This is a genomic window from Pseudomonas sp. B21-056 (assembly GCF_026016325.1).
GTDB lineage: Bacteria > Pseudomonadota > Gammaproteobacteria > Pseudomonadales > Pseudomonadaceae > Aquipseudomonas.
This window is the reverse complement of record NZ_CP087203.1, coordinates 1,946,153-2,061,495: the sequence shown is the minus strand read 5'-3', so window position 1 is coordinate 2,061,495 and position 115,343 is coordinate 1,946,153. Positions and strand designations below refer to the sequence as shown.

Here is a 115,343-nt window from a genome sequence, read left to right as displayed (position 1 = left end):
TGCGTGGTGTGATCGGGGGTGTGCTTCATGGCTACTCCTGGCGTATTCGGGCTCGCAGATCAGGCATCGGGGTCGGCGACTTCTTCGGCGACGTTGGCATCGGGGGAGCGTTGGTGGAGCTGTTCGGCCCGGGCCTTGAGCGCTTGCCACTGCCCCAGGTCGATAGCCCCTTGGCCGAACAGGTCGTTGGCCACCTGCATCAACTCGGTGAAATGAGCATCGGGCGACTGCTGCCAGTAGGCCTTGTCGTCAAACAATCGCTGCCAATCTGCCAGCGACGGGGGTTTGAGGTCATCGCTCATGACGGGCTCCTGTTGTTCCTGCCTGGGCATTCATAAGGTATGAGGGCTGGCGCTAGCGGGGAGTTCCGACGAGTCTTAGTAGCCGGTCATTTCCAGGTAACCGCTACCGCCCTGGCTGCCGCTCACTTGCACCGGCCCTTCCCAATAGGGAATGCGCAGGTCCATCCAGGCGTTGGGGTTCAGGGCGCGGGTACTGATCTCGACGTGCTTGCCAGGAATCCTGATGGACCAGCGCACCGGCATCGAACGTCCGGCGACCTTGGCAGTGTCCAGCGGTACAAGCTCGATATCGCCGGCGTGGAGGGGTTGCGCCTGGCCCCGGGCGTCGATCCAGGTGCCGGTGAGGTACGGCGCCCCTTCCTTGTGGCGCATGCGGTAGAGCATCACGTGCTCGCCACTGTCCAGGTGCAGGGAGAACCAGTCCCATCCGGTCTGGTTGGCGGTCAGCGGCTGGCTGCTCCATTCGCGATCAAGCCAGGCCGGACCACTGACCGTATAGCGCTGGCCGTCGATTTCCAGTTGACCACTGGCCTGGAAGAACGGCTGGCTGTAGTAGTACGACGCCTGCCCTTGTTCGGATTTCTGGCTGAAGCCCTGGTCGCCCTGCAACACCAGCGGACGGGTCGAAGTGAGCCGCAGCTCATAGCGAAAGTGTGGGTCGCGGGCCTTCAGTTGCATGTCGGCCAAAGGGTCGGCTCCGTTTGCTTGCGTGGCGAATTGCCAATCGTCGATCCAGGCACTGAACGGCGTGGCCTGCACCCCGGCCTGCCCCACCCCGCCCCGTGCGTAGCGCTCGGCGGCATGATGGACCGTGGCGGAAGTGACTGCGGCGTGACCGAGCCAGATCGTCTGGTTGCGCCAGCCATCCACCTGGGGACCAGCGCTCAAGGCGCTGCGGAACAATGTCCATTGCACGCCGAAATCGCGACCCTCGGCGTCCTTGAGATTGGCGGTGACATACCACCATTCGATGCGGAATCCCTCATGCACGCCGTGATCCGCCGGAAAACCGAACACCCGCCCCGGCACTACCGGTGTGAAGGCGACGGCCTCGCCACCCAGGCCGGCAAAGCCTTTCTGGGGTTCCGGCGGGTTGTCACAACCGCCGAGCAGCGCCAGCAGCATCAGGCCGATTCTGAGCTTCATGAGCGATCTTCCTGGGAAAAGCGCCTCAGCAGATCCGCCGGCTGCGTGCGGTACAAGGCGTACAACGGCCAGGCGGAGGCCAGCAGCGTGGCGAACATCGCCAACGCCAGCAATTGCGCCAGTTGCAATGGGAACACCCGCAACGGCAGGCGCCAGCCGAAGGCCTGCACATTGATCACCGCATCCAGACACCAGGCCAGGGCAATGCCCAGCGGCACGGCGAGCACCAGGGTCAGCAGCGACAGCAGCCAGGTCTGGCCGAGATTGAGCAGCATCAGTTGCCGACGCGTCACGCCCAGCGCCCACAGCGGCGCCAACTGACCGAGGCGACTCTGGCTCTGGGTCAACAGGCTGATGAACAGCGCCACCCCGGCCACGGCCAGCGTCAGGCCGTTAAGCGCGGCCGTGGCGGCAAAGGTGCGTTCGAACACCTGGGTCGACCAGCCCTTGAGCCGGGCCTGATCGACGATCCGGCTGTCGTCCAGGTTGAATCGACTTTGCAACGCCGACAGTAGCGTCGGGATCGCGGACGGTTCGATCCGCAGGTTGAAGCGGTACGGCGTCAGCTCCGGCCAATGGGCAAGCAGGTGGTCGGCATTGACCAGCACATGGCCCTTGGGATTGCCGTAATCGGCGTAGATCCCGACGATGCGCGGCATCCATGGCCCCTGGGGGGTCGGCAGGGTCAGCGGGTCGCCAACCCGGACCTTGAGGCGCCGGGCCAGTTGTTCGCTGAGCATCAGCGTGTCGGCGGCGGCCAGTTGTTCCCAGGGTTTGTCGGCGGATTCCAGCAGCGGCCAATGCTGGCGATAGGTGGGGTGATCTATGATGCCGAAGACGTCCGCCGGCCAGCCTTGCAAGGGGACCGATACCTGCCAGTTGGGCAGTATGGCGGTCACGACCGATTGCTGTTTGAGCCAGGCGTGCAACTCGCCGGCCTGGGCCGGGGTCTGCGGGCTGACGTACAGTTCTGCGCTCAGGCGTTGCTCAAGCCAATGAGTGAAGGTCTGGCGGAAACCTGCGGTCATGCTGCCGGCGCCGATGTTCGCCGCCAACGCCAGCAGCAAAGCCATCAACGCCAGGCTCAAGCTTGGCAGTTGCTGCCGGCAATCGGCGAGAAACCATTGCCCGAGCACTGAACGGCTGCGACGCAGCAACAGGTTCAGCGCACGATTGAGCAACACCGGCAACGCCAGCGCCGCCCCCAGCAGTAACGCCGTCATCAGGACAAAGCCGCTGGCCAGGCTGTCGCCCCGGATCAACGCAAACAAGGCGATCAGCGCGGCCAATGTCGCCACCCAGCCCTGGCGGCGCAGCCAGCGCGCATGGGCCTGATGCCAGGCCTGGGGATTGGCCAGCGCCAGCAACGGCAAGCGCGCCGCCCGCAGCAAACTGTCGGCACCGGCCAGCAGCGCACCGAGCAGGCTCAGGCCCACCCCGCCCAGCCACCACCACGGGCTGAGATTCAAATGCCCGGCCACTTCGGCGCCGTACAACCCGCGCAGGCTCGCCGCGACATCCGGCAACAGCAGGCTCGCCAGCCAGTAACCGCTGAGTACCCCGGCAACGCCGCCCAACAAGGCCAATGCCCCCAGCTCGACAGCCAGGCTGGTGACCAGCATCCGCGCACTGACGCCGCACGCTCGCAGGGTTCGCAGCAGATTGCGACGTTGCTCCAGGGCCAGGCCGATAGCGGCGTGAACAATGAACAACCCCACCACAAAGGATAGAAAGCCCAGGGCGTCGAGGTTCAGGTGAAAGCTTTCGGTCAGGCGCGACAGGTTGTTTTCTTCATCGGCACGCTTGAATTGCAACCGACCATTGAACGCTTCCGGCAACGCTGCGCTAAACGTCGCGGGTAGCAACAATCGCGACAACCGATCCGGCAGCCCGAGCACTTGCTGGGCGAACCCGATGTCCATCAACAACAGGCCCGGCGCCATGTCCGCCTGGGTGTGCAGCGGCGGCAAGGCGTGTCCATCGGCGGTAAGGGGCCGGTCGCCCTCGCCCAGTCCCAAGGCTTGCAGGGTCTGCGGGGCGATCCAGGTGCGGCCGGGCTCAGTGAAAAATTCCACCACCTCGCTCATCTCCCGCGCCTGCCCCGCCAGCGCCGCACCGGGGGGCAGAGATACCGGGTCGATGCCCAGCAGTTGCAGGCGCTGGTCTTCATGCCCCTTGAGCATGACCCTGGCCTGCAATACCGGTGACACCGGCCACCCCTGGCGACGCAGCTCGACAAACCATTGCTGGGGGAAGGTACCGCCACCGGGCGCACTGAGACTGGCCTGGGGTTCACCACCAATGAGCTGACTGGCCCGGGCGTAACTTTCCCGGGCCTGACTGTTCAAGGCTTGCACGCCGGTCAGCAGGCTGGTGGCGAGCCAGAGCCCGGTCAACACGCTGAAAAACTGTACCGGGTGCTGGCGCCAATGACTGAGCAAGGCCTTGAGGGTCTGACGAAAGATCATCACCCCTGGCCCACCTGCGCCAGCCGCCCACCGTGCAACACCACGCGTTCAGCCAGGCGGGCCGCCACCCGTGGACTGTGGGTGACCATCAGCAGACTGGTGGCGCTGCCATCCAACAGCTCCAGCAGCAGGTGCAGTACCTCATCGCTGGTGGCTTCGTCGAGGCTGCCGGTGGGTTCGTCGGCCAACAGCAACGGCGGCCGCGAGGCCAGCGCCCGGCCCAGTGCAACCCGTTGCTGCTGGCCGCCGGAAAGCTGCTCGGGGTAACGGCGCAGCAAGTCTTGCAGGCCCAGCCGCTGTACCAGATGGGCCTGCCAGGCCGGGTCGTAGCGACCGCACAGACGCGCCTGGAACGCCAGGTTGTCTTCGACCGACAGGCTGCTGATGAGGTTGAACTGCTGGAACACCAGGCCGATTGCCGTGCGCCGCCAGTTCGCCAGTTCGCTCTCGTTCATACCGTCGAGCCGATATCCGTCACTGCGGATACTGCCGCGATCGACCTTGTCCAACCCGGCAACCAGGTGCAGCAAGGTGCTTTTGCCACTGCCAGACTCCCCCATCAGCGCCAGGCTGCTGCCCGGCGTCAACGTCAGGTCGACGCCTTGCAGCACCGATAACGGTCCCTGAGGGGTGACATAGCTTTTAAAAACGTCGCGGACTTCAAGCATGGGACGGCTCGATGGAAAAACGTGAGGCTCAGGATAGCGGAGTTAAGCGACCACCCTACCTCAGGAACTGCACGACGGCTTTTCTATCCTTGGCCATGACACAGTCAACATCGATGCAAACAGACCCACCGCTATCGCGAGCAAGCTCGCTCCCACAAGGGATTGGCGCTCGGGCGCAGCTTTCGTGAACACCGCGAAAACTGTGTGCGAGCCTGCTCGCGATAGCGGTTCAGCATTCAACGAAGACGCTGACTGATCTGACGCCATCGCGAGCAGGCTCGCTCCCACATTGTCCCGGGGTTAACCCAGAATCGAGGTTCACCACCGACCTCTGTGGGAGCGAGCCTGCTCGCGATAGCGGCTTAGCATTCAACGACGATGTTGACTGATCTGACGCCATCGCGAGCAAGCTCGCTCACACAGGGGATTGGCGCTCGGGCGCAGCTTTCGTGAACACCGCGAAAACTGTGGGAGCGAGCCTGCTCGCGATGGCGGCTGCACAGTCAAGATCGATGCAAGCTGACCCACCGCTATCGCGAGCAGCCTCGCTCCCACAGGGGAATGACGGTGGGCACTACCTTGGTGAACACCGCAAAAAACTGTGGGAGCCGGGCTTGCCCGCGAAGAGGTCAGTCTGGACACCAGGAATATCCTGATAAAAAAACGCCCCGACAAGTCGGGGCGTTTTTCATCTGCGGCTAAGGCTTAGCGCGGGAACGCTGGCGGGTTTACACCGGCCATGTCTTCCATCACGCGGACCACCTGGCAGCTGTAACCGAATTCGTTGTCGTACCAGACGTACAGAACAACGCGGTTATCTTGGCTGATGGTTGCTTCAGCATCCACAACACCGGCGTGGCGCGAGCCGACGAAGTCGGTGGACACCACTTCCTGCGAGTTGACGAAGTCGATCTGCTTATGCAGATCGGAGTGCAGCGCCATGTAGCGCAGGTACTCGTTCATCTCCTCACGGGTGGCGGCTTTCTCAAGGTTCAGGTTGAGAATGGCCATCGACACGTTTGGCGTTGGAACGCGGATCGCGTTGCCGGTCAGCTTGCCGGCCAGTTCAGGCAGGGCCTTGGCGGCGGCGGTGGCGGCACCGGTCTCGGTGATGACCATGTTCAGCGCGGCGCTGCGGCCACGACGGTCGCCCTTGTGGAAGTTATCGATCAGGTTCTGGTCGTTGGTGTACGAGTGAACCGTTTCAACGTGACCGTTGACGATGCCGAACTTGTCGTTCACAGCCTTGAGCACCGGCACGATGGCGTTGGTGGTGCAGGAGGCGGCGGAGACGATCTTGTCGTCCGCGGTGATGTCGCCGTGGTTGATGCCGTGAACGATGTTCTTCAGCTTGCCCTTGCCAGGTGCGGTCAGGACCACGCGGTCGACACCCGGGCAGGCCAGGTGCTGGCCCAGGCCGTCGGCGTCACGCCATACACCGGTGTTGTCCACCAGCAGGGCGTCCTTGATGCCGTACTGGGTGTAGTCCACCTCGGTCGGATTCTTCGCGTAGATCACCTGGATCAGGTTGCCGTTGGCGGTGATGGTGTTGTTTTCTTCGTCGATGGTGATGGTGCCGTTGAACGAACCATGGACCGAGTCGCGACGCAGCAGGCTGGCACGCTTGGTCAGGTCGTTCTCGGCGCCCTTGCGCACCACGATGGCCCGCAGGCGCAGGCCGTCGCCGCCACCGGTCTTCTCGATCAGGATGCGCGCCAGCAGACGGCCGATACGACCGAAGCCGTACAGGACCACGTCAGTGCCCTTGCGAGCCGAAACGTTTTGCTGGCCAACCACATCAGCCATCTCTTCACGCACGAACTGCTCGGCGCTACGGCCATTGCCTTCGTTGCGGAATTTGAACGCCAACTTGCCCAGATCCACCGAAGCCGCGCCGAGCTTGAGCTCGCTCATGGCTTTGAGCAGGGGGAATGTTTCGTGGACGGAGAGTTCGCTGTCGTCGGAAGAACGGTGGCGAGCAAAGCGGTGCGCCTTGAGAATCGCGATGACAGACTGGTTGATCAGGCTGCGGCCATAGATCGAGCTCACCACGTTGTTATTGCGGTAGAGCTGACCGATGAGAGGGATCATCGCTTCAGCGAGTGCTTCACGATCAATCCATTCACCAAGACACTGGTCGGGCTTCTGAGTCACGGGAACCTTCCACATGTAGGGGCTGAAAAAAGGGGCTACATTATGCCGCCGAGTCCACGCGGGGGCAATGCGCGCCTGTCGCGCCGTGGTTTTCCCCTCTGCCCGGGTAGTCTGCGACTGACAGCCGCCCCTTTACCCCGCTACAATTGTCGACTTTGTCGCAACGCTGGAGCTCAATCTTCCGTGCCCGTTCTGCGTCTTCCGCTTCTCCCTGCCACGGCAGGTAAACAGCACTGGGGCAATCTGCCCGGTGCCGCCCTGAGCCTGGCCATCGCCGAGGCCGCCAGCGCTGCAAAGCGCTTCACCCTGCTGCTGACCGCCGACAGCCAGAGCGCCGAACGGCTGGAGCAGGAGCTGGGCTTCTTTGCTCCGGATTTGCCGGTGCTGCATTTCCCGGACTGGGAAACCCTGCCCTACGATCTGTTCTCGCCACACCAGGACATCATTTCCCAGCGAATCGCCAGCCTTTATCGGTTGCCGGAGCTCAGTCATGGCGTTTTGGTAGTGCCGATCACCACCGCCCTACATCGACTGGCCCCGACCCGGTTCCTCCTCGGCAGCAGCCTGGTGCTGGATATCGGCCAGAAGCTGGATGTGGAGCAGATGCGCACCCGACTGGAGGCCAGCGGCTACCGTTGCGTCGACACCGTGTACGAGCACGGCGAGTTTGCGGTACGTGGCGCATTGATCGACCTGTTCCCGATGGGCAGCAAGCTGCCTTATCGCATCGACCTGTTCGATGACGAAATCGAGACCCTGCGCACCTTCGATCCGGAAAACCAGCGCTCCATCGACAAGGTCCAGTCGGTCCGTCTGCTGCCTGCCAAGGAATTCCCGCTGCAAAAAGACGCCGTGACCCGTTTCAAGGCGCGCTTTCGCGAGCGCTTCGACGTGGATTTCCGTCGCTGCCCGATCTTCCAGGACCTGAGCAGCGGGATCACCCCCGCCGGCATCGAGTACTACCTGCCGCTGTTCTTCGAAGAAACCTCCACCCTGTTCGATTACCTGCCCCAGGACACCCAGGTGTTCTCCCTGCCTGGCATCGAGCAAGCCGCGGAAAACTTCTGGAACGACGTGCGCAATCGCTACGAAGAGCGACGCATCGACCCGTCCCGTCCTTTGTTGCCGCCCGCCGAGTTGTTCCTGCCGGTGGAAGACTGCTTCGCCCGCCTCAAGAACTGGCCGCGCGTGGTGGCGAGCCAGCAGGACGTGGAAACCGGTGGCGGCCGTGAACGCTTCCCGGCCAAGCCATTGCCGGACCTGGCGATCGAAGCCAAGGCCGCCCAACCCTTGGCGGCCCTGGCCGGTTTTCTCGACGGGTTCCCCGGCCGCGTGCTGTTCACCGCAGAAACCGCCGGGCGCCGCGAAGTGCTTCTGGAGCTGTTGGAGCGCCTGAAGCTGCGGCCCAAAACAGTCGACAACTGGCCGGACTTCGTCGCCAGCAAGGATCGCCTGGCGATTACCATTGCGCCGCTGAATGACGGCCTCGTGCTGGATGATCCAGCCCTGGCGCTGGTGGCCGAAAGCCCGCTGTTCGGCCAGCGCGTCATGCAGCGTCGTCGCCGCGAGAAACGCGCCGATGCCGCCAACGACGCGGTCATCAAGAACCTCACCGAGCTGCGCGAAGGCGCGCCGGTGGTGCACATCGACCACGGCGTGGGCCGCTACCTGGGCCTGGCGACCCTGGAAATCGACAACCAGGCGGCCGAATTCCTCACCCTGGAATACGCCGAAGGCGCCAAGCTCTACGTGCCGGTGGCGAACCTGCACCTGATCGCCCGCTACACCGGCAGCGACGATGCCCTGGCCCCATTGCATCGCCTGGGCTCGGAAACCTGGCAGAAAGCCAAGCGCAAGGCCGCCGAGCAGGTGCGCGACGTGGCCGCCGAACTGCTGGACATCTACGCCCGCCGCGCCGCCCGCGAGGGGTATGCCTTCGCCGACCCGAAAGCCGACTACGAGACCTTCAGCGCCGGTTTCCCGTTCGAGGAAACCGTCGACCAGCAGACCACCATCGAAGCCGTGCGCGCCGACATGCTCGCGCCCAAGCCGATGGACCGGCTGGTGTGTGGCGACGTCGGCTTCGGCAAGACCGAGGTGGCGATGCGCGCCGCGTTCATCGCCGTGCACAGCGGCAAGCAGGTCGCGATCCTGGTGCCGACCACCCTGCTCGCCCAACAGCACTACAACAGCTTTCGCGATCGCTTCGCCGATTGGCCGGTGACCGTGGAGGTGATGAGCCGCTTCAAGTCCGCCAAGGAAGTGAACGCCGCCGTGGCCGACCTGGCCGAGGGCAAGATCGACATCGTCATCGGCACGCACAAGCTGCTGCAGGACGATGTGAAGATCAAGAACCTTGGGCTTGTGATCATCGACGAAGAACACCGCTTTGGTGTGCGCCAGAAAGAACAGCTCAAGGCCCTGCGCAGCGAAGTCGACATCCTGACCCTGACCGCCACGCCGATTCCGCGCACGCTGAACATGGCGGTGTCGGGCATGCGCGACCTGTCGATCATCGCCACCCCGCCGGCCCGTCGCTTGTCGGTGCGCACCTTCGTCATGGAGCAGAACAAGAGCACGGTCAAGGAAGCCCTGTTGCGTGAGCTGCTGCGCGGCGGCCAGGTCTATTACCTGCACAACGACGTGAAGACCATCGAGAAGTGCGCCGCCGACCTGGCCGAGCTGGTGCCGGAAGCGCGGATCGGCATCGGCCACGGGCAGATGCGCGAACGCGAACTCGAACAGGTGATGAGCGATTTCTACCACAAGCGCTTCAACGTGCTGATCGCCTCGACCATCATCGAGACCGGCATCGACGTGCCGAGCGCCAACACCATCATCATCGAGCGCGCCGACAAGTTCGGCCTGGCCCAACTGCACCAGTTGCGCGGCCGGGTCGGGCGCAGTCACCACCAGGCCTACGCCTACCTGCTGACACCGCCGCGTCAACAGATCACTCCCGATGCGGAAAAACGCCTGGAGGCCATCGCCAATACCCAGGACCTGGGGGCCGGTTTCGTGCTCGCCACCAACGACCTGGAAATCCGCGGTGCCGGCGAACTGCTGGGCGACGGCCAGAGCGGCCAGATCCAGGCCGTCGGCTTCACCTTGTACATGGAAATGCTCGAACGGGCGGTCAAGTCGATCCGCAAGGGCGAACAACCGAACCTCGACCAGCCCCTGGGCGGCGGGCCGGAAATCAACCTGCGGGTGCCGGCGCTGATTCCGGAAGATTACCTGCCGGATGTCCATGCACGACTGATCCTCTACAAGCGCATTGCCTCGGCCGCCAACGAAGAGGACCTCAAGGACCTGCAAGTGGAGATGATCGACCGCTTCGGCCTGTTGCCGGAACCGACCAAGAACCTGGTGCGAACGACGCTGCTCAAGCTCCAGGCCGAGCAACTGGGCATCAAGAAAGTCGACGGCGGCCCCAATGGCGGCCGGATCGAGTTCGAGGCCCAGACCCCGGTCGATCCACTGGTGCTGATCAAGCTGATCCAGGGCCAACCCAAGCGCTACAAATTCGAAGGTGCCACGATGTTCAAGTTCATGGTGCCCATGGAGCGCCCGGAAGAGCGTTTCAATACCGTAGAAGCGCTGTTCGAGCGCCTCTCCCCGACCACTGTTTGAAGGACGCCCCATGCGCCTGTTTCGCTCACTGACCTTGTTGCTGACCCTGGTCGCTCCCCTGGCGTTTGCCGACGACCTGTATCAGGTTGAAATGATTCTGGTGCGCCAGAACGCCGAACCGGCGATCATCAGCCGCGCCGCCCCGGAAGACTGGGACGCCGGCGCGCAGCGCCTGCCCGCCGACAGCCAGCGCACCCCAGCGCTGGGCAACATCGTGGAGAAACTCAACAGCAGTGGCCAATACAGCGTATTGATGCACAAGGCCTGGCAGCAGAACCTCGGGGAACAGGGCAGCAAGGTCGCCATCAGCGACGGCGCCGAGCAGTACGGCCAGTTTCCCATCGAAGGCACCCTGGAGCTGAAGCTGGGACGTTTCACCGACGTGGATGCCGACTTCTGGATCAACCGCATCGACGCCAATGGCCTGGTTACCGCCAGCGAACGCCTTAGACAACAGAGCCACACCAAGAACGGTCAGCTGAATTTCCTCGACAACGGTCACCTCGGCCTGTTGATCAAGATCACCTCACTGACCGCGCCCGCGCCACGGCAGTCCCCTGACGTCATTCCGGACTGATCGGCGCGCCTATGCCCTCGCCCCTGAGCAAACCCCTGGCACCTTCCTGGGTCAATCGATTCAAGGAACAGAGCCTGGAGCGTGGGCGGCGTTACGCACTGGAAAACCGCGTCAGGATCGTCGAGACCGGAGAAAGCACCATCACCGCCAGTTGCGAAGGCTCTGGTGGCAGTGTTTATCGTCAGACCATTCGCCTTAAAGAGTCAGCCAAGGGCACGCTGATCCTGCTCGACGCCGCGTGCACCTGCCCGGTGCGCATCAACTGCAAGCATTGCGCGGCGGTGTTGCTACAGGTCCAGGAAACCCTGGCCTATCCGGCTGCCGAAAAAGACGCCCAACTGCTGGAGAAACTCCAGGCAGTGCTGGACAATCGCAGCCCCAAGGCCCCGCCGCAGGTGCTGGTGGACAATGTTCAACCGCTGCCGCGCCTGTGGCTGGCGAGCATCGAGTTCAGCGCCTTCGAGCCGCGTAACGGCAAGATGCAGCGCTACATCCAGCACCGCGCCGCCCTGTCGTTCAGTTACCTGGACGAGTACGTCAGCGGCCAGCGCAATACTGACGTACTGATTCGCCAGGAAACCCAAACACTGCGGATAAAACGCCACACCGATGTGGAGCAGTCTTACCGCGAGCAGCTAAGAATCCTCGGTTTCAAGATCGCGACCCGGCAAAGCAAGGCCTTGCCGGAAAGTGCCGGCGAACTGTACGAGATGGTCAACGACAGCGCCTGGCTGACGTTCACGCTCAATGATCTGCCGAAACTGCGCAGCCAGGGCTGGGAGTTGCAGATCGACGAAGATTTCGGCTTCGACCTGACCGCCGTGGACGACTGGTACGCCACCGTCGAGGAAGCGCCGGAGCGGGACTGGTTCGATCTGGAACTGGGGATCATCGTCAACGGCGAGCGATTGAGCCTGTTGCCGATCCTGTTGAACCTGATGCGCTCTCACATCGAACTGTTCAACCCGGAACGCCTGGCCAGGCGCCGCGATGACGAACTCATCCTGGTCAACTTGCCGAACCGCCCGAATTCGGAGTTCGGCCCGCAACAAGTGGCCCTGCCCTACGGCCGACTGAAACCGGTACTGGCCACCCTGGGCGAGTTCTACCTGAACGAACCCGGCACTACCAAGCTGCGCCTGAACAGCGCGGACGCCTTGCGCCTCAATCCGCTGCAAGACATGCCCCTGCGCTGGGAAGGCGGCGAACACATTCGTGGCCTGGCCCAACGCCTGCGTGACATCAGGGACTACACCACCACCGCGCCGGAAGGCCTGAACGCGACGCTGCGGCCTTATCAACTCGAAGGCTTGAGCTGGATGCAGTCGCTGCGGCAACTGGAAGTCGGCGGCATTCTCGCGGACGACATGGGCTTGGGCAAGACCCTACAGACCCTGGCGCACATTCTCAGCGAAAAAAACGCCGGCCGCCTTGACCGTCCCTGCATGGTGGTGATGCCCACCAGCCTGATTCCCAACTGGCTCGACGAGGCGGCTCACTTCACGCCGCAACTGAAGGTGCTGGCCCTGTATGGCGCCGGACGCAAGAAGCACTTCGAACGGCTGGCCGATTACGACCTGGTGCTAACCACCTATGCATTGCTGCCCAAGGATGTCGAACGCCTGAAAGCGCAGCCACTGCACGTGCTGATCCTCGATGAAGCCCAGTACATCAAGAACCCCACCAGCAAAGCCGCCCAGGCCGCCCGCGAGCTCGATGCCCGGCAGCGCCTGTGCCTGACCGGTACGCCGCTGGAAAATCACCTGGGTGAACTCTGGTCGTTGTTTCATTTCCTGTTGCCCGGTTGGCTGGGAGACAGCAAAACCTTCAATCGGGACTATCGGACTCCAATCGAGAAGCATGGTAGCGGCGAGCGGATGCGGCACCTGACGGCTCGAATCAAGCCGTTTCTGCTGCGGCGCAAAAAGGAACAGGTCGCGACTGAACTGCCGCCCAAGACCGAAATTGTCCACTGGGTCGATCTCAATGACGGGCAGCGGGATGTCTATGAAACCGTACGTGTGGCCATGGACAAGAAAGTGCGCGACGAAATTGCCCGAAGCGGTGTGGCCCGCAGCCAGATCATCATCCTCGATGCACTGCTGAAGTTGCGTCAGGTCTGCTGCGACCTGAGGCTGCTCAACACCACGCCGACCGCCAAGGCACTGCGTTCCGGCAGTGGCAAGTTGACCGGCCTGATGGAAATGCTCGAGGAGTTGCTCAGCGAAGGGCGCAAGATCCTGTTGTTTTCCCAGTTCACCTCGATGCTGGCCTTGATCGAAGAGGAACTGCACAAGCGCGCCGTGGAGTATTCGTTGCTGACGGGTAGCACCACCGATCGCCGTACACCGGTGAGGGACTTCCAGAGTGGCAAGGTGTCATTGTTCCTCATCAGTCTCAAAGCGGGCGGTACCGGGCTCAACCTGACGGCTGCCGATACGGTGATCCATTTCGATCCCTGGTGGAATCCGGCCGTGGAAAACCAGGCGACCGACCGTGCTTATCGCATCGGTCAGAACAAGCCGGTGTTCGTCTACAAGCTGATTGCCCGGGGCACCGTGGAAGAAAAGATCCAGCTGCTGCAAAAGGAAAAATCCGACCTCGCCGCCGGCGTGCTCGACGGTCGCGTAGCCGGCGACTGGAAGCTGCAGAGCGACGATATCGAAGCACTGTTCGCGCCGTTGCCGGATAAGCTGGAAAAGCGCTGAGGTCCGCTGGCGACGGCAGGGCGTACCCTGATGCCGAGCAGCCAAGGAAATCCTGTGGGAGCGAGCCTGCTCGCGATAGCGGTGTCCCAGGCACCTGCAATACTGGATGTTCCGACGCCTTCGCGAGCAGGCTAGCTCCCACAGGGGATCTGCGATGCAAGAAAATCCTGGGTCATCCACGATCCTACATCGATCAATACAGACTCAAGCCTTGGGCAATGGCGCAAACAGCGCTTCGATATCGCTCTGCTCCAGCTTCCAGCCACCCGTCGTTCCGCCATCCAGCACACTGCCCGCCAACGCGGCCTTCTCCTGCTGGAGGGCCTGCATCTTCTCTTCCAGCGTGCCCCGGGCAATCAGCTTGTAGACGAACACCGGCTTGTTCTGACCGATGCGATAAGCACGGTCGGTCGCCTGGTTTTCCACGGCCGGATTCCACCAGGGATCGAAATGGATCACCGTATCGGCAGCCGTCAGGTTGAGCCCGGTACCGCCCGCTTTGAGACTGATGAGGAACAATGACACCTTGCCACTCTGGAAGTCCCTCACCGGTGTACGGCGATCGGTGGTGCTACCCGTCAGCAACGAATACTCCACGGCGCGCTTGTGCAGTTCCTCTTCGATCAAGGCCAGCATCGAGGTGAACTGGGAAAACAACAGGATCTTGCGCCCTTCGCTGAGCAACTCCTCGAGCATTTCCATCAGGCCGGTCAACTTGCCACTGCCGGAACGCAGTGCCTTGGCGGTCGGCGTGGTGTTGAGCAGCCTCAGGTCGCAGCAGACCTGACGCAACTTCAGCAGTGCATCGAGGATGATGATCTGGCTGCGGGCCACACCGCTTCGGGCAATTTCGTCGCGCACTTTCTTGTCCATGGCCACACGTACGGTTTCATAGACATCCCGCTGCCCGTCATTGAGATCGACCCAGTGGACAATTTCGGTCTTGGGCGGCAGTTCAGTCGCGACCTGTTCCTTTTTGCGCCGCAGCAGAAACGGCTTGATTCGAGCCGTCAGGTGCCGCATCCGCTCGCCGCTACCATGCTTCTCGATTGGAGTCCGATAGTCCCGATTGAAGGTTTTGCTGTCTCCCAGCCAACCGGGCAACAGGAAATGAAACAACGACCAGAGTTCACCCAGGTGATTTTCCAGCGGCGTACCGGTCAGGCACAGGCGCTGCCGGGCGTTGAGTTCACGGGCAGCCACAGCGGCCTTGCTGGTGGGGTTCTTGATGTACTGGGCTTCATCGAGGATCAGCACGTGCAGTGGCTGCGCTTTCAGGCGTTCGACATCCTTGGGCAGCAATGCATAGGTGGTTAGCACCAGGTCGTAATCGGCCAGCCGTTCGAAGTGCTTCTTGCGTCCGGCGCCATACAGGGCCAGCACCTTCAGTTGCGGCGTGAAGTGAGCCGCCTCGTCGAGCCAGTTGGGAATCAGGCTGGTGGGCATGACCGCAAGCGCTGGAGTCTCAAGGCGCCCGGCCTGCTTCTCGCACAACAGGTGAGTCAGCGTCTGCAAGGTTTTACCCAGGCCCATGTCATCGCCCAGGATACCGCCGACTTCCAGCTCACGCAGGGTCTGCATCCAGTTGAGCCCTTCGAGCTGGTAAGGCCGCAGAAGCGCATTGAGCCCCTTGGGTGCCGGAACATGCACATGGGTCGACTCACGCAACCGTTTTGCAAAGGCGCGCAGTCGCTCCCCGCCCTTCCATTCCAGCGGCACACCGTCGAGCACATCCAGCCTGGCCGCATCGAAGGCATTCAGGCGTATCGAGTCGCCCCGATGCTCCTTCATGTACAGTTCGCCGAGGGTCGCCATCAACGGCTTGACCCGCCCATACGGCAACGCAACCTTCACGCCGGGACCGGCCAAGAGCTTTCCGCCGTTGAGGTCGAGCAACATCAACTGCTCGTCGTCCCGCTGGTCGAGGCTGGCCGGATCCATCATCTGTGGCCTGGAGCGCAGCAAATGAAGCAGGATCGGCAGCAGACTGTGGCGCGTGCCATTCACCACGATGCCCAGTTGCAGATCGAACCATTCCCGACCGGGAGACTCTTCGATATCTGCGTACAAATGCTCCACGGGCTGCAGATTGAAATGGAAGTCGTCTTCGATCTCGACCTGCCAATGGGCGGCACGCAACTGCGCCAGACCGTTACCCATGAATGCCAGCCAGGCTTCATCATCGGGCAGTTGGAATTTCTCACCCGGACTGTCTGCCAGCGCAACGCTTCTGCGGGGGGCTTTTTTGAACCCTACTTTGCGCAGGGCCTTGCGCAAGGCCAGTTCAACGTCCAGCTTGCGCTGTATATGCAAGGTTTCAGTCCCGGACAGAACCGACACTTGCGTGGGTTCCTTTTCGTTTGCCACATGGCCGTCATAGGTGAAGGTCAATGCCGCGCGATGTTCCGAATGGGAGTTCCAATGCAGGTAAGAGCCGAGAGCCAGCACCGGCTGCGGCTCGACATCCTCGACGACCCGCTCCGTCAGTTGTTGCGGAGGTGGAATCTGCCGACCGAGCCCATTGATCCGATGACTGAACAGCCCCGCATGGCGAGCTGACACCTCTGGCGCAAGGCTTAGATGGCATGCCAGCTTGTCGTCCACCCCATAGGACAGCGGCCCAAGCTCCCCACGCACCCTGTCCAGATAATAAAGCGGCTCGAGTGGCAGGACCGTATCCAGTATTTGCGCATTGCTTTGCCACTGAGGCAGATAATTGCCATTGGGTTGCTCAGCCCAGGAAAACTGGGCAGGCCGCTCCGGGCCTGCGGTCAAAGGCTGTGGCGGGTCCAGCTTATAGAGCAGGCGAGAGGACTGCGCGGCAAGCGCGAGCACTTCGGCGCCGTTGCGTCCTTGCAAAGGATACGTGTTGATATGGCTACGAAAATCGTGGCCGCTGATCAGCAACCGACCGATTTTCCTGTCGAGATCCGTTGCGAAATCCGGCAACCGAATCAGCATGTCTGCCAGTGAATAGAACGCTTGCAGATCCTGCGGATGGCCGTCATCGGACTGGCGCCCCAGGAACAGCCCCAGCGTCCAGTCCCCGGATTTGTTTCTCTTGAGCCGATAAAAAAGCCGAACATCGGTTTTTCTTTCGACGGGCGCCGACTCTGAAGCCGGAGCAGGAATGTGTTTGATCCAGCGCTCAAGCTCGGAACTCAGCTGGTCATCGGCAAAACCAGCTTCCAGCGCTTGCTCATCGCCCAGCAGATGGAACATGACGGCAGCGCAATGCTTGCAATTGATAGCGACCGGACAGGAACACTGGTAATCGACCTCGTAGTCATTGCGATGACGAATGAGTTCGATGACCTGCTGGTAGACATTGTTGCCGGAGCCCCGGCATTCGGCCTGGATCGCGCGCTCGTCTATCTTCAGGATCCGTATCTGGTCCTGCTCGGCGTAATCGAAACCACGCTCGAGCGTTCGCGGGGAAAACGTTTCGCCCCAGTCAGTCTCCAGGACTTCTGCTATTGATTTGATCATCGGCTTACATCAACACCCGCGCCAACGTCGACTTCACCTTCCCCATCCCGTCATGCAGTGCCTGCTCGATCTCGGCCATGGTGATCACCGCCGTGGACTTGCCCGCCGCCGGGTTCACCACCAGGGCCAGGCAGGCGTACTCCAGTTCCAGCTCGCGGGCCAGCGCCGCTTCCGGCATGCCGGTCATACCGACGATGTCGCAACCATCGCGTTCCAGACGGGCGATTTCGGCCACGGTTTCCAGGCGCGGCCCCTGGGTGCAGGCGTATACGCCGTGGCTGCTGTAGCCGCAGCCTTCGGCGGCCAGGGCAGCGATCAGTTGCTGGCGCAGCGACTCGCTGTAGGGGTAGCTGAAATCAATGTGGGTGACGGCTTCCAGGTCATCGGCGAAATAGGTGTGCTGGCGACCGCTGGTGTAGTCGATCAATTGATGAGGTACGCAGAAATGCCCGGTGCCCATCGCCGCATGAATCCCGCCCACGGCATTGACCGCCAGGATCGCTTCGGCACCAGCCTGCTTCAGCGCCCAGAGATTGGCGCGATAGTTCACCTGATGGGGCGGCAACCGATGGGGATGACCATGGCGGGCCAGGAACAGGACCTCGCGTCCAGCGTACTCGCCGATCTGCACCTCGGCCGATGGGGCACCGTACGGCGTTTCTACCGCCAGGGACCGGCGAATGGTCAAGCCTTCGAGCTGGGTCAGGCCAGTGCCGCCGATAATTGCGTAAACGGTCATGACAAAACGTCCTTAATCAATCAATTGGGCGGCTTTCAATGCGCCGATTGCCGTCAGCCAGCGTGGATCCTGGCGGTATTCGGTGGTAGCGAAGGCCTGGCCGCGCATGCGGGCGATCCGCGCCGACGGCTTGACCTTCAGCCGCTGGGCGGCGCTCAAGGCCAGCTCCGCGGCGGCGCGGTCGTTGCACACCAGGCCCATGTCGCAACCGGCCGACAACGCAGCCTCGATACGACTGGCGGCGTCGCCGACCACATGGGCACCGGCCATCGACAGATCATCGCTGAAGATCACGCCGTCGAATTGCAGTTCGCCGCGCAGGATGTCCTGCAGCCAGCGCCGGGAAAAACCTGCCGGGTTGGCATCGACCTGTGGATAAATCACATGGGCCGGCATCACCGCGGCCAGTTGCTTGCTCAATCGGGCAAACGGCACCAGGTCATTGGCGCGGATCTGCTCGAGGCTACGCTCGTCCTTGGGGATCGCCACGTGGGAGTCGGCCTCGGCCCAGCCATGGCCAGGGAAATGCTTGCCGGTCGCCGCCATGCCGGCCGCTCGCATGCCGCGAATGAATGCACCCGCCAACAACGCGGCACGCTCCGGATCGCCGTCAAAGGCTCGACTGCCGACCACCGCACTGCGCTGATAATCGAGGTCCAGCACCGGCGCGAAGCTCAGGTCGAGACCCACCGCCAGCACTTCGGTCGCCATGATCCAGCCGCATTGCTCGGCCAGGTATTCGGCATTCGGGTTGTCGGCAATCGCTCGCATCGCCGGCACCCGTACGAACCCCTGGCGCAGACGCTGGACGCGCCCGCCTTCCTGATCGACCGCCAACAACAGGTCAGGACGAACGGCGCGGATCGACGCGCTCAGCTCTCGTACCTGACGTGGATGCTCGATATTGCGCGCAAAGATGATCAGCCCACCCACTTCCGGCTGACGCAACAGGTGGCGATCTTCGGCCGTCAGCCAGGTACCGGCGACGTCCACCATCAACGAGCCTTGCAGGCCAGCAGTCATAGCATTTCCTTAGTAACGATGAATCCGCACCGCCATGCAGACGCGACCGCGCCACCGAACACCTGGTCCGGCAGATCGCGGTCGTGCAATGACACTGGAAACGGATTCGAAACGAGAGTCGGCATGGGCGGCTAGCTTAGCGGATGTGGGCAGCCGCGCCCACCCGTTCACGCCTTGGCGAGGGCCGGTGTGGATTTGTTGCGCGGACGTAACTGAGCGGCCGCCATGGCGTCATCGGTGACCCCGCTTTCAGCGCGCATGCCGGCCGCCAGGAAGGGCACCATCAGGCGCATTACCTGCTCGATCGACGTATTCACGCCGAAATCGGTTTCGGCGATCGCCCTCAGGGCCTTGATGCCGGACATGCTGAACGCGGCGGCGCCGAGCATGAAGTGCACGCGCCAGAACAGCTCGATCGGCGGGATACGCGGCGCAGCCTCGTTGACCAGGAGCATATAGCGGCGGAACACCTTGCCGTACATGTCTTCCAGGTAACGCCGCAGGTGCCCCTGGCTCTGGCTGAATGCCAGGCCCAACAGGCGCATGAAAATGGACAGGTCGTTACCGCTGCGCGGCTGCACGGCGAGCGCTTGCTCGACCAGCATCTCCAGCAGTTCCTCCAGGGAGGGCTTGACGTCGGGCTTGGCCTGGCGACGCTCCAGTTCACGGTCGAGGCTGAGGCAGAATGGTCCGAGGAATCGCGAGAACACCGCCTGGATCAGCGCTTTTTTCGAACCGAAGTGATAATTCACTGCCGCCAGGTTGACCCCGGCCTTGCTGGTGATCAGGCGCAACGAGGTTTCGGCGAAACCTTTTTCCGCGAACAACTGCTCCGCAGCATCGAGAATGCGTTCAACGGTTTCCGACTGGGCCATGGTTACTCCGCCTGACAAACACTTGTTTGAAACATACGTTTCGACCCTGGGGTCTGTCAAGCCTGACGGGACGTTTTGCGAACGCCCGGTCAGCTATTTAACCACACCTTTGCCAGGCTGTAGCCCAAGTGGCCTCAACCGCCCGATCGACCGTCCAGCGGCCCGTAAAAAAAGGAGGATTGCCAAGCGGCGCTCACTGTATATAATCCCAGTCACTGTATAAAAAGACAGAGCGATCAATATGCTAAAGCTGACGCCACGCCAAGCAGAGATTCTGGCCTTCATCAAGCGCTGCCTCGAGGACAACGGCTATCCGCCGACCCGCGCGGAAATCGCTCAGGAACTGGGTTTCAAGTCGCCCAACGCGGCTGAAGAACACCTCAAGGCACTGGCCCGCAAGGGCGCGATTGAAATGACCCCGGGCGCATCCCGTGGCATTCGCATTCCCGGCTTCGAAGCCAAGGCCGACGAAACCACCCTGCCGATCATCGGTCGCGTGGCGGCCGGTGCCCCGATCCTCGCCCAGCAGCATGTGGAAGAGTCCTGCAACATCAACCCTGCTTTCTTCCATCCGCGGGCTGATTATCTGCTTCGCGTACACGGCATGAGCATGAAGGACATCGGCATCTTCGACGGCGACCTGCTGGCGGTACACACCACCCGCGAAGCCCGCAACGGCCAGATCGTGGTGGCGCGTATCGGTGACGAAGTGACCGTCAAGCGCTTCAAGCGCGATGGCAGCAAGGTCTGGCTGATCGCCGAGAACCCTGAGTTCGCGCCCATCGAAGTGGACCTGCAAGAACAGGACATGGTCATCGAAGGCTTGAGTGTCGGCGTCATACGCCGCTAAAGGAGGCTTTATGCAGTTCCCTCACACACCACAGCACACGCAACTTCCGTTGTTCGAGGCTTTCATGGCCCAACCACTGGCTCCAGTCCTGAAAGAGGTGATTGAAGCACCTTGGGGCATTGAGCCCGAGGCCTTCAGTGAACTGTCACTGCGTGGTGCAGCCGGGAACTGCCTGAACCTGCTGGCACCGATTCTGCGGGAACTGAGCCAGGACCAGGAAGCCCGCTGGCTGACGCTGATCGCCCCACCCGCCAGTGTTACCCAAGCCTGGTTGCGGGACGCAGGTCTTAATCGCGAGCGAATCCTGCTGCTGCAACCACGGGGTACCCAGAGCGCTCAACAGCTGACTTGCGAAGCCTTGCGCCTGGGCCGCAGCCATACGGTAGTCAGCTGGCTCAACCCGCTGAGCTCAACGGCACGGCAACAGTTGATCAGCGCCGCCCGCACCGGGGACGCACAAAGCCTGAACATTCGATTGGGCTGAGACAAACACAGGGCTTCTCCAGGACAGAGAAGCCGGACGGCAATATGACTTCCAGGAAACCGACAGACGGGATCAGTGAAGAACCCGCGGCCCCTCTTCCTTGTTGTTGAATTCGCCTTCAACCAGGCGCCCTGCCATCTGGACCCCCACGCTCAACATCGCCTTGGCGACTTCGACGTGTTGGCCTTGCAGGAAGGCCTTGGCATCTTCGGAAAAGCTCAGAGTCACCAGGGAACCCTCGTCCTCGGCCCTGCGCAGCTCGATACGGCCATCAGGAAGTTCGACAATTTCTAGAAAGGACGTTGGCATAAAAGTCTGTTCTCCACGAAAGGCGAGGATTATATAGTCATCGGCCAGGCTTCGCTCGGGATCTTGACCAAGCGTTATCAATGAAGGACGTGGGCTGAAAGGAAATTCAGCACTCGTTCAACCCTTCACGGAAGCGCAGAGCCAGGCTCTTGAGGTTCTGACGCCAGCTCTCCAGCTCTTCCCGGCTGAGCTCCTGCTCCGGCTCTTCTTCATCCAGGTTGACCGCCACGATCAATGGCTGGGTCACGTCGCCCTTGGGCTTGCGAGGTGGCCGTGGTGGCTGGAACAGAGCCCCATAGGCCGCCAGCAGCCTGGCCAGCCAGGTTTCCGGGTTTTGAGCCAGCTCGATCATTTCAGCCAGTTCCGGGATCGCAATGTCCCGCAACACTTCCTGGGTCAGCAGCAGCTCGGCCCGCGGAACGTTCGCCTGGGGCAGTCGATAGAAACCGGCAATTTCATGGCACAACCCCAACAACGCACCGTACAGGTGAAACAGCGCCGATTCGCGCCCGGCCTGCAGCAATGCCGGGGAATTCATCGCGCGCCCATCCTCGGTCCTGGCGAGCGCTTCGAGCGACAGGCCGGCGAAGTAGATTTTCTGGTTGGTGCGGGTATAGAGCTCGTGGGCCATGACGGCATTCTCCCAACGATGTGAAAGCTTCACGCAAGGGCGACAGTGTCGTGGATCAACCAAGACCACTGCAAGCCAAATACAGTCAAAGAATCAAGCGGTACCCTGTGGGAGCGAGCCTGCTCGCGATAGCGGCGCAACAATCAGCATCAATGCTGCCTGATTCACCGCTTCGCGAGCAGGCTCGCTCCCACAGTTGTTTGCTTGACTGATCGGCACAGGGGAAACCCCCTGCCTCCAATCAGCGCTTGTCTTCCACCGTCCATTTACCGCCGTCGTAGTACGCTTTCCAGCCCGTAGGCTTGCCGTCGACCTCGGTCTGTACGTACTGCTCCTTGGTCTTGCGGCTGTAGCGAATCACCGCCGGGCGGCCGTCCGGATCCTTCTGCGGTGCTTCGCAGAGGAAATGGTACTTCGGATCGATCTCGTCCTTGTGCGGCACGATCTCCATCACCAACGGTGCGCGGGTCTCGCGGTTTTTCGGGAACTGACTGGCCGCCAGGAACAGGCCGGATGCACCATCACGCAGGATGTAGGTGTCGTTGACCTTCTCGCACTTTAGCTCCGGCATTTTCACCGGGTCCATCTTCGGCGGTGCGGCGTCACCGCTCCTGAGCAGCTTGCGAGTGTTCTTGCAGGTCGGGTTGGTGCAACCGAAGAACTTGCCGAAACGGCCGGTCTTGAGCTGCATCTCGCTGCCACACTTGTCGCATTCCAGGCTCGGCCCTTCATAGCCCTTGATGCGATAGGTGCCCTCTTCGATCTCGTAGCCCGCGCAATCCGGGTTGTTACCACAGATGTGCAGCTTGCGCTTTTCGTCCAGCAGGTAGGCATCCATCGCCGTGCTGCAGATCGGGCAGCGATGCTTGCCACGCAGCACCAGGGATTCGGACTCACCCTCGTCGTCCGCGGCGATTTCATCGCCCGGCACCAGGTTGACTGTTGCCTTGCAGCGCTCCTTGGGCGGCAGGCTGTAGCCCGAGCACCCCAGGAAGACGCCGGTGGACGCCGTGCGGATCTGCATCGGACGACCGCAGGTCAGGCAAGGAATATCGGTCATCACCGGCTGGTTGGCGCGCATGCCGCTGTCAGGGCTTTCAGCCACTTCGAGTTTCTTCTTGAAGTCGCCGTAGAACTCGTCGAGGACGTTCTTCCAGTCCCGCTCACCTTGGGCCACATCATCGAGATGCTCTTCCATGCCGGCGGTGAAACCGTAGTCCATCAGGTTCGAGAAGCTTTCGGACAATCGCTCGGTCACGATGTCGCCCATCTTTTCCGAATAGAACCGACGGTTGTGCAGCGCCACGTAGCCGCGATCCTGGATGGTGGAAATGATCGCCGCGTAGGTCGAAGGACGACCGATGCCGCGCTTTTCCATTTCCTTGACCAGGCTGGCTTCCGAATAACGGGCCGGTGGCTTGGTGAAATGCTGGGTCGGATCGAGCTTGATCAGCTTCATCACGTCGCCCTGGGCCATGTCCGGCAAGACGTCGTCGTCCCCAGGCTTGGTGATCTGCGGCATGACGCGGGTATAACCGTCGAACTTGAGGATGCGGCCCTTGGCGCGCAGCTCGAAGTCTCCGGCACCGACGCTGACGGTGGTGGACAGGTATTGCGCCGGCAGCATCTGGCAGGCCAGGAACTGGCGCCAGATCAGCTCGTAGAGACGCTCGGCATCGCGCTCCATGCCCGACAACTTGCTTGGCTCGGTGTTGGCGTCGGAAGGACGAATCGCTTCGTGAGCCTCTTGTGCGCCTTCTTTGCTGCTGTAGACGTTCGGCGTGTCCGGCAGGTACTTCTTGCCGAACTCGCTTTCTATATAAGTACGCGCCATCGCCACGGCATCGGCCGAGAGGTTGGTCGAGTCGGTACGCATATAGGTGATGTAGCCGGCTTCGTACAGACGCTGGGCCATCATCATGGTTTTCTTCACACCGAAGCCCAGGCGGTTGCTCGCGGCCTGCTGCAGCGTGGAAGTGATGAACGGCGCCGACGGCTTGCTGCTGGTCGGTTTGTCTTCACGCTTGACGATGCTGTAGGTAGAAGCCTTGAGCTTCTCCAGGGCAGCCATAGCCTGTGCTTCGTTGAGCGGCTTGAAGGCTTCGCCCTTTTCGCGGGCCACTTCAAAGCGCACGTTCGCGCCTTTGGTGGTGCCCAGGTCCGCGTGGACTTCCCAGTACTCTTCAGGGATGAACGCGCGGATCTCCCGCTCGCGCTCCACCACCAGCTTCACCGCCACCGACTGCACGCGCCCGGCCGACAGGCCACGGGCGATCTTGGCCCACAGCAATGGCGAAACCATGTAGCCCACCACGCGGTCGAGGAAGCGACGCGCCTGCTGAGCGTTGACCCGGTCGATGTCCAGCTCACCCGGCTCGGAGAACGCTTCCTGGATGGCCTTCTTGGTGATTTCGTTGAACACCACACGCTTGTAGCGGCTGTCATCGCCACCGATGGCTTCGCGCAGGTGCCAGGCAATGGCTTCCCCTTCGCGGTCCAAGTCCGTCGCGAGATAGATGGTGTCGGCATCTTTAGCGAGCCGACGCAGTTCTTCGATGACCTTTTCCTTGCCCGGGAGGATCTCGTACTTGGCTTTCCAGCCATGTTCCGGATCGACCCCCATGCGTGAGACCAGCTGCTTGCGCGCCTTTTCCTTTGGCGACAGCGCCGGCGCTTCACCAGCGGCCGCCTTGCCACGCTTGGCGGCTGGCTCCTTGCTGGCGCTAGCCGAACCGCTGGTGGGCAGGTCTCGGATATGGCCGATACTCGACTTCACCACGTATTGGTTGCCCAGATACTTGTTGATGGTCTTGGCCTTAGCCGGGGATTCCACAATGACCAGCGATTTGCCCATGGATCAGAAAATTCCTGAATTCTAAAAAGTGAAAGGCGGTTGGCGCCTGACGCGGCACCGCTATATATAGTGGCTGCAAGGTGAGGTCAAGCGCAGGGTTGCCCGCAGGTTGGCCTCAAGGCTTGGGGAAAATGCCCCCTTCGGCCTGCACCAAAGCAAAGCGTGGCACCTGTTCGCCGTCAACCTCGACGGACTCCTGGAACATGCTCAAGGGACGCACCCAAAAGCCGTAATCGCCATACAGGGCTTGGTAGAAGACCACTTCTTCCTCGGTCTCGGAATGCCGCGCGATGCTGAATACGCGGTACTGCGGACCTTTGTAATGCTGGTAGAGCCCAGGTTGTATCGGCATGCTTCGGCCCTCACTGAAATCTTTTCAAAATAAAAACAAAATCTTTTCTTATTAAACCCGTAAAAACAAAAACCGGGGCACTTGGCCCCGGCTTCCATCGACGCAACGCTTAGACGCGTTCGAAGACAGTGGCGATGCCCTGGCCGAGGCCAATGCACATGGTGGACACGCCAAAGGTGCCGCCGTTCTGTTTCATGACGTTCAGCAACGTGCCGGAGATACGTGCTCCGGAGCAACCGAACGGATGACCCAGGGCGATCGCGCCGCCGTGCAGGTTAACCTTCTCGTTCATCTTGTCGAGCACTTTCAGATCTTTCAGCACCGGCAGGGCCTGTGCGGCGAACGCTTCGTTGAGTTCGAAGAAGTCGATATCGGCGATGCTCAGGCCGGCACGCTTCAAGGCTTTCTGCGTGGCCGGTACTGGACCATAGCCCATGATCGCCGGGTCCACACCCGCCACGGCCATGGAACGGATCACCGCCATCGGCTGGATCCCCAGGTCCTGAGCACGCTGGGCCGACATCACGATCATGCACGAAGCGCCGTCGGTGATCTGCGACGAAGTACCGGCTGTCACGGTGCCGCCCTTGGGGTTGAAGGCCGGCTTGAGGGTCGCCAGGCTTTCGAGGGTGGTTTCCGGACGAATGGTTTCGTCGTAGTCGAACAGTTTCAGGAAACCGTTCTCGTCGTAACCCTGCATCGGGATGATCTCATCCTTGAACTTGCCTTCCACGGTCGCCTTGTGGGCGAGCTGGTGGGAGCGCACGCCGAAGGCGTCCTGTTGCTCGCGAGTGATGCCGTGCATCTTGCCGAGCATTTCCGCGGTCAGGCCCATCATGCCCGAGGCTTTCGCCGCGTACAGCGACATGTGCGGGTTCGGGTCGACACCGTGCATCATGCTCACGTGGCCCATGTGCTCGACACCGCCGACGACGAACACATCGCCGTTACCGGTCATGATCGCCTGGGCGGCGGTGTGCAGCGCGCTCATCGACGAACCGCACAGGCGGCTGACGGTCTGGCCGGCCGCCGTGTGAGGGATCTGGGTCATCAGCGAGGCCATGCGGGCGATGTTCCAGCCCTGCTCCAGGGTCTGGTTCACACAGCCCCAGATCACGTCCTCGACTTCGTTCGGGTCGACCTTGACGTTGCGTTCCAGCAGTTTGCTGATCAAGTGCGCCGACATGTCCTCGGCGCGGGTGTTGCGGTGCATGCCGCCCTTGGAGCGGCCCATCGGTGTACGACCGAAGTCGACAATCACGACGTCTCTAGGATTCAAGCTCATAAATGTTCTCTCGCTCTAGTCGTTGGGCGCTTAACCGAAGAAACTCTGGCCGTTCTTGGCCATTTCACGCAGCTTCGCGGTGGGGTGGTACAGCGCGCCCAGATCAGCGTACTGGTCAGCCAGGGCAACGAACTCGGCCACACCGATCGAATCGATGTAGCGCAGCGCACCGCCACGGAACGGAGGGAAACCGATGCCGTAGACCAGACCCATGTCGGCTTCGGCGGCGGTTTCGACAATGCCGTCTTCCAGGCAACGCACGGTTTCGAGGCACAGCGGGATCATCATCCAGTTGATGATGTCTTCGTCGGTGACTTCGCGTTGCTCGTAGACGATCGGCTTGAGCACTTCCAGCACCGACGGATCGGCCACTTTCTTCTGCTTGCCACGCTTGTCGGTCTCGTAGGCGTAGAAGCCCTTGCCGTTCTTCTGGCCCAGGCGCTTGGCTTCGTAGAGCACGTCGACAGCCGAACGACAGTCGTCCTTCATGCGGTCCGGGAAGCCTTCAGCCATGACGTCGCGACCGTGGTGGCCGGTGTCGATACCGACCACGTCCATCAGGTAGGCCGGGCCCATCGGCCAGCCGAATTTTTCCATGATCTTGTCGATGCGCACGAAGTCCACGCCAGCGCTGACCAATTTGGCGAAACCACCGAAATACGGGAACAGCACGCGGTTGACCAGGAAGCCCGGGCAGTCGTTGACGACGATCGGGTTCTTGCCCATTTTCTTGGCGTAGGCAACGGTGGTGGCAACGGCCAGTTCGCTGGACTTCTCGCCCCGGATCACTTCCACCAGCGGCATCATGTGCACCGGGTTGAAGAAGTGCATGCCGACAAAGTTTTCCGGACGCTTGAGGGCCTTGGCCAGCAGCGAAATGGAAATGGTCGAGGTGTTCGAGGCGAGGATCGTATCCTCTTTGACCTTGTCTTCGACTTCAGCCAATACCGCCTGCTTGACCTTCGGGTTTTCGACAACCGCTTCGACCACCAGGTCGACATGGCCAAAATCGCCGTAGGACAGGGTCGGACGAATGCCGTTGAGCACTTCGGCCATCTTCGCCGCGGTCATGCGGCCTTTGTCGACGCGACCTACCAGCAGCTTGGCGGCTTCGGCCAGGCCCTGTTCGATCCCGTGTTCATTGATGTCCTTCATCAGGATCGGTGTGCCTTTGGACGCCGACTGATAGGCGATACCGCCACCCATGATGCCGGCGCCCAACACGGCGGCCTGCTTCACGTCACGGGCGATTTCGTCGTAGGCCTTGGCCTTTTTCTTCAGTTCCTGGTCATTGAGGAACAGACCGATCAGGCTTTGTGCGGCCGAGGTCTTGGCCAGTTTGACGAAGCCGGCAGCTTCGACTTCCAGGGCCTTGTCGCGACCGAAGTTCGCGGCTTTCTGAATGGTCTTGATCGCTTCGACCGGCGCCGGGTAGTTCGGACCCGCCTGGCCGGCCACGAAGCCCTTGGCGGTTTCGAAGGCCATCATCTGCTCGATGGCGTTGAGCTTGAGCTTTTCCAGCTTCGGCTGGCGCTTGGCCTTGTGGTCGAACTCGCCACTGATGGCGCGCTTGATCAATTCAAGGGCCGCGGCCTGGAGCTTGCCAGGTTCGACCACGGCATCCACGGCGCCGACTTTCAGCGCGTCTTCGGCACGGTTTTCCTTGCCGGCGGCAATCCATTCGATGGCGTTGTCGGCACCGATCAGGCGCGGCAAGCGCACGGTACCGCCGAAGCCCGGGTAGATGCCCAGCTTGACTTCCGGCAGGCCGATCTTGGCGGCGGAAGACATGACGCGATAGTCCGCTGCCAGGCACATTTCCAGGCCGCCACCCAGGGCGATGCCGTTGATGGCTGCGACGGTCGGTACGTTGAGATCTTCGAAGTCGCTGAAAATACGGTTGGCTTCGAGGTTGCCAGCGATCAGTTCGGCATCGGGCAGCTTGAAGTTGTCGACGAATTCGGTGATGTCGGCGCCGACGATGAAGACGTCCTTGCCACTGCTGACGATCACACCCTTGATCGAAGCATCTGCCTTGATAGTGTCCACGGCCTGACGCAATTCATTCAGGGTTAGACGGTTGAACTTGTTGACGGACTCACCCTTGAGATCGAACTTCAGTTCGACGATGCCACTTTCAAGAGCCTTAACCGTGATGGCTTTACCTTCGTAAATCATCAACTGATCTCCACGATATGGAAGCTGAACAGTACACGTTGGACGCTGACCGCTGGTTCGGCATTGACGTTACCGTCGATGCTACGCCAATCCGCCAGGCACACCCGTCAACGCGATAGTCGGGGTTCTGTAGGAACGTTCGGAAAATACAAACGCTCAATTCATACGCCCGTTTGATTTGGGTACGTCACCTTCACGGAATTTCCGACAATTGTCAATCGCCCTAAACAAGGCCTCGAGCGCGACTTGACGGTCATTTCCATTACCCTGCAGATCCGCAACACGGCGCTGCATGCAGGGACATTCATAGGATCAATCATTAGAAAAGTCGCCCTAATTCCGGGCACGACGAATACAACCAGCTATGCTGGCGGATACGTTCTTGAAGCGCTTGGCGTGAGGACGTTGCGAACGAACGCCCCGGATTCGAATTGATTTGACGGCCTGCCTGGCCAACCCGCCCGATGAGACTGTCGGGCTTTTTTTATGCGGCGCAGGAGCTGCCGCAGGCTGCGATCTTTTGATTTTGATCGCGCGCTTGAGACTTAACCGGGCCTGGAAAGATCGCAGCCTCGCTTCGCTCGACAGCTCCTACGAGCTTCAGGCTAACGCCTTGAGCACCGCTGCAATATCCTGCAAAACAGTGGCTTCGCCCTTCTCGCCCCAGTACAAGGTGATCATCTGCCGGTCGGCTTCGACCTTGTAGACGTTGGCCGGCAGCGCCCTGAAATGCTCGAGCAACAACTCATCCTGGCAAACTTCCCGCCACTGGTTGACCCAGAGGCCCGGTGCGCTTTGCCAGTAGCTCCAACAGGCCGGCTGCTTGCCGCGCCGGGGCTGATGGTACTGCGCGCAAGGGTTTGGAGGCTGGGGGTCGAGCCAGTGCGGCCACTCCTGGGGGGCCAATTGCATGGCCAGGCCAAGGCGCCGCGCCTCCATGCGCAGGGCGATGCGACCGCTCTGTACACGGGACGGCCGCAACCATGCCAGGGGGCTCAATACCACCAGCAGGATTGACACCACTATCCAGACCGTCATATCAGTACTCCCGAATTCTGATGAGCCATTGACCCACGTCGCCGTCAATGCGCTTGAAACCAGCCATACTTAACCGTATCGCCATTCTCTGGAGTGCTTTTCATGTATTACGAACACATCCTGGTCGCCGTCGACCTCACTGAAGAATGCGATCCCGTCATCAAGCGCGCTCGCGCCCTGTGCGACGGCAGAGAGACCAAGCTGTCACTGGTGCATATCGTCGAGCCGATGGCCATGGCCTTTGGCGGCGATGTCCCCATGGACCTTTCTCAACTGCAGCAACAACAGTTCGATCAGGCCAAGGAACGCCTGGACCGCCTGATCGTGAAATACCCGGACCTGAAACGGGAAAACAGCCACCTGACCTACGGCCAGCCGCGCCAGGAGATTCATCACCTGGCCAAGGAACAGGGTTGCGACCTGATCGTCGTCGGCAGCCATGGCCGTCACGGCCTGGCGCTGCTGCTGGGCTCCACCGCCAACGATGTGCTGCATGGCGCGCCTTGCGATGTGCTGGCAGTGCACCTGGTCAAGCGCGCATAACGGCTATGAAACCCTGTGGGGAGCGAGCCTGCTCGCGATGGCGTCAGCACAGTCGACATCTCTGTCGCTGATACACCGCTATCGCGAGCAGGCTCGCTCCCACAGGGGGATGTATTTCAAATCACGCGTCCAGCTCGGCCCAACGCTCGACCAGCGCATCCAGCTCAGCCTGCAACTGCTCCAGGTACGCAATCACCTTGGCGGTTTCCGCAGCCGGCCGCTGGTAGAAACCGGCATCGGCCATCTCGGCCTGCACCGCGGCGATCTGCGCTTCCTTGGCATCGATATCGCCCGGTAACGCTTCCAGCTCGCGCTGCAGCTTGTAGCTGAGCTTCTTCTTGGCTGGCGCCGGGGCCGCGGCGGCGGCCACCGGAGCCGGCTCGGCCGTGACCACCGCCGAATTCAGGTCGGCCTTGCCGGACTTACTCTCGGTCACGCCCAGAAGGCGCGGCGAGCCGCCCTGGCGCAGCCAGTCCTGATAGCCGCCGACGTATTCGCGAACCCGACCTTCGCCTTCGAACACCAGGGTGCTGGTGACCACGTTGTCGAGGAATGCCCGGTCGTGGCTGACCATCAGCACGGTGCCATTGAAGGTCAGCAGCACCTCTTCGAGCAATTCGAGGGTTTCCACGTCCAGGTCGTTGGTCGGTTCGTCGAGCACCAGCAGGTTCGCCGGCTTGCTGAACAGCTTCGCCAGCAGCAGGCGGGCACGCTCGCCGCCGGACAATGCCTTGACCGGCGTGCGGGCACGCTGGGGGCTGAACAGGAAATCGCCGAGGTAGCTCAGTACGTGGCGGCTCTGGCCATCGATGTCGATGAAGTCGCGGCCTTCGGCCACGTTGTCGATCACGGTCTTTTCCAGGTCCAGTTGATGACGCAACTGGTCGAAATAGGCGACGTCGATCTTCGTCCCCTCTTCCACCTTGCCGCTGGACGGCACCAGACCACCGAGCATCAGCTTGAGCAAGGTGGTCTTGCCGGTGCCGTTGGCACCCAACAGGCCAATGCGGTCGCCGCGCTGCAGGACCATCGAGAAGTCCTTGACCAGGAACGGTCCGCCTGGATGGGCGAAGCTGACGTTTTCCAGCACCATCACCTGCTTGCCGGATTTTTCAGCCGTTTCCAGCTGGATATTGGCCTTGCCGGTGCGCTCGCGACGCTCGCTGCGCTCGACACGCAGGGCCTTGAGGGCGCGTACGCGGCCTTCGTTACGGGTACGACGGGCCTTGATGCCCTGGCGGATCCAGACTTCTTCCTGGGCCAGGCGCTTGTCGAACAACGCGTTGGCGGTTTCTTCCGCCGCCAGTACCGCTTCCTTGTGTACCAGGAAGCTGGCGTAGTCGCCGTTCCAGTCGATCAGGCCGCCACGGTCCAGCTCGAGGATACGGGTCGCCAGGTTCTGCAGGAAAGAACGGTCGTGGGTGATGAACAGCACCGCCCCCTGGAAGTCCTTCAAGGCTTCTTCAAGCCAGGCGATGGCGCCGATGTCCAGGTGGTTGGTCGGTTCGTCGAGCAGCAGCAGGTCCGGTTCGGACACCAGGGCCTGGGCCAGCAAGACGCGGCGACGCCAGCCGCCGGACAGCTCGGCGAGGGTCTTGTCGGCCGGCAGTTGCAGGCGGCTCAGGGTGCTGTCGACCAGTTGCTGCAGACGCCAGCCATCGCGGGCTTCGAGGTCGTGCTGCACATGCATCAGTTTTTCCAGGTCGGCATCGGTGACGATGTTCTGGCTCAGGTGATGATATTCGGCCAGCAACGCACCAACACCGTCCAGGCCTTCGGCAACCACGTCGAACACCGTCCGCTCGTCGGCCAGCGGCAGTTCCTGGGGCAACTCACCGATCTTCAGGCCGGGGGCACGCCAGACCGAGCCGTCGTCGGGCTTCTGATCGCCCTTGACCAGCTTCATCATGCTGGACTTGCCAGTGCCGTTGCGGCCGATGATGCACACCCGCTCACCACGGGCGATCTGCCAGGACACCTTGTCCAACAACGGCATCGCGCCGAAAGCAAGGGACACATCGCTGAATTTGAGCAGGGTCATGAGCTTCTCCAAAAACCGGGCGCGCATTCTACCTGAGATGAGACTTCAGGAGTCCGCCATTTTTGTCGTTGAAGCACTCTGCATAACAAATGTTGCGAACTTGCGCCGACGGCCCCGCAAAGCTTTCGCCGGTTGCTGGCAAAAGGCTAAGCTACAGGCAGTTACCCTGGGTTACCCCTTGGGCTTTTCATGTTTTTTTCTGCCCGGATGTCTCATGCGCAGTCGCCTTATTACTGTTCTGTCTTGTTTTTTCGTGTGTGCCACTGCCATTCAAACCGCTCAAGCGGTGGATATTTCCACCCAGCGCCAGTATTACGATGAAGCCAAGCGGGCCTTGGCCAAGGGTGATTCCGGCCCCTATTTCCGCTATAGCCAGGCCCTGAGCGATTATCCGCTGGAACCGTACCTGGCCTACGACGAACTGACCGCTCGTCTCAAGAGCGCGAGCAACGCCGAAATCGAGAAGTTCCTCGCCGAACACGGCGACCTGCCCCAGGCCAACTGGATGAAACTGCGCTGGTTGCGCTGGCTGGCCGAGCGCGGCGACTGGGCGACCTTCGTCAAATACTACGACCCCAAGCTCAATTTCACCGAGCTGGACTGCCTCAATGCCCAATACCAGCTCAGCCATGGCCTCAAGGCCGAGGGCTACGCCAACACTGAAAAGCTCTGGCTCACCGGTAAATCCCAACCGCAGGCCTGCGACGCGCTGTTCGGCCTGTGGGCGTCCCAGGGCCAGTTGACCGAGCAGAAGCGCTGGGAGCGCGCCAAACTGGCGGCCCAGGCTCGTAACTATCCGCTGGCCAACAGCCTGGTCAGCGGCCTGGTCACCCTCGCCCCTCGCGGCAAATTGCTGGTGGATGTGGCGCAGAAACCCGAACTGCTCAACCAGCCCTCGCGCTTCATCCCGGCCGATGAACCGATGTCCGATATCGTCAGCCTCGGCCTGCGCCGTCTCGCCCGCCAGGATCCGGACAAAGCCATGGCATTGCTGGACGGCTACGCCAGCACCATGCATTTTTCCCGCGACGAAAAAGTTGCCATCGCCCGGGAAATCGGCCTGACCCTGGCCAAGCGCTTCGACAGCCGCGCCCTCGACGTGATGACTCAATATGATCCGGAGTTGCGCGACGACACCGTTTCGGAATGGCGCCTGCGCCTGCTGCTGCGCCTGGGCCGCTGGGACGACGCTTATCAACTGACTCGTCGCCTGCCCGAGTCGCTGGCCAGCACCAACCGCTGGCGCTACTGGCAGGCCCGCAGCCTGGAACTGGCTCAACCGCAGAACCCCGAAGCCTTGACGCTCTACAAGCATCTGGCCCGTGAACGGGATTTCTACGGCTTCCTGGCCGCCGACCGCTCCCAATCGCCCTACTCGCTCGCCAACAAGCCGCTGGTGTTGAGCCAGGCGTTGATCAACAAGGTACGTAACACGCCGGGGGTTCGCCGGGCCCTGGAATTCCATGCCCGCGGGCAGATCGTCGACGGACGCCGCGAGTGGTATCACGTCAGCCGGCATTTCAACCGAGACGAAATGGTCGCCCAGGCGAAGCTGGCCTACGACCTGAAATGGTACTTCCCGGCCATCCGCACCATCAGTCAGGCCAAGTACTGGGACGACCTGGACATCCGCTTCCCGATGGCACACCGCGATACCCTGGTGCGCGAAGCCAAGGTTCGTGGCCTGCATTCGAGCTGGGTGTTCGCGATCACCCGCCAGGAAAGCGCCTTCATGGATGACGCCCGCTCCGGCGTTGGCGCCGCCGGCCTGATGCAACTGATGCCCGGCACCGCCAAGGAAACCGCGCGCAAGTTCAGCATCCCCCTGGCCTCGCCCCAGCAGGTGCTGGATCCGGACAAGAACATCGAACTCGGCGCGGCGTACCTGAGCCAGGTCCACAGCCAGTTCAACGGCAACCGCGTCCTCGCCTCGGCCGCCTACAACGCCGGCCCCGGTCGCGTACGCCAGTGGCTGCGCGGCGCCGACCACCTGAGCTTCGACGTCTGGGTGGAAAGCATCCCCTTCGACGAAACCCGCCAATACGTGCAGAACGTCTTGTCGTACTCAGTGATCTACGGCCAGAAACTCAACTCGCCGCAACCGCTGGTGGACTGGCATGAACGCTACTTTGATGATCAGTGAGCTAAATCGCCCCCTATTCGGATAATGCCATCCTGGGAGCGAGCTTGCTCGCGATAGCGGTGAATCAGTCGCATTGATATGACAGTTGCACCGCTATCGCGAGCAGGCTCGCTCCCACATTGGAGGGGTATGTGCCAGCAAGTCTCAGCCAAGCTGTGCCAAGGCCTGCTTGCCTGGCAGAGTAAGACGATACCGTTGCGTCGGACTGCTGGGCGACTCTGGGTCGGTCATTTCGATCAAGCCCGCCGTCAATGCCGGCTTGAGGTAGTTACCCCGAAAGGTAGCCTTATGCAGCGTAGTAAGCGTCCTGTTGATCGCGAATGACTGCCTCAACCGGCAAATAAGCCAGAAAACGAAGCATGAATCGTGCGGATCCGGTTTCCTCGGCGCAATTGCGGGGTCTGCTGATGATCATTGACAGCCGAAAACTGACCGATCTGCTCGCTGATGTCAGCAATCAACCCCAGCATCCGGGTCGTCAATGTCAACGGTGGCGCGTAACGACTCATACCCTCATCCAAGCCAAATAAACAGTACGACATAGGGCCCCAACCCACGGGCGCCAACAGCACTCATTGAATGACCTCCGCGTGTTGGCTGAACTGCAACGCCGCCAACCGCGCATACAGCGCATTACTGGCAACCAGCTCCTGATGCGTGCCTACCGCCACCACCCTGCCCTGATCCATCACCGCGATCCGGTCGGCGTTCTTGACCGTGGCCAGGCGGTGGGCGATGACCAGGGTGGTGCGGTTTTTCATCAGGTTGGGCAGGGCTTGCTGGATCAGGTGTTCGCTTTGCGCGTCGAGGGCGCTGGTGGCTTCGTCCAGCAGCAGGATCGGCGCGTCCACCAACAGTGCCCGGGCGATGGCCAGGCGTTGGCGCTGGCCGCCGGATAACCCCAGGCCACCGTCGCCCAGGTGGGTCTGGTAGCCCTCGGGCATTTTTTCGATGAAGTCGTGGGCATGGGCGATTCGAGCCGCCTCGCGTACTTGCTCGGCAGTGGCGTCGGGATTGCCGTAGCGGATGTTTTCTTCCACGGTGCCGAAAAACAGCGCCGGATTCTGCGAAACCAGGGCGAAATGACGGCGCAGGTCCAGGGGATCGAGTCGGGTCAACGGCACGTCATCGATGAAAATCCGGCCTTGGGCCGGGTCGTAGAAGCGCAATAGCAGGTCATACACCGTCGATTTACCCGCACCGGACGGTCCGACCAAGGCGAGGGTCTCGCCGGCATTGACCGTCAGGTCCAGGCCGTCGACCGCATAGCTTTCCGGTCGGGACGGATAGGAGAACCGCACGCCCTCGAGGCGCAGATCGCCCCGGACCCGCGCCGGCAATGTCACAAGGTCCGAAGTCGGAGGCTGGATGATGTTCTGCGAACGCAACAATTCGGCGATACGCTCGGCCGCGCCGGCGGCCCGTTGCAGTTCGCCGATCACCTCGCTCAGGGTGCCGAAGGCGCTGCCGACGATCAGGCTGTAGAACACGAACGCCGCCAGCTCGCCGCCGGAAATCCGCCCGGCGATCACGTCCATCTCGCCCACCCAGAGCATCACGCCCACCGCCCCCAGCACCAGCACGATCACCAGGGTGATCAGCCAGGCCCGCTGGGCGATGCGTTTGCGGGCGGTGTCGAACGCCTGCTCCACCGTAACGGCAAAACGTCGCTCATCCTGGACCTGGTGATTGTAGGCCTGCACGGTCTTGATCTGGCCCAGGGTTTCAGAAACGTAACTGCCGACATCGGCGATGCGGTCCTGGCTCTGGCGGGACAGGCTGCGCACCCGACGCCCGAACACCAGGATCGGCGCCAACACCAGCGGCAGGGCAATCACCACGATGCTGGTGAGCTTGGGGTTGGTAATGAACAACAGGACGATACCGCCGATCACCATCAGGGCATTACGCAGGAACAGCGACAAGGACGAACCGATCACCGATTGCAGCAAGGTCGTATCGGCGGTCAGCCGTGACTGGATCTCCGAGCTGCGGTTGTTTTCATAGAACCCCGGATGCAAGTACACCAGATGGTTGAAAACCTGCCGCCGGATGTCGGCCACCACTCGCTCGCCAATCCACGACACCAGGTAAAACCGGGAGAAGGTCCCGATCGCCAGGCCTATCACCAGCACCATGAACAAGCCGATGGACTGGTTCAGCAACTGAGGAGAACGGGTCATGAACCCCTGGTCCACCAGCAGCCGGATGCCCTGGCCCATGGACAAGGTGATGCCCGCCGTGACGATGAGGGCCAGCAACGCGCCGGCGACCTGCTTGCGGTAGGGAGCGATAAAACCGCTGGCCAGGCCAATGGCGCGGCGATGTCGGGAAGAAAGCATCAGTAGCGTCCGATAGTGCAGTAGGAAAAGGGCCGGCCAATGGCACCGAAGCGCAGCGCCAACTTCATTGAATCAGAATGAGTCAGGTTAAATATGACCGCGATGACTATCCGCTAGAGGGTATCGGTCTAAAGTCTGACTGGAAACATAACGGTGTTTCTGTTTGAGTAGAGCTGTCGTCATGACCCACAAGGAATGTCATTTCTCAGTCACCTGACGACAATACACTAGGCACACAACCTGATGAGGAGACAGGCCATGTCCTTGCAACACAGCAGCGACGACAAGATTCAAGTGATCCGCACGCAACCGGACCAGTCCCTGGGCTGCTCGTTCATCGACGCCCAAGGGCGCGAAGTACCGATCACCGAAGACATGATCCAGAAAGCCTGCAGCGAACTGGAAAAACGACTGGTCAAACCTGCCGAACAAAAGTGACACAGCCCGTCTTCGACTGAACCCGACCTTGATGTCGGGTTTTTTGTGCCCTCTCTAGCGCAGCTTTATCCCATAGTTCCAGACTGACACAAACCTGTGGCGAGGGGATTTATCCCCGTTGGGGCGCGAAGCGACCCTCAAATCAAACAGTTGGGTGTGTCAGCATGAATCATGGGGCTGCTGCGCAGCCCAGCGGGGCGGTGCGACGTTTCGCTAAATCCCCTCGCCACAGGGGGGCGCGCCTATAGGACAGCGGCACCCAGCGCATTCACGATCTGCTGCAACGCCGCCGATTGCCCGTCAATGTGCACCTTCAAGCCATCGATCTCCCGGCGTGGCGGGTAGTGTTTGCGCAGGGCATCGAAGGCACTGCGCTGCTTGCCGACCGTTCCCACCAGGCTGCGGCGAAAGTCCGCATCGTCACGACGCGGGTCGTAGACGCCACGGCACAGCGCGGCCAGCGCCCAGGCCGGGTCGGTGGCGGCGTCCAGGGTGATGCCGCCCAGCCAGGGGCGAGGCAACAGATCGCTGAGGCTGATTGCAACCGGTGCCTCCAGGAACGCGCACAAGGCTTCATAGATCTGCGCCGTGCCACGCTGGCGACCATCGAGGCTGTAGCCGGCAATGTGCGGCGTGGCGATCACGCACAGGTCGGCCAAGTCCACGTCCACCGTAGGCTCCTGCTCCCAGACATCCAGCACCGCTTGCAGGTCTTCGCGTTCCAGCAGCACATTGCGCAGCGCAGTGTTATCAATCACCGGCCCACGGGCCGCGTTGATCAGCCAGGTGCCGGGCTTGAGGCGATTCAGGCGCTGCTCGTCGAACAGGTGCCAGGTCGGTTGCTCGCCGTTGCGCGTCAGGGGCGTGTGCAGGCTGATCACGTCGCACTGCTCGATGATCTGCTCGAGGCTTACATAGTCGCCGCCCTCGGCCGCCTGACGGGGTGGATCGCAGACCTTCACGTCCCAACCCAGGCCCTTGAGCACATCGATCAAGCGCCCGCCCACCTGGCCCGCGCCAACCACGCCGAAGCTGCGCTGCCGCAGATCCGCGCCTTCGATTTCAGCCAGGGTCATCAGGCTGCCCAGCACGTAGTCCACCACGCCACGGGCGTTGCAGCCCGGCGCGCTGGCCCAGCGGATACCGGCCTCGGCAAAGTAATCCAGGTCCAGGTGATCGGTGCCGATGGTGCAGGTGCCGACGAAACGCACGTTGCTGCCTTCCAGCAAGGCACGATTGACCTGGCTGACGGAGCGCACCAGCAACACATCGGCCTGCGCGACCATGTCCCGGTCGATGCCGCGCCCCGGTACCCGGCGGATCTCACCGAAGCCCTTGAAAAAGGCATCGAGCAGGGGGATGTTTTCGTCGGCGACGATCAGCATGGCAAAGCTCCTTTGGCGGGGCAGGCAGTGTAGGCGTTCCGGTAGAACCGTGCATTCCTTCAGTGAATGATGTTGTGGCGAGGGAGTGGCTCCCGCTGGCCTTTGTAGGAGCTGTCGAGCGAAGCGAGGCTGCGATCTTTCCCCTGACACTTGAGTCTCAAGCGAAAGATCAAAAGATCGCAGCCTCGCTTCGCTCGACAGCTCCTACAGGGCGCACCCGAGCGGGAGCAAGCTCCTTCGCCACAAGGGTATCCACAAACTTCTGCCATTGTTTACAAATCCCCAACACAGCTTTTTTCCTGACCGCCGCGTCAACGCGTAGAATCCGCCGCCTCGCGCTTAATCTTTCGGACGCTTCGCCTGTGAATCCCGTGATCGACAACCCCACCCTTCTCTCCCGCCCGGCCCGGGTTCGTCTGGAGGTCAAGACGCTGCTGGCCCTGGCGCTGCCGATCATGGTGGCGCAACTGGCGACCACCGCCATGGGTTTCGTCGATGCGGTGATGGCCGGCCGCGTCGGCCCACGGGACCTGGCGGCGGTGGCGCTGGGCAACTCGATCTGGGTGCCGGTGTTTCTGTTGATGACCGGCACGCTGCTGGCCACTACGCCGAAGGTGGCCCAGCGCTTCGGCGCCGGAACCTTCGACGAAATCGGCCCACTGGTGCGCCAGGCCCTGTGGCTGGCGCTGGTGGTCGGGTTGCTCGCGACGCTGGCGCTGTTCAGTGCCGAGCCGATCCTGCACCTCATGAAAGTGGACCCCGAACTGATCGGCCCCTGCATGGAATACCTGCGAGGGATCGGTACCGGCCTGCCGGCAGTGGCGCTGTACCATGTACTGCGCTGTTTCAGTGACGGCCTGGGCCGCACGCGGCCGGCGATGGTGTTGGGGTTGTGCGGGCTGGCGCTGAACATTCCGCTCAATTACATCTTCATCTATGGGCACCTGGGCGTGCCGGCCATGGGCGGCGTCGGTTGCGGCTGGGCCACCGCTATCGTGATGTGGGTCATGGCCCTGGGCATGGCCGGTTGGACGCGCTGGGCGCCGGCCTATCAATCGAGTCATTTGTTCAGCCGCTTCGACTGGCCCCGGTGGGCAGTCATCCAGCGCCTGTTGGGGATCGGCCTGCCGATTGGCATCGCGGTGTTTGCCGAGTCGAGCATTTTTGCGGTGATTGCCCTGCTGATCGGCAGCCTCGGCGCCACGGTCGTGGCCGGGCATCAGATCGCGCTGAACTTCAGTTCCCTGGTGTTCATGATTCCCTACTCCCTGGCCATGGCTGTTACGGTGCGGGTGGGTCAGGCGCTAGGTCGCGGCCAGCCTCGTGAAGCGCGTTTCGCCGCGGGCGTCGGCATGGGCACCGCGCTGGCCTATGCGTGCTTGTCGGCGAGCCTGATGCTTGCCCTGCGCGGCCCCATCGCCGCGATCTATACCGCCGACCCGGTGGTTATCCAGGTGGCGTCGATGCTGATCGTCTATTCAGCGCTGTTTCAGTTTTCCGACGCGATCCAGGTCACCGCAGCCGGCGCGTTGCGTGGTTACCAGGACACCCGGGTGACGATGATCCTGACCCTGTTCGCCTACTGGGGCATCGGCCTGCCGGTGGGTTACGCCTTGGGGCTGACCGATTGGTTCGGCGCGGCCAGCGGCCCGAGCGGGTTGTGGCAGGGTCTGATCGTGGGCTTGAGCTGCGCGGCGCTGATGCTGTCGATCCGCCTGGCCCGCAGCGCGCGCAGGCAGATCCGCATCAGCCGCTCGACGGGTTAAGCGAGCTTCTTGCGGATCCAGTAGCGGTAGGTACCGTCTACTTCGTCCTGGGCCACCAGCTCGTGGTCGAGAAACACACAGAACTTGGGGATGTCGCGGCGGGTCGAGGGGTCGGTGGCGATCACCTTCAACAGCCCGCCCGGCGCCAGGTCACGGATGTGCTGGTGCAGCATCATCACCGGCTCCGGGCAATTGAGCCCGGTGGCATCCAGCGTGCCGTCGACCGGCGTGTCGTTCATTTCACTCATGTTCTACTCCTGAAACCGGCCGGCATTGTCGCGCAATGCAGGGGCTCTTAACAAACTTCCCGCCCGGGTGCGCCCTGTAGGAGCTGTCGAGCGAAGCGAGGCTGCGATCTTTTGATCTTTCGCTCGGGACTCAAGTGTCAGGGGAAAGATCGCAGCCTCGCTTCGCTCGACAGCTCCTACAAAGGCCAGCGGGAGCAAGCAAGCTCCCTCGCCACAAAACCCTTCAAGTCATCAGCGAGACTTGGGCTTCTTGCTGTCCAGCCGGCGCAAATGGCATGTCACCTCTTCACGGTCGTGGTACAGCTGCTTGCAGCCGATCTCCACCTTGATACCCCGGGCCTTGAAGCCCTCGGCAATGCGTTCGAGCAAGCGCTTCACTTCGGCATAACGCTGCTTCATCGGCAGCTTGAGGTTGACCACCGCCTCGCGACAATGGCCCTCGCCGATCCACTCCTCCAGCATCGCCGCATTGCGCGCCGGCTTCTCGACGATGTCGCAGACCATCCAGTCCACCGGCTGCTTGGGCTTGAAGGTAAAGCCATCCGCCATCAGGTGTTGCACCAGACCGGTGTCCATCAGGCTTTCGGCCATCGGGCCGTTGTCGATGGCGGTCACCAGCATGCCGCGATTGACCAGTTGCCAGGTCCAACCGCCCGGCGCCGCCCCCAGGTCCACGCCGGTCATGTCACTGTGCAGGCGCTCGTCCCACTCCTCCCGTGGAATGAAGTGGTGCCAGGCCTCTTCGAGCTTGAGGGTGGAGCGGCTCGGCGCTTCCCGGGGAAACTTCAGCCGTGGGATTCCCATCGGCCACATCGCCGAGTTGTCCGCCTCCGCCAGGCCCAGGAACACTTCGCGGCCACTCTTGAACGTCAGCAGCAGGCGCGGTTTGTGCGGATCGTCCACCAGCTTGCCGGCGCCGGTCAGCGCCTTGCGCAGCGGGCCTTCGAATTTCTTGCAGAAGTTCGACAGTTCCTTGCCATCGTTGGTGTCGACCACTTCCAGCCACAAGCTGCCGCAGACTGGAAACTGCGCCATCTGGGACAGGATGACGCTGATACGGTCGGTTTCCGGCAGATCAATGAACGTGCCACGGGCCCATTGGCGCGGGAAAATCAGCCCGGCGAAACGCTGGCCGCGCATCAGTCGCTCGGCGCCGTCCGCTTCGGTGCAGACGAATTCGGCGCAGGCGCTGGCCGGCTTGGCCTTGGCATAACCGGCCACGTTGAGCCGGGCCGCGTGTTCGGCGATCTCGGAACAGACCTCGCCTTCGAAGCCGGGCCGGCAGTGCATGAAAAGCGTGTTCATTGAAACTCCGTAGCAAAGCCTGTCACGAAAACCGGCGCATGATAACGGACTTCGGAACCCCGAACCTGCCCATAGAGTCCAGTGATTAGTCATCCGCTCAAAACAGGGCTAGGTTAAAGGCTCTGTTCGTCCCGTCAGTCCGTAGCCGTGCGGACTCAAAGGAGTGATTTCAATGCCGTCCCTCGATAGCCTGAAAACCCTTAAAACGCTGCAAGTCGACGCCAGGACCTACCACTATTTCAGTCTGCCGGACGCCGCCCGCAGCCTCGGCGACCTGGACAAGCTGCCTATGTCGCTGAAAGTGCTGCTGGAAAACCTGCTGCGCTGGGAAGATGAAAAAACTGTCACGGGCGCCGATCTCAAGGCGCTGGCCGGGTGGTTGAAGGAGCGTCGCTCCGACCGCGAGATTCAATACCGCCCGGCACGGGTGTTGATGCAAGACTTCACCGGTGTTCCGGCCGTGGTCGACCTGGCCGCCATGCGCGCCGCCGTGGAAAAGGCCGGTGGCGATCCCCAGCGGATCAACCCGCTGTCACCGGTGGACCTGGTGATCGACCACTCGGTGATGGTCGACAAATTCGCCAGCCGCCAGGCGTTCGAGCAGAACGTCGACATCGAGATGCAGCGCAACGGCGAACGCTACGCCTTTCTGCGCTGGGGCCAGAGCGCCTTTGCCAACTTCAGCGTGGTGCCGCCGGGCACCGGTATCTGCCACCAGGTCAACCTCGAATACCTGGGTCGCACCGTATGGACCAAGGAGGAAGACGACCGCACTTACGCCTTCCCGGATACGCTGGTAGGCACCGACTCCCACACCACCATGATCAATGGCCTGGGTGTGCTGGGTTGGGGCGTTGGTGGGATCGAGGCCGAGGCCGCCATGCTCGGCCAACCGGTGTCGATGCTGATTCCCGAGGTCATCGGTTTCAAACTCACCGGCAAGCTGCGCGAAGGCATCACCGCCACCGACCTGGTCCTCACCGTTACCCAGATGCTGCGCAAGAAAGGCGTGGTGGGCAAGTTCGTCGAGTTCTATGGCGATGGCCTCGCTGACCTACCCCTGGCCGACCGCGCCACCATCGCCAACATGGCCCCGGAGTACGGCGCCACGTGCGGCTTCTTCCCGGTGGACGACGTCACCCTGGATTACCTGCGCCTGTCCGGGCGCCCGGCGGAAACGGTGAAACTGGTAGAGGCCTATTGCAAGGCCCAGGACTTGTGGCGCTTGCCCGGCCGGGAACCGGTGTTCACCGACACCCTGGCACTGGACATGGGCAGCGTCGAAGCCAGCCTGGCCGGGCCGAAACGCCCTCAGGACCGGGTTTCGCTGCCTAACGTCGGCCAGGCTTTCAGCGATTTCCTGGGGCTGCAGGTCAAACCCACCAGCAAGGAGGAAGGTCGCCTGGAAAGCGAAGGCGGCGGTGGTGTTGCGGTGGGCAATGCCGATCAGGTGGGCGAGGCCGAGTACGAGTTCGAAGGTCACACCTATCGCCTGAAGAACGGGGCGGTGGTGATCGCGGCCATTACCTCCTGCACCAATACCTCCAACCCCAGTGTGATGATGGCCGCCGGACTGCTGGCGAAAAAAGCCGTGGAAAAAGGCCTGACCCGCAAGCCCTGGGTCAAGAGTTCCCTGGCACCGGGCTCCAAGGTGGTCACCGATTACTACCAGGCCGCCGGCCTGACCGAGTACCTGGATCAACTCGGTTTTGCCTTGGTGGGCTACGGCTGCACCACCTGTATCGGCAACTCCGGCCCCCTGCCGGACCCGATCGAAAAAGCCATCCAGACAGCCGACCTGACCGTGGCCTCGGTACTGTCGGGCAACCGCAACTTCGAAGGCCGCGTGCATCCGCTGGTCAAGACCAACTGGCTGGCCTCGCCGCCCCTGGTGGTGGCTTACGCCCTGGCCGGCACGGTGCGTATCGATATCAGCAGCGAACCACTGGGCAACGACCGCGACGGCCATCCGGTGTACCTGCGGGACATCTGGCCCAGCAGCAAGGAAGTCGCCGACGCCGTGGCCCAGGTGGACACCGGCATGTTCCACAAAGAGTACGCCGCCGTGTTTGCCGGTGACGAGCAGTGGCAGGCCATCAAGGTGCCGCAAGCGGCAACTTACGTTTGGCAGGCGGACTCGACCTACATCCAGCACCCGCCTTTCTTCGACGCCATCGACGGGCCACCACCGGCCATCCGCAACATCGAAGGCGCACGGGTGCTGGCCCTGCTTGGCGATTCGGTCACCACCGACCACATCTCCCCCGCCGGCAATATCAAGGCCGACAGTCCGGCCGGGCGGTACCTGCGCGAACAGGGCGTGGAGCCTCGGGATTTCAACTCCTACGGTTCAAGGCGCGGCAACCATCAGGTGATGATGCGCGGCACGTTCGCCAACATCCGGATCCGCAACGAAATGCTCGGCGGCGAGGAAGGCGGCAACACGATCTACATCCCCAGCGGCGAAAGAATGCCGATCTACGACGCCGCCATGTTGTACCAGGCCAACGGCACGCCGCTGGTGGTGATCGCGGGCCAGGAATACGGCACCGGCTCCAGTCGGGACTGGGCGGCCAAGGGTACGAACCTGTTGGGGGTCAAGGCGGTGATCGCCGAAAGCTTCGAGCGCATCCACCGTTCCAACCTGGTGGGCATGGGCGTCCTGCCGTTGCAGTTCAAGCTCGATCAGAATCGCAAGAGCCTGAACCTGACCGGCAAGGAGACCCTGGACATCCTCGGCCTGAACGACATCGAACTGACGCCACGGATGAACCTGCCACTGGTGATCACCCGCGAGGACGGTAGCCAGGAGCGGATCGAGGTGCTGTGTCGGATCGACACCTTGAATGAGGTGGAATATTTCAAGGCGGGGGGATCCTGCACTATGTGCTGCGGCAACTGATTGCCGGTTGAAAATCATCGTGGCGAGGGAGCTTGCTCCCGCTGGGCTCTGTAGGAGCTGGCGAAGGCTCGGGCCGCGTTCGGACGATCTTTTGATCTTTCGCTTGGGACTCAAGTGTCTGGGGAAAGATCGCAGTCTCGCTTCGCTCGGCAGCTCCTACAGGACGCAGCCCAACGGGAGCAAGCTCTCTCGCCACGGATTCATCCTCTCGAACACATGAATTTTTTGTATCGGCCCGCTTATAATCCCCCGCTGGCGCTCAAGGACCTGAGCCCGCCAACGACTTCCACCCTCCTACGCATGAATCTGCATGGATACAAATTGTGCTCTTTGCGCGACATGGCAGCGTCGTGGACGCGGCGGCCATTTTCGCCAAAGCTTCACAGTCTAAAAGGATGTTATATGCCCGCTCTACCCTGGCCCTACCTGGCCTTCCTGTCCGTCGGCTACTGCCTGGCCCTGGTCTATGGAAAACTGGCCTGGACCGCCGCCATCTCAATCGCGCTGCTGCTGCTCGCAGGTTATGCGGTTCGCCAGCAGACAATACCGGTCGGCCGATTTCTCGGTCACGCCCTTTTCCTCGTGCTGGCCCTGGCGCTGGCCTTGCACTGGATGCCGGGCTTTTTCAACGGACGGGCCATTGCGCCCCATCGCCTGACCGATGACGCCGTACCGTTTGCCATGTACTTCAACCAGGACAAGCCGCTGATCGGCTTCTGGCTGTTGCTGGCGTGTCCATGGATCGTCGGCCGGCGCACGCTTGGCCTGTCGATCCTGGCCACGGCCCTGGGCCTGGCGCTGAGCGCGATATTGGCCCTGGGCGGGGCGATCGTGCTGGGCATGATCCACTGGGCACCGAAGTGGCCGGACCAGGCATGGATCTGGGTCGCCAACAACCTTTTACTGGTGACGGTGGTGGAGGAAGCGCTGTTTCGTGGTTACATCCAAGGCGGCCTGAGCCGGCGCTTCAGTCATCTGGCCCACGGCGACAACCTCGCATTGTTCCTGGCCTCGCTGCTGTTCGGCCTGGTCCATGCCGGCGCGGGTTGGCAATGGGTGCTGCTGTCGGGCCTGGCGGGGATCGGCTACGGTCTCGCCTATCGTTCTGGCGGCCTGGGCGCGGCAATTGCCACCCACTTCGGCCTCAATCTGCTTCACTTCGCCCTGTTTACCTACCCGATGCTGGCGTGATACCGACGGGGAGAAATAACTTCAATAAAAACCTGACGTTGCCGACAACCTTTCAAAGCCTTGCGGATTTTTCCCCACCATGCGTAACAACCAACCCGTCACACAACGCGAAAGGTCCTTCCCGGCCCAGCAACGATTGATTTCCACCACCGATGCCAAGGGTGTGATCACCTATTGCAACGATGCATTCGTTGAAATCAGCGGTTTTTCCAAAGAAGAACTGATCCGCGCGCCGCACAATCTGGTGCGTCATCCCGATGTCCCGTCGGCCGTGTTCGCCCATATGTGGAACACCCTGAAACAAGGCTTGCCATGGATGGGCATCGTCAAGAATCGCTGCAAGAGCGGCGACCATTACTGGGTCAACGCCTATGTCACGCCGGTGTTCGAGGGCAATCAGGTAGTGGGCTACGAGTCGGTGCGGGTCAAGCCGTCCGCCGAGCAGATCGCCCGGGCCGAAGCCCTGTATAAGCGCATCAACCAGGGCAAGCCCGCAGTCCCGGGCAGCGACAAGTGGGTGCCGATGCTGCAGGACTGGCTGCCGTTCATCCTGGTCAGCCAATTGAGCTTCGTCGTGGGTGCATTCCTTGATTCTTCCTGGGGCTTTGCCTTGGCCGCCTTGCTGTCGGTGCCCCTGGGGTTGATGGGCCTGCAATGGCAACAACGCGGGGTCAAGCGCCTGCTGCGCCTGGCCGAGCAGACCACCTCCGACCCACTGATTGCCCGGATGTACACCGACAGCCGTGGCGCCCAGGCGCGGCTGGAGATGTCGATCCTCAGCCAGGAAGCTCGCCTGAAAACCTGCCTGACCCGGTTGCAGGACACCGCCGAGCACCTCAACGAGCAGGCGCGGCAGTCCAATACCCTGGCCCACAACAGCTCCAGCGGCCTGGAGCGCCAGCGCGTGGAAACCGAACAGGTGGCCACGGCGGTCAACCAGATGGCTGCCACCACCCAGGAAGTTGCCAGCCACGTGCAACGCACCGCCGACGCCACCCAGGAAGCCAACCGCCTGACCGGTAGCGGACGCGACATTGCCGGGGAAACCCGCGAAGCCATCGAGCGCCTGTCGGTGGTGGTAGGCGAAACCGGCCAGACCGTGACCCAATTGGCCAAGGACAGCGACGAAATCGGTGGCGTGGTGGATGTGATCAAAGGCATCGCCGACCAGACCAACCTGCTGGCCCTCAACGCCGCCATCGAAGCGGCCCGTGCCGGCGAGATGGGTCGCGGTTTTGCCGTGGTGGCCGATGAAGTCCGGCAACTGGCGCAACGCACCAGCGAATCCACCGGGCAGATCCATGCCCTGATCGCCAAGCTCCAGCAGACCGCCACCAATGCCGTGCAGACCATGGACGCCGGTCATCGCCAGGCCGAAGAAGGCGTGGCGCGGGTGATGGAAGCGGACCAGGCACTGGTGGGCATCAGCGAAGCGGTGGCCAACATCACCGACATGACCACCCAGATCGCCGCCGCCACGGAGGAACAAAGCTCGGTGGCCGAGGAGATCAGCCGCAACATCAGCAATATCTCCGAGCTGGCCGACCAGACCTCGGGCCAGGCCCACAGCTCGGCGCTGCTCAGCGAAGAACTGACCCGCACGGCCAATACCCAGTACTCGTTGGTGGAGCGGTTCAACCGCTGATACTGACTGGCAATAAAAAACCCGGACAGCGCAAGCTTCCGGGTTTTTTATTGCCTGAATGGCGGGCTATCGCGGGCCGGTTCGCCCATAAGGGTTCAGGGTGTCCTTGTAGATCCGATAAATCTATAGCCAGCTTCCTAAAATAAAACGACAAAACCTTATATAAAACTCCATTTTCATTACACGACGAAATCAATTAACACTTACCCTACAAACCATCTCACACCACCTGTCAACTCTGACAGTAGACATGTCTCGCCGTAGGTTCACCATGGAAAAGCCGTAGAAAAAATCTCTATCTACAATCTTAACTATACAAGGATTTTCATATGAACACTCAAACCCTGTTCATTCCAAAAGACAAAACACCAACACTTAAGGAAAACGTATTTACCTGGAACCTCAGCGGGAACCCCATCGTCGCCAACAAGGCGTTTTTCTACTTGCATGTATTTCCACCAACCGGAGAGAAAAGTTGGGCTTTTAGCGGAAGTACTGGTGCTTTAGAAGAAGAAAATTTATTCATCTTTGGCTTTTCAGTTCCTTACATTAGCGAAGATGTATTCGACAACAGTTACACGCTAGACGGCGGCCTCCATTTCTATCACGGCCATTCTATTCCTGCACCAGAAGGTTTCTGGGGTTATCAAGTAGTCACCGCAGACTCAGCAGAATTGAGCGTCCGCCTCGATCCTGTTAAAAGAACAGCCAGCGGTGATTTCGCGGCTGTCTTCAGAACGGATGGATATCGGTTGGATCCGAGAGGCACATTCAATTTAAGAATGGATGATCAGAATTAATGGAAATCGCCATCTCTTATCATCTGAAACGATAATGGCCTGGCCGACCATTATCGCGAGCAGGCTCGCTCCCACAGAGGTTCTGGACCGTTCATTCAAATGCATCCCAATTGAGGGAGCGAGCCCGCCCGCGTTAAGTCACTTGCAATCAACAAATGGCTGATTGAAGAAACGCTGCTACCTTGCCCGCCGCAGCCTCCAGGTGTTGCTCATGACTAAACCCCGAAGCCTTCAGAGGTTTCAAATCATGATCCCCCGCTACCAACCACATCACCTCAATAGCGGGTGACAAGGCATATCCCTGCACCGCCTCACGATTACCCAAGGCATCGCGTTCACCCTGGACGATCAACGCCGGGGTCTTCAACCCGGCCAAATGCTCGACCCGCGGCTTTTCCGGCTTGCCCGCCGCATAGAACGGATAACCCAGGCACACCAACCCATCACACCCCAGCTCGTCGGCCAGCAGGCTGGCCATCCGCCCGCCCATGGACTTGCCACCGATAGCCAGCCGTCCAGCGACATAAGGCCGCACCAACGCGTATACCTCACGCCAGCATTCGAGCAGTTTCGGCGCCGGATTGGGCGGACGTTTGCCCCCGTCCAGGCGCCGCTGGGCCATGTAGGGAAACTCAAAGCGCAACACGTTGACCCCATGCGCAGCAAGGCGCGCCGCCATTTCGTTCATGAATCCGCTATCCATCGGCGCGCCGGCCCCGTGGGCGAGGATCAGGGTGGGCGCCCCGTCGCCGACGCCGGATTGCGCGGGCGTCCACAGCCAACCGTGTTGCGCCACGCACCGTGCCCATTGATCCCCGTCAATACTGGCCTTGTGCTGTTTGTCCATGCTTGCCTCGCTTTCAGTCTGCCTATAACTCCAGGCGAAGATGCCGCGCTGCCTTGCGCAGGCGCGCTCTTCGGCTGAACCGTGGATGGGGAACCATGAACACTTCTATCAGTACCGCCTACAACTACAAGGTGGTCCGCCAATTCGCCATTATGACGGTGGTGTGGGGCATCGTCGGCATGGGGCTCGGGGTTTTTCTCGCGGCTCAATTGGTCTGGCCGCAGCTCAACTTCGATTTGCCCTGGACCAGCTTCGGCCGCCTGCGCCCGCTGCACACCAACGCGGTGATTTTCGCCTTCGGTGGCTGCGCCCTGTTCGCCAGCTCGTTCTATTCGGTGCAGCGCACCTGCCAGACCCAGCTGTTTGCACCGAAAATCGCTGCGTTCTGCTTCTGGGGCTGGCAACTGGTGATCCTGCTGGCGGCCATCAGCCTGCCGCTGGGCTACACCAGTTCCAAGGAGTACGCCGAGCTGGAATGGCCGATCGACATCCTGATCACCATCGTCTGGGTCGCCTACGCCATCGTGTTCTTCGGTACCGTGGCCAAGCGCAACACCAAGCACATCTACGTGGGTAACTGGTTCTTCGGCGGCTTCATCCTGACCGTGGCGATCCTGCACATCGTCAACAACCTGGAATTGCCGGTGAGTTTCACCAAGTCCTACTCGGTGTACGCCGGGGCCACGGACGCGATGGTGCAGTGGTGGTACGGCCACAATGCCGTGGGCTTTTTCCTTACCGCCGGTTTCCTGGGGATGATGTATTACTTCGTGCCGAAACAGGCCGAGCGCCCGGTGTATTCCTATCGCTTGTCCATCGTGCACTTCTGGGCGCTGATCACCCTGTACATCTGGGCCGGCCCCCACCACCTGCACTACACCGCGCTGCCCGACTGGGCGCAATCGCTGGGCATGGTGATGTCGCTGATCCTGCTGGCACCCAGTTGGGGCGGCATGATCAACGGCATGATGACCCTCTCGGGCGCCTGGCATAAATTGCGCAGCGATCCGATCCTGCGCTTTCTGGTGGTGTCCCTGGCGTTCTACGGCATGTCGACCTTCGAAGGTCCGATGATGGCGATCAAGACCGTCAACGCCCTCTCCCACTACACCGACTGGACCATCGGCCACGTCCACGCCGGCGCCCTCGGCTGGGTGGCGATGATTTCCATCGGCGCGTTGTATCACATGATCCCGAAAGTCTTCGACCGGCCGCAGATGCACAGCATCGGCCTGATCAACGCGCACTTCTGGCTCGCGACCATCGGCACCGTGCTCTACATCGCCTCGATGTGGGTCAACGGCATCGCCCAGGGCCTGATGTGGCGTGCGGTGAACGAGGACGGCACGCTCACTTACTCCTTCGTCGAAACCCTGGTGGCCAGCCATCCCGGCTTCATCGTGCGGTTGGTGGGCGGGGCGGTCTTTCTCAGCGGCATGCTGCTGATGGCCTACAACACCTGGCGCACCGTGCGGGCCTATCAGCCTGCCGAAGCCGCCGTTGCCGCGCAGATGGCTTGAGGAGTCCGCCATGAAACACGAAGCAATCGAAAAAAACGTCGGCCTGCTGATGCTGCTGATGGTCCTGGCCGTGAGCATCGGCGGTCTGACCCAGATCGTGCCGTTGTTCTTCCAGGACGTGACCAACAAGCCGGTGGACGGCATGAAGCCCTACACCGCCCTGCAACTGGAAGGCCGCGACATCTACATCCGCGAAGGTTGCGTCGGCTGCCATTCGCAGATGATCCGCCCGTTCCGCGCCGAGACCGAGCGCTATGGCCACTACTCGGTGGCCGGCGAAAGCGTCTGGGACCACCCGTTCCTGTGGGGCTCCAAGCGCACCGGGCCGGACCTGGCCCGGGTCGGCGCACGCTACTCCGATGACTGGCACCGTGCGCACCTGTACAACCCGCGCAACGTGGTGCCCGAGTCGAAGATGCCGGCCTATCCATGGCTGGTGACCCAGGCGGTGGACAGCCGCCACACCGAGGCCAAGCTACGCGCCATGCGCACCCTCGGCGTGCCGTACAGCGACGACGACATTGCCGGCAGCGTGGCCTCGCTCAAGGGCAAGACCGAAATGGACGCCCTGGTGGCCTACCTGCAAGTGCTCGGCACTGCCATCAAGAGCAAGAGGTGAGCCCCATGTTTTTTGAGATGAGCACTGGAATGATCCGCGGCCTGGGCACGGTCGTGGTGTTCGTAGCCTTCATCGGCCTGATCCTCTGGGTGTTCAGCAGCAAGCGCGGCCCGGAATTCGCCCAGGCGCGCCTGCTGCCGTTCGCCGACGAACCACCCGCCGACATCGTCCATCCCCAAGACCCTGCAACAAGGAGTACCCGGCCATGACCACCTTCTGGAGTACGTGGATCTGCGTACTGACCCTCGGCAGCCTGATCGGCCTGACCTGGCTGTTGATCGGCACCCGCAAGGGCGAGACCAAGGGCAGCGTCGACCAGACCATGGGCCACAGCTTCGACGGCATCGAGGAATACGACAACCCGCTGCCGCAATGGTGGTTCCTGCTGTTCGCCGGCACCCTGGTATTTTCCGTCGGCTACCTGGTGCTGTACCCGGGCCTGGGTAATTGGAAAGGCATCCTGCCCGGCTACGACAATGGCTGGACCGGCGTCCATGAATGGGAAAAGGAGATGGCCAGGGCCGACGCCAGGTTCGGACCGATCTTCGCCAAATTCGCGGCGATGCCCGTAGAAGAAGTCGCCAAGGACCCGCAGGCCTTGAAAATGGGTGGCCGCCTGTTCGCCTCCAACTGCTCGGTCTGCCACGGCTCGGACGCCAAGGGCGCCTTCGGCTTCCCGAACCTGGTCGACACCAACTGGCGCTGGGGCGGCGCGGCCGACACCATCAAGACCACCATCATGGGCGGTCGCATGGCGGCGATGCCGGCCTGGGGTGAAATGCTGGGAGATGCCGGGGTGAAGAACGTGGCGGCGTATGTACGCCATGAACTGGCCGGCCTGCCCCTGCCGGCCGACCACGGTGCCGACCTGCAAGCCGGCCAGCAGGCGTTCAGCACCACCTGCGCCGCTTGCCACGGCGCCAACGGCCAAGGCACCGAAGCCATGGGCGCGCCGAACCTGACGCAACCGGCCGGCTTCATCTACGGCACCAGCCTGGCGCAGTTGCAACAGACCATCCGCCATGGCCGCCAGGGCCAGATGCCGGCGCAGAGCGAACTGCTCGGCAACGATAAGGTGCAACTGCTCGCGGCTTACGTCTACAGCCTCTCGAAGGGGAAAGAGCAGTTTGACGGCGAGCCGCAAGCTTCAAGCGTCAAGTAAAGGCAAAAGCAAGCGCTGCAAGCGACGAGTACCTACTTGCAGCTTGCAGCTCGAAACTCGTAGCTGCTTCTATTTGTCGCACCCTCCCCAGGTCTTTCTTTCGGTTCCCCGGAATCGGGTCTAAGCTTGCCTCTGCGTGTACTGGCGACTGCCGGTTTCAGGTCGACCCGACCCGATGTGTTCGACAATCGTTCGACAAAAACGCCGTAAAGACAGGCAGATACCGGCTGTGGCGACAACGGCCCGGTATCACCCGAACGCCGTGTTTGAACACACCCCGTTACAACCGACCCGACCCCCTCGCCTTTTTCCTTCGGCGCAACAATTTGTCGAGGGCCCATTTTGTCCTTACGCGGCGCATGGAAAGGCCGCAGAATCAGCTTTTGAAAGCATTGACCCAGGTCATGGCGCGTTGCAATGACCCCCCGCTTTCTCCATACTTGCGGCCGATTTTTATCCTAATAAAACACCCAAACCGTGGAACCTTAGAATGAGCACAGCAATCAGTCCGACTGCTTATAACTATAAGGTAGTCCGCCAGTTCGCCATCATGACGGTGGTCTGGGGGATCCTTGGCATGGGGCTCGGTGTCTTCATCGCCTCGCAACTGGTCTGGCCGGAGTTGAACTTCGATCTGCCATGGACGACGTTTGGACGCCTGCGCCCGCTGCACACCAACCTGGTGATCTTCGCCTTCGGTGGTTGTGCATTGTTTGCCACTTCCTACTACGTCGTGCAGCGAACCTGCCAGACGCGACTGATCTCCGACAGCCTTGCGGCCTTCACCTTCTGGGGTTGGCAAGCGGTCATCGTCGGCGCGATCGTGACCTTGCCCATGGGTTTGACCACCACCAAGGAATACGCGGAACTGGAATGGCCCCTGGCTATTCTGCTGGCCATCGTCTGGGTGACCTACGGCCTGGTGTTCTTCGGCACCATCGTCAAGCGCAAGACCAAGCACATCTATGTCGGTAACTGGTTCTACGGTGCCTTCATCGTCGTGACGGCCATGCTGCACATCGTCAACCACATGTCGTTGCCGGTCAGCCTGTTCAAGTCGTACTCGGCCTACTCGGGCGCGACCGACGCGATGATCCAGTGGTGGTACGGCCACAACGCCGTGGGCTTCTTCCTGACCACCGGCTTCCTGGGGATGATGTACTACTTCGTGCCGAAACAGGCCGAGCGTCCGATCTACTCCTATCGCCTGTCCATCGTCCACTTCTGGGCGCTGATCACCCTGTACATCTGGGCCGGTCCCCACCACCTGCACTACACCGCACTGCCGGACTGGGCGCAGTCCCTGGGCATGGCGATGTCGATCATCCTGCTGGCGCCAAGCTGGGGCGGCATGATCAACGGCATGATGACCCTGTCGGGCGCCTGGCATAAGCTGCGCACCGACCCGATCCTGCGCTTTTTGGTGGTGTCCCTGGCGTTCTACGGCATGTCGACCTTCGAAGGCCCGATGATGGCCATCAAGACCGTCAACTCCCTGAGCCACTACACCGACTGGACCATCGGCCACGTCCACGCCGGCGCGCTCGGCTGGGTCGCGATGATTTCCATCGGCGCCATCTACCACATGATCCCGAAACTGTTCGGTCGTGCGCAGATGCACAGCACGCCGCTGATCAACGCGCACTTCTGGCTCGCGACCATCGGTACCGTGCTCTACATCGCCTCGATGTGGGTCAACGGCATCACCCAGGGCCTGATGTGGCGTGCGATCAACGACGACGGCACCCTGACCTACTCGTTCGTCGAAGCGCTGCAAGCCAGCCACCCTGGCTACATCGTCCGTGCCCTGGGCGGCGCGTTCTTCGCCAGCGGCATGCTGTTCATGGCCTACAACGTGTATCGCACCGTTCGTGCTTCTGACCCGGCTGAAGCTGAAGCCGCCGCCAAGATCGCCGTAGTTGGAGCTCACTGATGAAGCACGAAGCAGTAGAGAAGAATATCGGCCTGCTGGCCTTCTTCATGGTCATCGCTGTGAGCATCGGCGGCCTGACCCAGATCGTTCCGCTGTTCTTCCAGGACGTGACCAACAAGCCGGTCGAAGGCATGAAGCCACGTACCGCCCTTGAACTGGAAGGCCGCGACATCTACATCGCCAACGGCTGTGTCGGCTGCCACTCGCAGATGATCCGTCCGTTCCGCGCCGAGACCGAACGCTACGGCCACTACTCGGTCGCCGGTGAAAGCGTCTGGGACCACCCGTTCCTGTGGGGTTCCAAGCGTACCGGTCCGGACCTGGCCCGCGTTGGCGGTCGTTACTCCGATGACTGGCACCGTGCGCACTTGTACAACCCGCGCAACGTGGTGCCCGAGTCGAAAATGCCGGCCTACCCGTTCCTCGTGGAAAACAAGCTCGACGGCAAAGACACCGCGAAAAAAATGGAAGTCCTGCGCACCCTGGGCGTGCCTTACACCGACGAAGACATCGCCGGTGCCAGGGATGCCGTGAAGGGCAAGACCGAAATGGACGCGCTGGTGGCCTATCTGCAAGGCCTGGGCACCATCATCAAAAGCAAACGGTGATTCTTAATGGATATCGGGATGATTCGCGGCCTGGGCACCGTCGTCGTGATGGTGGCTTTTATCGGCCTGGCCCTGTGGGTGTTCAGCCCCAAGCGCAAGTCGGAGTTTGACGACGCGACCTTGCTGCCGTTCGCGGATGATCCCGAAGCCATCAAGCACGTCGAGCAAGCTTCTAGGAGTAACAAAGAATGACAACGTTCTGGAGTCTGTACGTCACAGTCCTCAGCCTGGGAACGATCTTCTCCCTGACCTGGCTGCTGCTGTCGACCCGCAAGGGCCAGCGCAGCGAGTCCACCGAAGAGACGGTTGGCCATTCCTTCGACGGGATCGAGGAATACGACAACCCGCTGCCGAAATGGTGGTTCATGCTGTTCGTGGGCACCATCGTGTTCGCCCTCGGCTACCTGGCGCTCTACCCTGGCCTGGGCAACTGGAAAGGCCTGCTGCCAGGCTATAACTACCTGGACACCGAAAAGCAGACCGCCTTCGCCAACGGCCAGACCGGCTGGACCGGCGTGCATGAGTGGGAAAAGGAAATGGCCCGTTCGGATGCCAAGTTCGGCCCGATCTTCGCCAAGTTCGCCTCCATGCCGATCGAAGAAGTGGCCAAGGATCCACAAGCCTTGAAGATGGGTGGCCGCCTGTTCGCCTCCAACTGCTCGGTCTGCCACGGTTCCGACGCCAAGGGTGCCTATGGCTTCCCCAACCTGACCGACGTCGACTGGCGCTGGGGCGGTGAGCCGGAAACCATCAAGACCACCATCATGGGCGGTCGTCATGCGGTGATGCCGGGCTGGGCTGCGGTGGTCGGCGAGCAAGGTGTCGCCGACGTGGCGTCTTACCTGGTGACCAGCCTGCACGGTCGCAAACTGCCGGAAGGCGCCAAGGCCGACCCGGCCAATGGCCAGAAACTCTTCGCTGCCAACTGCGTGGCCTGCCACGGTCCGGCAGGCAAGGGGACTCCAGCCATGGGCGCACCCGACCTGACGCACCCGGCCGCGTTCATCTACGGCTCGAGCTTCGCGCAACTGCAGCAGACCATCCGCTACGGCCGCCAGGGCCAGATGCCGGCCCAGGCCGACCTGCAAGGCAACGACAAGGTCCACCTGCTGGCCGCCTATGTCTACAGCCTGTCCCACGGCGAAAAGGCTCCGGCCGCTGACGCCCAGTAAGGCTTACGCCTGACACACTAAAGGCCCCGTCAATGCAGATTGACGGGGCCTTTTTTGTTTGCCCTGTGGGACAGCACGATGCGGCTTCAGCTTGCGAGGGTTCCGCTCAAGTAGTAACGTGCCTACATCACCGCTCAATGAGGGCACGATCATGTCCATCACTACCCTTTCCAGTCGCGAATTCAATCACGACACAAGTGGTGCCAAAAAAGCCACCCGTGAAGGGCCGGTCATCATCACTGACCGTGGCAAGCCGGCCCATGTGCTGCTAAGCATTGAGGAGTACCAGAAACTGACTGGCGTCAGCGCCAGCATCGTCGAGTTGCTGGTCATGCCCGATGCGCCGGATATCGATTTCGACACCGAGCGTGCCGTCATCACTCCCCGTCCGGTGGACCTGTCCTGATGTTTCTACTCGATACCAATGTCATCTCGGAACTGCGCAAACCCCAGGCCGATAAAAACGTCCAGGCCTGGGCCCGGAGCGTGCCCGCCCCCAGCCTCTATGTCTCGGCAATTACCGTACTGGAACTGGAAACCGGTGTGTTGCGTTTCGAACGCAAGGACCCGGCGCAGGGCAGTCGCCTGCGTACCTGGCTGGATAAGCATGTCCTGCCCGCATTCGCCGGCAGGATCCTGGCAGTCGACCGCGCCGTGGCGCTGCGCTGCGCCCACCTGCATGTTCCTGATCGCAGCAATGAATGCGATGCACTGATCGCCGCCACCGCATTGGTTCACGGTTTGACCGTGGTCACGCGCAATGTGGCCGATTTCCAAGGCAGCGGCGTGGCATTGCTCAACCCCTGGATGAATTGATAATCCCTAGCCACAGATCCACCCTGCTTGCGACCTGAACAGGGGATGCTGGAGAAATGTCTATAGTCAATTGATCTGGGTCATGACTTGTTACATCCGCTACACCATTCGGCCCCTGCCCCCAACGCGACCAAAGGTCGCACCCTTGAGCTAGAGCGACAGGCGTATCATTGCGCCATTGCAACACCCTTTCTGACCGTGGTCGGCACGCACTGGCCCCGGCACTTTTCCACTGCCGTGGGATGCATTTTGATGAGCAACCAGATTCCGGTACATGACGTTACCCCGCCTGCCAAGGACGCCAACAAGAGCGTCGACCTGTACGCCTCTCGGGAAAAAATCTACACCCGTGCCTTCACCGGTCTGTTCCGCAATCTGCGGATGGTCGGCGGAGCCTTTTTGTTCCTGCTGTATTTCGGCACCGTCTGGCTGAACTGGGGCGGCCACCAGGCCGTCTGGTGGAACCTGCCGGAACGCAAATTCTTTATTTTCGGTGCAACCTTCTGGCCCCAGGACTTCATCCTGTTGTCCGGGCTGCTGATCATTGCCGCCTTCGGCCTGTTCTTCATCACGGTCTATGCCGGACGGGTATGGTGCGGCTATACCTGCCCGCAAAGCGTGTGGACCTGGATCTTCATGTGGTGCGAAAAAGTCACCGAAGGCGACCGCAACCAGCGCATCAAGCTGGACAAGGCGCCCATGGGGGTCAACAAGTTCCTGCGCAAACTCACCAAGCACAGCCTCTGGCTGCTGATCGGTTTTGTCACCGGCATGACCTTCGTCGGTTACTTCACGCCGATCCGCGATCTGGTGTTCGAGTTCTTCACCGGCGAGGCCGATGGCTGGTCGTATTTCTGGGTCGGTTTCTTCACCCTCGCCACTTATGGCAACGCCGGCTGGCTGCGCGAGCAGGTGTGCATCTACATGTGCCCTTATGCCCGCTTCCAGAGCGTGATGTTCGACAAGGACACACTGATCGTGTCCTACGACCCGCGTCGCGGCGAAGGCCGTGGCCCACGCAAGAAAGGCATCGACTACAAGGCCCTGGGCCTCGGCGATTGCATCGATTGCACCATGTGCGTCCAGGTCTGCCCCACCGGCATCGACATCCGCGATGGCCTGCAGATCGAGTGCATCGGCTGCGCCGCCTGCATCGACGCCTGCGACAACATCATGGACAAGATGGATTACCCGCGCGGGCTGATCAGCTACACCACCGAACACAACCTGTCTGGGCAGAAAACCCATAAACTGCGCCCGCGCCTGATCGGCTATGCCCTGGTACTGCTGGCGATGATCAGCCTGCTGGTGACGGCGTTCTTCATGCGTTCGCTGGTGGGTTTCGATGTCAGCAAGGACCGCGTGCTGTTCCGCGAAAACGCCGAAGGCCGGATCGAGAACGTCTACAGCCTGAAGATCATGAACAAGGACCAGCGCGATCATACGTACGTGCTGGAGGCCACCGGCCTGCCTGACCTGAAGCTGCAAGGCCGACGGGAAATCAAGGTCGCGGCCGGCGATATCTTCAGCCAGCCGGTGGAATTGTCCAGCGCACCGGATCAACTGCCGTCGAGCACCAACGAGGTGACCTTCATCCTCAAGGATGCCGATGACGACAGCGTCCATGTCGAAGCCAAGAGCCGGTTCATCGGCCCACAAATTCGTTGAGAGAACTGAACATGCCTGCAGCAACCGCCACCAGCCCTTGGTACAAGCACCTCTGGCCCTGGATCATCATCGGGATCCTGACCTGCTCGGTGACGTTGAGCCTGACGATGGTGACCATTGCGGTGAAGAACCCGGACAACCTGGTCAACGACAACTACTACGAAGCCGGCAAGGGCATCAACCGTTCGCTGGAGCGCGAACTGCTGGCCCAGACCCTGCAGTTGCATGCCAACGTGCAGATGGATGATGTCACTGGCGAGGTGAACCTGCGCCTGAGCGGCAACAGCCGCCCGCAGACTCTGGAACTGAGCCTGATCTCGCCGACCCAGCCGGAGAAGGACCGCAAGGTGGTCCTGACCCGCAATGACAGCGAACCGGGGCGCTATGTCGGCCAGTTGACGGACAAGATCGAAGGCCGGCGCTTTGTCGAATTGCTGGGGGTGGAAAACGACAAGACCTGGCGCCTGTTCGAAGAAGAGCAGGTCAACCACGACCAGGCCATCCTGCTCGGCGATGAGCCGCTGCAAGGTGCTGAAGACCTGAAGAAGTAGGCCGTCTTTCTGTGGTTCTGATTGTTCCCACGCTCCGCGTGGGAACACAGCCCGGGACGCTCCGCGTCCCCTCGCAAGCGTGACGCGGAGCGTCACAGGATGCGTTCCCACGCAGAGCATGGGAACGATCATTGGACAACGTTCTGTGAAAACGCAATGAATACGCCCCTGCCCTGCTACCACTGCGCCCTGCCCGTCCCCCCCGGCAGTCGCTTCACCGCCGTTGTCCTCGGTGAAACCCGCGAGCTGTGCTGCCCGGGTTGCCAGGCGGTGGCCGAGGCCATTGTTGCCGGCGGGCTGGAGAGTTATTACCAGCATCGCAGCGAAGCATCGGCCAACCCTGAAACCCTGCCCGTCCAATTGACCGATGAACTGGCGTTGTACGATCGTCCCGACGTGCAGCAATCGTTCGTGCGCCACGAAGGTGAACTGGCCGAAACCACCCTGCTGATGGAAGGCATCAGTTGCGCCGCCTGCGGCTGGTTGATCGAAAAACAGTTGCGCAGTCTGCCGGCCGTGGCCGAAGCACGGTTGAACCTGTCCAATCATCGCTTGCAGGTGCGTTGGGCCGACGCGGAACTGCCGCTGAGTACCCTGCTCGCCGAATTGCGCCAGATCGGCTACGTCGCCCACCCGTACCAGGCCGACCAGGCCAGCGAGCAACTGGCCGCGCAAAACCGCCTGGCCCTGCGCCAGCTCGGCGTGGCCGGGCTGCTGTGGTTCCAGGCCATGATGGCGACCATGGCGACCTGGCCGGAATTCAACATCGACCTGAGCCCGGAGATGCACACCATCCTGCGCTGGGTTGCGCTGTTTCTCACCACGCCCATCGTGTTCTACAGCTGCGCACCCTTCTTCAAAGGCGCGATGCGCGACCTGCGCACCCGCAACCTGACCATGGATGTCTCGGTGTCCCTGGCGATCGGCAGCGCCTATGTCGCCGGGATCTGGACCTCCATCTCCGGCGTGGGCGAGCTGTATTTCGACGCCGTGGGCATGTTCGCGCTGTTCCTGCTGGCCGGCCGCTACCTGGAGCGTCGGGCCAGGGAGCGCACCGCCGCCGCCACCGCGCAACTGGTCAATCTGTTGCCGGCCTCGTGCCTGCGCCTCGAAGCCAACGGCCAGAGCGAACGCATCCTGCTCAGCGAATTGCGTACAGGCGACCGGGTGCTGGTGCATCCAGGATCGGTCCTGCCGGCCGATGGCAGGATCCTCGACGGCCAGTCCAGCATCGACGAATCCCTGCTGACCGGCGAGTACCTGCCGCAGCCGCGCCAGGCGGGCGATGCGGTTACCGCGGGCACGTTGAACGTCGAAGGCGCCTTGACCGTCGAGGTGCAAGCGTTGGGACAGGACACCCGTCTGTCCGCCATCGTGCGACTGCTGGAGCGTGCCCAGGCCGAGAAGCCGCGACTGGCGGAAATCGCCGACCGTGCGGCCCAATGGTTCCTGCTGTTTTCCCTGGTCGCCGCTGCCGCCATCGGATTGCTGTGGTGGCAGCTGGATGCGTCCCGCGCCTTCTGGATTGTTCTGTCGATGCTGGTCGCCACCTGTCCTTGCGCGTTGTCCCTCGCCACGCCGACCGCCCTCACTGCCGCCACCGGCACCCTGCACAAACTCGGTCTGCTGCTGACCCGGGGGCATGTCCTGGAAGGCCTGAACCAGATCGATACGGTGATTTTCGACAAGACCGGCACCCTCACCGAAGGCCGCCTGGCCTTGCGCGCCATTCGCCCTCTGGCCAGCCTCGACAGCGACCAGTGCCTGGCGCTGGCCGCTGCCCTGGAAAACCGCTCCGAGCACCCCATCGCACGGGCCTTTGGCCGCGCACCGCTGGCCGCCGAACAGGTACAGAGCACTCCCGGACTGGGGCTGGAAGGCCAGGTGGGCGAACAGCGCCTGCGCATCGGCCAACCCGGTTTTGTCTGCGAACTGAGCCGCACGGCAGCGCTGCAAATGCCGGACGAAGCCGGCCAATGGCTGCTGCTGGGCGATGCCAGCGGGCCCTTGGCCTGGTTCGTCCTCGACGACCGTCTGCGCGCCGACGCCCCGGCCTTGCTGGCGGCCTGCAAGGCGCGCGGCTGGCGGACACTGCTGCTCTCGGGCGACAGTTCGCCGATGGTTGCCAGCGTCGCCGCCGAACTGGACATCGACGAGGCCCGGGGCGGTCTGCGTCCGGACGACAAACTGGCGGTACTGCAGCAGTTGCACCAGCAAGGCCGCAAGGTGCTGATGCTCGGCGACGGGGTCAACGATGTGCCGGTGCTGGCGGCAGCGGACATCAGCGTTGCCATGGGCTCGGCCACCGACCTGGCCAAGACCAGCGCCGACGCGGTGCTGCTGTCCAATCGTCTCGATGCCCTGGTCCACGCCTTCAACCTGGCCCGGCGCACCCGTCGGGTGATCATCGAGAACCTGGTGTGGGCGGCGCTGTACAATGGCCTCATGTTGCCGTTCGCCGCCCTCGGCTGGATTACCCCGGCGTGGGCCGCGGTCGGCATGTCCATCAGTTCGTTGACCGTGGTGTTGAATGCGCTGAGGCTGACCCGTCAGCCCAAGGTGCAGGTTTTCGACACCGCGCCCGATACCCGCCTGCTGCCGGCCTGAGCCGCGCGGGCCTGGAGTTACGAAATGCCAGCTCTTTACGTGATGATCCCGGCCGCGCTGCTGATCGTGGCCGTCGCCGTGTACATTTTCTTCTGGGCGGTGGACAGCGGCCAGTACGACGACCTCGACGGTCCGGCCCACAGCATCCTGTTCGACGACCAGGACCCGAACCACAAAGCCGCGGTGGACGAAGCCGACGGCCAAGCCCACCAGCCGGACGACAAGGCCCCGCCCCATGCTTGATCTGGCGCCATTGCTGGTTTCGGCGGTGATCCTTGGCCTGCTGGGCGGCGGCCACTGCCTGGGCATGTGCGGCGGCCTGATGGGCGCCCTCACCCTGGCGATCCCCAAGGAACAACGCAGCCGGCGCTTCCGGCTGTTGCTGGCGTACAACCTGGGGCGAATCCTGAGCTATGCCACCGCCGGGCTGTTGATCGGGCTGGCCGGCTGGGCCATCGCCAATAGCCCGGCGGCGATGGTCATGCGCGTGCTGGCCGGGTTGCTGCTGATCGCCATGGGCCTGTACCTGGCGGGCTGGTGGAGCGGCCTGACCCGCATCGAAGGCGTCGGCCGGGGCCTGTGGCGACATATCCAACCGGTCGCCAACCGCTTGCTGCCGGTGTCGAGCCTGCCCCGTGCCTTGCTGCTTGGCGCACTGTGGGGCTGGCTGCCGTGCGGTCTGGTCTACAGCACCCTGTTGTGGTCCGCCAGCCAGGGCAACGCCCTGGACAGCGCATTACTGATGCTGGCCTTCGGCCTCGGCACCTGGCCGGTGCTGCTCGCCACCGGCCTCGCCGCCGAACGCGTCACTGCCCTGCTGCGCAAACGCAGCGTGCGCATGGCCGGCGGGTTGCTGGTGATTGTCTTCGGCATCTGGACATTGCCGGGGCCGCACCAGCATTGGCTCATGGGACATTGACCGCAATTCCTGTGGGTCGAACATCCAACATTGATGCAAGCTGACCCACCGCTATCGCGAGCAGGCTCGCTCCCACAGGAGATTTGTGATGGCCCCCAGATCTTGCTACCACAGGAAACCCAATGTGGGAGCGAGCCTGCTCGCGATGACCATCTGCCAGCTATGCATATGCCAACTGATACACCACTTTCGCGAGCAAGCCCACAGGGAAGTTGCAGCCGCCAGGCACCACAGCCCCCGTTGATGCAAATCAACACACCCCAGCGTTCATCCCCCTAGACTCGCCCCCATGCCAGCCTATCCGGGGAACGCCCGCATGCTCGACGCCATTCGTTGGGACTCTGACCTGATCCGCCGCTACGACGTGGCCGGACCTCGCTACACCTCGTACCCGACTGCGGCGCAGTTCGCCGGCCAGGTGGGCAGCTTCGACCTGCTCCACGCCCTGCGCGACAGCCGCAAGGCCAGGCGGCCGTTGTCGCTGTACGTGCACGTGCCGTTCTGCGCGAACATCTGCTATTACTGCGCCTGCAACAAGGTCATCACCAAGGACCGTGGTCGCGCCCACATCTACCTGCAACGCCTGGAACAGGAAATCCAGCTGATCGGTTGCCACCTGGACCCAGCCCAGCGCGTGGAACAGCTGCACCTGGGGGGCGGCACCCCGACCTTCCTCAGCCACGACGAACTGCGCCAGTTGATGACCAAGCTGCGCAAGCATCTGAACCTGCTGGATGACGACTCCGGCGACTACGGCATCGAAATCGATCCCCGGGAAGCCGACTGGTCGACCATGGGCCTGTTGCGGGAACTGGGTTTCAACCGGGTCAGCATCGGCGTGCAAGACTTTGATCCGGCCGTGCAGCGCGCCGTCAATCGCTTGCAAAGCCTGGAGGAAACCCGTGCAGTGATCGAAGCCGCCCGGACCTTGCAGTTTCGCTCGATCAACATTGACCTGATCTACGGCCTGCCCAAGCAGACTCCAGACAACTTCGCCCGCACCGTCGCAGAAGTCATCGACCTGCAACCGGACCGCCTGTCGGTGTTCAACTACGCCCACCTGCCGGAGCGCTTCATGCCCCAGCGGCGCATCAACAGCCAGGACCTGCCGAACCCGGAGCAGAAACTGGCGATGCTGCAAGGCACCATCGAACAACTGACCGCCGCCGGATACCGCTACATCGGCATGGACCACTTCGCCCTGCCCGACGACGACCTGGCGATCGCCCAGGAAGAGGCCACCCTGCAACGCAACTTCCAGGGCTACACCACCCACGGCCACTGCGACCTGATCGGCCTCGGCGTGTCGGCCATCAGCCAGATCGGCGACCTGTACTGCCAGAACAGCAGCGACCTGAACCACTACCAGAGCCTCCTCGCCGACGGACAACTGGCGACCCATCGCGGGCTGGTGTGCAACGCCGACGACCGGCTGCGGCGAGCGGTGATCCAGCAATTGATCTGCCATTTCAACCTGGCCTTCGCCGAGATCGAGCAAACCTTCCCTATCGATTTCCAGCACTATTTCGCCGCTCTGTGGCCGCAGCTTCAGGCGATGGCCGAGGACGGGCTGATCGAACTGGATAACACCCACATAAAAATATTGCCCGCCGGGCGTCTGTTGGTGCGCTCGGTGTGCATGGTGTTCGATGCCTATCTGGAGCAGCAAAACCGGCAGCGCTTCTCCCGCGTCATCTGAGCGCGACAATTTGACGAGGGAACCGCGCTGGCCCGGGGCCCGGAGCTGGGTTACCCTTACGGCTTATGTGTGTTTTCCCACAAGGATTGAAGAAATGTCCGAGCCAGTCAAACTGCGCGCCCACAGCCAAGCCCATTGCAAGGATTGCAGCCTGGCCCCTCTCTGCCTGCCACTTTCGCTGAATCTGGAGGATATGGACGCGCTGGACGAAATCGTCAAACGGGGCCGCCCGTTGAAAAAGGGTGAATTCCTGTTTCGCCAGGGTGACACCTTCGACTCCGTCTATGCCGTACGCTCGGGTGCTTTGAAAACCTTCAATTTGAGCGACGCTGGCGAAGAACAACTCACCGGTTTCCACCTGCCCAGCGAACTGGTGGGACTGTCCGGCATGGACACCGAAACCCATCCGATTTCGGCCCAGGCGCTGGAAACCACCTCGGTGTGCGAGATTCCCTTCGAACGTCTCGACGAACTGGCCGTGCAACTTCCGCAGTTGCGCCGCCAGTTGATGCGCGTGATGAGCCGGGAGATCCGCGACGATCAGCAGATGATGCTGCTGCTTTCGAAAAAAACCGCCGACGAGCGCATTGCGACCTTCCTGGTCAACCTCTCCGCCCGCTTCCGCGCCCGTGGCTTCTCGGCCAACCAGTTCCGCCTGAGCATGTCGCGCAATGAAATCGGCAACTACCTGGGCCTGGCCGTGGAAACCGTGTCCCGGGTGTTCACCCGTTTCCAGCAGAACAATTTGATCGCCGCCGAAGGCAAGGAGATTCACATTCTCGACCCGATCCAGCTCTGCGCCCTGGCCGGCGGCTCGATCGACGGCTGATAAACCTGCGCGACTGAGGGCTGCTGCTGAGGGATTGTCTCGGCCGCGCTATACTGCCGCGTTTGCAGCCCTGCCAGGACACTTCGACGATGGTCTTCGACTCCTTCGACATCAAATCCCTGATCCGCCCCGTGATCGACTTCCCCAAACCCGGCGTGATCTTTCGCGACATCACCCCGCTGTTCCAGTCCCCCACCGCCCTGCGGCTGGTGATGGACAGCTTCGCCCATCGCTATGTCGAGGCCGAGTTCACTCACATTGGCGCGATGGATGCCCGGGGTTTCCTGATTGGTTCGATTCTCGCCTATCAGTTGAACAAGCCGTTGGTGCTGTTCCGCAAACAAGGCAAGCTGCCGGCGGACGTGCTGGCCGAGGGTTACCAGACCGAATACGGCGAAGCCTTCCTGGAAGTGCATGCCGACAGCCTGTGCGAAGGGGATTCGGTGGTGATGTTCGATGACCTGATCGCCACCGGCGGCACCCTGATCGCCGCCGCCAACCTGATCCGCCGCATGGGTGCCAAGGTCCACGAAGCCGCGGCGATCATTGATTTGCCGGAATTGCTGGGATCCCAGCGACTGGAAGACATGGGGATTCCAACGTTCTGCCTGACGCAGTTCTCCCTGAGCGAACGATAACCGACCGCCGATGCTCCCACACTGGTTGGCGGTAGCCTTGGTATTCTGCGGTCGAACACAAACCCTGTGGGAGCGAGCCTGCTCGCGATAGCGGAGTGTCAGTCACATGATTATTGGCTGATATACCGCCATCGCGAGCAGGCTCGCTCCCACAGGGGAGATTTGTGTGGTGCTTACAACGTGATCGGCTTGCGCCCGGCAAAGGAATGCGCCAGCGTCCCGCCATCGACCAGCTCCAGTTCGCCCCCCAACGGCACGCCGTGGGCGATGCGGGAGGCGACCAGGCCTTTGTTGCTCAGCAGTTGGGCAATGTAATGGGCGGTGGCTTCGCCTTCCACCGTCGGGTTGGTGGCGAGGATGACTTCGGTGAAAGTCCCCGCCGCTTCGATCCGCGCCATCAACTCGGGAATGCCGATCGCCTCCGGCCCCAGGCCATCGAGGGGCGAGAGATGGCCCTTGAGCACGAAATACCGGCCACGGAAACCGGTCTGCTCCACGGCATACACGTCCATCGGCCCCTCCACCACGCACAACAGGCTGTCGTCCCGACGGGGGTCGGAGCATTGCGGGCAGAGGTCTTCTTCCGTGAGCGTGCGGCACAAACGGCAATGCCCCACTCCTTCCATGGCCTGGCTCAACGCCAGGGCCAGGCGCGAACCGCCGCTGCGATCACGCTCGAGCAATTGCAACGCCATGCGCTGGGCAGTTTTCTGACCCACACCCGGCAAGGTTCGCAGGGCATCGATCAGTTGGCGAATCAAAGGGCTGAAGCTCATCGAGGAAATGTCCGACATAACAACGAGACGCGGTTTATACCCGCGCCTCCGATTAGCGTCAAATACTCAATCCCTCGCGACCCGCACCACCAACTTGCCGAAATTGCGTCCTTCCAGCAGACCGATAAAGGCCTGTGGCGCATTCTCGAGGCCGTCGACCACGTCTTCGCGGAACTTGACCTTGCCGTCACGCACCCAGGGCGCCATGGCGCTGATGAATTCCGGCTGACGGTCACCGTAGTCGTCAAACACGATAAACCCCTGCATACGCACCCGCTTGGTCAGCAAGGTGCGTTGTAGTTGCGGCAAGCGATCCGGCCCGCTCGGGGTGTGTTGATCGTTGTAGGACGCAATCAGGCCACAGAGCGGGATGCGGGCCTTGGCGTTGAGCAGCGGCACCACCGCGTCGAAGACTTTGCCGCCGACGTTTTCGTAATAGATGTCGATGCCTTTGTCGCAAGCCCGGGCCAGCTCTTCGGCAAAGTGCTCGCTCTTGTGGTCGACGCAGGCGTCGAATCCCAACTCGTCGACCACGTACTGGCATTTCTCACGGCCGCCAGCCACCCCGACCACCCGCAGGCCCTTGATCTTCGCCACCTGGCCGACCACAGACCCCACGGCGCCCGAAGCGGCCGCCACCACCAGGGTTTCCCCGGCCTTGGGTTGGCCGATGTCCATCAGTCCCATGTAGGCGGTCATGCCCGGCATGCCCAGCACACCCAAGGCCATCGACGGGCTGGGCAACCCGGACGGAACGGGGATGACGTTGCGGCCATCGCTGATGCTGTGGCTCTGCCAGCCCGTGGCTCCCACGACCAGGTCGCCTTCGTGGAATTTAGGGTGCCTCGAACGCACCACGCGACTGACAGCCCCGCCGGTCATCACCTCGTCGATTGCCACCGGCGCGGCGTAGGAAGGCGCGTCGCTCATCCGCCCACGCATGTAGGGATCCAGAGAGAGGAACAGGGTCTTGAGCAGGACCTGCCCGTTCGCCAGCTCTGGCAGGGTCACCTGCTCAAAACGGAAGTTTTCCGCGGTGGGAGCGCCCTTGGGGCGGGAAGCGAGGACGATGCGCTGGTTGGAGGTCGATGCTTGTGACATGGAAGCGTCTCCTTGATCGTTGATGGGACGTATAGGGAGCAGACCATTGCCTGGGGACCGGCGTTCGATGTTTGTTCAGGTAAACCGCGGCGCCTGCATCGCGAGCAGGCTCGCTCCCACAGGGAGCTTCGGCGACCACAGATCTTGCACCCACCGCAAATCCCCTGTGGGAGCGATCGCGGTGGGACAGACAACACAATGCTCGGGGCCAGAAGCAAAAATGCCAGGCGCGATGCCTGGCATTGGGTGTAGCCCATCCCGACCGGGATGGCGAGTCAGAACGGCAGTTTCATGCCCGGCGGCAATTGCATGCCCGAGGTCATGCCGGACATCTTGTCCTGGCTGTTGGCTTCGATCTTGCGCACCGCGTCGTTGACGGCGGCGGCAAACAGGGCTTCGAGCATTTCCTTGTCATCTTCGCTCAGGCCTTCGACCACGCTCGGGTCGATGCTGACGCGCTTGATGTCGTGGCGACCGGTCATGACCACGGTCACCATGTCGCCGCCGGACTTGCCGGTGACTTCGGCGTTGGCCAGTTCTTCCTGCATCTTGGCCATTTTTTCCTGCATCTGCTGCGCCTGCTTCATCAGGCCGGCCATGCCACCTTTCATCATGGGAATCACCTCGAAAGTACTTGGATAAACACCGCGCCAGCCCATTCGGCCCGGCGCCTTCAATTATGAGCCCTGGGTGACCGGGGCCTCGACAGGTTCGATAGTATCGTGACGAACCACCGCGCCGAACTGTTGCATCATCTGTTGGATGAACGGATCGCCGTGGATCGACTCCTCAGCCTCGCGCTGACGGTCGGCCCGACGACGGGACGCGGCCTGGGCCGGGGTTTCCTGCTCAGGCTTGATCAGCTCGATGCTCAGCGTCAGGGTGCGCTGGTGATACTGGTTCAGTGCATCGTTGAGACGCCGCTGCTGGGTCGCGTTGAACAGGGCGCTGTGGGCCGGGTCCAGGTGCAGCAGCCAGTGGTCGCCTTCTACCGCGATCAGCGTGCAGTTGGCGGCGATGCTACCGGTCATGCCGGTGATCGGCAATTTCGGGAACAGCTCCAGCCATTGCAGGGCCAGACCGGTGGCCGGCATCGCCGCGGGTTCCGGCTCGGGTTCGGGTGCCGGCTCGGCAGCGTGCTCGCTGGCCAGGTCATCCAAGTAGCTGTAGGCCGAATCCATGTCCGGCTCGATGTAATCCTCATCCAGCGGAGGCTCGTCGTCCAGGTCCATGCCCGGCGTGGCGATATCGACATCGGTAGCTGTCGGTTCGGGCACCGGGGCGGCAACCCACTCGGGGGCCTCGGGCACCACGCTGTCAGGCGTCGGCAGGGGCATCGGCGGCAGCTCGGGCTGCTCGGCGATGGTTTCCAGTACAGGCTCCACGGCAGGCTGCTGGACGATCTCGGGCTCGACCGGATCATTCCAGGGCAGATCGATGACGGCTTCGGCGACAGGCTCAGGAATCGGCTCAGGTTCAGGCTCAGGTTCAGGTTCAACCGCCGCAACGACAGGCGCCGGAGCCGGCTCCATGACGGGTGTCACCGCAGTCGGAGCAGAAGCCGCTGCCGGCGCAACCACGGGCGCGGCAGCCACTGGCTTGGCGGAATCAGCTGTGGCCTGGCTGATCCCCACTGGCTTTAGCGCCTGCCTCGGCGCATCCGCCGTGTCGGCAGGCCGGAACGCCAGCATCCGCAGCAGCACCATTTCGAAGCCGCCACGCGGATCCGGCGCCAGGGGCAGGTCGCGACGACCGATCAGGCCCATCTGGTAATAGAACTGCACGTCTTCGGCGGGCAACGCCTGGGCCAGGGCCAGCACCCGATCGCGGTCGCCATGGCCGTTGTCGACGCCGTCGGGCAAGGCCTGGGCGATGGCGACACGGTGCAACACATTGAGGATTTCCGACAGCACACCGTTCCAGTCCGGCCCCTGTTCGGCCAGGTGGCGCACCGCTTCGAGCAACGCCTTCGCGTCGCCATCGATCAGCGCATGCAACACGTCATAGACCTGGCCATGATCGAGGGTACCGAGCATGGCCCGCACATCGGCAGCCATGACCTTGCCCTCACCGAAGGCGATGGCCTGGTCGGTCAGGCTCATGGCGTCACGCATCGAACCGTCGGCGGCACGGCCCAGCAGCCACAGCGCATCGTCTTCGAACGGCACATTCTCCACACCCAGCACATGGGTCAGGTGTTCGACGACCCGCTCCGGCGTCATGTTCTTCAGGGAGAACTGCAGGCAGCGGGACAAAATCGTTGCAGGAAGCTTCTGCGGATCGGTGGTCGCCAGGATGAACTTGACGTAGGGCGGCGGTTCTTCCAGCGTCTTGAGCAGCGCATTGAAGGAATGACTGGAGAGCATGTGCACTTCGTCGATCAGGTAGACCTTGAAGCGCCCGCGGCTCGGGGCGTACTGCACGTTGTCGAGCAGCTCGCGGGTGTCCTCGACCTTGGTGCGGCTGGCGGCGTCGATCTCGATCAGGTCGACGAAACGGCCTTCGTCGATTTCCCGGCAGACCGAACACTCGCCGCAGGGCGTCGAAGTGATACCGGTTTCACAATTCAGGCACTTGGCGATGATCCGCGCGATGGTAGTCTTGCCCACGCCACGGGTCCCGGTGAACAGGTAGGCGTGGTGCAGTCGCTGGCTGTCCAAGGCGTTGATCAGGGCCTTGAGCACATGGGTCTGGCCGACCATTTCGCGGAACGAGCGCGGACGCCATTTACGTGCAAGAACCTGATAACTCATCGAAAACCATCGCAACGAAGGAACAGAAGCGGCTAATGCTAGCGGAGCAGGGGCGAAATTGCATCCGGTGCGCCGTTCTAATCTGACTAAGCTTGGAATCAGGGACTCGGTTGTCGACACGCTTTTATACCGTCAGGAGAGCTTATGCGCTTGGCCATGGGGGCTTTGCTGTTATTAGGGACAGATTGTTTCGCCGCCGAATTACCCTTGCGCTTTGCCGTGACCGACGGTTGGGCCATGCCCATGGTGCAGATCGAACGAGGTCGCCCGACCCAGGGCATACTCCCTGACGTCATGACCAGCCTGGCGACTCAGGTGGGCATGCCCGCCGAGTTCCACGTCCTGTCCCGCGCCCGGCTCGACGGGGCCATGCAACATGGCGAAGTCGACATGCGCTGCTATGTCAGCCCCGATTGGGTGAAGGACGAACACGGTGATTACCTGTGGAGTGTCCCGCTGTTCTTCCAGCGCGACCTGCTCGTCGGTGCGGCCAGCGCCCCCACAAAAGTGGTGCCGGCGACGCTCGAGCAGCAGCCCATTGGCACCGTGCTCGGCTATACCTACCCGACCTTGCAACCCCTGTTCGACAGCGGCCATCTACGGCGCGACGAAGCACGCAGCCAGGAGCAGGTGCTGGCAAAGTTGCTTGCCGGTCGCTATCGCTACGGCGTGAGCAACCAATGGGCGCTGGACTGGTTCAACCAACGGCACACCGCCGATCGCCAACTGCACGAGGCGGCCGTGCTCCAGGAACAGCAATTGGGCTGCTACCTGCGCAATGACCCGAAAATCCCGGTACAACGCATTCTGCGCACCTTGCAGAACATGAAAGCATCGGGGGAGATCGACGCAATCATCCAGCTTTATACCGGCCGTAATGCGCAATCCGAGGCTGGAGCCGGTTCGCCCTGAACACCGGGTCGCTGCTGCCATTGCGGCGGCGGGACAAACCTCCTCACCCAGCCCGGTACCTGCTCGGGCGGCATGGGTCGGGCGATAAAATAGCCTTGGGCAACTTCACAACCCAGGCGCAGCAGTAATTGCCCATGCGCCAAAGTGTCCAGCCCTTCGGCAACGACCTGGCGACCAAATGCCTGGGCCAGGCCGATCACGGCCTTGGTCAAGGCCAGGTCATCCTGGTCCACGAGAATGTCGCGGATAAAGGTCTTGTCGATCTTGATCGTCTGGGTGCGCAAATGCTTGAGGTCATTGAGGGAGCAGTAGCCCGTCCCGAAGCCGCCCAGGGAGAAACCCACGCCCAGGGCCTGGCAAGCCTGGAGGCAGGTACTGACATGCTGCAGATTTTCCACCGCGACGGACTCGACGATTTGCAGGTCGAGCATGTGCGGCGGCACGTCCGGGTGCCGCTCCAGCATCTGTTGCAACCGCTCGACGAAGTCCGCCCGCTGGAAATGCCGCGCCGAGATATTGATGCTCACCGGCCACCCCTGCCCCGCTCGCTGCCATCGCTGTAACTGAATCATGACTTGCTCCATGACCCACTCACCGATCTCGACGATCAGATCGGTTTCCTCCGCCAGTGGCAGGAACTCACGGGGCGGCACCAGGCCGCGTTGCGGATGCTTCCAGCGCAGCAAGGCCTCAAGGCCGACCACGGTGCCACTGCGCATGTTGACCTTGGGTTGGAAATGCAGCCGCAGCTCATTGGCGGCCAAAGCCTGCCGAACCCGCTCGACGGTCTGGTAGGTGGCCCGCACCTCCTTGTCCCGAGACACATCGAACAAATGAAAGCGATTGCGGCCGCTCTGCTTGGCCATGTACATCGCCTGGTCAGCATGGCGCAGCAACGTCCCGGCGTTTTCGTTGTCCCAGGGGAACAGCGTGACGCCGATACTTGCGAAAACCTTGATGCTTTTACCGTCAATGGCATAGGGCGTGGAAACCGCAACCAGCACTCGATTCAAGGCCCCATGCAATTCATCCAGCCCAGGCACATGACGCAACACCAGCACGAACTCGTCCCCCGCCAGCCGCGCGACCACGTCTTCGCCTCGCACAATGCTGCGCAGTCGCCTCGCGACCTCGACCAGCAGTTGATCGCCACTGGCATGGCCGTGACCGTCATTGACCGCCTTGAAACCATCGAGGTCGAGCATGCAGACCGCCAGGGGAAAGTTTTCCGCCCGGGAGAACGCCAGGGCCTGGTCCAGCAGATCGGACAGGTAGGTGCGGTTGGGCAACCCGGTCAGCACATCGTGCCCGACTCGCCACTGCAGGGAGTGCAACTCCCGGCGCTTGTCGCTGACGTCGAAACGGATGGCCAGGTATCGCTCGACCTGCCCCGTCGCGTCGTCCATCACCGGCACCAGGGTGGTTTCGACCCAATGCAACGTACCGTCCTTGGCGCGATTACAGATATCCCCTTTCCACACCTGCCCCAACGCAATGGTGTGCCACATGGCACTGAAGAACTCACCCGGATGATGACCGGAATTGAGCAGCCGATGGTTCGCCCCCAGCAGCTCATCGCGCCGGTAGCCAAAGAGGTTGCAGAACTGGTCGTTGACGTAGGTGATGCGCCCGCTCACATCGGTTTCGGAAAAAATCGCGGCGGCGTCAACGGCTCTGCGGTACTTCTTATCCATCGAAGCAGTCATCCATGAGTCAGGCTCATTTGTCGCACGCGGTTGCACCGCCTTCGAACAGGCGAAAATCAACTAGGCTCAAATACCGTGAGATAAGCTGGGGCACGGCTCTGTCAGTGCCTTCAGAAAGCCCGGAAAACCTGCCTTGTGTCACGAGAATGAACACGCGGCGCATTTCTTTTTGCACATTCGGGCCTCTGGAGCAGGTCAGCAAATGCCCGTCCCAAACGCTGATTCTACGAAACGCATCACATTTTGCAAAGCAAGGTGATGAACCATGCGGTTGCCTAATGCAAAAATCTATCGTTAAGTTCTTGATTCTAAATGGGAATTGAGCGATGCAAATTTCAAGTTTGGGTGCAGCCATCAGACGCTACCGCAAAGTAGCGGGGCTGACTCAGGCTGAACTGGGCGAAAAAACCGGTTTTGACCCCAAGACCATCAGCCGTTTCGAAACCGGCACCTACATGCCCAGCGTCGAAGCCCTGTTCCTGCTCGCCAATGTACTGGACGTACAACTGAAAGCCTTTTTCGCCGACATGAATGACGAAGACGAACAGCGCGCCTACCTGTTCGGTGTCATTCACAAGGCCACCCCGAAGGATTTGGGCAAGCTGATCGCAGCGGTTGATCAGGCTCTGTCCAAGCCTTGAGTCAGGCCTGACCACCCCATTTACCAGGACCTGACGCAAAACCTGTGGGAGCCGAGCTTGCTCGCGATAGCGGAGTATCAGGCAACATTCATGCAAGCTGACCCACCGCCATCGCGAGCAGGCTCGCTCCCACAAGGGGGTCGGCGGCGGACACTGGATTTATGAGCGTCCAGAAAAATGACCAACCGATCAGCCCCTGCCCTTCGCCCGATCCACCGCAACCAGTACCAGTGAAATCACCACGAATCCCACCAACACCATCACCGCGTTAACCAGCACCTGTGAATAACCCAGCCGGTCTACTTCGATGAACGGATAGGGATAGGTGCCGACCACCTCACCGCGTATCAGGGCGTAGATGAAATAAATCAGCGGATAGAGCAGCCACGTCCACACGTTGTTCCAATGCAGGGTTCCCTTCGGCACACAGAACCACCAATAGATCATGAACAGCACCGGCATCACGTCGTGCAGCAGTTCATCAGCCACCCACTGCCAGCCTTGAGGGTTCCACGTCTGGCGTAACAGCAGGTTGTACGCCAGCCCGACCAACACGATGGCAGCCGCCACACCGGCTTGAGTCGAGGGCCGGAGAAAGAAACGCCGTAGCGGCGAGTCGCCTGTCGTCGCCGCGCAGGTCAGCACGATCGCCACCAGAATATTGGTCAGTACCGTGAAGTAGCTGAAAAAGATCTCCACGCCACCCAACAAGCTCTTTTCGGCCTGCCAGCGTGAAGTCAGGATCAGGAATAGCTGAAGGAGTAATGCAAACCACCCCAGCGCTGCCGCGACCTTCACGGCGATTGAACCCTTGCTTTGCGTCAACACCGTGTCGTTGTTCATCACATTGCCCTCTGGCCGGTTACACGAACCCTAGAAAGGCATGACACGAAATTCTACTGTCAGAAATAACAGTGGCGACCAACGGCAAATCGCCCGGACAGCAGAAGGCATTGACCGAACCGATCAGAACAAAAGAGATAAGAGGAAATCTGGCAAACCCTGCGAACGAAGGTCTGGGGCGTTATGGAGGCAACCCCACCAGCCACACCCCGGCACACAATGTTCCCGCTGTGGCTGCTTCCTTCCGGATCTGACCAGGTTCACGGGTAATCGTTGCGGGGGGACCGATGGGGTCACCATAACGACGCCCGCCTGACGGCGAGCCGCGCCATTGTACCTATCTGACGGGAAGTTACAACCGTTCGCGCTGGATTAAAAAATGAAGATGTTCAAGTACTTGCTATAGGGGTGGAGATGATTTTCTGCAGCTATCCCGAAGCCCCCTGTGGGAGCGAGCTTGCTCGCGAAAGCGGTGGTTCAGCCACTCATGAATTGACTGACACACCGCTATCGCGAGCAGGCTCGCTCCCACAGTAGATCGAGGGTGGACGGAGTGCGCAGCCATCCCGGCAAACCCCATGGCTACAACAACACCTCATCCGCCCGGCCGCCCACCTCCTGGATCACCAGGTGGATGAAATGCAGTTTGGTGATGACGGCCGCCGGCACGACGAACGGGTAGAAATCCGGCTGGCCCATGCTACGGGACAGTTCGTTGAGCATGCCGGCCAGTTCGATCCAGGCGTTGACGAACGACAGGAACGCTTTGCCACCGGAGTGCTCGGGGTCGAACAGGGTGTCGGGGGGGAACGGTTGGTAATCGAAGTCCATGTCCTGGGCGCTCATGCCAAAGCCCAGTGCCGTGTCCACGGCGTCCATCATGTGCAGGTAGTGGGCCCAGGTTTCGGCCCAGTCTTCCCAGGGGTGCATGGTGGCGTAGGCACTGACGTAACGGGTTTGCCAGTCCAGCGGTGCCCCTTGCTGGTAGTGCCGCTCCAAAGCGTCGGAATAACTGGCGCGCTCATCGCCAAACAACCCGCGGAACGCCTCGAGCCAATGGCTGTTGGCAATCAACCGGTCCCAGTAGTAATGCCCCACCTCATGGCGAAAGTGCCCGAGCAAGGTGCGATACGGCTCGCGCATCTGCTGGCGCACGTATTCGCGATGGGCGTCGTCGGCTTCCTTGATGTCGAGGGTGATCAAGCCGCTGGCATGGCCGGTGGTCGGTGGCGTGCCGTCGGGGTCGACGCCGATGAAGTCGAAGGCCAGGCCGGTGTGTTCGTCAATGCTTTTCGGGATGACCGGCAGACCGAGGGTGATCAGTTGCGCCACCAGCCGACGCTTGGCGGTTTCGACTTTGCGCCAGCGTTCAGGATTTTCCGGGACCGACAGGTCGGGGATGGTGCGGTTCAGGCTGCAGGCAATGCATAGGGTGTCGGGGCCATTGGCCGGCAGCAGCCAGTTGCACGCCGCCGCTGTATCGAGGTTGGTGCAGCGCCGGAACAGGCCGGCCTGTGGGTCGGCATCCAGGGTCCAGGTGTCGGGCTGGTCACCGGGTTGCAGGGACGAGAGACGACTCTGCTCCGGTTGATAGCCCAGCGCCGCCAGACAGGCCAGGCACTGGCTGTTGCGAAAAAACAGCGACTGGCCGCAGCGACACGGCCAGACTTTGCTGTTGCGCGAACGGTCGCCCAGGAACGGCGCGGCGATGCGTGAGCTCAGTTGTTCGAAGAAGCGGTACATGGCGATCTCTCCCTGGGGCCTGCAAGACTAGATCATCCTCCAACAAAGACGTTCAGCCTGGTGACACACCCTTGTGGCGAGGGGATTTATCCCCGTTGGGCTGCGAAGCAGCCCCCATCAGCCTTACCTCGATCAAGCTGACACACCGATTGGCAGTTTTGGGGCTGCTTTGCAGCCCAGCGGGGATGAATCCCCTCGCCACAGCCGACTAGGGCTAAACCGTAATGCCATGCTTGCCAAGAAACGCCACGAACGCCTCTTCGTCCAGCACCTTGAGTCCCAGTTCATTGGCCTTGGCCAACTTCGAGCCGGCACCCGGCCCAGCCACCACGCAGTGGGTTTTCGCCGACACGGAGCCGGCGACCTTGGCCCCCAGGCTTTCCAGCTTGTCCTTGGCGACGTCACGGCTCATCAGTTCCAGCGATCCGGTCAGCACCCAGGTGTGGCCGGCTTCGGGCAAGCCTTCGACGACTTTCTTCTCGCTTTGCCAGTGCATGCCGAAGTCCCGCAACTGCTGCTCCGCGGCCTCGGCCTGCTGGCGATTGTCGGCGATGGCGAAGAATTCCCGCACGGCGTTGGCCTGCTTTTCCGGCAGGGCCTGGCGCATGTCCAGCCAGTCCGCGTTCATCACTGCGTCGAGGGAGCCGAACTTGTCCGCCAGTTTCTGCGCACCGCCGGGGCCGACCGAAGGGATGTGCAACTTGTCGAGAAAACCGCCCAGGGTGGTACTGGCGGAGAATTCGGCACCCAGCTCACCCTGGTCCTGGATATCGAGACCATGGCGCAGCAGGTCCGTGATCACCTCGCGGTTGTGCGGGTCTTCGAAGAAGCTGTGGATCTCATGCGCCACTTCCAGGCCCACGTCCGGCAAGTACGTGAGCACTTGGGGCAACGCCGCTTGCACGCGCTCCAGCGAGCCCAGGGAGCGCGCCAGGACCTTGGCGGTTTCCTCGCCGACGTCGGGGATGCCGAGGGCGTAGATGAAGCGCGCCAGGCTGGGCTTCTTGCTGTCAACGATGGCCGCCAGCAACTTGCGGCTCGACAGTTCGGCAAAGCCTTCCAGGTCGACCACTTGCTCGAAGGTCAGCGCATACAGGTCGGCAGGCGAGCCCACCAGGCCCTCGTCCACCAATTGTTCGATGCTCTTTTCCCCCAGGCCTTCGATGTCCATGGCCCGGCGCGAGACGAAGTGAATGATCGCCTGCTTGAGCTGCGCCCCGCAGGCCAGGCGACCGACGCAGCGATACACCGCGCCTTCGCTGATGGTTTCGCGGCCCTTGCTGCGCTTGATCAGTTGCGTGCGCTCTACGTGGGAACCGCACACCGGACACTGTTGGGGCACTTCCACCGGGCGAGCATTCTCCGGGCGGCGCTCGGTAACGACTTGCACCACCTGCGGAATCACATCCCCCGCGCGGCGGATAATCACCGTATCGCCGATCATCAGGCCCAGGCGCGCCACTTCGTCCATGTTGTGCAACGTGGCATTGGCCACGGTCACGCCGGCCACCTTGACCGGCTTGAGCCGCGCAACAGGCGTCACGGCCCCGGTGCGGCCGACCTGGAACTCGACATCGAGCAGCTCGGTAAGCTCCTCGCTGGCGGGGAATTTATGGGCGATGGCCCAGCGTGGCTCGCGGGCGCGGAAGCCGAGTTCGCGCTGGGAGGCAATGCTGTTGACTTTGAACACGACGCCGTCGATTTCATAGGGCAACGCGTTGCGCCGCTCGCCGATGTCACGGTAGTAATCCAGGCATTCGTCGATGCCATGGGCCAGTTTCAGTTCGCGGCTGATGGGCATGCCCCACGCCTTGAGCTGCTTGAGATTGCCGATGTGGGTATCGGCAATGTCCGCCGTCACCTGGCCAATGCCGTAGCAGCAGAATTCCAGCGGGCGGTTGGCGGTTATTTTGGAGTCGAGCTGGCGCAGGCTGCCGGCCGCCGCGTTGCGCGGGTTGGCGAAGGTCTTGCCGCCCGCCTCCAACTGCGTGGCGTTGAGGCGGTCGAAGCCGGCCTTGGACATGTACACCTCGCCGCGCACTTCCAGCACGGGCGGCCAGCCGCTGCCTTGCAGCTTGAGGGGAATGTTGCGCACGGTGCGCACGTTGACGCTGATGTCTTCGCCGGTGGTGCCGTCACCGCGGGTGGCGCCGCGTACCAACAGGCCGTCCTGGTACAACAGGCTGACCGCCAGGCCATCGAGTTTCGGCTCGCAGCTGTATTCCACCGCCGCGCCACCGCCCAGCAGATCGCCCATCGGCAGATCGAGGCCTTCGGTTACCCGGCGGTCGAACTCACGCATGGTTGTTTCGTCGAAGGCGTTGCCCAGGCTGAGCATCGGGATCTCGTGACGGACCTGGCTGAACGCCGACAGCGCCACGCTGCCGACCCGCTGGGTCGGGGAATCGCTGGTCACCAGTTCCGGGTGCTGCTCTTCCAGGGCCTTGAGCTCATGGAACAGGCGGTCGTACTCGGCATCCGGGATGGTGGGCTCATCGAGGACGTGATAGCGGTAGTTGTGCTGATCCAGTTCGGTGCGCAGTTCTAGGATGCGGGTTTCGACGGCATTCATGGGTGTTCTCTCATAAAGCAAAAAAGCAGCCGAGGCTGCTCATGTCAATCAGTCAAGTAATGCTCGGCAGAGAACCTGTGGCGAGGGGATTTAGCGAAACCTCGCACCGCCCCACTGGGCTGCCAAGCAGCCCTCAAAATGTTGTGTTGCCACAGAGTTTGCGAGTGCTGCGCACTCGAGCGGGGATAAATCCCCTCGCCACAAAAGCGGCTTGCCACAGAGCGGCTACAAGAGGCGCTCTGATCAACGCTTCTGGGTCAATGCCCGGCGTTCAAATTCGACAATGCGCTGGCGGTAGTGTTCGATGGTCTGGGCGGTCAGCACACTGCGCTGGTCGTCCTTCAACTCACCGTTGAGCTCCTGGGACAACTTGCGGGCCGCGGCCACCATCACGTCGAAAGCCTGCTTCGGATGACGCGGACCCGGCAGGCCGAGGAAGAAACTCACCGCCGGCGTACTGAAGTGGTCGATGTCGTCCAGGTCGAACACCCCTGGCTTGACGGCGTTGGCCATGGAGAACAGCACTTCGCCGTTGCCGGCCATGCTTTCGTGGCGGTGGAAAATGTCCATCTCGCCGAAACGCAGGCCGCTTTCCAGGATGTTCTGCAGCAACGCCGGGCCCTTGAAGCCGGCCGGGTCGCGGCAGATCACGCTGATCACCAGCACTTCTTCAGCCTGGGCCTGGTCCTTGTCGCTGCTCGACGCCTTGCTCTCGTCCGGGAAGTCGTCGCGGCTGCTGAAGCTCGGGCCGCCATCCAGGTCCAGGTTGAGGTTCAGATCGCCCTGGGACGGTTCGTTGTTGCGTTTACCCCGCTTGGAACCCGATTCACGGGGTTCGCGCACGGGAGCGCTCACCGACGGCAGGTCATGCTCGTCCAACTGCGGTTCCTTGTGGGTGTCGAGCACCCGGGGCGGGCCCAGCAACTCGGCATTGTCATCCTCGTCCGGCAGGTTCGACAGGCTGCGATCAAGGCGGAACTTGAGTTTCCCCTTGCCGCCGCGCATGCGGCGCCAGCCATCGAAAAGAATACCGGCAATGACAATGATGCCGATGACGATCAGCCACTCGCGCAGACCGATTTCCATGTAATCCCGTGCCTCTATAAAAATGCTGAAAAATAAGGGGCTTAGCTATTTGCAAACCGCTTTAAAACGTGGCGCCAACTCTATGTTCTGAATGGCGTTTTGCCCACGCATACGAAAAATTGACATTAAACTAGCACGACCAAAGATAACTTTACACCGTCTGTCGCATAGGCTTGTGCCAATCTGTGATCTGAACTGCCTTCGGCAAGGATAAAAGACCCGACAACTCATCGAGAAGTTGCCCTCCATACCCTGCGCGTCAGGCATCCACCATCGCCATGGCCTCCTCGACATCCACCGCCACCAGCCGCGAACAGCCCGGTTCGTGCATCGTCACACCCATCAACTGATCGGCCATTTCCATGGCGATCTTGTTGTGGGTGATATAGATGAACTGCACTGTTTCAGACATTTCCTTTACCAGCCGTGCGTAACGGCCCACGTTGGCGTCGTCCAGCGGCGCATCGACTTCGTCGAGCATGCAGAACGGCGCCGGATTCAACTTGAAGATGGCAAATACCAGGGCCAACGCGGTCAACGCCTTTTCACCACCGGAGAGCAAATGAATGGTGCTGTTCTTCTTTCCGGGAGGACGCGCCATGATTGTCACCCCAGTATCGAGTAGATCTTCGCCCGTCAGTTCCAAGTACGCACTGCCGCCACCGAAAACTTTTGGGAAAAGCGCCTGCAAACCGCCATTGATCTGATCAAAGGTATCCTTGAAGCGGTTTCGGGTTTCCTTGTCGATCTTGCGGATGACGTTTTCCAGGGTTTCCAGCGCTTCCACCAGGTCAGCGTCCTGGGCATCCAGGTAACGCTTGCGCTCGGACTGTTGCTCGTATTCGTCGATGGCCGCCAGGTTGATCGCGCCCAGGCGCTGGATCCGCGCAGCGATGCGCTCCAGTTCTTCCTCGGCGTCTTTCTCATTGGCCCCGGCCACCAAGGTGGCGAGCACGCCGTTGAGGTCGTAACCGTCTTCCAGCAGTTGGTCCTGCAAGGCCTTGCGACGCACGGTCAGGGCTTGCCACTCCAGGCGTTGCTGCTCCATCTGGCCGCGAATCAACTGGGATTGCTGCTCGGCCTGGCTACGGCGCTTCTCGGCATCGCGCAGCTCACGGTCAGCGTCTTCGAGGGCGATCTGCGCCGTCTTGAGTTCCTCGTCGACACTCATCCGCTTGTCGAGCAGTTCCTCGAGCTTGAGCCGCAGCTCTTCCAGCGGCGCCTCGCCCTCCTCCAGGTTCAGGCTCAACTGTTCGCGTTTTTCGGTCAGGCGTTCGGACTGCATCTCCAGGCGTTCGAGGGCCTGGCGCGTGGAATCGTATTGCGCCTTGAGCGAGCCCAGGCGCACCGCCAACTGATGGGCATGGTCCTTGTGCTGACGCGCTTCCTGGCGCACCCGGTCGAGGCGTTCGCGCAGGCTGTCGCGCTGGGCCAGCAACAGCTCACGCTGCTCGGTGTCCAGGGCCATGGCATCGAGGGCTTCCTGCAGTTGCAGGCGCGCCTCGCCAATCTGTTCGTGCTCCAGCGCCCGTTGCTCGCCCTGCTCGGCGATCTCTTCTTCCAGTCGGGTGCGCCGCAGGGCCAGCTGTTCAGCCTTGGCCTTGCCGGCCGACAACTGAGCCTTGAGCTCGCCTTGCTGGCGCGCTTCGTCCTGCAACAGCCGGCGCAGATGTTCGCGCCCATTTTCCTGCTGACGCTGTTGCGCCCGCAGATTCTGCAATTCGGTTTCCAGGGCTTCGACGCTGGCTTCGCGTTCGTCGCGCTCGGCGCCCAGGCGCTGGATTTCCTGGCCCCGGGCGAGCATGCCGCTCTCGGCTTCGCTGGCTCGGCGCACCCGCAGGAAATGCCGGCCGACCCAATAGCCATCACGACTGATCAGGCTTTCACCCGCTGCCAGTTGCCCGCGCAGGGCCAAGGCCTGTTCAAGGTTCTCTACCGGCCTGACCTGCCCGAGCCAGGGCGACAGATCGACCTTGGCCTCGACCTTGTCCAGCAGGCTGCCCGGCATCCGCACTCCGTCGCCGGCCGGGCTGAGCAGGCGCAGGTCGCCCTGGGTGAACCCCGAGAGGTCGAAGCCGGCGAAATCATCCACCAGCACTGCTTGCAGATCGGCGCCCAGCACGGTTTCCACCGCCAGCTCCCAACCGGCGTCGACCTTCAGGCCTTCGGCCAGCCTCGGACGCTCGGCCAGATGCTGGTCCCGCAGCCATTCGGCAGTGCCGGTGCCCGGATCCAGCGCGGCCTGCTGCAAGGCTTCCAACGAGGCCAGACGACCGTTGAGCCGTTGCAACTCGCCCTGGGCCTGCTGCTGATTCTGAAGAGCCAGTTGCAAGGCCTGGCGCAGTTGTTCGAGCCGCTCGACCTGGGCGTCCTCGCTGGCCTGCAAGTCTTCGAGAGTGGCTTCGCTGGCGGCCAGTTGCTCGCTCAGGTCGAGGATCGCCGCGTCTTCCGGGTCCGCCGCGAGCAAGGCACGCTCTTCGGCCAGGCGGCGCTGGCGCTCGGCCAGGCGCTCCATGCTGGTTTCCAGTTGCTGGATGCGCGACTGCTGGACTTCGGCCTGACGCCGTGGCTCGGCAGAAGTGAGGTTGAAACGGTCCCACTGCTCCTGCCAGCCGTGCATGGTCAGCTCGGACTCTTCCAGGGCGGCAGCGGCCTCTTCGGCGGCGGCACTGGTGATTTCCTGTTCCGGCGTGAGCCGCTCCAGCTCTTCGCCAAGGGTCAGCAGCAAGGTGCGGTCGTGACCCAGGTGAGACTCGGTCTCCAGGCGCGCGCGCTCAGCTTCCTTCAAGTCATCCTGTAACTGGCGCAGCCGTTGCTGGCCGTGCTGGATACTCTGCTCGACCCGGGCGATGTCGCCACCGACCGAATAGAAGCGCCCTTGCACCAGGTTGAAGCGTTCGGACAGCTCGTGGTGCCCATCACGCAGGCGCTCGATGGCGGCATCGGCATTGCGCTGTTCGGCCACCAGGGCTTCGAAGCTGACCTCCTGGTTGCCGATGATCGCTTCGCGTTGGCCGACCTGTTCATTCAACGCCTGCCAGCGCAGGGCCGAGAGCTGGGCCTTGAGCTGGCGCTCTTCGCCCTTGTATTCCTGGTATTTGCGCGCGGCCTCGGACTGACGGTGCAGGCGTTCGAGCTGACGGTCGAGCTCTTCGCGCAGGTCGGTCAAGCGAGCGAGGTTTTCGTGGGTGCGACGGATACGGTTTTCCGTCTCGCGCCGGCGCTCCTTGTATTTGGAGATACCGGCGGCCTCTTCGATGAAGTTACGCAGGTCTTCAGGCTTGGCCTCAATCAGCTTGGAGATCATGCCCTGCTCGATGATCGAGTAGCTGCGCGGCCCCAGGCCGGTGCCGAGGAAGATGTCGGTGATGTCGCGACGCCGGCATTTGGCGCCGTTGAGGAAATAACTGTTCTGGCTGTCGCGGGTCACTTTGCGGCGGATGGAGATTTCCGCATAGGCCGCGTATTCGCCGATCAGGGTGCCGTCGGAGTTATCGAACACCAGCTCGATGCTCGCCTGGCTGACCGGCTTGCGGCTGGTGGAACCGTTGAAGATGACGTCGGTCATCGATTCGCCGCGCAGGTTCTTGGCCGAACTCTCGCCCATCACCCAGCGCACGGCGTCGATGATGTTCGACTTGCCGCAACCGTTGGGCCCGACCACCGCCGCCATGTTGCTGGGGAAGTTCACCGTGGTCGGGTCGACGAAGGACTTGAACCCCGCCAGCTTGATGCACTTGAGGCGCACGTTCAGGCCTTCGTCAGGGCGGCAACCACCAGATCGCAACTGCGCTGGCCGTAGGCCGTGAGCACAATGCGGATCTGCGGCAGATCACGGGCCAGCACCGCGACAAGCAGGCTCTGGAACAGGTCGAGGTACTCGCTCATTTCGGCCTTGCGTTGTTCCAGGGCGAGGAAATAGGCGCGGCTCATGGCCGGCTGCAGGTTCTCGACGGTTTCCTGCAAGTACGGATTGTTGGCAAAAGGATAAGCGGCGCGCATCACACTGAAGCTTTCATCGACGAACGTGCGGATGTCCTGGCGCACGAAGGCGTCCTTGAGGCGCTGCTGGATCTGCAGGAACGGCGCCATGTCGGTCGAGTCCCGCCAACCATGGGCCACGGCGTTGCCCAGCAGGATGTACAGCTCGCTCATCAGCGTACAGAGGCTGCGCACGTTATGTTCGGTGAGTTCGGTGACGTGGGCACCACGGCGCGGCAGGATCGCGATCAGGTGGCGTCGTTCCAGGATCAGCAGGGCCTCGCGGACCGAGCCGCGGCTGACATTGAGCGCCAGCGTGACCTTCTGCTCCTGGATGCGCTCTCCCGGCTTCATTTCACCGCGAATGATGCGTTCGGCGAGATGATGGGCGATTTGCTCGGCGAGGCTGTCCGGGGCCTTGAACGTCATGGTTGTCCTTCAAACTCTTCGATCTGCACAAGCGGCGCAGTGTAGCGCACTCGATACGTCATGGCGCAGGGCCTGTACCGGGTTTTTGGCACGATTCAAGCAAAAAGGTTCTGTGGGAACCGAGCTTGCTCGCGATGGCGGCATGCCAGCCTCCATCCCTGTTGAATGTGCCGCCGCCATCGCGAGCAAGCTCGGCTCCCACAAGGTTCTACAGTGTCTATAGGACGTTGTTCATCGACGAACCGAATTTTCCTGACCTTTAAGTCAGAAAATTATTGACCGAAAAGTCAGACCTGCTAAATTCGGCCTACGTCGATACAACAATAATGAATCTGCGAGGCCTTCCGTGATCCAGTTTTTACTCAACCAGGAACTCCGTAGCGAGCACACCCTGGACCCGAACCTGACCGTGCTCAACTATCTGCGCGAGCATGTCGGTAAATCCGGCACCAAAGAAGGTTGTGCCAGCGGCGACTGCGGTGCCTGCACCGTGGTGGTGGGCGAATTGGACACGGACGAAAACGGCCGCTCGCGCATTCGCTATCGCAGCCTCAACTCATGCCTGACCTTCGTTTCTTCCCTGCACGGCAAGCAACTGATCAGCGTCGAAGACCTCAAGCACCAGGGCCGGCTGCATAGCGTCCAGCAAGCGATGGTCGATTGCCACGGCTCGCAATGCGGCTTCTGCACACCGGGCTTCGTCATGTCGCTGTTCGCCCTGCAAAAGAACAGCGAACAACCTGACACCCACAAGGCCCATGAAGCCCTGGCCGGCAATCTGTGCCGCTGCACCGGCTACCGGCCGATCCTGGCGGCCGCCGATCAGGCCTGCTGCGGCAAACAGCCGGACCAGTTCGATGCCCGCGAGGCCGAGACCATCGCCCGTCTCCAAGCCATCGCCCCCAAGGAAACCGGCGAACTCAATTGCGGCGACAAGCGTTGCCTGGTGCCGCTGACCGTGGCCGACCTGGCCGATCTCTACGACGCCTATCCCCAGGCACGCCTGCTGGCCGGCGGCACCGACCTGGCCCTGGAAGTCACCCAGTTCCACCGCACCCTGCCGGTGATGATCTACGTGGGCAACGTTGCCGAACTCAAGCGCATCGAACGTTTCGACGATCGCCTGGAAATCGGCGCCGCCACCGCGCTTTCCGATTGCTACGAGGCGTTGAAAGCCGAGTACCCGGACTTCGGCGAACTGTTGCAGCGCTTCGCCTCGCTGCAGATCCGCAACCAGGGCACCCTGGGCGGCAACATTGGCAACGCCTCGCCCATCGGTGACTCGCCGCCCCTGCTGATCGCCCTGGGTGCGCAGATCGTGCTGTGCAAGGGCCAGGTCCGTCGCACCCTGGCGTTGGAGGATTACTTCATCGAGTACCGGGTCACCGCCCGTCAGGAAAGCGAATTCATCGAAAAGATCATCGTGCCCCGAGCCAGCGCCGAGCAGGCGTTCCGCGCCTACAAGGTGTCCAAGCGCCTGGACGATGACATCTCCGCGGTGTGTGCCGCGTTCAACCTGCGCATCGACAACGGCGTGGTCCGCGATGCGCGCGTGGCTTTCGGTGGCATGGCCGCGATCCCCAAGCGTGCCAAGCATTGCGAGTCGGCCCTGATCGGCGCGCAATGGAACGACAGCACCCTCGAGCGCGCCTGCGCCGCCCTGGCCGAAGACTTCACGCCTTTGTCGGACTTTCGCGCCAGCAAGGAGTACCGCCTGCTCAGCGCCCGCAACCTGCTGCGCAAATACTTCATCGAACTGCAAACGCCGCACATCGAGACTCGGGTGACCGCTTATGTCTAACCATCACGCCGTAGAGAAGACCCAAGCCGAACTGGCCGAGCTGTTTGCCCGCGACCTGACCACCGGCGTCGGTCGCAGCGTCAAGCATGACAGCGCCGCCAAGCATGTGACCGGTGAAGCGCAGTACATCGACGACCGTCTCGAATTCCCCAACCAGTTGCACGTCTACGCCCGACTGTCGGACCGCGCCCACGCGCGGATCCTGCGCATCGACACCACGCCGTGCTACGCCTTCGAAGGCGTGCGCATCGCCATCACCCATGAAGACATTCCGGGCCTCAAGGACATCGGCCCGCTGTTGCCCGGTGACCCGCTGCTGGCGATTGACGACGTGCAGTTCGTCGGCCAACCGGTGCTGGCCGTTGCTGCCCGGGACCTGGAAACCGCACGCAAGGCGGCGATGGCGGCGATCATCGAATATGAAGACCTGGAACCGGTGCTGGACGTGGTCGAAGCCCTGCGCAAACGCCACTTCGTGCTCGACAGCCACACCCACCAGCGCGGCGATTCAGCCACCGCACTGGCGAGCGCCGAGCATCGCATCCAGGGCTCGTTGCACATCGGCGGGCAGGAACACTTTTACCTCGAGACCCAGATCTCCTCGGTGATGCCCACCGAAGACGGCGGCATGATCGTCTACTGCTCGACCCAGAACCCCACCGAAGTGCAGAAACTGGTGGCCGAAGTGCTGGGTGTGTCGATGAACAAGGTCGTGGTGGACATGCGCCGCATGGGCGGCGGCTTTGGCGGCAAGGAAACCCAGGCCGCCAGCCCGGCATGCCTGTGTGCGGTGATCGCGCACCTCACCGGCCAGCCGACCAAGATGCGCCTGCCAAGGGTCGAAGACATGTTGATGACCGGCAAGCGCCACCCCTTCTACATCGAATATGACGTGGGCTTTGACAGCAACGGGCGCCTGCACGGCATCGCCCTGGAACTGGCCGGCAACTGCGGCTGCTCGCCGGACCTGTCGGCGTCGATTGTCGACCGGGCAATGTTCCACGCCGACAACGCCTACTACCTGGGCGATGCAACCATCAACGGTCATCGCTGCAAGACCAACACCGCGTCGAACACCGCTTACCGTGGCTTCGGCGGCCCGCAAGGCATGGTTGCCATCGAAGAAGTCATGGACGCCATCGCCCGGCACCTGGGGCTTGATCCACTGGCGGTACGCAAGGCCAACTATTACGGCAAGACCGAGCGCAACGTCACTCACTACTACCAGACCGTCGAGCACAACATGCTCGAGGAAATGACCGCCGAGCTGGAGGAAAGCAGCCAGTACGCCGAGCGTCGCGAAGCGATCCGCCACTACAACGCCAACAGCCCGATCCTGAAAAAAGGCCTGGCGCTGACGCCGGTGAAATTCGGCATTTCGTTTACCGCCAGCTTCCTCAACCAGGCCGGCGCGCTGATCCACGTCTACACCGACGGCAGCATCCACCTGAACCATGGCGGCACTGAAATGGGTCAGGGCCTGAACACCAAGGTTGCGCAGGTGGTGGCCGAAGTGTTCCAGGTGGAAATGGACCGGGTGCAGATCACCGCGACCAACACCGACAAAGTGCCGAATACCTCGCCCACCGCCGCCTCCAGCGGCGCCGACCTGAACGGCAAGGCCGCGCAGAATGCCGCCGAAACCATCAAGCGGCGCCTGGTGGAATTCGCCGCACGACAGTACAAGGTCAGTGAAGAAGACGTGGCGTTCCACAACGGTCATGTACGGGTGCGCGACCACATCCTGAGCTTCGAGGCGCTGGTGCAACAGGCGTATTTCGCCCAGGTCTCGCTGTCGAGCACCGGTTTCTACAAGACCCCGAAAATCTACTACGACCGCAGCCAGGCCCGTGGCCGGCCGTTCTACTACTACGCCTATGGCGCGGCCTGTGCCGAGGTGATCGTCGACACCCTCACCGGCGAATACAAGATGCTGCGCACCGACATCCTCCATGACGTCGGCGCCTCGCTGAACCCGGCCATCGACACCGGCCAGGTCGAGGGCGGCTTCATCCAGGGCATGGGCTGGCTGACCATGGAAGAGCTGGTGTGGAACGACAAGGGCAAGCTGATGACCAATGGCCCCGCCAGCTACAAGATCCCGGCCGTGGCCGACATGCCGCTGGACCTGCGGGTCCGACTGGTGGAAAACCGCAAGAACCCCGAAGACACGGTTTTCCACTCCAAGGCCGTCGGTGAGCCGCCGTTCATGCTCGGCATCGCCGCGTGGTGCGCGATCAAGGATGCCGTGGCGAGTTTGGGGGATTACCGGCAACAACCGAAAATCGATGCGCCGGCGACACCGGAGCGGGTGTTGTGGGGGTGTGAGCAGATGCGTGGGTTGAGGGTCGTTGCGGCTGAGCCTGCTGAAACCGAGTTGGCTTCGCTATAGACCGCGGCGCGGCCCATCGCGAGCAGGCTCGCTCCCACAGGGGATTGCAGTCCAAATGTGGGAGCGAGCCTGCTCGCGATGAGGCCCGACCAGACAACAAAGAACGTTGAAAAGCGGACGCGGAGCGTCCAGAGATGCATTCCCACGCAAAGCGTGAGAACGATCAGTCGAGGTGAATATGTACAACTGGATCAGCGCCCTCGCCGACCTGCAAACCCGCAGCGAACCCTGCGTGTTGGTGACGATCATCGAAGAACTCGGCTCGACCCCGCGTAACGCCGGTTCGAAGATGGTCGTCAGCGCCAGCCAGACGTTCGACACCATCGGTGGCGGGCACCTGGAATACAAGGCCATGGAGATCGCCCGGCAAATGCTCGCCAGCGGCCAGCAGAACACCCATCTGGAGCGCTTCAGCCTCGGCGCCAGCCTGGGCCAGTGCTGTGGCGGCGTGACCGTGCTGCTGTTCGAACCCATGGGCCAGGTGCAGGCGCAGATTGCCGTGTTCGGCGCCGGTCATGTCGGCAGGGCCCTGGTGCCGCTGCTGGCGAGCCTGCCGTGTCGGGTGCGCTGGATCGACTCGCGGGAAGCCGAGTTTCCCGAGCAACTGCCCCACGGCGTACAGAAAATCGTCAGCGAAGACCCGCTGGATGAAATCGATGACTTGCCCGCCGGCAGCTACTGCATCGTCATGACCCACAACCATCAGCTTGACCTGGAACTGAGCGCGGCGATCCTCAAGCGCAACGACTTTGCCTACTTCGGCCTGATCGGCTCGAAGACCAAGCGGGTCAAGTTCGAACATCGCTTGCGCGACCGCGGCTTCGACAGCGGCACCTTGCAACGCCTGCGTTGCCCGATGGGCATCGGCGAAGTCAAAGGCAAGTTGCCTGTGGAAATCGCCATCTCCATCGCCGGCGAAATCATCGCCACCTATAACGCGAATTTCGGCCAGCACACCGCTCGCGCCGAACCCATCGCCAAGCTGCTGCCGGTTTCGCGCCGCAGCCAAGCCAATTCCTGAGATTTCCCATGCCCATGACACGCAAAGCCTACCGCGCCGCCCTGCTCCACAGCCTCGCCGACCCGGCCGAAGTCGGTATCGAAGCGTCCTATGAATACTTCGAGGACGGCCTGCTGGTGGTGGAAAACGGCCAGATCAGCGCCATCGGCCACGCCCACGACCTGCTGCCAACATTGGCGGCGGACATCGAGATCAACCATTATCCGGACGCGCTGATCACCCCCGGATTCATCGACACCCACATCCATCTGCCGCAGACCGGCATGGTCGGCGCCTACGGCGAACAACTGCTGGACTGGCTCAACACCTACACCTTCCCTTGTGAACGCCAGTTCGCCGATCCGGCCCACGCCGAAGCCGTGGCCGATATCTTCATCAAGGAACTGCTACGCAACGGCACCACCACGGCCTTGGTGTTCGGCAGTGTGCACCCACAATCGGTGAATGCCTTTTTTGAAGCGGCCGAGAAGCTCGACCTGCGAATGATCGCCGGCAAAGTCATGATGGACCGCAACGCCCCGGACTACCTGACCGACACCGCCGAATCCAGCTACACCGAGAGCAAGGCACTGATCGAACGCTGGCACGGCAAGGGCCGCCTGCATTACGCCGTGACCCCGCGCTTCGCCCCCACCAGCACGCCGGAACAGTTGACGCTGGCCGGTCAGTTGCTGGGGGAATACCCGGATTTGTACATGCAGACCCACATCAGTGAGAACCTGCAGGAAGTGCAATGGGTCAAGGAACTGTTTCCCGAGCGCAAGGGCTATCTGGAAGTCTACGATCACTACCAGTTGCTGGGCGAGCGTTCGGTGTTCGCCCACGGCGTGCACCTGTGCGATGACGAATGTGCACGGCTGGCCGAAACCGGTTCGGCCATCGCGTTCTGCCCGACCTCGAACCTTTTCCTCGGCAGCGGCCTGTTCAACCTGCCGATGGCCGAGAAGCACAAGGTAAACGTGGGGTTGGGCACGGACGTCGGCGGGGGCACCAGTTTTTCACTGCTGCAGACCCTGAACGAAGCCTACAAGGTGATGCAGTTGCAGGGTGCGCGATTGAGCCCGTTCAAATCGCTGTACCTGGCCACCCTCGGCGGTGCCCGGGCCTTGCGCCTGGAAGACCGCATCGGCACCTTGCAACCGGGCACCGATGCCGACTTCCTGGTGCTGGACTACAACGCTATGCCGCTGCTGGGCTATCGCCTGAAGCAGGCCCGGGACATTGCCGAAAGATTGTTCGTGTTGATGACGCTGGGGGATGACCGGACGGTGGCGCGGACCTATGCGGCTGGCAGGTTGGTGCATCAGTGCTAGGGATCGTTCCCACGCTCTGCGTGGGAATGCCTCAACGGACGCTCCGCGTTCGGCTCTTGGGACGCAGAGCGTCCCAGGCTGCATTCCCACGCAGAGCGTGGGAACGAGGTGAGGTCAAAGCTTGGCCGTCGACCGCCCAGGCTTCTTGGTCTGAAGCAGGTGCGAGAACACCGCATGCAGATCATCCGACGCCCCCTCTTCGTCGAGGTTGAGCTTGCTGTCGATGTGATCCATATGATGCATCATCAGGTCCACCGCCAGGGTGGCGTCCCGGGCTTCGATGGCGTCGATCAATTGGGTGTGTTCGTCGTAGGAACAGTGGGACCGATTGCCGCTTTCGTACTGGGCGATGATCAGCGAGGTCTGGGACACCAGGCTGCGCTGGAAGCTGATCAGCGGGGCATTCTTCGCCGCTTCGGCCAGTTTGAGGTGGAATTCCCCCGACAGGCGGATACCGGCGCCACGGTCGCCACGGGAAAAACTGTCGCGCTCGTCACTGACCATCTGCCGCAACTCGGCAAGCTGCTCGGCGGTAGCGTGCTGCACTGCCAGCTCGGTGATCGCCCGTTCCACCAGGCGCCGGGCCATGAACACCTGGCGAGCCTCTTCGACACTCGGGCTGGCAACGACCGCGCCGCGATTGGGCCGCAACAACACCACGCCTTCATGGGCCAGGCGCGACAGCGCACGGCGGATGATGGTGCGGCTGACTCCGAAAATTTCCCCCAGTGCCTCTTCGCTCAACTTTGTACCGGGCGCCAGGCGCTGTTCGAGGATGGCCTCGAAGATATGCGCATAGACGATATCGTCCTGGGTTCCGCTGCGGCCGGCTTTGCCTGCTCGCGGTTGTTTCTTGAGGGGTTGCAACTGTTCGTTCATGGGCACTCGGGTCGGGAGAACTGCGGCGAATTGACCGTGACTGTAATACGGCACAGCGGGTCGCTGGCAAGTATCGCGTAAAAAACACGGCGATTGTACACAACCTCTGATGGCAACACGACTGTATGGCTGTTTGCGGGCTTGGCTGTATTGCAATTGCCCACGGTGTTGAGTTTAGGCTTAAACCCTCATCCATGACCCAAAATGAAACCCGGTAGGAGCTGTCGAGCGAAGCGAGGCTGCGATCTTGCCCCTGCCAATTGAGTCTAGAGCAAAAGATCGCAGCCCTCGGCAGCTCCTGCATGCGTACCCGGTGGGTTGTGGATATTTTTAACAGATCAGGGATCACTGACACCATGACCGAAGTCACGACCGCGCCACTTCGCCCATTGGCCGACACCTCGCCCTCGGCCATCGTCGCCGGGTTCATCGCCATGATGACCGGCTATACCAGTTCCCTGGTGCTGATGTTCCAGGCCGGCCAGGCGGCGGGCCTGACCAGCGGGCAGATTTCGTCGTGGATCTGGGCGATCTCCATCGGCATGGCGGTGTGTTCCATCGGCCTGTCGTTGCGCTACCGCACGCCGGTGACCATCGCCTGGTCGACGCCCGGCGCGGCCTTGCTGATCACCAGCCTGGGCGGCGTGAGCTATGGCGAAGCCATCGGCGCCTACATCACTTGCGCGGTGCTGGTGACGATCTGCGGCCTGACCGGCAGCTTCGAGCGCCTGGTCAAGCGCATTCCGGCATCGCTGGCAGCGGCGTTGCTGGCGGGCATCCTGTTCAAGATCGGCAGCGAGATTTTCGTCGCCGCCCAGCATCGCACCGGCCTGGTGCTGGGGATGTTCTTCACTTACCTGATCGTCAAGCGCCTGTCGCCTCGCTACGCGGTGCTGGCGGCGCTGCTGATCGGCACCGCGCTGTCAGGCCTGATGGGCCTGCTGGACTTCAGCGGCTTTGCCCTCGAAGTCGCGACACCGGTCTGGACCACGCCGCACTTTTCCCTGGCCGCCACCATCAGCATCGGCATTCCGCTGTTCGTGGTGGCGATGACCTCGCAGAACATGCCCGGCATCGCTGTGCTCCGCGCCGACGGCTACAACGTACCGGCCTCTCCCCTGATCACCAGTACCGGCATCGCCTCGCTGCTGCTGGCGCCGTTCGGCTCCCATGGCATCAACCTGGCAGCCATCAGCGCCGCCATCTGCACCGGGCCGCACGCCCATGAAGATCGCAACAAGCGCTATACGGCGGCGGTCTGGTGCGGGATCTTCTACGGGATAGCCGGAGTGTTCGGCGCGACTCTGGCGGCGTTGTTCGCGGCGCTGCCCAAGGAACTGGTGCTGTCCATCGCGGCGCTGGCGCTGTTCGGGTCGATCATCAACGGCTTGAGCATCGCCATGAGCGAAGCCAGGGAACGGGAAGCGGCGCTGATCACCTTCATGGTCACGGCGTCGGGGCTGACGCTGTTTTCCGTCGGTTCGGCGTTCTGGGGGATTGTGGCGGGGGTGCTGACCTTGCTGATCCTTAACTGGCGTAAAGCTTAAAAGCATCGCGAGCAGGCTCGCTCCCACAGGGAAACGCGATCCAATTGTGAGAGCGAGCCTGCTCGCGAAGGCGGCCTGAAGGTCACCAGATACCCAACCGCCAGGCATAAAAAAACCGGCGCCCATTCGGGCTGCCGGTTCAGGACATCACGCCTTGGCGTTGATTGGCATGTCCGGGTGCCACACGTCGATCAGCGGGCTGACAGTCATGCTGGTCAGTTCGCTACGACCCTTGAGCCAGGCTTCAACGGCAGCACGTTGTTCTTCGGAAACCGAGCCACGCTTCTGCAGGCAAACCAGACCGTAGTCGTCACCGCCGACATAGCCCAGGCCATTGGCTTCCATGGCTTGTTTCAGGAAAGCGTCGAGGAAAGCGTCAATCGCCTCATCGGCCAGATCTTCTTTGAGATCCAGGTTCAGTTCGAAACCCAGCTCCTGAAATTCATCCACACACAGCTTTTTGCGCAGACGCCGGGAACGGTTAGTCGCCATTGGAACAATCCTCATAAGAAATAACGGCCGGCACTTTACCAGTTTGGTGCAACGATTGCCCGGTTGATCGGGCGTATCGTCCTACCGTCGGTAAAAAATTGCCTCACGAACGGCTCAGGCACGGCACACGCCGTTGCGCCATGGGGCATAATGCCGACACTTTCATGACCGTTGAGGACGTTCATTTTCATGTCCTCGTTTTTTCCCCCTCGCCCGTAGGGTTTTATTACACATGATCAAATCTTTGCGTCCACTGCTCCTGGCCAGCCTTCTTCTTCCCCTGGCCCTCCCTGCTTCCACCAGCGCCGCTACGATCAACACTGCCCTGTCGCCCAATGTGCAGAAGGCCCTCAAGACCAGCAAGCTGCAAGACGATGCACTGTCCCTGGTGATGGTGCCACTCAACGGTCCCGGCACCCCGACCCTCTTCAACGCCGACGTTTCGGTGAATCCGGCCTCCACCATGAAACTGGTGACCACTTACGCCGCCCTGGAAATGCTCGGCCCCAACCACCAGTGGAAGACCGAGTTCTACACCGACGGCACCCTCAGCGGCGGAATCCTCAACGGCAACCTGTACCTCAAGGGCGGCGGCGACCCCAAACTGAACATGGAAAAGCTCTGGCTGCTGATGCGCGACTTGCGGGCCAACGGCGTGCAGCAGGTCACCGGCGACCTGGTGCTGGACCGGGGTTTCTTCATCCAGCCGCAATTGCCCGAGTTCAACGACGACGGCAACGACGAAAACAAGCCGTTCCTGGTCAAGCCCGACTCCCTGCTGGTCAACCTCAAGGCACTGCGCTTCGTCGCCCGTAACGATGGCGGCCGGGTGCTGGTGTCGGTGGAGCCGCCGATTGCCAGCATCCATATCGACAATCAGGTCAAGGCGGTCAATTCCAAACAATGTGCTGGCGGCGTGCGCTACAACCCGGTGCCCCAGGCGGACGGCAGCGTGACTGTGACCGTCGGCGGGCAGTTGGGTGATGGCTGCAGCTCCCAGACCTACCTGTCGCTGCTGGATCACGCCACTTATACCGCCGGTGCGGTGCGGGCGATCTGGAAGGAACTGGGTGGCAGCATCCAGGGCAAGGACCGCCTGGCCTCGACCCCGAGCAACGCCAAAGTGCTGGCCCGGGCGTTCTCGCCGGACCTGGCGGAGATCATCCGCGACATCAACAAATACAGTAACAACACCATGGCCCAGCAGCTGTTCCTGAGCCTCGGCGCGCAGTTCCGCAACGAAGCCGACGGTGACGATGCCAAGGCCGCGCAACGGGTCGTGCGCCAGTGGCTGGCCAAGAAAGGCATCACCGCACCGCACCTGGTGATGGAGAACGGCTCCGGCCTGTCCCGCGCCGAACGGGTCAGCGCCCGGGAAATGGCGGCGATGCTGCAAGCCGCCTGGCGCAGCCCCTATGCCGCCGAATACATCAGCTCGATGCCGATCGCCGGCACCGACGGCACCATGCGCAAACGCCTGAAGACCACGGCCATGGCCGGCGAAGCCCACATCAAGACCGGCACCCTGAACACCGTGCGCGCCATCGCCGGGTTCAGCCGTGACATCAACGGCAACACCTGGGTGGTGGTGGCGATCCTCAACGATCCGAAGCCATGGGGCGCTTCGTCGGTGCTGGATCAGGTGCTGCTGGACCTGTACCGCCAGCCGAAACTGCCGCAGACGGCTTCGGTGCTCTGATCCAACGCAAGGAACTGCTCGCGATAGCGGTCTTTCAGTTGATATCAATGTGGCTGGAACGACGCCATCGCGAGCAGGCTCGCTCCCACAGGGGGGTTGAGGGTGAGATCGATTCTGTGTCCGCCCGGGATCAGGGTGGGAGCGAGCCTGCTCGCGATGGCGGTGGGACATTCAACATGTCATTGCCTGACATGGCCCTTTCGAGAGCAAGCCCGCTCCCACCGAAGATGTGTGGCGAGCGCAAACCTGCGAACTACCCCACCTGCATCTCGACCCGATCCCGCCCGGCCTGCTTGGCCGCGTAAACGCCCGAGTCGGCCCGCAACAGCAGGGCATCCGCGCCCTCCCCGGCGCGCCAGCTGGCGATACCGAAGCTGGCGGTGACAACGCCCACGTCCTCGATCTCCGCACCGCGCAACCCTTCCCACAGCCCAATGGCCAGGGCATGGGCGCTCTCGCCATCGGTGTCCGGGCAAAGCACCACGAATTCTTCCCCGCCCAGCCGACAGAAGACGTCGGTACGCCGCAGGCGCTGGGTGACGCGCAAGCAAACCGCCTGCAACACCCGGTCACCCACCGCATGGCCGTGCTGGTCGTTGATGCGCTTGAAGTGATCGATGTCGAGCATGATCACCGACAGGTCCCCGGAGCCGCGTTCGACCCGAATCATTTCCGAGGTCAGGCGCTCCTGGAAATAACGTCGATTGCGAATACCGGTCAGGGCATCGGTCACGGACAGTGCCCGCAACTCTTCCTCCACCCGCTTGAGATCGGAGATATCGGAGACATAGCCGTGCCACAACACGCCACCACCCGGCAATTGCTCGGGCGTCGCTTCACCGCGTACCCAGCGCAGGCCACGTTGCGGCAGTTGCACCCGGTACTCCTCGCGCCATGGGCTCAGGGTGTCGGCCGAGGCACGGATCGACGCACGGACCCGTGAATTGTCCAGCGGGTGGATGCGGGAGAAAACCGCTTCCGCGTTCTGGACCAGCACACCGGGCTCCAGTTCGTAGATATCGCGAATGCCGTCGCTGGCATAGATCACGCTGAAACGGCCGTTGAAATCCATTTTGAACTGGTAGATGCCGCCAGGAACATGGGCACTGAGTTTCTTCAACAGCAGGTCCCGGGCCGCCAGGGCCTCGTGGACGCGCTTGCGTTCGGTGATATCGATACAGATCGCCAGGTGCCCGACCCACAACCCCTGATCGTCGAGCACGGGCGTTGCCAGCATGTTCACCGTCAAGTGGCTGCCGTCACGCCGTACCAGGGTCCACTCCCGGGCCTGCTGGCCACCCGCCTCGCCCCCTTCCAACAGCATCGCGTGACAGGTAGGAATCGGCTTGCCGAATCGCGCGCCAAGCTCTGCCGCCCGGGCCTGAAGCTCCCGGGGCACGTGGAGGCTCTCGAGGGTCATGCTCTGCAGGACCTCGCAGCTTTGGTAGCCCAGCATCTGTTCGGCGCCGGCATTGAACGTGGTGATGACACCACGCAGGTCCGTGGCGATGATCGCGACCTGGGTCGCGGCATCCAGCACGCCGCGCAACTGGCTGTGGGTGCCTCGTAGCTCCTGCTCCCGGGCGCGCAGCTCCTGGGTACGTTGTTCCACCAGTGTCAGGGCCCGTTGTCGCTGGCTGACCAGTACATAGAGCAAGGCACTGAGCAGGAAACTGAGCAAGCTGCCCAATACCACCAGGCTCGACATCGTGGAATGGTTGGTCGACAGGAACATACGGCTGGGTCGCAACTCTACCCGATAGTCGTGATCCGCCAGGCGCAACATGCGGATTGCCGCCAGGTCACTGTCCCCCGGGGGCGTAGGGGAATCGAACAGCACCTCCTCCTGGTCGTCGGCGGACAAATCCAGGACGCGCATCGAAAGATTGTCATGACCGGCCGTCGGCAGACCATCGCCCACCAGTTGACGCATGCTGATGGCCGCCACCACATAGCCGAAAGGCTCCGTGGATGGGGCCCGGGCGACTGGCGCCACCAGCAACACGCCACGGACGTAGGCCGGATCGACACCCACCAGGTCCAGCGGCTGCGATACCGCCTGGCTGTTCTGACGGCGAGCCCGCTCGAGTACGGCGCGGCGCGTTGGCTGGGAAAGCAGATCGAAACCCAACGTCGACTCGTGGGAACCCTGGCACTGTACATAGAGGATCGGCGTGTACTCGTCCCGCTCCGCGGCCCGACGCAAGCCGCCGGTATCATCCACTTCACGGATGCTGAAAGGGGTGATTCTCTTGTTCCGCTCCCGCTGTTCGAATGCCTGCCGCTCGTCCCGAAGCACTCGTGGTGCCCAGGCGAAGGCCTGGGTACGGCGCAACAACGTTTCAGCGTACCCATGGAACTCCTTTTCGGAAACCGCCGACGAATTGGCAAAGAAACGCCTCAGGCTGTCGAGACGCTGCTCCTGGTCCTGGAATCTTTCTTCGATACGGCTGAAGCGCTCCTCGGCTTGCAGCTCGAAGCGCTGGCGCAGTTGCTGGTTGAACAGGCTCATCATCGCCCAGCTCACCAAGCCGGTCAGGCACGTGCCGGCCAGGAAGACCAGTGAAGCCACCAGCCAGGCCGATACATCTTCGCTGATAAAGCCCAGGATCCTGGGACGCACCGGATGCAATGCCATAGACACAACTCGAAAAGGGGCAGGCTTCGGTACAGCCCTGGCCACACGCTCAGTTATAGCTATTAGCCATTACTTTGACCAGTCCTAAAATCGGCCAGAAGCCTTGATTTACAAGGCTTCGTGGATCCAATCAGGAAATCAACGGGCCATGATTTTCCAGGCGCGGTGGATCTTGCTGTTGCGGGCAAAGTCCGGATCGATGGTCGCGGCGGTGATTTCCTCCACCGCGTAGCGCTCGCCGAGGTTGTCCTCGAGCTGGAACTTGCGGAAATTGTTGGAGAAGTACAGCACGCCCCCCGGCGCCAGGCGGGCCATGGCCAGGTCCAGCAATTGGACGTGATCGCGCTGCACATCGAACACGCCTTCCATGCGCTTGGAATTGGAGAAGGTCGGTGGGTCGATGAAGATCAGGTCGTATTCGTCACGGCTGGCTTCAAGCCAGGCCATCACATCGCCCTGCTCCAGGCGGTTCTTGTCCGAAAAACCATTGAGCGACAGGTTGCGTCGCGCCCAGTCCAGGTAGGTTTTCGACAGATCGACGCTGGTGGTGCTCCGGGCGCCGCCCTTGGCCGCATGGACACTGGCGGTCGCGGTGTAGCAGAACAGGTTGAGGAAGCGCTTGCCGGCCGCCTCCTTCTGGATCCGCAGGCGCATCGGCCGGTGGTCGAGGAACAGCCCGGTGTCCAGGTAGTCGGTCAGGTTGACCAGCAGCTTCACACCCCCCTCATTGACCTCGGTGAACTTGCCCTGGGCGCTCTGGCGCTCGTACTGCTTGGTGCCGCTCTGGCGCTCACGCCGCTTGATCACCACGCGGCTCTTGTCGACGTTCAGGGCCTGGGGAATGGCCGCCAGGGCATCGAACAACCGGGCCGAAGCCTTTTCCGGGTCGATGGACTTTGGCGCGGCATATTCCTGCACGTGCACCCAGTCGTGATAGAGATCGATCGCCATGGAGTATTCCGGCATGTCGGCGTCATAGACCCGATAGCACTCGACGCCTTCGCGCTTGACCCATTTACCCAACTGCTTGAGGTTCTTTTGCAGGCGATTGGCGAACATCTGCCCGCCTTCGCTCAAACGCGCCTGCTCGACCACAGGCGCGGGGGCCGGGGTCGGCTTGATCGGGTTGCCATTCTTGTTGTACCGGCGCTCTTGCGGTACCTCAGGCGCCTGCCCCTGCTCTTCCTGCTCCAGGCGGGCTTGCTCGCGCTCGGCCTGACGCTGTTCCGGGGTACGACGCTCGCCGGTGACGAACTGGTCCGGCAGCACCTTGATCAGCAGCAGCTTGCACGGCAAGGCGCCGTTCCAGAAGGAATACTGTTTGTGGCTGCGAATACCCATGCGCTTGCCCAGGTCCGGGGCGCCGGTGAACACCGCCGCCTCCCAGTTCAGGCACGCCTGGCGCAGGCGTTCGCCGAGGTTCTGGTAGAGGTAGAGCAGGCTGGCCTCATCGCCCAGGCGCTCGCCGTACGGCGGGTTGCAGATCACCAGGCCTTTCTGGTTCTGGTCCGGACGCGGTTCGAACGTGGCGACTTCACCTTGATAGATCTTGATCCACTCGCTCAGGCCGGCACGCTCGACGTTGTTGCGACCCGGCTGGATCAGGCGTGGGTCGGCTTCGTAGCCGCGAATCCACAGCGCTGGCCTGGCCAGACCGGCGGCGGCGCGGGCAGTGGCTTCTTCGTGGAGTTTCTTCCACAGCGCCGGCACATGGCCCAGCCACGCGGTGAAGCCCCACTGCTGGCGACGCAGGTTCGGCGCCATGTCGGTGGCGATCATGCCCGCTTCCACCAGGAACGTGCCGACGCCGCACATCGGGTCGGCCAGGGCCCCGCCTTCAGCGGAAATACGCGGCCAGCCGGCACGGATCAGGATGGCGGCGGCGAGGTTTTCCTTCAGCGGCGCGGCACCTTGCTGCAGGCGATAACCACGCTGGTGCAGGCTGTGGCCGGACAGGTCCAGGGAGAGGATCGCTTCGCCACGGTCCAGGCGCAGGTGAATACGCAGGTCCGGGTTGAGCTTGTCGATGGATGGCCGCTCGCCCGAGGGGGTCCGCAGCTTGTCGACGATGGCATCCTTGACCTTCAAGGCGCCGAAGTGAGTATTGTCGATGCCCGAACCGTGACCGCTGAATTCCACCGCCAGGGTGCCATCGGCGAGCATGTGGTCCTGCCAGTCGACGTCCAGCACGCCGTGGTACAGATCCTCGGCGTTTTTCATCGCAAAACGCTTGAGAACCAGCAACACGCGGTTGGCCAGGCGCGACCACAGGCACAGGCGATACGCCGTCTCCATGTCGGCCATGCCACGCACGGCGGAAGTGTGCTCGCGCGCCTCTTCAAGGCCAAGCCCGATGGCTTCCTCGAGAAGCAGGCCTTCGAGTCCCTTGGGGCAGGTGAGGAAGAGTTCGAAACGGTCGGACATGGGGAGTTCCAGAGCCTTTGGCTAAGTGGACCGGGGCAACGCATTGCCGGGTCAGGTTCAATCAGGTGCTTTTCTCAAGAGCACCCGGTGGCACGAAGGTGTGCCGTCCACCCTCGCCGCTCAGGTTAAAAGAGCTTAGATGCGGGGGCAGATAAAAAATTCTGTGCAACAAATTGTGAAAACCCGTCCCTTTCGTCGAATAGTACCCGAGTGCAACGGGGGGACATTCTCATCCGGGGAAAGACCGCGCCCTTCGGCGCAGGGCCGATCATACAGGGGTCTTGCTCAAAAGCGGATGCTGAACAGCGTGTTACTTATCGCCCTAACGTCTTTATTGTTACGTGCTTATGACAAAACGATCATTCCATCCATGTGACGCTTTGGTTAGAACTCAACACAGGTTGACGTCACAACGGCGCCAACACCTTGGCTCGTCACGCCGGCAACGAGCCACCAACGGCAGAATGATTCTGCCCCGGCCCCGACAGGGGCCGACGCGAAGTAACAGTCAACAAGTGAGGGCAATACCCTATGAGAAGACTTAAGCGTGATCCGTTGGAAAGAGCATTTTTACGCGGTTACCAATATGGTGTTGGTGGTAAATCCCGTGAGCTTTGCCCCTTTACTCTACCGTCGGTACGTCAAGCCTGGATCAATGGCTGGCGAGAAGGACGCGGCGACAACTGGGACGGTATGACCGGCACTGCGGGTATCCACAGACTCAACGAACTTCACGCCGTCGGCTGACACAGGGCTCAATACTCAAGAACTCGACAATCTGATCCACACAACGATTTAACCACGCGCGTCCCATCCGGACGGCGGGCTACGGCCCAGGGGCTCCTTTGAGGAGCCCTTTTTAATGCTCATCGGAAATTCAAGCTGCGAACACCGTTGTGGCGAGGGGATTCATCCCCGCTGGGATGCGAAGCGGCCCCAAAATCGCAAGACCGAAATACCCTCACCGACTCATACATCGAAGGGGGCTGCTGCGCAGCCCAGCGGGGATGAATCCCCTCGCCACAGATAAATCCCCTCGCCACAGAAGCATTCGCCAGCCGCGAAATCACCCCAACGCCGCAATCGCATCCACCGATTCACGAATCAACGCCGGCCCCTTGTAGATGAAGCCCGAGTAAATCTGCACCAGGCTTGCCCCTGCGGTGATCTTCTCGGCGGCATGCCGCCCTTCGGTGATCCCACCCGCCGCAATGATCGGCAAGCGCCCGGCCAGTTCCCCAGCCAGCACCTTCACGGTGTGGGTGCTCTTGTCACGCACCGGCGCGCCGGACAACCCGCCTGCTTCATCACCGTGCTCCAGCCCTTCGACCCCTTCGCGGCCTAGCGTCGTGTTGGTGGCGATCACCGCGTCCATGCCGGTCTCGATCAGGGCCTGGGCCACCTGGGCGGTTTCTTCGTCGGTCATGTCCGGCGCGATCTTGATCGCCAGCGGGACATGCCGGCCATGGATCACCGCCAGTTCGGCACGACGTCGGGCCAGGTCGGCCAGCAGTTGCTTGAGGGAGTCACCGAACTGCAGGCTGCGCAGCCCCGGGGTGTTCGGGGAGCTGACGTTGACGGTCACGTAGCTGGCGTGGGCGTAGACCTTGTCCAGGCAGATCAGGTAATCGTCGACGGCACGCTCCACCGGCGTGTCGAAATTCTTGCCGATGTTGATACCCAGCACGCCTTTGTATCTGGCAGCAGCCACACGGGCCAACAGGTTGTCCACACCCAGGTTGTTGAACCCCATGCGGTTGATGATCGCCTCGGCTTGCGGCAGGCGAAAGAGCCGTGGCTTGGGGTTGCCCGGTTGCGGCCGTGGCGTGACGGTACCGATTTCCACGAAGCCGAAACCCAGTTGGGCGAAGCCGTCGATGGCCGCGCCGTTCTTGTCCAGGCCCGCTGCCAACCCGACCGGGTTAGGGAACTCGAGGCCCATCACATTCACCGGCAACGTCGCCGGCGCCTTGCACAACAGACCATTGAGGCCCAAACGTCCGCCCGCGCCGATCAGGTCCAGGGACAGATCGTGGGAGGTTTCCGGGGAAAGTTTGAACAGCAGTTCACGGGCCAGGGTGTACATGGGCGGCTTTGACTCGGGCGACGAAATGAGGCGGCGATTATAGCCGCGCATCGGCGGTTCAAGCGAGGCACCTGCACAAAACAGCGCCGATGGCATATGCCTTGCACCCCTTTGGTCATCGACGCTCATGCCAACGATGGAATGAGTGCCACACTGTTTAAAGGATAACGGCGTCGTCATCCGGCCTTGCTCTGGCAGTCGTCCGGGTACGGCGCTTTTTACGTGGAAGGTGATGCCCCGATGAATGAAGTTCCAGCCAACGCCCTGGCCTGGGTCAATGGCAGTGACGCCCCGGAAAAAAGCGCAATCGACCTGGGGTTCATGGCCTTGAGTGACTGCGCCCCGGTGGTGGTAGCCGCCACCCAGGGCTTCGCCCAACCCTACGGCCTGACCTTGAACCTCAAGCGCCAGACGTCCTGGGCCAACCTGCGGGACAAGCTGGTCAGCGGTGAAATCGACGCGGCCCACAGCCTGTACGGCCTGATCTATGCGGTGCACCTGGGCATCGGCGGTGTCGCGCCGACCGACATGGCGGTGCTGATGGGGCTGAACCAGAACGGCCAGAGCATCCACCTTTCCCATGGCTTGCAGGCGATGGGCGTGACCAGTCCTGAGGCACTGGAGCGCCATGTGCACCAAACTCGCCCGAAACTGACCTTCGCCCAGACATTCCCCACCGGCACCCATGCGATGTGGCTCTACTACTGGCTCGCCGCCCAGGGTATTCACCCCTTGTCGGACGTCGACAGCGTGGTGGTACCGCCGCCGCAAATGATTGCGCACTTGCAGGCCGGGCGTATCGACGGACTCTGCGTCGGCGAACCCTGGTGCGCCAGCGCGGTGAAACAGAACCTCGGTTTCACCCTGGCAACGACCCAGACCATCTGGCCCGACCACCCGGAGAAAGTCCTGGGCTGTACCCGTGCGTTCGTCGAGCAGTACCCCAACACGGCGCGAGCCCTGGTGATGACGGTCCTCGAAGCCAGCCGGTTCATTGAGCAGAGCAGCGAGAACCGTCGCAGCACCGCACAACTGTTGAGCGCCGCCGAATACCTCGATGCACCGCTGGACTGCATCGAACCCCGTCTGCTGGGGACCTACGCCGATGGCCTGGGCAATAGCTGGCAGGATCCCCACGCCATGCGTTTTCATGGCGACGGCGAGGTGAACGTGCCCTACCTGTCCGACGGCATGTGGTTCATGACCCAGTTCCGGCGCTGGGGCCTGCTGCGGGAAGACCCGGACTACCTGGCCGTGGCGCAGGAGGTCCAGCAACTCGAGCTGTATCGCCAGGCGTGCGCGGCGCTGGGCATTTCGTCGACCTTCCAGGACATGCGCAGCAGCCAGTTGATCGACGGCACCACCTGGGACGGCTCGGACCCGGCCGGGTACGCCCGCAGCTTCAAACTGCACGCCTTGAGCGATGCGGCAGCCCTTTTCGCCAGCCGCTGACAGGAGCCCGACCATGCTGCGTATCCTGCTGATCAACGACACCGCGAAAAAAGTCGGCCGCCTCAAGGCCGCCCTGGTGGAAGCCGGTTTCGACGTCATCGACGAATCCGGACTGACCATCGACCTGCCGGAACGCGTCGAAACAGTGCGTCCGGATGTGATCCTGATCGATACCGAGTCACCCGGACGGGATGTCATGGAACAAGTGGTGCTGGTCAGTCGCGACCAGCCACGACCGATCGTCATGTTCACCGATGAGCACGACCCGGATGTGATGCGCCAGGCGATCAAGTCGGGGGTGAGTGCCTACATCGTCGAAGGCATCCACGCCGCGCGCCTGCAACCGATCCTCGACGTGGCCATGGCCCGCTTTGAAAGCGACCAGGCCCTGCGCGCCCAGCTCCTGGCCCGGGACCAGCAACTGGCCGAACGCAAACGCATCGAACTGGCCAAGGGCATGCTCATGAAGATGAAGGATTGTAATGAAGAACAGGCCTACACCCTGATGCGCCGCCAGGCCATGAGCCGCCAGCAGAAGCTGATCCAGGTGGCCGAGCAGATCATTGCCATGAATGAGTTGCTGGGCTGACGGCCTTATAGCGCCTGGGCCGACGCTATCGCGAGCAGGCTCGCTCCCACAGGGAGCTCCCGGGTGAACGCAGCATCTGCACCGCCCCGGATCAACTGTGGGAGCGAGCCTGCTCGCGATGACGGTTTTCCATCCAACATCTTCATCGACTGACCCACCGCTTTCGCGAGCAAGCCCGCTCCCACAGGAGGCTCCCGGGTAAACGCAGCATCTGCATAGCCCCGGATCAACTGTGGGAGCGAGCCTGCTCGCGATAGTCCCCTCGACCCCGCTGTTGGCACAGATCTCGCTTAAGCAACCCCACAGGTAACCAACGGCGGTTGCCCCACCTACGACAAAGACGTCGCACACCTTGCTCGCCCCCTCGGCGATCCGGGTTGCGGCGTTTTTTTGCTTTGGCCCCACCGTCCGGGGTCGGTGGGGTCGCCGTCGTGGCGCACCACTTCGAAGCACCGACTTTTTTCGAGACTTTAACCGCTGAGGTGCGCGATGAATTCAAGCTTCTGGAAATCCGGCCACACCCCGACATTGTTCGCGGCCTTCCTCTATTTCGACCTGAGCTTCATGGTCTGGTACCTGCTCGGCCCGCTGGCGGTGCAAATTTCCACCGACTTGCATCTGACCACCCAGCAACGCGGCCTGATGGTGGCGACACCGATCCTGGCCGGTGCCGTGCTGCGCCTGTTCATGGGCCTGCTGGCCGACCGGACTTCACCGAAAACCGCCGGCATGGTGGGCCAGGTGATCGTGATCTGCGCGCTGTTCTGTGCCTGGAAACTGGGCATCCACAGCTATGAACAGGCGCTGCTGCTGGGCCTGTTCCTCGGCATGGCCGGTGCTTCGTTCGCCGTCGCCCTGCCATTGGCGTCCCAGTGGTACCCGCCACAACACCAGGGCAAGGCCATGGGCATCGCCGGTGCCGGCAACTCGGGCACCGTGCTGGCCGCGATCATCGCGCCGCTGATGGCCGCCGCCTTCGGCTGGAGCAACGTGTTCGGCTTCGCACTGGTCCCATTGATCCTGACCCTGGTGGTCTTCGCCTGGCTGGCCAAGAATGCGCCCGAGCGGCCGAAAGCCAAATCCATGGCCGACTACCTCAAGGCCCTGGGTGATCGTGACAGCTGGTGGTTCATGTTCTTCTACAGCGTGACCTTCGGCGGCTTCATCGGCCTGGCCAGCGCCCTGCCCGGCTACTTCAACGACCAATATGGCCTGAGCCCCGTGACCGCCGGCTACTACACCGCGGCCTGTGTTTTCGGTGGCAGCCTGATGCGGCCGTTGGGTGGCGCCCTGGCGGATCGTTTCGGCGGTATCCGCACCTTGCTGGGCATGTACACCGTGGCAGCCATCTGCATCGCGGCGGTGGGCTTCAACCTGCCGAACTCCTACGCGGCACTGGCATTGTTCGTCTGCACCATGCTCGGTCTCGGCGCCGGCAACGGTGCGGTGTTCCAACTGGTGCCACAACGTTTCCGCCGCGAAATCGGCGTGATGACCGGGCTGATCGGCATGGCCGGCGGCATCGGTGGCTTCGCCCTGGCGGCGGGCATGGGCGCGATCAAGCAAAGCACCGGCAGTTACCAACTGGCGCTGTGGCTGTTCGCGAGCCTGGGTGTACTGGCCTGGTTCGGCCTGTACGGCGTCAAGCGTCGCTGGAGAACCACCTGGGGTTCGGCGGCCGTCACCGCGGCGCGGGTATAAACCAATCCCATGAGCCTGCAACTGAGTTTCGCTGAAGCCAGTGCCATCGGCCCACGGGAAGAAAACCAGGACGCCCTGCGCCTGGTCACCCCGGCCCCGGCGCTGGCCGCCAGCAAGGGTTACCTGTTCGCCATCGCCGACGGCGTGAGTCAATGCGCCGATGGCGGGCTGGCCGCCCGTTCGACCTTGCAAGCCCTGGCCCTGGACTATTACGCCACGCCGCAAACCTGGGGCGTGGCCCAGGCACTGGACCGGCTGTTGCTGGCACAGAATCGCTGGTTACAGGCCAACGGTGGCGGGCAGCCGCTGCTCACCACCGTCAGCGCCCTGGTGCTGCGTGGCCGGCGCTTCACCCTCGCCCACGTTGGCGATTGCCGGGTCTACCGCTGGCATGCCGATCATCTGCAACGGGTCAGCGAAGATCACGTCTGGGAGCAACAGGGCATGCAACATGTGCTCAAGCGCGCTCTGGGGCTGGATCAGCATCTGATCCTCGACTTCCTCGACGGCGAACTGCGCACGGACGAAACCTTCGTACTGCTCAGCGATGGCGTCTGGGCGGTGCTGGGGGACACGGCCATCGCCGGCATCCTTCGCGACCAGCCGGACCTGAACCTCGCCGCCCAGACACTGGTCAACGCCGCGCACCTGGCCGGCAGCCAGGACAACGCCAGCGCCTTGCTGGTGCGGGTCGATGCGCTGGGCGAAGCGAGCATCGGCGATGCGCTGATCCAACTGCAGCAATGGCCTCTTCCCCCGGCACTGAAACCAGGCCAGGTGTTCGAAGGCTGGCAGGTCGAAGGATTGCTCGGCCAGAGCCAGCAATCGCTGCTCTACCGGGTACACGACGGCCAGGGCCAGCCGTGGCTGCTGAAAACCCTGCCGGTGCAACTACGGGATGACTCCCGGGCCGGGCAGGCGTTGCTGTCGGAGGAATGGTTTCTCAAGCGGGTCGCCGGAAGGCAGTTTCCGGAAGTCCATGGCGTTCCCCAGCGTCAGCACCTGTATTACGTGATGCGCGAATACCCGGGCATGACCCTGGCCGAGCTGTTCCACCAGGCCGGCGCCTTGCCCCTGGCTCAATGGCTGGACCTGGCGCAACGACTGGTGCGGGCGGTGGGGTTGTTGCATCGACGGCAGATCTACCACCGCGACATCAAGCCGGAGAACCTGCACCTGGGAGACGATGGGGAGCTGCGTCTGCTGGATTTCGGGCTGGCGTACTGCCCGGGCCTGTCCGAAGACCAGGCCAACGTGTTACCGGGCACCCCCAGCTATATCGCCCCGGAAGCTTTCGCAGGCACCGCACCGACGGCGCAACAGGACCTGTATGCCGTCGGTGTGACCCTGTATTTCCTGCTGACCGGGCATTATCCCTACGGCGAAGTCGAAGCATTCCAGCGACCGCGCTTTGGCGTACCGGTCAGCGCCAGCCGCTATCGGCCGGACCTGCCCGAATGGCTTGGACAAAGCCTGGAGCGCGCCGTCGTGGCGACGCCGGACGAGCGCTTTGAAACCGCCGAGGAATGGCTGTTGTTGCTGGAACAGGGCGAGCGCCGCAGCTTGAGCGTCAGGCCCCGGCCACTGCTGGAGCGCGAACCGCTGAAGGTCTGGCGGACCTTGGCGCTGGTGTCTTTGGTGGCGAACATTGTGCTGCTGTTTCTGGTGTTTCACAGCTGAGATCCGGTTGCGCCCATCGCGAGCAGGCTCGCTCCCACAGGGATCTGCTGCACCTGCCTTGTGTACGACTGAGATCCATTGTGGGAGCGAGCCTGCTCGCGATGGCGGCTTGCCCGTCACTGCACACCATCGGTCCCACGCGCCATTACCGTGCAACCCGCTTTCATTCGGTGCAATAAATCCCCCGACACGCCATTACATCGTCGAACCCTTCAATAAAACCGCGCCCCAACGCCACTTGGCACAACCGCTGCATAACCCCTCTCAACAGACATAAAGCAACGCCTCCAACGATGAAGGCGGTGCTTCCCGAGAGAACGGGACCAGGACAAAGGCGTCCTCGCTAGCACACTAGCGGGACGCCTTTTTTTGTTTTCGTGAAAATTGCCGAGCCAGTCCGATCGCCGTGATGAAACGTGACGAAACCGGTCTGGGCTTGCGGAGAACCCTGATGAAAAAACTCAAACTGGTGATGATCGGCAACGGTATGGCCGGGGTTCGAACCCTCGAAGAACTGCTCAAGCTGAGCAACGAGCTGTACGACATCACGGTGTTCGGTGCCGAGCCCCACACCAACTACAACCGCATCCTGCTCTCCCCCGTGCTCGCCGGCGAACAGACCTTCGAAGAAATCGTCCTCAATGATTTGAGCTGGTACCAGGACAACCACATCAACCTGCTGCTCAACCGCAAGGTCGTGGAGATCGACCGGGTCAAGCGTCGGGTCATCGCTGAAGACGGTACTGAGGCCGAGTACGATCGCCTGCTGATCGCCACCGGTTCCACGCCGTTCATCCTGCCGATTCCCGGCCACACGCTCGACGGCGTGATCGGCTACCGCGACATCGCCGACACCCAGGCGATGATCGACACCGCCAAGACCCACAAGCATGCCGTGGTGATCGGCGGCGGCCTGCTGGGCCTGGAAGCGGCCAATGGCTTGAAGCTGCGCGGCATGGACGTGACCGTGGTGCACCTGGGTGAATGGCTGCTGGAGCGGCAACTGGACAAGACCAGCGGCCAACTGCTGCAAACCGCCCTGGAAGACCGCGGCCTGAAATTCCGTCTCAGCGAGCAGACCCAGGCCCTCCACGATGCCGGCAATGGCCGGGTCGGTTCGGTGCAGTTCAAGAACGGCGACATCATCCCTGCCGATCTAGTGGTGATGGCGGCCGGCATCCGCCCTAACGTCGAACTGGCGGAAAAATCCGGCATCCCGTGCAGCCGCGGGATCCTGGTCAACGACACCATGCAGACCTACGACCCGCGCATCTACGCCATCGGCGAATGCGCCAACCATCGCGGCACCGCCTACGGCCTGGTGGCCCCGCTGTTCGAACAGGCCAAGGTCTGCGCCAACCACCTCGCGCAACTGGGCTTCGCCACCTACAAAGGTTCGGTGACCTCGACCAAGCTCAAGGTCACCGGCATCGACCTGTTTTCCGCCGGGGACTTCATGGGCGGCGAAGGCACCGAGACCATCACCCTCTCCGACCCCATCGGCGGCGTCTACAAGAAACTGGTGATCAAGGATGACGTGTTGGTCGGCGCCTGTCTGTACGGCGATACGGCAGATGGCGGCTGGTATTTCCGCCAGATCCGTGAGAATGCCGCCATCAGCGAGATCCGCGATCACCTCATGTTCGGCGAAAACGCCTTGGGCGACGTAGGACACCAGGGCCAGGACAAAGCCATGAGCATGGCCGACTCCGCCGAGGTCTGCGGCTGCAACGGCGTGTGCAAGGGCACCATCGTCAAGGCGATCCAGGAACACGGGCTGTTCAGCGTCGATGACGTGAAGAAACACACCAAGGCCGCCAGTTCCTGCGGCTCCTGCGCCGGGCTGGTCGAGCAGATCCTCATCAACACCGTCGGCGGCGCGGCAGACGTCAAACCGAAAAGCGAAAAAGCCATCTGCGGCTGCAGCGACCTCAACCACGGCCAGATCCGCCAGGCGATCCGCGACGAGCACCTGCTGACCATCGCCGGGACCATGAGCTACCTGAACTGGCGCACCCCGAACGGCTGCGCCACCTGCCGCCCGGCCCTGAACTACTACCTGATTTCCACCTGGCCCGGCGAAGCCCACGACGATCCGCAATCGCGGCTGATCAACGAGCGTGCCCACGCCAACATCCAGAAGGACGGCACCTACTCGGTCGTCCCACGGATGTGGGGCGGCGTGACCACGCCGTCGGAGCTGCGGCGCATTGCCGACGTGGCCGACAAATACAGCGTGCCGATGGTCAAGGTCACCGGTGGTCAGCGCATCGACTTGCTCGGTATCAAGAAGCAGGACCTGCCCGGCGTCTGGGCCGACCTCGACATGCCGTCCGGCCACGCCTACGGTAAGTCCATCCGCACCGTGAAGACCTGCGTCGGCAGCGAGTTCTGCCGCTTCGGCACACAGAACTCCACCCAACTGGGTATCGAACTGGAGCACGACCTGTTCAACATGTGGTCGCCGCACAAGGTAAAGCTGGCTGTCTCCGGTTGCCCGCGCAACTGCTCGGAAGCCGGCATCAAGGACGTAGGCATTATCGGTGTCGATTCCGGCTGGGAGATGTACATCGGCGGCAACGGCGGGATCAAGACCGAGGTCGCCGAGTTCTTCGTCAAGCTCAAGACCGCCGAGCAAGTGCGTGAATACAACGGAGCCTTCCTGCAGCTGTACCGCGAAGAAGCCTTCTACCTCGAGCGCACCGTGCACTACATGCAGCGGGTCGGCATGGAGCACATCAAGAAAGCCGTGCTCGAAGACCCGGTGCGGCGCAAGGCACTTCACGAGCGCCTGAAATTTTCCTTGTCCCTGGAACAGGACCCGTGGAAACAGCGCCTGGAACAACCCCAGCTGAAGAAAGAGTTTGAAGTCATCCCCGTGAAGAACCTGGAGGTGCCGGCATGAACTGGCTGGATATCTGCGCGCTGGAAGACATCAACGCCCTGGGCTCGCGCATCATCAATGGCCCGAAAGGTGACATCGCGATTTTTCGCACGAGCAACGATGAAGTTTTCGCACTCGATGACCGCTGCCCGCACAAGGGTGGTCCGTTGTCCCAGGGGCTGATCTACGGAAAGCGCGTGGCCTGCCCGCTGCACAACTGGCAGATCGATCTGGAGACCGGCCAGGCCCAGGCACCGGATGTGGGTTGTGCCCATCATCATTCGGCACGGGTCGAGAACGGCCGGGTGCTGTTGGCGCTACGGGACGCAAGCTGATGAACCGCCAGACCACTGCCTCGACCTGCTGTTACTGCGGGGTCGGTTGCGGCGTGCTGATCGAACATGACGACGAGCGCATCCTCGGCGTCAGTGGCGATCCCGCCCACCCGGCCAACTTCGGCAAACTGTGCAGCAAGGGCTCGACCCTGCACCTGACCGGCGACCTCGCCGCGCGGGCCCTGTACCCCGAGCTGCGCCTGGGCAAAGGCCTGGCTCGGGCCCGCACCGACTGGGACAACGCCCTGGAGCACGCCGCCAGCGTGTTCGCCGAAACCATCGCCGAACACGGCCCCGACAGTGTAGCGTTCTACATCTCCGGCCAGTTACTGACAGAGGACTACTACGCCTTCAACAAACTTGCCCGGGCCCTGGTCGGCACCAACAACATCGACAGTAATTCCCGGCTGTGCATGTCCTCGGCGGTGGTGGGCTACAAACGCAGCCTCGGTGCCGACGCGCCGCCCTGCAGTTATGAAGACCTGGAGCTGAGCGACTGCGTCATGATCGTCGGCAGTAACATGGCCTACGCGCATCCGATCCTGTTTCGTCGCCTCGAAGAAGCCAAATCCCGCCGGCCGCAGATGAAAATCATCGTCATCGACCCCCGGCGCACCGACACCTGCGACCTGGCGGACCTGCACCTGGCGATCCTGCCGGGGACCGACGTCGCCTTGTTCCATGGGATTTTGCACCTGCTGTTGTGGGAAGACTGGGTCGACCGCGACTTCATCAAGGCCCACACCGAAGGCCTGGCGGACCTGAAGAACCTGGTTCGCGATTACACCCCGGCCATGGTTGCCCAGTTGTGCGGCATCAGCGTCGAGCAACTGCACCAGTGCGCCGAAGCCGTCGGCACGGCCCCCAGCTTCCTGTCGCTGTGGTGCATGGGCCTGAACCAGTCCACCGCCGGCAGCGCGAAGAACAGTGCCTTGATCAATTTGCACCTGGCCACCGGGCAGATCGGCCGTCCGGGTGCCGGGCCGTTCTCGCTGACTGGCCAGCCCAACGCCATGGGCGGTCGGGAAACCGGCAGCCTGTCGAACCTGTTGCCGGGCCACCGCGAAGCCGCCAACCCGGAGCATCGCGCCGAAGTGGCCGAGTACTGGGGCGTCGAGCAATTGCCCGCCACTCCCGGCTTGAGCGCCATCGAGCTGTTCGAGCAGGTGCGCAATGGCAAGATCAAGGCCTTGTGGATTGCCTGCACCAACCCGGCCCAATCGATGCCGGACCAGACGGCGGTTCGGGAGGCCCTGCAAGCCTGCCCGTTCGTGGTGCTGCAAGAGGCCTTCCGGACCACCGAAACCGCCGGGTTTGCCGACCTGCTGTTGCCAGCCGCCAGTTGGGGCGAGAAGGAAGGTTCGGTGACCAACTCCGAACGACGTATTTCCCACGTCCGTCGGGCCGTTGGCGCACCGGGCGAAGCACGACCGGACTGGGCGATTACCGTGGATTTCGCCCAACGCCTGGAGAAACGTCTGCGGCCGGGCCAGCCCAGCCTGTTCGCCTTTGACGCACCGGCCCAGTTGTTCGACGAATACAAGCAGTTGACCCGGGGTCGCGACCTCGACCTGTCCGGTATCAGCCATGCACTGATCGATCAGCTTGGTCCCCAGCAGTGGCCCTTCCCGGACGGCGCCACGGTCGGAACGGCGCGTCTGTACGTGGATGGGATTTTTCCTACCGACAATGGCCGTGCGCGGTTTGTCGCCGAACCGTATCGCGCCGCCAGGGAGCTGCGTGACGCACGTTACCCGCTGACCCTCAACACCGGTCGCCTGCGGGACCAGTGGCACGGCATGAGCCGCACCGGCACCGCCGCGCAACTGTTCGGCCACGTGAACGAAGCCGTACTCAGCCTGCACCCCGACGAACTGCAGCGCCAGCGCCTGCAACCGGGCGACCTGGTCAGCCTCAAGAGCCGCCGTGGCGCGGTGATCGTGGCCGTGGACAGCGACGAAAGCGTGCGGCCCGGCCAGGCGTTCCTGCCGATGCACTGGGGCGACCGGTTCCTCAAGGGTGGGGTTAATACCCTGACTCAACCGGCTTTCGATCCCTTGTCAAAGCAACCGGAACTCAAACACAGCGGCGTGCGCCTGGAACCGGTGAACCTGCCTTGGCAACTTTTCGCCCTGATCGAGGGTGATGTCCAACAGCATCTGGAGACGTTGCGTCCGCTGTGTGAGGCGTTTGCCTACGTCAGCCTGAGCCTGACCGGCCGTGAACGTCCGGCGCTGCTGATTCGCGCCGCCAGCGCCGTGGCGCCTGATCCCGACCTGCTGCAAGCGATCGACGAACAGCTGGGGCTGATCGACGGGCCGGTACTGGCCTACGACGATCCCCGTCGCGCCATCGGTAAACGGGTGCGGATCGAAAACGGTCGCATCACCGCCATCCGCCTGGCCGGCGAAACCCTCGCCCGGCATTGGCTGCAGAACCTGTGGCAGGAAGGCCGTGCCGATGAGCAACTGCGCCGTTGGCTGCTGGCGCCTTTGAGCGCGCCGCCAGGCAATGTTGGCGCGGCGGCCGGAGGCAGCAAAACACTGTGCAATTGCTTGAACGTCAGCCAGCGTGCGATCTGCGCCGGCATTGAACGTGGCCTGGATTTGCAAGGGCTGAAACAGGAATTGGGTTGCGGCACGCAGTGCGGCTCCTGTGTACCGGAAATCAAACGCCTGCTGGTTGCCAACGCGCAACCGATGGCCGCTGTCTCGTGAGGAAAACACTATGAACGCAAAAGTCTGGCTGGTGGGTGCGGGTCCTGGCGACCCTGAGTTGCTGACCCTCAAGGCCGTGCGCGCCCTGCGCGAAGCCGACGTGGTGCTGATCGACGATCTGGTCAACGAGGCGGTGCTGGAGCATTGCTCCGGCGCCCGCATCATCGCCGTGGGCAAGCGCGGCGGCTGCCGCTCCACGCCACAGGCGTTCATCCATCGGCTGATGCTGCGCTATGCGCGCCAAGGCAAATGCGTGGTCCGCCTCAAGGGCGGTGACCCATGCATCTTCGGCCGGGGCGGTGAAGAGGCGCAATGGCTGCGCGAGCATGGTGTCGAGGTGGAGCTGGTCAATGGCATCACAGCCGGGCTGGCGGGGGCGACCCAGTGCGATATTCCCCTGACCTTGCGCGGCATCGCCCGGGGCGTGACGCTGGTCACCGCCCACACCCAGGACGGCAGCAGCTTGAACTGGCAAGCCCTGGCCCAAAGCGGGACGACCCTGGTGGTGTACATGGGGGTGGCGAAACTGAGCGAGATCCGCGAGCAACTGCTGGCCGGTGGCCTGGCGGCGGATACTCCCGTGGCCATGATCGAGAACGCCTCCCTGCCCCATCAGCGAGACTGCCGCAGCGACCTGGCTTCGATGGAGGCCGATGCAACCGCGTTTCAGCTCAAGAGCCCGGCGATCCTGGTGATTGGTGCGGTGGCCGGTGCTGCTGAATTGGCAAAATCCCCATCTGAATGGCTCCAGGCTTCAGCCCTGTAACATAGTCGCAGGCCGATACACCGCTATCGCGAGCAGGCTCGCTCCCACAGGTTTTGTGCCCGCCACAAAAACCACCACACACCGCTGTTCCCATGTGGGAGCGAGCCTGCTCGCGAAGGCGCCGGCACATTCCACACTGTCGCAAGCTGATACGCCGCTATCGCGAGCAGGCTCGCTCCCACAGGGTTTGTGCCCGCCACAAAAACCACCACACACCGCTGTTCCCATGTGGGAGCGAGCCTGCTCGCGAAGGCGGCGGCACGCTCAACACTGTCGTAGGCTGA

At 62.1% G+C, this 115,343-nt stretch carries 87 protein-coding genes, 1 other RNA gene and 2 pseudogenes (1 of these 90 cut by a window edge); 48 read left to right on the top strand and 42 right to left on the bottom strand.

Annotation, left to right across the window (positions count from 1 at the left end; translation table 11 throughout):
* The 6 genes from LOY67_RS09205 to LOY67_RS09180 form a co-directional block, all read right to left on the bottom strand.
* Positions 1-29 carry the 5' portion of a hypothetical protein gene (locus LOY67_RS09205; protein WP_265066876.1) on the bottom strand. Its footprint begins 169 nt before the window's first position, so 29 of the gene's 198 nt are visible here — the first part of the coding sequence; its start codon is at positions 27-29; the stop codon falls past the left edge of the window.
* 30 nt (positions 30-59) lie between these two features.
* The gene (locus tag LOY67_RS09200) at positions 60-302 is read right to left on the bottom strand and encodes a hypothetical protein (protein WP_265066875.1); all 243 of its coding nucleotides are present in this window, start codon (positions 300-302) and stop codon (positions 60-62) included.
* Between the two features lie 75 nt (positions 303-377).
* Positions 378-1,448, bottom strand: a complete 1,071-nt coding sequence (locus tag LOY67_RS09195) for a lipocalin-like domain-containing protein (protein ID WP_265066874.1) — start codon at positions 1,446-1,448, stop codon at positions 378-380.
* Positions 1,445-3,919, bottom strand: coding sequence for an ABC transporter permease (locus LOY67_RS09190; RefSeq protein ID WP_265066873.1), 2,475 nt, complete (start codon positions 3,917-3,919; stop codon positions 1,445-1,447). The genes LOY67_RS09195 and LOY67_RS09190 overlap by 4 nt, the downstream gene beginning before the upstream one ends.
* Positions 3,916-4,584: an ABC transporter ATP-binding protein gene (locus tag LOY67_RS09185; RefSeq protein WP_265066872.1), complete on the bottom strand. Its 669-nt coding sequence runs from the start codon at positions 4,582-4,584 to the stop codon at positions 3,916-3,918. The genes LOY67_RS09190 and LOY67_RS09185 overlap by 4 nt, the downstream gene beginning before the upstream one ends.
* A gap of 705 nt (positions 4,585-5,289) precedes the next feature.
* Complete coding sequence (locus LOY67_RS09180; RefSeq protein ID WP_041020650.1) at positions 5,290-6,753, bottom strand: glyceraldehyde-3-phosphate dehydrogenase; 1,464 nt, start codon at positions 6,751-6,753, stop codon at positions 5,290-5,292.
* A 168-nt stretch (positions 6,754-6,921) separates the two neighbouring features.
* Here LOY67_RS09180 and mfd point away from each other — a divergent pair, with 168 nt between their 5' ends.
* Genes mfd through LOY67_RS09165 form a run of 3 tightly spaced genes read left to right on the top strand, consistent with a single transcriptional unit; the run spans position 6,922 to position 13,656 of the window.
* Complete coding sequence (mfd, locus tag LOY67_RS09175; protein ID WP_265066871.1) at positions 6,922-10,371, top strand: transcription-repair coupling factor; 3,450 nt, start codon at positions 6,922-6,924, stop codon at positions 10,369-10,371.
* Between the two features lie 10 nt (positions 10,372-10,381).
* Positions 10,382-10,948 (top strand): peptidoglycan binding protein CsiV, encoded by a 567-nt coding sequence (locus tag LOY67_RS09170; protein WP_265066870.1) that lies wholly within the window; start codon positions 10,382-10,384, stop codon positions 10,946-10,948.
* A gap of 11 nt (positions 10,949-10,959) precedes the next feature.
* On the top strand, positions 10,960-13,656 hold the full coding sequence (locus tag LOY67_RS09165; RefSeq protein ID WP_265066869.1) for a DEAD/DEAH box helicase: 2,697 nt from the start codon (positions 10,960-10,962) through the stop codon (positions 13,654-13,656).
* A gap of 204 nt (positions 13,657-13,860) precedes the next feature.
* On the opposite strand, the gene LOY67_RS09160 is transcribed toward LOY67_RS09165, so the two are convergent.
* The 4 genes from LOY67_RS09160 to LOY67_RS09145 form a co-directional block, all read right to left on the bottom strand.
* Positions 13,861-17,145, bottom strand: coding sequence for a DEAD/DEAH box helicase (locus tag LOY67_RS09160; RefSeq protein WP_265066868.1), 3,285 nt, complete (start codon positions 17,143-17,145; stop codon positions 13,861-13,863).
* A gap of 4 nt (positions 17,146-17,149) precedes the next feature.
* The gene (locus tag LOY67_RS09155; protein ID WP_265066867.1) at positions 17,150-17,884 is read right to left on the bottom strand and encodes an S-methyl-5'-thioinosine phosphorylase; all 735 of its coding nucleotides are present in this window, start codon (positions 17,882-17,884) and stop codon (positions 17,150-17,152) included.
* 12 nt (positions 17,885-17,896) lie between these two features.
* Entirely contained in the window at positions 17,897-18,895 is a 999-nt protein-coding gene (nagZ, locus tag LOY67_RS09150; RefSeq protein ID WP_265067730.1) for a beta-N-acetylhexosaminidase, read from the bottom strand.
* 179 nt (positions 18,896-19,074) lie between these two features.
* Complete coding sequence (locus LOY67_RS09145) at positions 19,075-19,782, bottom strand: TetR/AcrR family transcriptional regulator (protein WP_265066866.1); 708 nt, start codon at positions 19,780-19,782, stop codon at positions 19,075-19,077.
* Positions 19,783-20,023: 241 nt separating this feature from the next.
* Between LOY67_RS09145 and lexA the strand changes: the two genes are divergently transcribed.
* Both lexA and sulA read left to right on the top strand, forming a co-directional pair.
* Positions 20,024-20,632, top strand: coding sequence for a transcriptional repressor LexA (gene lexA, locus LOY67_RS09140; protein ID WP_265066865.1), 609 nt, complete (start codon positions 20,024-20,026; stop codon positions 20,630-20,632).
* 10 nt (positions 20,633-20,642) lie between these two features.
* On the top strand, positions 20,643-21,116 hold the full coding sequence (gene sulA / locus LOY67_RS09135; protein WP_265066864.1) for an SOS-induced cell division inhibitor SulA: 474 nt from the start codon (positions 20,643-20,645) through the stop codon (positions 21,114-21,116).
* Positions 21,117-21,188: 72 nt separating this feature from the next.
* On the opposite strand, the gene LOY67_RS09130 is transcribed toward sulA, so the two are convergent.
* The 7 genes from LOY67_RS09130 to LOY67_RS09100 form a co-directional block, all read right to left on the bottom strand.
* Positions 21,189-21,425, bottom strand: a complete 237-nt coding sequence (locus LOY67_RS09130) for a hypothetical protein (protein ID WP_265066863.1) — start codon at positions 21,423-21,425, stop codon at positions 21,189-21,191.
* A 106-nt stretch (positions 21,426-21,531) separates the two neighbouring features.
* Positions 21,532-22,056 carry a DUF6586 family protein gene (locus LOY67_RS09125; protein WP_265066862.1) on the bottom strand — a complete coding sequence of 175 codons (525 nt, stop codon included), beginning with the start codon at positions 22,054-22,056 and terminating at the stop codon, positions 21,532-21,534.
* A gap of 241 nt (positions 22,057-22,297) precedes the next feature.
* Entirely contained in the window at positions 22,298-24,910 is a 2,613-nt protein-coding gene (gene topA / locus LOY67_RS09120) for a type I DNA topoisomerase (RefSeq protein ID WP_265066861.1), read from the bottom strand.
* Between the two features lie 115 nt (positions 24,911-25,025).
* The gene (locus LOY67_RS09115; RefSeq protein WP_265066860.1) at positions 25,026-25,262 is read right to left on the bottom strand and encodes a DUF1653 domain-containing protein; all 237 of its coding nucleotides are present in this window, start codon (positions 25,260-25,262) and stop codon (positions 25,026-25,028) included.
* Between the two features lie 109 nt (positions 25,263-25,371).
* Complete coding sequence (fadA, locus tag LOY67_RS09110; protein WP_041020098.1) at positions 25,372-26,547, bottom strand: acetyl-CoA C-acyltransferase FadA; 1,176 nt, start codon at positions 26,545-26,547, stop codon at positions 25,372-25,374.
* 30 nt (positions 26,548-26,577) lie between these two features.
* On the bottom strand, positions 26,578-28,725 hold the full coding sequence (gene fadB / locus LOY67_RS09105) for a fatty acid oxidation complex subunit alpha FadB (protein WP_265066859.1): 2,148 nt from the start codon (positions 28,723-28,725) through the stop codon (positions 26,578-26,580).
* Positions 28,726-29,325: 600 nt separating this feature from the next.
* The gene (locus LOY67_RS09100; RefSeq protein ID WP_265066858.1) at positions 29,326-29,763 is read right to left on the bottom strand and encodes a hypothetical protein; all 438 of its coding nucleotides are present in this window, start codon (positions 29,761-29,763) and stop codon (positions 29,326-29,328) included.
* Positions 29,764-29,865: 102 nt separating this feature from the next.
* Here LOY67_RS09100 and LOY67_RS09095 point away from each other — a divergent pair, with 102 nt between their 5' ends.
* Complete coding sequence (locus LOY67_RS09095; RefSeq protein ID WP_024777909.1) at positions 29,866-30,306, top strand: universal stress protein; 441 nt, start codon at positions 29,866-29,868, stop codon at positions 30,304-30,306.
* A gap of 121 nt (positions 30,307-30,427) precedes the next feature.
* Here LOY67_RS09095 and LOY67_RS09090 read toward each other — a convergent pair whose 3' ends face one another.
* The gene (locus LOY67_RS09090) at positions 30,428-32,347 is read right to left on the bottom strand and encodes an ATP-binding cassette domain-containing protein (RefSeq protein ID WP_265066857.1); all 1,920 of its coding nucleotides are present in this window, start codon (positions 32,345-32,347) and stop codon (positions 30,428-30,430) included.
* Positions 32,348-32,561: 214 nt separating this feature from the next.
* Between LOY67_RS09090 and LOY67_RS09085 the strand changes: the two genes are divergently transcribed.
* Positions 32,562-34,490, top strand: coding sequence for a transglycosylase SLT domain-containing protein (locus LOY67_RS09085; RefSeq protein ID WP_265066856.1), 1,929 nt, complete (start codon positions 32,562-32,564; stop codon positions 34,488-34,490).
* Positions 34,491-34,634: 144 nt separating this feature from the next.
* On the opposite strand, the gene LOY67_RS28425 is transcribed toward LOY67_RS09085, so the two are convergent.
* The 3 genes and pseudogenes from LOY67_RS28425 to LOY67_RS09075 form a co-directional block, all read right to left on the bottom strand.
* Positions 34,635-34,823, bottom strand: a complete 189-nt coding sequence (locus LOY67_RS28425; protein WP_413776170.1) for a Fic family protein — start codon at positions 34,821-34,823, stop codon at positions 34,635-34,637.
* 14 nt (positions 34,824-34,837) lie between these two features.
* Positions 34,838-34,999, bottom strand: a pseudogene (locus LOY67_RS09080) (Fic family protein); the annotation flags it as partial.
* 63 nt (positions 35,000-35,062) lie between these two features.
* The gene (locus LOY67_RS09075) at positions 35,063-36,832 is read right to left on the bottom strand and encodes an ABC transporter transmembrane domain-containing protein (protein ID WP_265066854.1); all 1,770 of its coding nucleotides are present in this window, start codon (positions 36,830-36,832) and stop codon (positions 35,063-35,065) included.
* A 258-nt stretch (positions 36,833-37,090) separates the two neighbouring features.
* On the opposite strand from LOY67_RS09075, the gene LOY67_RS09070 reads away from it, so the two are divergent.
* Entirely contained in the window at positions 37,091-37,270 is a 180-nt protein-coding gene (locus LOY67_RS09070) for a PA1571 family protein (RefSeq protein ID WP_003199629.1), read from the top strand.
* Between the two features lie 242 nt (positions 37,271-37,512).
* On the opposite strand, the gene pdxB is transcribed toward LOY67_RS09070, so the two are convergent.
* Positions 37,513-38,655: a 4-phosphoerythronate dehydrogenase PdxB gene (gene pdxB / locus LOY67_RS09065; RefSeq protein ID WP_265066853.1), complete on the bottom strand. Its 1,143-nt coding sequence runs from the start codon at positions 38,653-38,655 to the stop codon at positions 37,513-37,515.
* 362 nt (positions 38,656-39,017) lie between these two features.
* Between pdxB and LOY67_RS09060 the strand changes: the two genes are divergently transcribed.
* The gene (locus tag LOY67_RS09060; RefSeq protein WP_320110008.1) at positions 39,018-40,421 is read left to right on the top strand and encodes an MATE family efflux transporter; all 1,404 of its coding nucleotides are present in this window, start codon (positions 39,018-39,020) and stop codon (positions 40,419-40,421) included.
* Here LOY67_RS09060 and tusA read toward each other — a convergent pair.
* Both tusA and rlmM read right to left on the bottom strand, forming a co-directional pair.
* On the bottom strand, positions 40,418-40,669 hold the full coding sequence (gene tusA / locus LOY67_RS09055) for a sulfurtransferase TusA (protein WP_245139309.1): 252 nt from the start codon (positions 40,667-40,669) through the stop codon (positions 40,418-40,420). The genes LOY67_RS09060 and tusA overlap by 4 nt on opposite strands.
* Before the next feature lie 231 nt (positions 40,670-40,900).
* A complete protein-coding gene (gene rlmM, locus LOY67_RS09050) occupies positions 40,901-41,974 on the bottom strand; it encodes a 23S rRNA (cytidine(2498)-2'-O)-methyltransferase RlmM (protein ID WP_265066852.1) in 1,074 nt (357 codons plus the stop codon).
* A 172-nt stretch (positions 41,975-42,146) separates the two neighbouring features.
* On the opposite strand from rlmM, the pseudogene acnA reads away from it, so the two are divergent.
* From acnA to LOY67_RS09030, 4 genes and pseudogenes are all read left to right on the top strand, one after another.
* Positions 42,147-44,887, top strand: a pseudogene (gene acnA / locus LOY67_RS09045) (aconitate hydratase AcnA).
* Positions 44,888-45,278: 391 nt separating this feature from the next.
* Positions 45,279-46,067: a CPBP family intramembrane glutamic endopeptidase gene (locus LOY67_RS09040; protein WP_265066851.1), complete on the top strand. Its 789-nt coding sequence runs from the start codon at positions 45,279-45,281 to the stop codon at positions 46,065-46,067.
* A 79-nt stretch (positions 46,068-46,146) separates the two neighbouring features.
* Positions 46,147-47,712, top strand: a complete 1,566-nt coding sequence (locus LOY67_RS09035) for a methyl-accepting chemotaxis protein (RefSeq protein WP_265066850.1) — start codon at positions 46,147-46,149, stop codon at positions 47,710-47,712.
* 329 nt (positions 47,713-48,041) lie between these two features.
* Positions 48,042-48,512, top strand: coding sequence for a hypothetical protein (locus LOY67_RS09030; protein ID WP_265066849.1), 471 nt, complete (start codon positions 48,042-48,044; stop codon positions 48,510-48,512).
* A gap of 148 nt (positions 48,513-48,660) precedes the next feature.
* On the opposite strand, the gene LOY67_RS09025 is transcribed toward LOY67_RS09030, so the two are convergent.
* On the bottom strand, positions 48,661-49,359 hold the full coding sequence (locus LOY67_RS09025) for an alpha/beta family hydrolase (RefSeq protein ID WP_265066848.1): 699 nt from the start codon (positions 49,357-49,359) through the stop codon (positions 48,661-48,663).
* A 95-nt stretch (positions 49,360-49,454) separates the two neighbouring features.
* On the opposite strand from LOY67_RS09025, the gene ccoN (LOY67_RS09020) reads away from it, so the two are divergent.
* The 18 genes from ccoN (LOY67_RS09020) (at position 49,455) to LOY67_RS08935 (ending at position 66,100) form a co-directional block, all read left to right on the top strand.
* Positions 49,455-50,879 carry a cytochrome-c oxidase, cbb3-type subunit I gene (gene ccoN, locus LOY67_RS09020; protein WP_265066847.1) on the top strand — a complete coding sequence of 475 codons (1,425 nt, stop codon included), beginning with the start codon at positions 49,455-49,457 and terminating at the stop codon, positions 50,877-50,879.
* Between the two features lie 10 nt (positions 50,880-50,889).
* On the top strand, positions 50,890-51,498 hold the full coding sequence (ccoO, locus tag LOY67_RS09015) for a cytochrome-c oxidase, cbb3-type subunit II (protein ID WP_265066846.1): 609 nt from the start codon (positions 50,890-50,892) through the stop codon (positions 51,496-51,498).
* 5 nt (positions 51,499-51,503) lie between these two features.
* Entirely contained in the window at positions 51,504-51,707 is a 204-nt protein-coding gene (locus LOY67_RS09010; RefSeq protein ID WP_265066845.1) for a cbb3-type cytochrome oxidase subunit 3, read from the top strand.
* On the top strand, positions 51,704-52,660 hold the full coding sequence (ccoP, locus tag LOY67_RS09005; RefSeq protein ID WP_265066844.1) for a cytochrome-c oxidase, cbb3-type subunit III: 957 nt from the start codon (positions 51,704-51,706) through the stop codon (positions 52,658-52,660). Before LOY67_RS09010 ends, ccoP (LOY67_RS09005) begins: the two co-directional genes overlap by 4 nt.
* A 490-nt stretch (positions 52,661-53,150) precedes the next feature.
* Positions 53,151-54,593 (top strand): cytochrome-c oxidase, cbb3-type subunit I, encoded by a 1,443-nt coding sequence (gene ccoN, locus LOY67_RS09000; protein ID WP_047703838.1) that lies wholly within the window; start codon positions 53,151-53,153, stop codon positions 54,591-54,593.
* Complete coding sequence (gene ccoO / locus LOY67_RS08995) at positions 54,593-55,201, top strand: cytochrome-c oxidase, cbb3-type subunit II (protein ID WP_245139299.1); 609 nt, start codon at positions 54,593-54,595, stop codon at positions 55,199-55,201. The genes ccoN (LOY67_RS09000) and ccoO (LOY67_RS08995) overlap by 1 nt, the downstream gene beginning before the upstream one ends.
* Positions 55,202-55,207: 6 nt before the next feature.
* Positions 55,208-55,393, top strand: a complete 186-nt coding sequence (locus LOY67_RS08990; protein ID WP_003183474.1) for a CcoQ/FixQ family Cbb3-type cytochrome c oxidase assembly chaperone — start codon at positions 55,208-55,210, stop codon at positions 55,391-55,393.
* Positions 55,390-56,373 (top strand): cytochrome-c oxidase, cbb3-type subunit III, encoded by a 984-nt coding sequence (gene ccoP, locus LOY67_RS08985; RefSeq protein WP_265066843.1) that lies wholly within the window; start codon positions 55,390-55,392, stop codon positions 56,371-56,373. Before LOY67_RS08990 ends, ccoP (LOY67_RS08985) begins: the two co-directional genes overlap by 4 nt.
* 151 nt (positions 56,374-56,524) lie before the next feature.
* Complete coding sequence (locus tag LOY67_RS08980) at positions 56,525-56,779, top strand: type II toxin-antitoxin system Phd/YefM family antitoxin (RefSeq protein ID WP_265066842.1); 255 nt, start codon at positions 56,525-56,527, stop codon at positions 56,777-56,779.
* Positions 56,779-57,189: a type II toxin-antitoxin system VapC family toxin gene (locus tag LOY67_RS08975; protein ID WP_265066841.1), complete on the top strand. Its 411-nt coding sequence runs from the start codon at positions 56,779-56,781 to the stop codon at positions 57,187-57,189. The genes LOY67_RS08980 and LOY67_RS08975 overlap by 1 nt, the downstream gene beginning before the upstream one ends.
* Before the next feature lie 252 nt (positions 57,190-57,441).
* A complete protein-coding gene (gene ccoG / locus LOY67_RS08970; protein WP_265066840.1) occupies positions 57,442-58,857 on the top strand; it encodes a cytochrome c oxidase accessory protein CcoG in 1,416 nt (471 codons plus the stop codon).
* An 11-nt stretch (positions 58,858-58,868) separates the two neighbouring features.
* Complete coding sequence (locus LOY67_RS08965; RefSeq protein WP_265066839.1) at positions 58,869-59,408, top strand: FixH family protein; 540 nt, start codon at positions 58,869-58,871, stop codon at positions 59,406-59,408.
* Between the two features lie 156 nt (positions 59,409-59,564).
* Complete coding sequence (locus LOY67_RS08960) at positions 59,565-62,015, top strand: heavy metal translocating P-type ATPase (RefSeq protein WP_265066838.1); 2,451 nt, start codon at positions 59,565-59,567, stop codon at positions 62,013-62,015.
* A 24-nt stretch (positions 62,016-62,039) separates the two neighbouring features.
* Positions 62,040-62,258: a cbb3-type cytochrome oxidase assembly protein CcoS gene (gene ccoS / locus LOY67_RS08955; protein WP_265066837.1), complete on the top strand. Its 219-nt coding sequence runs from the start codon at positions 62,040-62,042 to the stop codon at positions 62,256-62,258.
* On the top strand, positions 62,251-62,934 hold the full coding sequence (locus LOY67_RS08950) for a sulfite exporter TauE/SafE family protein (protein ID WP_265066836.1): 684 nt from the start codon (positions 62,251-62,253) through the stop codon (positions 62,932-62,934). The genes ccoS and LOY67_RS08950 overlap by 8 nt, the downstream gene beginning before the upstream one ends.
* A 316-nt stretch (positions 62,935-63,250) precedes the next feature.
* A complete protein-coding gene (gene hemN / locus LOY67_RS08945; protein ID WP_265066835.1) occupies positions 63,251-64,633 on the top strand; it encodes an oxygen-independent coproporphyrinogen III oxidase in 1,383 nt (460 codons plus the stop codon).
* A 94-nt stretch (positions 64,634-64,727) separates the two neighbouring features.
* Positions 64,728-65,462 (top strand): fumarate/nitrate reduction transcriptional regulator Fnr, encoded by a 735-nt coding sequence (gene fnr, locus LOY67_RS08940; RefSeq protein WP_265066834.1) that lies wholly within the window; start codon positions 64,728-64,730, stop codon positions 65,460-65,462.
* A gap of 89 nt (positions 65,463-65,551) precedes the next feature.
* Positions 65,552-66,100 (top strand): adenine phosphoribosyltransferase, encoded by a 549-nt coding sequence (locus LOY67_RS08935; protein WP_041020481.1) that lies wholly within the window; start codon positions 65,552-65,554, stop codon positions 66,098-66,100.
* A 173-nt stretch (positions 66,101-66,273) separates the two neighbouring features.
* On the opposite strand, the gene recR is transcribed toward LOY67_RS08935, so the two are convergent.
* From recR to dnaX, 4 genes are all read right to left on the bottom strand, one after another.
* Positions 66,274-66,876, bottom strand: coding sequence for a recombination mediator RecR (gene recR / locus LOY67_RS08930; RefSeq protein ID WP_265066833.1), 603 nt, complete (start codon positions 66,874-66,876; stop codon positions 66,274-66,276).
* Between the two features lie 66 nt (positions 66,877-66,942).
* Complete coding sequence (locus LOY67_RS08925) at positions 66,943-67,977, bottom strand: NADP-dependent oxidoreductase (RefSeq protein ID WP_265066832.1); 1,035 nt, start codon at positions 67,975-67,977, stop codon at positions 66,943-66,945.
* A gap of 275 nt (positions 67,978-68,252) precedes the next feature.
* The gene (locus LOY67_RS08920; protein ID WP_265066831.1) at positions 68,253-68,591 is read right to left on the bottom strand and encodes a YbaB/EbfC family nucleoid-associated protein; all 339 of its coding nucleotides are present in this window, start codon (positions 68,589-68,591) and stop codon (positions 68,253-68,255) included.
* 63 nt (positions 68,592-68,654) lie between these two features.
* Positions 68,655-70,730, bottom strand: coding sequence for a DNA polymerase III subunit gamma/tau (gene dnaX / locus LOY67_RS08915; RefSeq protein WP_265066830.1), 2,076 nt, complete (start codon positions 70,728-70,730; stop codon positions 68,655-68,657).
* 144 nt (positions 70,731-70,874) lie between these two features.
* Here dnaX and LOY67_RS08910 point away from each other — a divergent pair, with 144 nt between their 5' ends.
* Positions 70,875-71,642: a substrate-binding periplasmic protein gene (locus LOY67_RS08910; protein WP_265066829.1), complete on the top strand. Its 768-nt coding sequence runs from the start codon at positions 70,875-70,877 to the stop codon at positions 71,640-71,642.
* On the opposite strand, the gene LOY67_RS08905 is transcribed toward LOY67_RS08910, so the two are convergent.
* Positions 71,594-73,336, bottom strand: a complete 1,743-nt coding sequence (locus LOY67_RS08905) for a putative bifunctional diguanylate cyclase/phosphodiesterase (protein WP_265066828.1) — start codon at positions 73,334-73,336, stop codon at positions 71,594-71,596. The two genes, LOY67_RS08910 and LOY67_RS08905, sit on opposite strands and share 49 nt — an antisense overlap.
* A 338-nt stretch (positions 73,337-73,674) precedes the next feature.
* Here LOY67_RS08905 and LOY67_RS08900 point away from each other — a divergent pair, with 338 nt between their 5' ends.
* A complete protein-coding gene (locus LOY67_RS08900) occupies positions 73,675-73,989 on the top strand; it encodes a helix-turn-helix domain-containing protein (RefSeq protein ID WP_265066827.1) in 315 nt (104 codons plus the stop codon).
* A 189-nt stretch (positions 73,990-74,178) separates the two neighbouring features.
* Here LOY67_RS08900 and LOY67_RS08895 read toward each other — a convergent pair whose 3' ends face one another.
* The 7 genes from LOY67_RS08895 to LOY67_RS08865 all read right to left on the bottom strand — a co-directional run bounded on the left by LOY67_RS08895 (position 74,179) and on the right by LOY67_RS08865 (position 84,643).
* On the bottom strand, positions 74,179-74,832 hold the full coding sequence (locus LOY67_RS08895; RefSeq protein WP_265066826.1) for a Pr6Pr family membrane protein: 654 nt from the start codon (positions 74,830-74,832) through the stop codon (positions 74,179-74,181).
* A 193-nt stretch (positions 74,833-75,025) separates the two neighbouring features.
* Positions 75,026-75,122: signal recognition particle sRNA small type (gene ffs / locus LOY67_RS08890), an RNA gene on the bottom strand.
* Between the two features lie 292 nt (positions 75,123-75,414).
* Positions 75,415-76,575, bottom strand: a complete 1,161-nt coding sequence (locus tag LOY67_RS08885; RefSeq protein WP_265066825.1) for a putative zinc-binding metallopeptidase — start codon at positions 76,573-76,575, stop codon at positions 75,415-75,417.
* A 214-nt stretch (positions 76,576-76,789) separates the two neighbouring features.
* Positions 76,790-79,147: an NAD-dependent DNA ligase LigA gene (ligA, locus tag LOY67_RS08880; RefSeq protein WP_265066824.1), complete on the bottom strand. Its 2,358-nt coding sequence runs from the start codon at positions 79,145-79,147 to the stop codon at positions 76,790-76,792.
* Positions 79,148-79,390: 243 nt separating this feature from the next.
* Positions 79,391-80,233 (bottom strand): cell division protein ZipA, encoded by an 843-nt coding sequence (gene zipA, locus LOY67_RS08875; protein WP_265066823.1) that lies wholly within the window; start codon positions 80,231-80,233, stop codon positions 79,391-79,393.
* 259 nt (positions 80,234-80,492) lie between these two features.
* Positions 80,493-83,981, bottom strand: a complete 3,489-nt coding sequence (gene smc, locus LOY67_RS08870) for a chromosome segregation protein SMC (protein WP_265066822.1) — start codon at positions 83,979-83,981, stop codon at positions 80,493-80,495.
* Positions 83,982-83,983: 2 nt separating this feature from the next.
* Positions 83,984-84,643, bottom strand: a complete 660-nt coding sequence (locus LOY67_RS08865) for a GntR family transcriptional regulator (protein WP_265066821.1) — start codon at positions 84,641-84,643, stop codon at positions 83,984-83,986.
* Between the two features lie 346 nt (positions 84,644-84,989).
* On the opposite strand from LOY67_RS08865, the gene xdhA reads away from it, so the two are divergent.
* The 4 genes from xdhA (at position 84,990) to guaD (ending at position 91,170) form a co-directional block, all read left to right on the top strand.
* A complete protein-coding gene (gene xdhA, locus LOY67_RS08860) occupies positions 84,990-86,444 on the top strand; it encodes a xanthine dehydrogenase small subunit (protein WP_265066820.1) in 1,455 nt (484 codons plus the stop codon).
* Complete coding sequence (gene xdhB, locus LOY67_RS08855; RefSeq protein WP_265066819.1) at positions 86,437-88,836, top strand: xanthine dehydrogenase molybdopterin binding subunit; 2,400 nt, start codon at positions 86,437-86,439, stop codon at positions 88,834-88,836. Before xdhA ends, xdhB begins: the two co-directional genes overlap by 8 nt.
* Positions 88,837-89,014: 178 nt before the next feature.
* Entirely contained in the window at positions 89,015-89,857 is an 843-nt protein-coding gene (gene xdhC / locus LOY67_RS08850; protein WP_265066818.1) for a xanthine dehydrogenase accessory protein XdhC, read from the top strand.
* A 14-nt stretch (positions 89,858-89,871) separates the two neighbouring features.
* Positions 89,872-91,170: a guanine deaminase gene (guaD, locus tag LOY67_RS08845; RefSeq protein WP_265067728.1), complete on the top strand. Its 1,299-nt coding sequence runs from the start codon at positions 89,872-89,874 to the stop codon at positions 91,168-91,170.
* A 114-nt stretch (positions 91,171-91,284) separates the two neighbouring features.
* Here guaD and LOY67_RS08840 read toward each other — a convergent pair whose 3' ends face one another.
* Positions 91,285-92,049 carry a GntR family transcriptional regulator gene (locus LOY67_RS08840; protein WP_265066817.1) on the bottom strand — a complete coding sequence of 255 codons (765 nt, stop codon included), beginning with the start codon at positions 92,047-92,049 and terminating at the stop codon, positions 91,285-91,287.
* Positions 92,050-92,405: 356 nt separating this feature from the next.
* On the opposite strand from LOY67_RS08840, the gene LOY67_RS08835 reads away from it, so the two are divergent.
* Positions 92,406-93,596: a benzoate/H(+) symporter BenE family transporter gene (locus LOY67_RS08835; RefSeq protein WP_258632016.1), complete on the top strand. Its 1,191-nt coding sequence runs from the start codon at positions 92,406-92,408 to the stop codon at positions 93,594-93,596.
* Positions 93,597-93,743: 147 nt separating this feature from the next.
* On the opposite strand, the gene LOY67_RS08830 is transcribed toward LOY67_RS08835, so the two are convergent.
* Positions 93,744-94,088: a YggL family protein gene (locus LOY67_RS08830; RefSeq protein ID WP_265066816.1), complete on the bottom strand. Its 345-nt coding sequence runs from the start codon at positions 94,086-94,088 to the stop codon at positions 93,744-93,746.
* 232 nt (positions 94,089-94,320) lie between these two features.
* Between LOY67_RS08830 and dacB the strand changes: the two genes are divergently transcribed.
* Positions 94,321-95,787: a D-alanyl-D-alanine carboxypeptidase/D-alanyl-D-alanine-endopeptidase gene (gene dacB, locus LOY67_RS08825; protein ID WP_265066815.1), complete on the top strand. Its 1,467-nt coding sequence runs from the start codon at positions 94,321-94,323 to the stop codon at positions 95,785-95,787.
* A 253-nt stretch (positions 95,788-96,040) separates the two neighbouring features.
* On the opposite strand, the gene LOY67_RS08820 is transcribed toward dacB, so the two are convergent.
* Together LOY67_RS08820 and rlmKL are read right to left on the bottom strand one after the other, a co-directional pair.
* Complete coding sequence (locus tag LOY67_RS08820) at positions 96,041-98,425, bottom strand: diguanylate cyclase (RefSeq protein ID WP_265066814.1); 2,385 nt, start codon at positions 98,423-98,425, stop codon at positions 96,041-96,043.
* 138 nt (positions 98,426-98,563) lie between these two features.
* Positions 98,564-100,849, bottom strand: coding sequence for a bifunctional 23S rRNA (guanine(2069)-N(7))-methyltransferase RlmK/23S rRNA (guanine(2445)-N(2))-methyltransferase RlmL (gene rlmKL / locus LOY67_RS08815; RefSeq protein WP_265066813.1), 2,286 nt, complete (start codon positions 100,847-100,849; stop codon positions 98,564-98,566).
* Positions 100,850-101,380: 531 nt separating this feature from the next.
* On the opposite strand from rlmKL, the gene rmf reads away from it, so the two are divergent.
* Positions 101,381-101,596 (top strand): ribosome modulation factor, encoded by a 216-nt coding sequence (gene rmf, locus LOY67_RS08810; RefSeq protein ID WP_003223300.1) that lies wholly within the window; start codon positions 101,381-101,383, stop codon positions 101,594-101,596.
* Positions 101,597-101,915: 319 nt separating this feature from the next.
* Here rmf and LOY67_RS08805 read toward each other — a convergent pair whose 3' ends face one another.
* Entirely contained in the window at positions 101,916-102,935 is a 1,020-nt protein-coding gene (locus tag LOY67_RS08805) for a quinone-dependent dihydroorotate dehydrogenase (protein ID WP_265067727.1), read from the bottom strand.
* Between the two features lie 240 nt (positions 102,936-103,175).
* Here LOY67_RS08805 and LOY67_RS08800 point away from each other — a divergent pair, with 240 nt between their 5' ends.
* The 8 genes from LOY67_RS08800 (at position 103,176) to cobA (ending at position 115,059) form a co-directional block, all read left to right on the top strand.
* Entirely contained in the window at positions 103,176-104,387 is a 1,212-nt protein-coding gene (locus LOY67_RS08800; protein ID WP_265066812.1) for a CmpA/NrtA family ABC transporter substrate-binding protein, read from the top strand.
* Between the two features lie 13 nt (positions 104,388-104,400).
* A complete protein-coding gene (locus LOY67_RS08795) occupies positions 104,401-104,976 on the top strand; it encodes an ANTAR domain-containing response regulator (protein WP_024776757.1) in 576 nt (191 codons plus the stop codon).
* Between the two features lie 489 nt (positions 104,977-105,465).
* Positions 105,466-106,677: a nitrate/nitrite transporter gene (locus tag LOY67_RS08790; RefSeq protein WP_265066811.1), complete on the top strand. Its 1,212-nt coding sequence runs from the start codon at positions 105,466-105,468 to the stop codon at positions 106,675-106,677.
* Positions 106,678-106,686: 9 nt separating this feature from the next.
* Complete coding sequence (locus tag LOY67_RS08785; RefSeq protein ID WP_265066810.1) at positions 106,687-108,357, top strand: bifunctional protein-serine/threonine kinase/phosphatase; 1,671 nt, start codon at positions 106,687-106,689, stop codon at positions 108,355-108,357.
* 451 nt (positions 108,358-108,808) lie between these two features.
* Positions 108,809-111,262: a nitrite reductase large subunit NirB gene (gene nirB / locus LOY67_RS08780; protein ID WP_265066809.1), complete on the top strand. Its 2,454-nt coding sequence runs from the start codon at positions 108,809-108,811 to the stop codon at positions 111,260-111,262.
* Positions 111,259-111,576: a nitrite reductase small subunit NirD gene (gene nirD, locus LOY67_RS08775; protein ID WP_265066808.1), complete on the top strand. Its 318-nt coding sequence runs from the start codon at positions 111,259-111,261 to the stop codon at positions 111,574-111,576. Before nirB ends, nirD begins: the two co-directional genes overlap by 4 nt.
* Positions 111,576-114,293, top strand: coding sequence for a nitrate reductase (locus tag LOY67_RS08770; protein WP_265066807.1), 2,718 nt, complete (start codon positions 111,576-111,578; stop codon positions 114,291-114,293). Before nirD ends, LOY67_RS08770 begins: the two co-directional genes overlap by 1 nt.
* A 10-nt stretch (positions 114,294-114,303) precedes the next feature.
* Positions 114,304-115,059, top strand: a complete 756-nt coding sequence (cobA, locus tag LOY67_RS08765; RefSeq protein WP_265066806.1) for a uroporphyrinogen-III C-methyltransferase — start codon at positions 114,304-114,306, stop codon at positions 115,057-115,059.
* Positions 115,060-115,343 lie beyond the last annotated feature (284 nt).

Bases quoted from the DNA above. Each gene is read 5' to 3' on its own strand.
- LOY67_RS09200 (WP_265066875.1), bottom strand. From the start codon at position 302: ATGAGCGATGACCTCAAACCCCCGTCGCTGGCAGATTGGCAGCGATTG.
- LOY67_RS09195 (WP_265066874.1), bottom strand. From the start codon at position 1,448: ATGAAGCTCAGAATCGGCCTGATGCTGCTGGCGCTGCTCGGCGGTTGT.
- LOY67_RS09185 (WP_265066872.1), bottom strand. From the start codon at position 4,584: ATGCTTGAAGTCCGCGACGTTTTTAAAAGCTATGTCACCCCTCAGGGA.
- LOY67_RS09180 (WP_041020650.1), bottom strand. From the start codon at position 6,753: ATGTGGAAGGTTCCCGTGACTCAGAAGCCCGACCAGTGTCTTGGTGAA.
- LOY67_RS09170 (WP_265066870.1), top strand. From the start codon at position 10,382: ATGCGCCTGTTTCGCTCACTGACCTTGTTGCTGACCCTGGTCGCTCCC.
- LOY67_RS09165 (WP_265066869.1), top strand. From the start codon at position 10,960: ATGCCCTCGCCCCTGAGCAAACCCCTGGCACCTTCCTGGGTCAATCGA.
- LOY67_RS09160 (WP_265066868.1), bottom strand. From the start codon at position 17,145: ATGATCAAATCAATAGCAGAAGTCCTGGAGACTGACTGGGGCGAAACG.
- LOY67_RS09155 (WP_265066867.1), bottom strand. From the start codon at position 17,884: ATGACCGTTTACGCAATTATCGGCGGCACTGGCCTGACCCAGCTCGAA.
- LOY67_RS09145 (WP_265066866.1), bottom strand. From the start codon at position 19,782: ATGGCCCAGTCGGAAACCGTTGAACGCATTCTCGATGCTGCGGAGCAG.
- lexA (WP_265066865.1), top strand. From the start codon at position 20,024: ATGCTAAAGCTGACGCCACGCCAAGCAGAGATTCTGGCCTTCATCAAG.
- sulA (WP_265066864.1), top strand. From the start codon at position 20,643: ATGCAGTTCCCTCACACACCACAGCACACGCAACTTCCGTTGTTCGAG.
- LOY67_RS09130 (WP_265066863.1), bottom strand. From the start codon at position 21,425: ATGCCAACGTCCTTTCTAGAAATTGTCGAACTTCCTGATGGCCGTATC.
- LOY67_RS09125 (WP_265066862.1), bottom strand. From the start codon at position 22,056: ATGGCCCACGAGCTCTATACCCGCACCAACCAGAAAATCTACTTCGCC.
- topA (WP_265066861.1), bottom strand. From the start codon at position 24,910: ATGGGCAAATCGCTGGTCATTGTGGAATCCCCGGCTAAGGCCAAGACC.
- LOY67_RS09115 (WP_265066860.1), bottom strand. From the start codon at position 25,262: ATGCCGATACAACCTGGGCTCTACCAGCATTACAAAGGTCCGCAGTAC.
- fadA (WP_041020098.1), bottom strand. From the start codon at position 26,547: ATGAGCTTGAATCCTAGAGACGTCGTGATTGTCGACTTCGGTCGTACA.
- fadB (WP_265066859.1), bottom strand. From the start codon at position 28,725: ATGATTTACGAAGGTAAAGCCATCACGGTTAAGGCTCTTGAAAGTGGC.
- LOY67_RS09100 (WP_265066858.1), bottom strand. From the start codon at position 29,763: ATGACGGTCTGGATAGTGGTGTCAATCCTGCTGGTGGTATTGAGCCCC.
- LOY67_RS09095 (WP_024777909.1), top strand. From the start codon at position 29,866: ATGTATTACGAACACATCCTGGTCGCCGTCGACCTCACTGAAGAATGC.
- LOY67_RS09090 (WP_265066857.1), bottom strand. From the start codon at position 32,347: ATGACCCTGCTCAAATTCAGCGATGTGTCCCTTGCTTTCGGCGCGATG.
- LOY67_RS09085 (WP_265066856.1), top strand. From the start codon at position 32,562: ATGCGCAGTCGCCTTATTACTGTTCTGTCTTGTTTTTTCGTGTGTGCC.
- LOY67_RS09075 (WP_265066854.1), bottom strand. From the start codon at position 36,832: ATGCTTTCTTCCCGACATCGCCGCGCCATTGGCCTGGCCAGCGGTTTT.
- LOY67_RS09070 (WP_003199629.1), top strand. From the start codon at position 37,091: ATGTCCTTGCAACACAGCAGCGACGACAAGATTCAAGTGATCCGCACG.
- pdxB (WP_265066853.1), bottom strand. From the start codon at position 38,655: ATGCTGATCGTCGCCGACGAAAACATCCCCCTGCTCGATGCCTTTTTC.
- tusA (WP_245139309.1), bottom strand. From the start codon at position 40,669: ATGAGTGAAATGAACGACACGCCGGTCGACGGCACGCTGGATGCCACC.
- rlmM (WP_265066852.1), bottom strand. From the start codon at position 41,974: ATGAACACGCTTTTCATGCACTGCCGGCCCGGCTTCGAAGGCGAGGTC.
- LOY67_RS09040 (WP_265066851.1), top strand. From the start codon at position 45,279: ATGCCCGCTCTACCCTGGCCCTACCTGGCCTTCCTGTCCGTCGGCTAC.
- LOY67_RS09035 (WP_265066850.1), top strand. From the start codon at position 46,147: ATGCGTAACAACCAACCCGTCACACAACGCGAAAGGTCCTTCCCGGCC.
- LOY67_RS09030 (WP_265066849.1), top strand. From the start codon at position 48,042: ATGAACACTCAAACCCTGTTCATTCCAAAAGACAAAACACCAACACTT.
- LOY67_RS09025 (WP_265066848.1), bottom strand. From the start codon at position 49,359: ATGGACAAACAGCACAAGGCCAGTATTGACGGGGATCAATGGGCACGG.
- ccoN (WP_265066847.1), top strand. From the start codon at position 49,455: ATGAACACTTCTATCAGTACCGCCTACAACTACAAGGTGGTCCGCCAA.
- ccoO (WP_265066846.1), top strand. From the start codon at position 50,890: ATGAAACACGAAGCAATCGAAAAAAACGTCGGCCTGCTGATGCTGCTG.
- LOY67_RS09010 (WP_265066845.1), top strand. From the start codon at position 51,504: ATGTTTTTTGAGATGAGCACTGGAATGATCCGCGGCCTGGGCACGGTC.
- ccoP (WP_265066844.1), top strand. From the start codon at position 51,704: ATGACCACCTTCTGGAGTACGTGGATCTGCGTACTGACCCTCGGCAGC.
- ccoN (WP_047703838.1), top strand. From the start codon at position 53,151: ATGAGCACAGCAATCAGTCCGACTGCTTATAACTATAAGGTAGTCCGC.
- ccoO (WP_245139299.1), top strand. From the start codon at position 54,593: ATGAAGCACGAAGCAGTAGAGAAGAATATCGGCCTGCTGGCCTTCTTC.
- LOY67_RS08990 (WP_003183474.1), top strand. From the start codon at position 55,208: ATGGATATCGGGATGATTCGCGGCCTGGGCACCGTCGTCGTGATGGTG.
- ccoP (WP_265066843.1), top strand. From the start codon at position 55,390: ATGACAACGTTCTGGAGTCTGTACGTCACAGTCCTCAGCCTGGGAACG.
- LOY67_RS08980 (WP_265066842.1), top strand. From the start codon at position 56,525: ATGTCCATCACTACCCTTTCCAGTCGCGAATTCAATCACGACACAAGT.
- LOY67_RS08975 (WP_265066841.1), top strand. From the start codon at position 56,779: ATGTTTCTACTCGATACCAATGTCATCTCGGAACTGCGCAAACCCCAG.
- ccoG (WP_265066840.1), top strand. From the start codon at position 57,442: ATGAGCAACCAGATTCCGGTACATGACGTTACCCCGCCTGCCAAGGAC.
- LOY67_RS08965 (WP_265066839.1), top strand. From the start codon at position 58,869: ATGCCTGCAGCAACCGCCACCAGCCCTTGGTACAAGCACCTCTGGCCC.
- LOY67_RS08960 (WP_265066838.1), top strand. From the start codon at position 59,565: ATGAATACGCCCCTGCCCTGCTACCACTGCGCCCTGCCCGTCCCCCCC.
- ccoS (WP_265066837.1), top strand. From the start codon at position 62,040: ATGCCAGCTCTTTACGTGATGATCCCGGCCGCGCTGCTGATCGTGGCC.
- LOY67_RS08950 (WP_265066836.1), top strand. From the start codon at position 62,251: ATGCTTGATCTGGCGCCATTGCTGGTTTCGGCGGTGATCCTTGGCCTG.
- hemN (WP_265066835.1), top strand. From the start codon at position 63,251: ATGCTCGACGCCATTCGTTGGGACTCTGACCTGATCCGCCGCTACGAC.
- fnr (WP_265066834.1), top strand. From the start codon at position 64,728: ATGTCCGAGCCAGTCAAACTGCGCGCCCACAGCCAAGCCCATTGCAAG.
- LOY67_RS08935 (WP_041020481.1), top strand. From the start codon at position 65,552: ATGGTCTTCGACTCCTTCGACATCAAATCCCTGATCCGCCCCGTGATC.
- recR (WP_265066833.1), bottom strand. From the start codon at position 66,876: ATGAGCTTCAGCCCTTTGATTCGCCAACTGATCGATGCCCTGCGAACC.
- LOY67_RS08925 (WP_265066832.1), bottom strand. From the start codon at position 67,977: ATGTCACAAGCATCGACCTCCAACCAGCGCATCGTCCTCGCTTCCCGC.
- LOY67_RS08920 (WP_265066831.1), bottom strand. From the start codon at position 68,591: ATGATGAAAGGTGGCATGGCCGGCCTGATGAAGCAGGCGCAGCAGATG.
- dnaX (WP_265066830.1), bottom strand. From the start codon at position 70,730: ATGAGTTATCAGGTTCTTGCACGTAAATGGCGTCCGCGCTCGTTCCGC.
- LOY67_RS08910 (WP_265066829.1), top strand. From the start codon at position 70,875: ATGCGCTTGGCCATGGGGGCTTTGCTGTTATTAGGGACAGATTGTTTC.
- LOY67_RS08905 (WP_265066828.1), bottom strand. From the start codon at position 73,336: ATGGATAAGAAGTACCGCAGAGCCGTTGACGCCGCCGCGATTTTTTCC.
- LOY67_RS08900 (WP_265066827.1), top strand. From the start codon at position 73,675: ATGCAAATTTCAAGTTTGGGTGCAGCCATCAGACGCTACCGCAAAGTA.
- LOY67_RS08895 (WP_265066826.1), bottom strand. From the start codon at position 74,832: ATGAACAACGACACGGTGTTGACGCAAAGCAAGGGTTCAATCGCCGTG.
- LOY67_RS08885 (WP_265066825.1), bottom strand. From the start codon at position 76,575: ATGTACCGCTTCTTCGAACAACTGAGCTCACGCATCGCCGCGCCGTTC.
- ligA (WP_265066824.1), bottom strand. From the start codon at position 79,147: ATGAATGCCGTCGAAACCCGCATCCTAGAACTGCGCACCGAACTGGAT.
- zipA (WP_265066823.1), bottom strand. From the start codon at position 80,233: ATGGAAATCGGTCTGCGCGAGTGGCTGATCGTCATCGGCATCATTGTC.
- LOY67_RS08865 (WP_265066821.1), bottom strand. From the start codon at position 84,643: ATGACGTTCAAGGCCCCGGACAGCCTCGCCGAGCAAATCGCCCATCAT.
- xdhB (WP_265066819.1), top strand. From the start codon at position 86,437: ATGTCTAACCATCACGCCGTAGAGAAGACCCAAGCCGAACTGGCCGAG.
- xdhC (WP_265066818.1), top strand. From the start codon at position 89,015: ATGTACAACTGGATCAGCGCCCTCGCCGACCTGCAAACCCGCAGCGAA.
- guaD (WP_265067728.1), top strand. From the start codon at position 89,872: ATGACACGCAAAGCCTACCGCGCCGCCCTGCTCCACAGCCTCGCCGAC.
- LOY67_RS08840 (WP_265066817.1), bottom strand. From the start codon at position 92,049: ATGAACGAACAGTTGCAACCCCTCAAGAAACAACCGCGAGCAGGCAAA.
- LOY67_RS08835 (WP_258632016.1), top strand. From the start codon at position 92,406: ATGACCGAAGTCACGACCGCGCCACTTCGCCCATTGGCCGACACCTCG.
- LOY67_RS08830 (WP_265066816.1), bottom strand. From the start codon at position 94,088: ATGGCGACTAACCGTTCCCGGCGTCTGCGCAAAAAGCTGTGTGTGGAT.
- dacB (WP_265066815.1), top strand. From the start codon at position 94,321: ATGATCAAATCTTTGCGTCCACTGCTCCTGGCCAGCCTTCTTCTTCCC.
- LOY67_RS08820 (WP_265066814.1), bottom strand. From the start codon at position 98,425: ATGGCATTGCATCCGGTGCGTCCCAGGATCCTGGGCTTTATCAGCGAA.
- rlmKL (WP_265066813.1), bottom strand. From the start codon at position 100,849: ATGTCCGACCGTTTCGAACTCTTCCTCACCTGCCCCAAGGGACTCGAA.
- rmf (WP_003223300.1), top strand. From the start codon at position 101,381: ATGAGAAGACTTAAGCGTGATCCGTTGGAAAGAGCATTTTTACGCGGT.
- LOY67_RS08805 (WP_265067727.1), bottom strand. From the start codon at position 102,935: ATGTACACCCTGGCCCGTGAACTGCTGTTCAAACTTTCCCCGGAAACC.
- LOY67_RS08800 (WP_265066812.1), top strand. From the start codon at position 103,176: ATGAATGAAGTTCCAGCCAACGCCCTGGCCTGGGTCAATGGCAGTGAC.
- LOY67_RS08795 (WP_024776757.1), top strand. From the start codon at position 104,401: ATGCTGCGTATCCTGCTGATCAACGACACCGCGAAAAAAGTCGGCCGC.
- LOY67_RS08790 (WP_265066811.1), top strand. From the start codon at position 105,466: ATGAATTCAAGCTTCTGGAAATCCGGCCACACCCCGACATTGTTCGCG.
- LOY67_RS08785 (WP_265066810.1), top strand. From the start codon at position 106,687: ATGAGCCTGCAACTGAGTTTCGCTGAAGCCAGTGCCATCGGCCCACGG.
- nirB (WP_265066809.1), top strand. From the start codon at position 108,809: ATGAAAAAACTCAAACTGGTGATGATCGGCAACGGTATGGCCGGGGTT.
- nirD (WP_265066808.1), top strand. From the start codon at position 111,259: ATGAACTGGCTGGATATCTGCGCGCTGGAAGACATCAACGCCCTGGGC.
- LOY67_RS08770 (WP_265066807.1), top strand. From the start codon at position 111,576: ATGAACCGCCAGACCACTGCCTCGACCTGCTGTTACTGCGGGGTCGGT.
- cobA (WP_265066806.1), top strand. From the start codon at position 114,304: ATGAACGCAAAAGTCTGGCTGGTGGGTGCGGGTCCTGGCGACCCTGAG.